The sequence below is a fragment of the Sphingomonas sp. LR59 genome, assembly GCF_036855945.1.
Taxonomy (GTDB): Bacteria; Pseudomonadota; Alphaproteobacteria; order Sphingomonadales; family Sphingomonadaceae; genus Sphingomonas.
Genome location: NZ_JASPFL010000001.1, coordinates 3,510,001 through 3,622,812, shown reverse-complemented (window position 1 = coordinate 3,622,812; position 112,812 = coordinate 3,510,001). Strand labels below are relative to the sequence as shown.

105 protein-coding genes, 3 tRNA genes, 2 rRNA genes and 10 pseudogenes (2 of these 120 cut by a window edge) are annotated in these 112,812 nt (G+C 65.4%); 46 read left to right on the top strand and 74 right to left on the bottom strand.

All coding sequences use genetic code 11. From position 1 onward, the window contains the following. The 3 genes in view from QP164_RS17090 to QP164_RS17080 are tightly spaced (each overlapping or abutting the next) and all read left to right on the top strand, a layout consistent with a single transcriptional unit that may run on beyond the window. Positions 1-442: the final stretch of a sensor histidine kinase gene (locus QP164_RS17090; RefSeq protein ID WP_333923896.1), read on the top strand. 1,067 nt of this gene lie to the left of the window's left edge; the window shows 442 of its 1,509 coding nt (coding positions 1,068-1,509); its start codon lies off the left edge, out of view; the stop codon is at positions 440-442. Beyond that, positions 439-882 carry a response regulator gene (locus QP164_RS17085; RefSeq protein ID WP_132737071.1) on the top strand — a complete coding sequence of 148 codons (444 nt, stop codon included), beginning with the start codon at positions 439-441 and terminating at the stop codon, positions 880-882. The genes QP164_RS17090 and QP164_RS17085 overlap by 4 nt, the downstream gene beginning before the upstream one ends. Next, positions 882-1,928: a sensor histidine kinase gene (locus QP164_RS17080; RefSeq protein WP_333923895.1), complete on the top strand. Its 1,047-nt coding sequence runs from the start codon at positions 882-884 to the stop codon at positions 1,926-1,928. Before QP164_RS17085 ends, QP164_RS17080 begins: the two co-directional genes overlap by 1 nt. A 117-nt stretch (positions 1,929-2,045) precedes the next feature. Here the strand turns inward: QP164_RS17080 and QP164_RS17075 are convergent, their stop codons facing one another. After that, positions 2,046-2,654: an NADPH-dependent FMN reductase gene (locus tag QP164_RS17075; RefSeq protein WP_132737065.1), complete on the bottom strand. Its 609-nt coding sequence runs from the start codon at positions 2,652-2,654 to the stop codon at positions 2,046-2,048. A gap of 198 nt (positions 2,655-2,852) precedes the next feature. Here QP164_RS17075 and QP164_RS17070 point away from each other — a divergent pair, with 198 nt between their 5' ends. From QP164_RS17070 to QP164_RS17060, 3 genes are all read left to right on the top strand, one after another. Beyond that, positions 2,853-5,009, top strand: a complete 2,157-nt coding sequence (locus QP164_RS17070) for a transglycosylase domain-containing protein (RefSeq protein WP_333923894.1) — start codon at positions 2,853-2,855, stop codon at positions 5,007-5,009. 147 nt (positions 5,010-5,156) lie between these two features. Then, positions 5,157-6,158: a threonine aldolase family protein gene (locus QP164_RS17065; RefSeq protein ID WP_333923893.1), complete on the top strand. Its 1,002-nt coding sequence runs from the start codon at positions 5,157-5,159 to the stop codon at positions 6,156-6,158. Next, complete coding sequence (locus QP164_RS17060; protein WP_333923892.1) at positions 6,155-7,078, top strand: DMT family transporter; 924 nt, start codon at positions 6,155-6,157, stop codon at positions 7,076-7,078. The genes QP164_RS17065 and QP164_RS17060 overlap by 4 nt, the downstream gene beginning before the upstream one ends. On the opposite strand, the gene QP164_RS17055 is transcribed toward QP164_RS17060, so the two are convergent. Together QP164_RS17055 and QP164_RS17050 are read right to left on the bottom strand one after the other, a co-directional pair. Next, positions 6,991-7,827 carry an NAD(P)-dependent oxidoreductase gene (locus QP164_RS17055; RefSeq protein WP_333923891.1) on the bottom strand — a complete coding sequence of 279 codons (837 nt, stop codon included), beginning with the start codon at positions 7,825-7,827 and terminating at the stop codon, positions 6,991-6,993. The two genes, QP164_RS17060 and QP164_RS17055, sit on opposite strands and share 88 nt — an antisense overlap. Next, positions 7,824-9,506 carry a M28 family metallopeptidase gene (locus QP164_RS17050; protein WP_333923890.1) on the bottom strand — a complete coding sequence of 561 codons (1,683 nt, stop codon included), beginning with the start codon at positions 9,504-9,506 and terminating at the stop codon, positions 7,824-7,826. The genes QP164_RS17055 and QP164_RS17050 overlap by 4 nt, the downstream gene beginning before the upstream one ends. Positions 9,507-9,612: 106 nt before the next feature. Between QP164_RS17050 and pepN the strand changes: the two genes are divergently transcribed. After that, the gene (gene pepN, locus QP164_RS17045; RefSeq protein WP_333923889.1) at positions 9,613-12,201 is read left to right on the top strand and encodes an aminopeptidase N; all 2,589 of its coding nucleotides are present in this window, start codon (positions 9,613-9,615) and stop codon (positions 12,199-12,201) included. A 138-nt stretch (positions 12,202-12,339) separates the two neighbouring features. Here pepN and QP164_RS17040 read toward each other — a convergent pair whose 3' ends face one another. Next, positions 12,340-12,789 (bottom strand): nucleoside deaminase, encoded by a 450-nt coding sequence (locus QP164_RS17040; protein ID WP_333923888.1) that lies wholly within the window; start codon positions 12,787-12,789, stop codon positions 12,340-12,342. A gap of 39 nt (positions 12,790-12,828) precedes the next feature. After that, a complete protein-coding gene (locus QP164_RS17035) occupies positions 12,829-13,047 on the bottom strand; it encodes a hypothetical protein (RefSeq protein ID WP_132895927.1) in 219 nt (72 codons plus the stop codon). A 159-nt stretch (positions 13,048-13,206) separates the two neighbouring features. On the opposite strand from QP164_RS17035, the gene rpmB reads away from it, so the two are divergent. Next, positions 13,207-13,506, top strand: a complete 300-nt coding sequence (gene rpmB, locus QP164_RS17030; RefSeq protein WP_056053386.1) for a 50S ribosomal protein L28 — start codon at positions 13,207-13,209, stop codon at positions 13,504-13,506. A 251-nt stretch (positions 13,507-13,757) separates the two neighbouring features. Here rpmB and QP164_RS17025 read toward each other — a convergent pair. Beyond that, positions 13,758-14,554: pseudogene (locus QP164_RS17025) on the bottom strand (esterase-like activity of phytase family protein). A 384-nt stretch (positions 14,555-14,938) separates the two neighbouring features. Between QP164_RS17025 and QP164_RS17020 the strand changes: the two are divergent. Beyond that, positions 14,939-15,328 carry a glycine zipper 2TM domain-containing protein gene (locus tag QP164_RS17020; protein ID WP_333923887.1) on the top strand — a complete coding sequence of 130 codons (390 nt, stop codon included), beginning with the start codon at positions 14,939-14,941 and terminating at the stop codon, positions 15,326-15,328. 319 nt (positions 15,329-15,647) lie between these two features. Here the strand turns inward: QP164_RS17020 and QP164_RS17015 are convergent, their stop codons facing one another. From QP164_RS17015 to lgt, 6 genes and pseudogenes are all read right to left on the bottom strand, one after another. Then, the gene (locus tag QP164_RS17015) at positions 15,648-16,166 is read right to left on the bottom strand and encodes a phosphoribosyltransferase (protein ID WP_333923886.1); all 519 of its coding nucleotides are present in this window, start codon (positions 16,164-16,166) and stop codon (positions 15,648-15,650) included. A gap of 198 nt (positions 16,167-16,364) precedes the next feature. After that, complete coding sequence (locus QP164_RS17010) at positions 16,365-17,711, bottom strand: cystathionine gamma-synthase family protein (protein WP_132737047.1); 1,347 nt, start codon at positions 17,709-17,711, stop codon at positions 16,365-16,367. A gap of 90 nt (positions 17,712-17,801) precedes the next feature. Next, positions 17,802-18,560 (bottom strand): peptidoglycan editing factor PgeF, encoded by a 759-nt coding sequence (pgeF, locus tag QP164_RS17005; protein ID WP_333923885.1) that lies wholly within the window; start codon positions 18,558-18,560, stop codon positions 17,802-17,804. A gap of 169 nt (positions 18,561-18,729) precedes the next feature. Next, on the bottom strand, positions 18,730-19,098 hold the full coding sequence (locus QP164_RS17000; RefSeq protein ID WP_333923884.1) for a GNAT family N-acetyltransferase: 369 nt from the start codon (positions 19,096-19,098) through the stop codon (positions 18,730-18,732). A gap of 154 nt (positions 19,099-19,252) precedes the next feature. Then, positions 19,253-20,326 (bottom strand): annotated as a pseudogene (locus QP164_RS16995) (class I SAM-dependent methyltransferase); the annotation flags it as partial. 50 nt (positions 20,327-20,376) lie between these two features. Continuing rightward, positions 20,377-21,309 carry a prolipoprotein diacylglyceryl transferase gene (lgt, locus tag QP164_RS16990; RefSeq protein WP_165911363.1) on the bottom strand — a complete coding sequence of 311 codons (933 nt, stop codon included), beginning with the start codon at positions 21,307-21,309 and terminating at the stop codon, positions 20,377-20,379. A 37-nt stretch (positions 21,310-21,346) separates the two neighbouring features. Between lgt and QP164_RS19925 the strand changes: the two genes are divergently transcribed. The 7 genes and pseudogenes from QP164_RS19925 (at position 21,347) to phbB (ending at position 27,133) form a co-directional block, all read left to right on the top strand. After that, positions 21,347-22,048: an AMP-binding protein gene (locus tag QP164_RS19925; protein ID WP_443027458.1), complete on the top strand. Its 702-nt coding sequence runs from the start codon at positions 21,347-21,349 to the stop codon at positions 22,046-22,048. Further along, a pseudogene (locus QP164_RS19920) lies at positions 22,045-22,547 on the top strand (AMP-binding protein); the annotation flags it as partial. The gene QP164_RS19925 and the pseudogene QP164_RS19920, both read left to right, overlap by 4 nt. A 258-nt stretch (positions 22,548-22,805) precedes the next feature. Next, entirely contained in the window at positions 22,806-23,033 is a 228-nt protein-coding gene (locus tag QP164_RS19915) for an AMP-binding enzyme (RefSeq protein ID WP_443027488.1), read from the top strand. Between the two features lie 159 nt (positions 23,034-23,192). Further along, positions 23,193-23,936: a molybdopterin cofactor-binding domain-containing protein gene (locus QP164_RS16980; protein ID WP_333923883.1), complete on the top strand. Its 744-nt coding sequence runs from the start codon at positions 23,193-23,195 to the stop codon at positions 23,934-23,936. Then, a complete protein-coding gene (locus QP164_RS16975) occupies positions 23,891-25,378 on the top strand; it encodes a molybdopterin cofactor-binding domain-containing protein (protein ID WP_333923882.1) in 1,488 nt (495 codons plus the stop codon). Before QP164_RS16980 ends, QP164_RS16975 begins: the two co-directional genes overlap by 46 nt. Positions 25,379-25,429: 51 nt before the next feature. Next, complete coding sequence (gene hemH / locus QP164_RS16970) at positions 25,430-26,380, top strand: ferrochelatase (protein ID WP_443027457.1); 951 nt, start codon at positions 25,430-25,432, stop codon at positions 26,378-26,380. Between the two features lie 30 nt (positions 26,381-26,410). Continuing rightward, positions 26,411-27,133, top strand: coding sequence for an acetoacetyl-CoA reductase (gene phbB / locus QP164_RS16965; protein WP_333923881.1), 723 nt, complete (start codon positions 26,411-26,413; stop codon positions 27,131-27,133). Between the two features lie 263 nt (positions 27,134-27,396). On the opposite strand, the gene murA is transcribed toward phbB, so the two are convergent. Continuing rightward, the gene (gene murA, locus QP164_RS16960) at positions 27,397-28,680 is read right to left on the bottom strand and encodes a UDP-N-acetylglucosamine 1-carboxyvinyltransferase (protein ID WP_333923880.1); all 1,284 of its coding nucleotides are present in this window, start codon (positions 28,678-28,680) and stop codon (positions 27,397-27,399) included. Positions 28,681-28,932: 252 nt separating this feature from the next. Between murA and QP164_RS16955 the strand changes: the two genes are divergently transcribed. Then, complete coding sequence (locus tag QP164_RS16955; RefSeq protein ID WP_243693230.1) at positions 28,933-29,616, top strand: Crp/Fnr family transcriptional regulator; 684 nt, start codon at positions 28,933-28,935, stop codon at positions 29,614-29,616. A 155-nt stretch (positions 29,617-29,771) separates the two neighbouring features. Here the strand turns inward: QP164_RS16955 and clpS are convergent, their stop codons facing one another. From clpS to QP164_RS16940, 3 genes are all read right to left on the bottom strand, one after another. Further along, positions 29,772-30,110, bottom strand: a complete 339-nt coding sequence (gene clpS / locus QP164_RS16950) for an ATP-dependent Clp protease adapter ClpS (protein ID WP_131587736.1) — start codon at positions 30,108-30,110, stop codon at positions 29,772-29,774. A 189-nt stretch (positions 30,111-30,299) separates the two neighbouring features. Further along, positions 30,300-30,761: a phasin family protein gene (locus QP164_RS16945; RefSeq protein ID WP_333923879.1), complete on the bottom strand. Its 462-nt coding sequence runs from the start codon at positions 30,759-30,761 to the stop codon at positions 30,300-30,302. Positions 30,762-31,113: 352 nt separating this feature from the next. Next, a complete protein-coding gene (locus QP164_RS16940) occupies positions 31,114-32,823 on the bottom strand; it encodes a PHA/PHB synthase family protein (protein WP_333923878.1) in 1,710 nt (569 codons plus the stop codon). A 315-nt stretch (positions 32,824-33,138) separates the two neighbouring features. Between QP164_RS16940 and QP164_RS16935 the strand changes: the two are divergent. From QP164_RS16935 to QP164_RS16925, 3 genes and pseudogenes are all read left to right on the top strand, one after another. Beyond that, positions 33,139-34,345: pseudogene (locus tag QP164_RS16935) on the top strand (LL-diaminopimelate aminotransferase). Positions 34,346-34,356: 11 nt separating this feature from the next. After that, a complete protein-coding gene (locus QP164_RS16930) occupies positions 34,357-35,133 on the top strand; it encodes a sulfite exporter TauE/SafE family protein (protein WP_333923877.1) in 777 nt (258 codons plus the stop codon). 1 nt (position 35,134) lies between these two features. After that, on the top strand, positions 35,135-35,560 hold the full coding sequence (locus tag QP164_RS16925) for an acyl-CoA thioesterase (RefSeq protein WP_333923876.1): 426 nt from the start codon (positions 35,135-35,137) through the stop codon (positions 35,558-35,560). A 112-nt stretch (positions 35,561-35,672) separates the two neighbouring features. On the opposite strand, the gene QP164_RS16920 is transcribed toward QP164_RS16925, so the two are convergent. Then, positions 35,673-36,146: a winged helix-turn-helix transcriptional regulator gene (locus QP164_RS16920; RefSeq protein WP_333923875.1), complete on the bottom strand. Its 474-nt coding sequence runs from the start codon at positions 36,144-36,146 to the stop codon at positions 35,673-35,675. A gap of 166 nt (positions 36,147-36,312) precedes the next feature. Here QP164_RS16920 and QP164_RS16915 point away from each other — a divergent pair, with 166 nt between their 5' ends. Continuing rightward, positions 36,313-38,418 (top strand): RelA/SpoT family protein, encoded by a 2,106-nt coding sequence (locus tag QP164_RS16915; RefSeq protein WP_332796891.1) that lies wholly within the window; start codon positions 36,313-36,315, stop codon positions 38,416-38,418. A gap of 47 nt (positions 38,419-38,465) precedes the next feature. Next, positions 38,466-39,575 carry a glycosyltransferase family 2 protein gene (locus QP164_RS16910; RefSeq protein WP_333923874.1) on the top strand — a complete coding sequence of 370 codons (1,110 nt, stop codon included), beginning with the start codon at positions 38,466-38,468 and terminating at the stop codon, positions 39,573-39,575. Between the two features lie 256 nt (positions 39,576-39,831). Here QP164_RS16910 and QP164_RS16905 read toward each other — a convergent pair. Both QP164_RS16905 and QP164_RS16900 read right to left on the bottom strand, forming a co-directional pair. After that, positions 39,832-40,559: pseudogene (locus QP164_RS16905) on the bottom strand (class I SAM-dependent methyltransferase). A 30-nt stretch (positions 40,560-40,589) separates the two neighbouring features. After that, positions 40,590-41,015 (bottom strand): GtrA family protein, encoded by a 426-nt coding sequence (locus tag QP164_RS16900; RefSeq protein ID WP_175518124.1) that lies wholly within the window; start codon positions 41,013-41,015, stop codon positions 40,590-40,592. A 124-nt stretch (positions 41,016-41,139) separates the two neighbouring features. Here QP164_RS16900 and QP164_RS16895 point away from each other — a divergent pair, with 124 nt between their 5' ends. Then, positions 41,140-42,927: an AcrB/AcrD/AcrF family protein gene (locus QP164_RS16895; protein WP_333923873.1), complete on the top strand. Its 1,788-nt coding sequence runs from the start codon at positions 41,140-41,142 to the stop codon at positions 42,925-42,927. Positions 42,928-43,020: 93 nt separating this feature from the next. Here the strand turns inward: QP164_RS16895 and QP164_RS16890 are convergent, their stop codons facing one another. The 6 genes from QP164_RS16890 to QP164_RS16865 form a co-directional block, all read right to left on the bottom strand. Beyond that, the gene (locus QP164_RS16890; RefSeq protein WP_132737007.1) at positions 43,021-43,641 is read right to left on the bottom strand and encodes a MarC family protein; all 621 of its coding nucleotides are present in this window, start codon (positions 43,639-43,641) and stop codon (positions 43,021-43,023) included. Further along, the gene (gene folD / locus QP164_RS16885; RefSeq protein ID WP_333923872.1) at positions 43,638-44,513 is read right to left on the bottom strand and encodes a bifunctional methylenetetrahydrofolate dehydrogenase/methenyltetrahydrofolate cyclohydrolase FolD; all 876 of its coding nucleotides are present in this window, start codon (positions 44,511-44,513) and stop codon (positions 43,638-43,640) included. Before folD ends, QP164_RS16890 begins: the two co-directional genes overlap by 4 nt. Continuing rightward, positions 44,510-44,782, bottom strand: coding sequence for a DUF167 domain-containing protein (locus tag QP164_RS16880; RefSeq protein WP_333923871.1), 273 nt, complete (start codon positions 44,780-44,782; stop codon positions 44,510-44,512). Before QP164_RS16880 ends, folD begins: the two co-directional genes overlap by 4 nt. A gap of 35 nt (positions 44,783-44,817) precedes the next feature. Beyond that, positions 44,818-45,120: a YggT family protein gene (locus tag QP164_RS16875; protein ID WP_056053469.1), complete on the bottom strand. Its 303-nt coding sequence runs from the start codon at positions 45,118-45,120 to the stop codon at positions 44,818-44,820. 383 nt (positions 45,121-45,503) lie between these two features. Further along, entirely contained in the window at positions 45,504-46,421 is a 918-nt protein-coding gene (gene argB / locus QP164_RS16870; RefSeq protein ID WP_132895904.1) for an acetylglutamate kinase, read from the bottom strand. 292 nt (positions 46,422-46,713) lie between these two features. Further along, positions 46,714-47,361 carry a queuosine precursor transporter gene (locus QP164_RS16865; protein WP_132895903.1) on the bottom strand — a complete coding sequence of 216 codons (648 nt, stop codon included), beginning with the start codon at positions 47,359-47,361 and terminating at the stop codon, positions 46,714-46,716. Between the two features lie 140 nt (positions 47,362-47,501). Between QP164_RS16865 and QP164_RS16860 the strand changes: the two genes are divergently transcribed. Then, positions 47,502-48,767 (top strand): NupC/NupG family nucleoside CNT transporter, encoded by a 1,266-nt coding sequence (locus tag QP164_RS16860; protein WP_333923870.1) that lies wholly within the window; start codon positions 47,502-47,504, stop codon positions 48,765-48,767. A 200-nt stretch (positions 48,768-48,967) separates the two neighbouring features. Here the strand turns inward: QP164_RS16860 and QP164_RS16855 are convergent, their stop codons facing one another. From QP164_RS16855 to QP164_RS16845, 3 genes are all read right to left on the bottom strand, one after another. Next, positions 48,968-49,522, bottom strand: a complete 555-nt coding sequence (locus tag QP164_RS16855; protein WP_132895901.1) for a fasciclin domain-containing protein — start codon at positions 49,520-49,522, stop codon at positions 48,968-48,970. 85 nt (positions 49,523-49,607) lie between these two features. Then, on the bottom strand, positions 49,608-50,546 hold the full coding sequence (gene dapF / locus QP164_RS16850; protein ID WP_333924291.1) for a diaminopimelate epimerase: 939 nt from the start codon (positions 50,544-50,546) through the stop codon (positions 49,608-49,610). 298 nt (positions 50,547-50,844) lie between these two features. Continuing rightward, positions 50,845-51,309, bottom strand: coding sequence for a DUF6456 domain-containing protein (locus tag QP164_RS16845; RefSeq protein ID WP_333923869.1), 465 nt, complete (start codon positions 51,307-51,309; stop codon positions 50,845-50,847). 112 nt (positions 51,310-51,421) lie between these two features. On the opposite strand from QP164_RS16845, the gene QP164_RS16840 reads away from it, so the two are divergent. Further along, positions 51,422-51,982 carry a helix-turn-helix domain-containing protein gene (locus QP164_RS16840; RefSeq protein ID WP_333923868.1) on the top strand — a complete coding sequence of 187 codons (561 nt, stop codon included), beginning with the start codon at positions 51,422-51,424 and terminating at the stop codon, positions 51,980-51,982. A gap of 5 nt (positions 51,983-51,987) precedes the next feature. Here the strand turns inward: QP164_RS16840 and QP164_RS16835 are convergent. The 8 genes and pseudogenes from QP164_RS16835 to QP164_RS16805 form a co-directional block, all read right to left on the bottom strand. Further along, positions 51,988-52,063: transfer RNA gene (locus QP164_RS16835), tRNA-Val, on the bottom strand. Between the two features lie 63 nt (positions 52,064-52,126). Continuing rightward, positions 52,127-52,945, bottom strand: a complete 819-nt coding sequence (locus QP164_RS16830; protein ID WP_333923867.1) for a MarR family winged helix-turn-helix transcriptional regulator — start codon at positions 52,943-52,945, stop codon at positions 52,127-52,129. 223 nt (positions 52,946-53,168) lie between these two features. Continuing rightward, positions 53,169-54,440: an NAD(P)(+) transhydrogenase (Re/Si-specific) subunit beta gene (locus QP164_RS16825; protein WP_443027456.1), complete on the bottom strand. Its 1,272-nt coding sequence runs from the start codon at positions 54,438-54,440 to the stop codon at positions 53,169-53,171. After that, entirely contained in the window at positions 54,440-54,658 is a 219-nt protein-coding gene (locus QP164_RS19910) for an NAD(P)(+) transhydrogenase (Re/Si-specific) subunit beta (RefSeq protein ID WP_443027455.1), read from the bottom strand. The genes QP164_RS16825 and QP164_RS19910 overlap by 1 nt, the downstream gene beginning before the upstream one ends. Positions 54,659-54,756: 98 nt before the next feature. After that, positions 54,757-55,065 carry an NAD(P) transhydrogenase subunit alpha gene (locus QP164_RS16820; protein ID WP_333923866.1) on the bottom strand — a complete coding sequence of 103 codons (309 nt, stop codon included), beginning with the start codon at positions 55,063-55,065 and terminating at the stop codon, positions 54,757-54,759. Next, complete coding sequence (locus tag QP164_RS16815; protein ID WP_333923865.1) at positions 55,065-55,436, bottom strand: endonuclease domain-containing protein; 372 nt, start codon at positions 55,434-55,436, stop codon at positions 55,065-55,067. The genes QP164_RS16820 and QP164_RS16815 overlap by 1 nt, the downstream gene beginning before the upstream one ends. A gap of 76 nt (positions 55,437-55,512) precedes the next feature. Next, positions 55,513-56,634, bottom strand: coding sequence for an NAD(P) transhydrogenase subunit alpha (locus QP164_RS16810; protein WP_333923864.1), 1,122 nt, complete (start codon positions 56,632-56,634; stop codon positions 55,513-55,515). Between the two features lie 4 nt (positions 56,635-56,638). Next, positions 56,639-56,764, bottom strand: a pseudogene (locus QP164_RS16805) (aa3-type cytochrome c oxidase subunit IV); the annotation flags it as partial. Between the two features lie 151 nt (positions 56,765-56,915). Here QP164_RS16805 and QP164_RS16800 point away from each other — a divergent pair. Next, positions 56,916-58,330: pseudogene (locus tag QP164_RS16800) on the top strand (sigma-54-dependent transcriptional regulator). Between the two features lie 39 nt (positions 58,331-58,369). Here QP164_RS16800 and QP164_RS16795 read toward each other — a convergent pair. The 8 genes and pseudogenes from QP164_RS16795 to glmM form a co-directional block, all read right to left on the bottom strand. Continuing rightward, the gene (locus QP164_RS16795) at positions 58,370-58,807 is read right to left on the bottom strand and encodes an META domain-containing protein (RefSeq protein ID WP_333923863.1); all 438 of its coding nucleotides are present in this window, start codon (positions 58,805-58,807) and stop codon (positions 58,370-58,372) included. 462 nt (positions 58,808-59,269) lie between these two features. Further along, complete coding sequence (locus tag QP164_RS16790; protein ID WP_132742392.1) at positions 59,270-60,154, bottom strand: bestrophin family protein; 885 nt, start codon at positions 60,152-60,154, stop codon at positions 59,270-59,272. Between the two features lie 80 nt (positions 60,155-60,234). Further along, complete coding sequence (gene folP / locus QP164_RS16785; protein WP_333923862.1) at positions 60,235-61,293, bottom strand: dihydropteroate synthase; 1,059 nt, start codon at positions 61,291-61,293, stop codon at positions 60,235-60,237. A 167-nt stretch (positions 61,294-61,460) separates the two neighbouring features. Beyond that, complete coding sequence (locus QP164_RS16780; RefSeq protein ID WP_132742394.1) at positions 61,461-62,600, bottom strand: site-specific DNA-methyltransferase; 1,140 nt, start codon at positions 62,598-62,600, stop codon at positions 61,461-61,463. Between the two features lie 176 nt (positions 62,601-62,776). Continuing rightward, positions 62,777-63,415: a ribonuclease HII gene (locus tag QP164_RS16775; RefSeq protein ID WP_132742395.1), complete on the bottom strand. Its 639-nt coding sequence runs from the start codon at positions 63,413-63,415 to the stop codon at positions 62,777-62,779. Further along, positions 63,415-64,261, bottom strand: a pseudogene (gene thiD / locus QP164_RS16770) (bifunctional hydroxymethylpyrimidine kinase/phosphomethylpyrimidine kinase). The gene QP164_RS16775 and the pseudogene thiD overlap by 1 nt, the downstream one beginning before the upstream one ends. 319 nt (positions 64,262-64,580) lie before the next feature. Next, positions 64,581-64,796: a DUF1272 domain-containing protein gene (locus QP164_RS16765; protein WP_120300812.1), complete on the bottom strand. Its 216-nt coding sequence runs from the start codon at positions 64,794-64,796 to the stop codon at positions 64,581-64,583. Continuing rightward, the gene (gene glmM / locus QP164_RS16760) at positions 64,796-66,136 is read right to left on the bottom strand and encodes a phosphoglucosamine mutase (RefSeq protein ID WP_333923861.1); all 1,341 of its coding nucleotides are present in this window, start codon (positions 66,134-66,136) and stop codon (positions 64,796-64,798) included. The genes QP164_RS16765 and glmM overlap by 1 nt, the downstream gene beginning before the upstream one ends. Before the next feature lie 68 nt (positions 66,137-66,204). On the opposite strand from glmM, the gene QP164_RS16755 reads away from it, so the two are divergent. Both QP164_RS16755 and QP164_RS16750 read left to right on the top strand, forming a co-directional pair. Then, positions 66,205-67,476, top strand: coding sequence for a dicarboxylate/amino acid:cation symporter (locus QP164_RS16755; protein WP_333923860.1), 1,272 nt, complete (start codon positions 66,205-66,207; stop codon positions 67,474-67,476). After that, the gene (locus QP164_RS16750) at positions 67,451-68,443 is read left to right on the top strand and encodes an aldo/keto reductase (protein ID WP_333923859.1); all 993 of its coding nucleotides are present in this window, start codon (positions 67,451-67,453) and stop codon (positions 68,441-68,443) included. Before QP164_RS16755 ends, QP164_RS16750 begins: the two co-directional genes overlap by 26 nt. Before the next feature lie 117 nt (positions 68,444-68,560). Here QP164_RS16750 and QP164_RS16745 read toward each other — a convergent pair whose 3' ends face one another. Beyond that, positions 68,561-70,168 (bottom strand): peptide MFS transporter, encoded by a 1,608-nt coding sequence (locus tag QP164_RS16745; RefSeq protein ID WP_333923858.1) that lies wholly within the window; start codon positions 70,166-70,168, stop codon positions 68,561-68,563. A gap of 109 nt (positions 70,169-70,277) precedes the next feature. Between QP164_RS16745 and QP164_RS16740 the strand changes: the two are divergent. Both QP164_RS16740 and QP164_RS16735 read left to right on the top strand, forming a co-directional pair. Further along, positions 70,278-70,852, top strand: a pseudogene (locus QP164_RS16740) (nitroreductase family protein). Between the two features lie 38 nt (positions 70,853-70,890). Next, positions 70,891-71,247, top strand: coding sequence for a GntR family transcriptional regulator (locus QP164_RS16735; protein WP_056053547.1), 357 nt, complete (start codon positions 70,891-70,893; stop codon positions 71,245-71,247). Between the two features lie 190 nt (positions 71,248-71,437). Here the strand turns inward: QP164_RS16735 and QP164_RS16730 are convergent, their stop codons facing one another. Together QP164_RS16730 and QP164_RS16725 are read right to left on the bottom strand one after the other, a co-directional pair. After that, the gene (locus QP164_RS16730) at positions 71,438-72,298 is read right to left on the bottom strand and encodes an arylamine N-acetyltransferase family protein (protein ID WP_333923857.1); all 861 of its coding nucleotides are present in this window, start codon (positions 72,296-72,298) and stop codon (positions 71,438-71,440) included. 220 nt (positions 72,299-72,518) lie between these two features. Then, complete coding sequence (locus tag QP164_RS16725; protein WP_333923856.1) at positions 72,519-74,231, bottom strand: acyl-CoA dehydrogenase; 1,713 nt, start codon at positions 74,229-74,231, stop codon at positions 72,519-72,521. Between the two features lie 33 nt (positions 74,232-74,264). Here QP164_RS16725 and QP164_RS16720 point away from each other — a divergent pair. Further along, positions 74,265-75,282 (top strand): annotated as a pseudogene (locus QP164_RS16720) (L-threonylcarbamoyladenylate synthase). 117 nt (positions 75,283-75,399) lie between these two features. Here QP164_RS16720 and msrA read toward each other — a convergent pair. Further along, positions 75,400-75,942 (bottom strand): peptide-methionine (S)-S-oxide reductase MsrA, encoded by a 543-nt coding sequence (gene msrA / locus QP164_RS16715; RefSeq protein WP_333923855.1) that lies wholly within the window; start codon positions 75,940-75,942, stop codon positions 75,400-75,402. Positions 75,943-76,001: 59 nt separating this feature from the next. Here msrA and galE point away from each other — a divergent pair, with 59 nt between their 5' ends. Then, on the top strand, positions 76,002-77,000 hold the full coding sequence (gene galE / locus QP164_RS16710; RefSeq protein ID WP_333923854.1) for a UDP-glucose 4-epimerase GalE: 999 nt from the start codon (positions 76,002-76,004) through the stop codon (positions 76,998-77,000). On the opposite strand, the gene QP164_RS16705 is transcribed toward galE, so the two are convergent. The 3 genes from QP164_RS16705 to folK all read right to left on the bottom strand — a co-directional run bounded on the left by QP164_RS16705 (position 76,997) and on the right by folK (position 78,316). Further along, on the bottom strand, positions 76,997-77,467 hold the full coding sequence (locus QP164_RS16705) for a phosphatase PAP2 family protein (protein WP_333923853.1): 471 nt from the start codon (positions 77,465-77,467) through the stop codon (positions 76,997-76,999). The genes galE and QP164_RS16705 overlap by 4 nt on opposite strands. Before the next feature lie 242 nt (positions 77,468-77,709). After that, a tRNA-Lys gene (locus QP164_RS16700) sits at positions 77,710-77,785 on the bottom strand. 21 nt (positions 77,786-77,806) lie between these two features. After that, complete coding sequence (gene folK, locus QP164_RS16695) at positions 77,807-78,316, bottom strand: 2-amino-4-hydroxy-6-hydroxymethyldihydropteridine diphosphokinase (RefSeq protein WP_333923852.1); 510 nt, start codon at positions 78,314-78,316, stop codon at positions 77,807-77,809. Between the two features lie 22 nt (positions 78,317-78,338). Here folK and QP164_RS16690 point away from each other — a divergent pair, with 22 nt between their 5' ends. Further along, the gene (locus QP164_RS16690) at positions 78,339-79,076 is read left to right on the top strand and encodes a uracil-DNA glycosylase (protein ID WP_333923851.1); all 738 of its coding nucleotides are present in this window, start codon (positions 78,339-78,341) and stop codon (positions 79,074-79,076) included. 108 nt (positions 79,077-79,184) lie between these two features. Here the strand turns inward: QP164_RS16690 and QP164_RS16685 are convergent, their stop codons facing one another. Both QP164_RS16685 and QP164_RS16680 read right to left on the bottom strand, forming a co-directional pair. Further along, positions 79,185-79,964, bottom strand: coding sequence for an MBL fold metallo-hydrolase (locus QP164_RS16685; protein ID WP_333923850.1), 780 nt, complete (start codon positions 79,962-79,964; stop codon positions 79,185-79,187). Between the two features lie 38 nt (positions 79,965-80,002). Beyond that, the gene (locus tag QP164_RS16680; RefSeq protein WP_333923849.1) at positions 80,003-80,221 is read right to left on the bottom strand and encodes a hypothetical protein; all 219 of its coding nucleotides are present in this window, start codon (positions 80,219-80,221) and stop codon (positions 80,003-80,005) included. Between the two features lie 68 nt (positions 80,222-80,289). Between QP164_RS16680 and QP164_RS16675 the strand changes: the two genes are divergently transcribed. Then, positions 80,290-80,865, top strand: a complete 576-nt coding sequence (locus tag QP164_RS16675) for a DUF4337 domain-containing protein (RefSeq protein WP_333923848.1) — start codon at positions 80,290-80,292, stop codon at positions 80,863-80,865. A gap of 120 nt (positions 80,866-80,985) precedes the next feature. Here the strand turns inward: QP164_RS16675 and aguB are convergent, their stop codons facing one another. Continuing rightward, complete coding sequence (gene aguB / locus QP164_RS16670; RefSeq protein WP_333923847.1) at positions 80,986-81,834, bottom strand: N-carbamoylputrescine amidase; 849 nt, start codon at positions 81,832-81,834, stop codon at positions 80,986-80,988. Positions 81,835-82,029: 195 nt separating this feature from the next. Here aguB and ung point away from each other — a divergent pair, with 195 nt between their 5' ends. After that, a complete protein-coding gene (gene ung, locus QP164_RS16665) occupies positions 82,030-82,728 on the top strand; it encodes a uracil-DNA glycosylase (protein ID WP_435368371.1) in 699 nt (232 codons plus the stop codon). Continuing rightward, a complete protein-coding gene (locus QP164_RS16660; protein ID WP_132742413.1) occupies positions 82,725-83,024 on the top strand; it encodes an alkylphosphonate utilization protein in 300 nt (99 codons plus the stop codon). The genes ung and QP164_RS16660 overlap by 4 nt, the downstream gene beginning before the upstream one ends. 108 nt (positions 83,025-83,132) lie before the next feature. On the opposite strand, the gene QP164_RS16655 is transcribed toward QP164_RS16660, so the two are convergent. The 4 genes from QP164_RS16655 to QP164_RS16640 all read right to left on the bottom strand — a co-directional run bounded on the left by QP164_RS16655 (position 83,133) and on the right by QP164_RS16640 (position 86,721). Further along, positions 83,133-83,879 carry a WecB/TagA/CpsF family glycosyltransferase gene (locus QP164_RS16655; RefSeq protein ID WP_333923846.1) on the bottom strand — a complete coding sequence of 249 codons (747 nt, stop codon included), beginning with the start codon at positions 83,877-83,879 and terminating at the stop codon, positions 83,133-83,135. A gap of 180 nt (positions 83,880-84,059) precedes the next feature. Then, entirely contained in the window at positions 84,060-84,530 is a 471-nt protein-coding gene (locus QP164_RS16650; protein ID WP_333923845.1) for a hypothetical protein, read from the bottom strand. Beyond that, a complete protein-coding gene (locus QP164_RS16645; RefSeq protein ID WP_333923844.1) occupies positions 84,472-85,182 on the bottom strand; it encodes a hypothetical protein in 711 nt (236 codons plus the stop codon). The genes QP164_RS16650 and QP164_RS16645 overlap by 59 nt, the downstream gene beginning before the upstream one ends. Positions 85,183-85,647: 465 nt before the next feature. Beyond that, positions 85,648-86,721 carry a hypothetical protein gene (locus tag QP164_RS16640; RefSeq protein WP_333923843.1) on the bottom strand — a complete coding sequence of 358 codons (1,074 nt, stop codon included), beginning with the start codon at positions 86,719-86,721 and terminating at the stop codon, positions 85,648-85,650. A gap of 129 nt (positions 86,722-86,850) precedes the next feature. On the opposite strand from QP164_RS16640, the gene QP164_RS16635 reads away from it, so the two are divergent. Then, positions 86,851-87,918, top strand: coding sequence for a glycosyltransferase (locus QP164_RS16635; protein WP_333923842.1), 1,068 nt, complete (start codon positions 86,851-86,853; stop codon positions 87,916-87,918). Positions 87,919-87,943: 25 nt separating this feature from the next. Here the strand turns inward: QP164_RS16635 and QP164_RS16630 are convergent, their stop codons facing one another. Continuing rightward, positions 87,944-89,389: a lipopolysaccharide biosynthesis protein gene (locus QP164_RS16630; RefSeq protein WP_333923841.1), complete on the bottom strand. Its 1,446-nt coding sequence runs from the start codon at positions 89,387-89,389 to the stop codon at positions 87,944-87,946. Between the two features lie 296 nt (positions 89,390-89,685). Here QP164_RS16630 and QP164_RS16625 point away from each other — a divergent pair, with 296 nt between their 5' ends. After that, positions 89,686-90,612, top strand: a complete 927-nt coding sequence (locus QP164_RS16625) for a transglutaminase-like cysteine peptidase (protein ID WP_333923840.1) — start codon at positions 89,686-89,688, stop codon at positions 90,610-90,612. A 30-nt stretch (positions 90,613-90,642) separates the two neighbouring features. Here the strand turns inward: QP164_RS16625 and QP164_RS16620 are convergent, their stop codons facing one another. Further along, positions 90,643-92,025, bottom strand: coding sequence for a sugar transferase (locus tag QP164_RS16620; RefSeq protein WP_332755780.1), 1,383 nt, complete (start codon positions 92,023-92,025; stop codon positions 90,643-90,645). 193 nt (positions 92,026-92,218) lie between these two features. On the opposite strand from QP164_RS16620, the gene QP164_RS16615 reads away from it, so the two are divergent. After that, the gene (locus QP164_RS16615; RefSeq protein WP_333923839.1) at positions 92,219-92,719 is read left to right on the top strand and encodes a PilZ domain-containing protein; all 501 of its coding nucleotides are present in this window, start codon (positions 92,219-92,221) and stop codon (positions 92,717-92,719) included. 51 nt (positions 92,720-92,770) lie between these two features. Here QP164_RS16615 and QP164_RS16610 read toward each other — a convergent pair whose 3' ends face one another. Beyond that, positions 92,771-93,046: a hypothetical protein gene (locus QP164_RS16610; RefSeq protein WP_333923838.1), complete on the bottom strand. Its 276-nt coding sequence runs from the start codon at positions 93,044-93,046 to the stop codon at positions 92,771-92,773. Positions 93,047-93,212: 166 nt separating this feature from the next. Here QP164_RS16610 and QP164_RS16605 point away from each other — a divergent pair, with 166 nt between their 5' ends. After that, positions 93,213-94,511, top strand: coding sequence for an O-antigen ligase family protein (locus QP164_RS16605; RefSeq protein ID WP_333923837.1), 1,299 nt, complete (start codon positions 93,213-93,215; stop codon positions 94,509-94,511). A gap of 121 nt (positions 94,512-94,632) precedes the next feature. Here QP164_RS16605 and QP164_RS16600 read toward each other — a convergent pair whose 3' ends face one another. From QP164_RS16600 to QP164_RS16570, 7 genes are all read right to left on the bottom strand, one after another. Beyond that, on the bottom strand, positions 94,633-95,244 hold the full coding sequence (locus QP164_RS16600; protein ID WP_333923836.1) for a hypothetical protein: 612 nt from the start codon (positions 95,242-95,244) through the stop codon (positions 94,633-94,635). Positions 95,245-95,344: 100 nt separating this feature from the next. Next, on the bottom strand, positions 95,345-97,468 hold the full coding sequence (locus QP164_RS16595; RefSeq protein WP_333923835.1) for a GumC family protein: 2,124 nt from the start codon (positions 97,466-97,468) through the stop codon (positions 95,345-95,347). Between the two features lie 39 nt (positions 97,469-97,507). Then, positions 97,508-98,806 carry an outer membrane beta-barrel protein gene (locus QP164_RS16590; RefSeq protein WP_332755786.1) on the bottom strand — a complete coding sequence of 433 codons (1,299 nt, stop codon included), beginning with the start codon at positions 98,804-98,806 and terminating at the stop codon, positions 97,508-97,510. A gap of 77 nt (positions 98,807-98,883) precedes the next feature. Continuing rightward, a complete protein-coding gene (locus tag QP164_RS16585; RefSeq protein ID WP_277983824.1) occupies positions 98,884-99,321 on the bottom strand; it encodes a hypothetical protein in 438 nt (145 codons plus the stop codon). 37 nt (positions 99,322-99,358) lie between these two features. Beyond that, complete coding sequence (locus tag QP164_RS16580) at positions 99,359-100,126, bottom strand: polysaccharide biosynthesis/export family protein (RefSeq protein WP_333923834.1); 768 nt, start codon at positions 100,124-100,126, stop codon at positions 99,359-99,361. Between the two features lie 196 nt (positions 100,127-100,322). After that, positions 100,323-101,537, bottom strand: coding sequence for a glycosyltransferase family 2 protein (locus QP164_RS16575; protein WP_333923833.1), 1,215 nt, complete (start codon positions 101,535-101,537; stop codon positions 100,323-100,325). Next, a complete protein-coding gene (locus QP164_RS16570; protein ID WP_333923832.1) occupies positions 101,534-102,775 on the bottom strand; it encodes a glycosyltransferase family 4 protein in 1,242 nt (413 codons plus the stop codon). The genes QP164_RS16575 and QP164_RS16570 overlap by 4 nt, the downstream gene beginning before the upstream one ends. Positions 102,776-102,895: 120 nt before the next feature. Between QP164_RS16570 and QP164_RS16565 the strand changes: the two genes are divergently transcribed. From QP164_RS16565 to QP164_RS16545, 5 genes are all read left to right on the top strand, one after another. Next, positions 102,896-104,062: an O-antigen ligase family protein gene (locus QP164_RS16565; protein ID WP_333923831.1), complete on the top strand. Its 1,167-nt coding sequence runs from the start codon at positions 102,896-102,898 to the stop codon at positions 104,060-104,062. Continuing rightward, positions 104,020-104,268 (top strand): hypothetical protein, encoded by a 249-nt coding sequence (locus tag QP164_RS16560; RefSeq protein WP_333923830.1) that lies wholly within the window; start codon positions 104,020-104,022, stop codon positions 104,266-104,268. The genes QP164_RS16565 and QP164_RS16560 overlap by 43 nt, the downstream gene beginning before the upstream one ends. A gap of 146 nt (positions 104,269-104,414) precedes the next feature. Then, positions 104,415-105,728, top strand: a complete 1,314-nt coding sequence (locus QP164_RS16555; RefSeq protein ID WP_333923829.1) for an O-antigen ligase family protein — start codon at positions 104,415-104,417, stop codon at positions 105,726-105,728. Positions 105,729-105,736: 8 nt separating this feature from the next. Further along, entirely contained in the window at positions 105,737-106,765 is a 1,029-nt protein-coding gene (locus QP164_RS16550) for an acyltransferase family protein (RefSeq protein ID WP_333923828.1), read from the top strand. Beyond that, the gene (locus tag QP164_RS16545) at positions 106,762-107,295 is read left to right on the top strand and encodes a serine O-acetyltransferase (protein WP_333923827.1); all 534 of its coding nucleotides are present in this window, start codon (positions 106,762-106,764) and stop codon (positions 107,293-107,295) included. Before QP164_RS16550 ends, QP164_RS16545 begins: the two co-directional genes overlap by 4 nt. Before the next feature lie 102 nt (positions 107,296-107,397). Here QP164_RS16545 and QP164_RS16540 read toward each other — a convergent pair whose 3' ends face one another. Genes QP164_RS16540 through QP164_RS19905 form a run of 3 tightly spaced genes read right to left on the bottom strand, consistent with a single transcriptional unit; the run spans position 107,398 to position 109,441 of the window. After that, the gene (locus tag QP164_RS16540) at positions 107,398-108,477 is read right to left on the bottom strand and encodes an acyltransferase family protein (RefSeq protein ID WP_333923826.1); all 1,080 of its coding nucleotides are present in this window, start codon (positions 108,475-108,477) and stop codon (positions 107,398-107,400) included. Then, positions 108,474-109,292, bottom strand: coding sequence for a hypothetical protein (locus QP164_RS16535; RefSeq protein ID WP_333923825.1), 819 nt, complete (start codon positions 109,290-109,292; stop codon positions 108,474-108,476). Before QP164_RS16535 ends, QP164_RS16540 begins: the two co-directional genes overlap by 4 nt. Next, positions 109,223-109,441 carry a hypothetical protein gene (locus QP164_RS19905; protein WP_443027487.1) on the bottom strand — a complete coding sequence of 73 codons (219 nt, stop codon included), beginning with the start codon at positions 109,439-109,441 and terminating at the stop codon, positions 109,223-109,225. The genes QP164_RS16535 and QP164_RS19905 overlap by 70 nt, the downstream gene beginning before the upstream one ends. On the opposite strand from QP164_RS19905, the gene QP164_RS16530 reads away from it, so the two are divergent. After that, entirely contained in the window at positions 109,397-109,528 is a 132-nt protein-coding gene (locus QP164_RS16530) for a hypothetical protein (protein WP_333923824.1), read from the top strand. The genes QP164_RS19905 and QP164_RS16530 overlap by 45 nt on opposite strands. Positions 109,529-109,845: 317 nt before the next feature. Here QP164_RS16530 and QP164_RS16525 read toward each other — a convergent pair. The 3 genes from QP164_RS16525 to QP164_RS16515 form a co-directional block, all read right to left on the bottom strand. Next, positions 109,846-109,922: transfer RNA gene (locus QP164_RS16525), tRNA-Met, on the bottom strand. An 84-nt stretch (positions 109,923-110,006) separates the two neighbouring features. Further along, a 5S ribosomal RNA gene (rrf, locus tag QP164_RS16520) occupies positions 110,007-110,121 on the bottom strand. Between the two features lie 221 nt (positions 110,122-110,342). Continuing rightward, a 23S ribosomal RNA gene (locus QP164_RS16515) occupies positions 110,343-112,812 on the bottom strand (it continues 328 nt past the right edge of the window).

The following is a 112,812-nucleotide window of genomic DNA, read 5'->3' as shown; positions in this document are numbered from 1 at the left end:
CACGATCATCGGATCGATGCAGCACGTCATCGATGATCGCGGCGCGGTCGTCCGCGTCGAGCGGCCGATCCCCGCGGTCGTCACCGATCGCCTCGCGCTCGAACAGATCCTGTCGAACCTGATCGAGAACGCCACCAAGTATCTGAAACCCGGCCGCCCCGGCGAGATCGTCGTGCGCGGTCACAAGGAACGCAACCGCGTCATCCTGTCGGTGGTCGACAACGGCCGCGGCATCGATCCGCGCGATCACCAGCGCGTGTTCGACCTGTTCCGCCGCTCGGGACCGCAGGACCAGCCGGGCGAAGGCATCGGACTCGCGCATGTCCGCGCACTCGCCTATCGTCTCGACGGCACGATCGACGTGCAGTCGACGCTCGGCGACGGCGCGACCTTCCGCCTCAATCTTCCCAGCGCACTGACGATCCAGGATATCACGGCATGAACCAGCACCAGACCGTCGGCATCGTCATGATCGAGGACGACGAGGGCCACGCACGGCTGATCGAGAAGAACATCCGTCGCGCCGGGATCCTGAACGACATCAAGCACTTCACCGACGGCACCAGCGCGCTCGACTTCCTGTTCAACGCCGCCGACGGGCCTGCGAAAAGCGGCCCGGCGATGATCCTGCTCGATCTCAACCTGCCCGACATGAGCGGCACCGACATCCTCACGCGGATCAAGGCGGAGGGCAGCCCGCTGCGCCGTACGCCCGTCGTCGTGCTGACCACCACCGACGACAAGGTCGAGATCGAGCGCTGCTACGATCTGGGCTGCAACGTCTACATCACCAAGCCGGTCAATTATGAGAGTTTCGCGCAGGCGATCCGCCAGCTCGGGCTGTTCCTGTCGGTGATCCAGGTTCCAGACGTCGAGAGCTGATGCCGACGACCGTGCCTTTGTCCCCTGGCGTCCTCTACATCGACGACGACGCCGGTATCCGGCGGCTGGCGGCGCGCGCGCTCGAACGCCGCGGCTACCGCATGACGGTTGCCGAGACCGGCGCGGAGGGCGTCGTCAAGGCGGCGGCCGAGCGTTTCGACCTGATCGCGGTCGATCACTATATGCCTGGCATGGACGGCTTGGAGACGCTCGAAGCGCTCCGCCGCCTGCCCGATCATCCGCCGATCGTGTACGTCACCGGCTCCGAGGAAGGCCGCATCGCGGTCGCCGCGCTGAAGGCCGGTGCGTCGGATTACGTCGTAAAGACCGTCGGGGAGGATTTCTTCGACCTGCTCGCAGCGTCCTTTGCACAGGTCCGCGCGCGCGCCCTGCTCGAACAGGAGAAGGCGTCCGCCGAAGCCGATCTCCGCGCCAGCAACGCCCGGCTCGAGGCGTTGCTCGGCGAGGTGAACCACCGCGTCGCCAACTCGCTGCAACTCGTCTCGGCGATGGTCCGCCTCCAGGCGACCGCGCTCACCGACCCGTCCGCGCGCGAGGCGCTGGAGGATACGCAGCGCCGCATCCAGGCGATCGCGCAGGTCCACCGCCGACTCTACACCAGCAACGATGTCGAGAGTGTCGACATGCAGGAATATCTCGGCGCACTGGTCGACGAACTTGCCGAGACCTGGTCGACTGACGCCCTCCCGCGCGCGCTCAGCCTTGCTGCCGAACCGATCCGCCTGCCGACCGACCGCGCGGTATCGCTCGGCGTGATCGTCACCGAACTCGTCACCAACGCCTGCAAATACGCCTACCCCACCGGCGGCGGCGAAGTTCGCGTCGCGCTGCGCCGGATCGACGACGACATCTTCCTGCTGGCGGTCGAAGACGATGGCTGCGGCATCCCCGAAGACGCCGTCCCACGCGGCACCGGTCTAGGCACGAAACTGATCCGTGCGATGGCGCAAAGCCTGCAGACGATCGTGGAGTACGACCCGACGCACACCGGCGTCAGAGCCACCCTCCGCGCGGCGGTACGGTAAAGGGTACGACACCTCAGAACGCCCCTACCCCGTTCGTGCTGAGCGAAGTCGAAGCACCCTCGCTTGGGGCGTATCCTTCGACTTCGCTCAGGACGAACGGACGATAGCGCCAACCTGTTAGTTCGCAGGCTCCGACAACGGCGCAAACCTCGCCACCTGACGCCCGACCAGCCGCAGCTGCTCGATCACCGCAGGATCGTTCGCGCCGCCCTCGTCGTCGAACTTCGTCACCTGCGTATTGATTGCCGCCGCAAACGGTGTCGGCCACCCCCGCAGCGCATGGACGATCGAGCGCAGCGCCGCGATCGTGCTGCCGGTCGCCTGCCAGCCATAGGCGGTGGCGATCAGTCCGACCGGCATGTCCGCCAGATACGGCCGTTCGTCGCGCGACGTCTCCTCGAGCAGGTCGAGCGCGTTCTTCACCACGCCGGAGATGCTGCCATGATAGCCCGGGCTGGCGATGATTACCGCGGATGCGCCGCGGACAGCCTCGACGAACGCGCGTTCGTCCGCGGTCCGCGTCGTCGCCTTCGGATCGTACAGCGGCAGCCGCGCCATGTCCGCGCCGCCGAACATCTGCGTGCGGAAACCCTGCTTCTCGACCGCATCGAGCGCGATCCGCAGCGCGCGCTCGGTCGACGACACCCCGCCGATCGTGCCGCCAATGCCAACGACCAAGGGAAGAGTATCGGGAGCGGTCACGGTTTCATCCTGTTCGAACGTCATGCACCCGCTCTTCCCCGTTTCGTCGCGCGAAGACAACAGCGCTTGCGTCCGTTCTCGCTCCACGACCACCACGAACGCTGTCGCTAAGCCCCCGTACACGTTAAGCATGTGCATACGCCGGTCACAGGCTTGCCCGAGCTGTCGTATGACGATAATACACCTGATGTCCGCCGCTTGGCCAACCCGCTGGAACGACCGATGCGCCCCGACCCCTTCGACACCAACCGTTCCAGCTCAAGCGGCGACCGCGAGCCCTATGCCTATGAGCGCGAGCGGCTGATCACCGAACGCGAACGCCTGCGCCAGAAATACGAGGCGGAGCGGGACGGCGACGCATTCGAGCCGTATGACGACCGCGACGCGCCGCCGCCCTACGCGACGACCCGCGCGCCGCGCCGCAAGCGCCCGATCGGTCGCTGGATTCTGCGCGGCTTCGGGATCGGCATCGTCCTGCTGGTGATCGCGATCATCTGGCTGGCGATCACTGCACCCTTGTCGAAGTCGCTCCAGCCGCCCACCCCGCCTTCGATCACGCTGACCGCAGACGATGGCACGCCGATCGCCCGGCGCGGTGCGATCATCGGCAAGCCGGTCGATGCGGCCAAGCTCCCGCCGCATGTCACGCAGGCGTTCCTCGCGATCGAGGACCGACGCTTCTACTCGCACTGGGGTATCGACCCCCGTGGCATCGCGCGCGCGGCATGGGCGAACATGGGCTCGGGCGGCGTCCGCCAGGGCGGCTCGACGATCACCCAGCAGCTGGCGAAGAACGCGTTCCTCGATTCGGATCGCACTGCGACGCGAAAGATCCGCGAGGCGATGATCGCGTTCTGGCTCGAGGCCTGGCTGTCGAAGGACGAGATCCTCTCGCGCTATCTCTCGAACGTCTATTTCGGCGACAACACCTACGGGATCAGCGCCGCGGCCAAGCATTATTTCGGCCGTACGCCGGACAAGCTGAACGTGGGACAGGCGGCAATGCTCGCCGGTCTGGTCAAGGCACCGTCGCGCCTCGCCCCCACCTCCAACCTCGAAGGCGCGCGCAAGCGTGAGGCCGTCGTGGTCGGCGCGATGGTCGATGCCGGTTTCTTGACCAAGGCCGAGGGCGACGCGGTCCAGCCGCAGCGCGTGCTCGGCAGCCGCCCGTCGCAGCTCCCCAACGGCACCTATTTCGCGGACTGGATTCTCCCCGAGGCGCGCGATCAGGCCGGCGAGATCAAGACCGAAGCGACCGTCCAGACGACGCTCGATCCGCGCCTCCAGCGCGCCGCCGAACGCACCGTCGCGCGCGCGGGCCTGCGTGAAGCACAGGTAGCGCTGGTCGCGATGCGTCCTGATGGCCGCGTCGTCGCGATGGTCGGTGGCAAGAACTACGCGAAGAGCCCCTTCAACCGCGCGACTCAGGCGCGGCGCCAGCCCGGCTCGACTTTCAAGCTGTTCGTCTACCTCGCCGCGATGCGTCAGGGGATGACGCCCGATTCGACGATCGAGGACCGCCCGGTGACGATCGGCGACTGGACGCCGAAGAACAGCGACGGCCGCTACCAGGGCACGATCACGCTGCGTCAGGCGTTCGCGCGCTCGTCCAACGTCGCCGCCGCACGCCTCACGCAACAGGTCGGCGTGAAGGCGGTGATCAAGGCGGCGCGCGATCTCGGCATCTCGACGCCGATCCCGAGTGAGGCCACGATCGGCCTCGGCACCTCGACCGTGTCGCTGCTCGAACTGACCGCCGCCTATGCCGCGATCGCGCGCGAGCAATATCCGGTCCAGCCGCGCGGGCTCGCCGATGTCCGCGAGAAGGGCTGGTACCAGTCGCTGACCGGTGGCGCGACCGAGATGCCGTCGAAGATCCACGACGAGATGCTCGACCTGCTGGCGGCCTCGATCCGCACCGGCACAGGGCGCGGCGCGAACCTGACGGTCGACGCGTTCGGCAAGACCGGCACGACGTCCGACAACAAGGACGCGCTGTTCGTTGGCTTCGCGCGCGATCTGGTGGTCGGCGTGTGGGTCGGCAACGACGACAATTCGTCGAACCCCGGCCTGTCGGGCGGCGGCATCCCCGCACGGATCTGGCGCGACTTCATGCAGAGCGCGCTGGGGATCGCACCGATCGCCGCGCCGGCTCCGGCGGTGGAAGAGGTGGATCCGGACGCGTTGCCAGCGGATGAGCAGGACAATTCGGTGCTGCCGCTGGGGGGCGAGATCGAAGGCCTCGGCTTCAACCTGAAGATGGGTGAAGACGGCACGATCTCGGTCGGTCCCTCGCGCCGGGACCGCGAGGAGGGCCCGCCACCACGCGACGATCGGAGGCCGCCAGAGGAAGAACAAGGGCCTTACGAGGGGCAATAGCGCCATCCCGTCATCCTGACGAAAGTCAGGATCCAGAGCCGCAAACGATAGCGCTTGCGGCTCTGGATCCTGGGTCAAGCCCAGGATGACGGGGATAGAGCCGCTGCCCCGGTTGACGCCACCACCGCATCGCAGCATGCCTCACCCATGCGCTTCTTCTCCGACAACGCCGCCACGATCCACCCGCACGTCATGGCCGCGATCGCCGCCGCCGACACGCTAGACACCGCCTATGCCGGCGACGCGTGGAGCCAGCAGCTCGACGGCCGCCTGTCCGCGCTCTTCGAAACAGAGGTCGCGGTACTCTGGGTCCCGACCGGCACCGCCGCCAACTGCCTAGCGCTCGCCGCGCTCTGCCCGCCCCACGGCGGCATCGTCTGCCACCGCGACGCACACATCCAGAACGACGAGGGCGGCGCGCCCGAATTCTACACCCACGGCGCCAAGCTGTTCCTGGCCGACGGCGACGGCGCGAAGATGACGCCGGACACCATCCGCACCGTCATCGACGCGATCGCCGACGACGTCCACCGCGTCCAGCCACACGCGATCTCGATCACCAACGCCACCGAATATGGCCGTGTCTACCAGCCGCACGAAGTCTCGGAAATCGGCACGTTGGCGAAGGCGTGCGGACTAGGCTTCCACATGGACGGCGCGCGCTTCGCCAACGCGATGGCACGCGTCGGCTGCTCCCCCGCCGAGATGACGTGGCGCGCGGGCGTCGACGCTCTGAGCTTCGGCTTCGTCAAGAACGGCGCGATGAGCTCGGAGGCGCTGGTCTTCTTCAAGCCCGACCTTGCCGCCGTCACGCAATACCGCCGCAAACGCGCCGGGCTGTTGCTGTCGAAGGGGCGCTATCTCGCCGCGCAGATTCTCGCGATGCTCGACGACAACCTCTGGCTCGCCAACGCCAAGGCCGCCAACGACGCGGCGGCCAAGCTCGCCACCGCGGCCGGCGACCGCCTCGTCCACCCGGTCGAGGCTAACGAGGTGTTCCTCCGCGCCACGCCGGAAGAAGCCGCAGCCCTTCGCGCGAAAGGCTTCGACTTCTACGACTGGGCAGCCGGCGAGATCCGCCTTGTCACCGCATGGGACAGCCCGGCGGACGCAGTCGGCCTGCTCGCCGATGCGATCCGGGAGTTATGACCCCCGGCCCAACCGACCCACCACAGTCGACCCGCGCGGCCGTACTGATCCCGTTCGGCATCGTCACGCTGATCTGGGGCTCGACCTGGCTCGTCATCCGCGACCAGATCGCGGTAGTGCCGCCGAGCTGGTCGATCAGCTACCGCTTCCTCGTCGCCGGCATCGCGATGGCGATCTACGCCACCATCAAGCGCGAGAGCTTCAAGTTCGACGCACGCGGCTACGCGTTCGCGGCCGTGATCGGCATCGCGCTGTTCACGTTCAACTTCAACTTCGTCTACCGCGCCGAGCATTACGTCACCTCAGGGCTCGTCGCGGTGGTGTTCGCCCTCCTGCTCGTCCCCAACGCGATCTTCGGCCGCATCTTCCTCAAGCAGCGCCTCGGACGCCAGTTGATGGTCGGCTGTGCCGTCGCGATGGCGGGGGTCGCGCTGCTATTCGTCAACGAGGCGCGGGTCGATCCGCACGGGCCGCGCTCCGCGACGATCGGCATCGTCCTGACGCTGTGCGGCGTGATGGCCGCCTCGGTCGCCAACGTCATCCAGGGCAGCGCGTTCGCCAAACGCTATCCGATGGCGCCGACGCTCGCGATGGCGATGCTGATCGGCGCGAGCCTCGACGCGGCGTTCGCCTGGATCACCACCGGGCCACCGGTGTTCGAGCCGCGCTTCGGCTATGTCGCGGGCATCCTCTATCTCGGCGTGTTCGCGTCCGCGCTCGCCTTCCCGCTCTATTTCAACGTCATCCGCGCGATCGGCCCGGCCAAGGCGGCCTATTCGGGCGTCATCGTGCCGGTGATCGCGATGCTGCTATCGACGATCTTCGAACGCTATCACTGGTCGACCTTGGCCGTCGCCGGCGCGATATTGTCGGGTATCGGCTTGGTCATCGCACTCAGCGCGCGCAGGCCGGCGCGGTAGTCAGGCCAAGCGGGCGTCCAGCCGAGCACCCGCTTGGCCTTGCCGTTAGCCACCCGCCGGTTCTCGTTATAAAACCCGCGCCCCATCGCCGAGAGCTCCTCGAGCGTCACGAACGGCGGCGCGGGCATCCCGAGCAGCATCGCCGCGAAGGCCACCACGTCGTTCTGCGACGCGGGCACGTCGTCCGCGAGGTTATACGCCCCCGCCGGCGCATCGAACCCGGCGATCACGCCCGAGACGATATCGTCGACATGCGCGCGGCTGAACACCTGGCCGGGTTGCTCGATCCGGTGCGCCTTGCCCTGCCGCACCCGGTCGAGCGGCGAGCGGCCCGGCCCATAGATCCCCGGCAACCGGAACGTCCGCGCGCCAATCACCAGCCAGTCCGCATCCGCCGCCGCCCGCGCGCTCCTGCGACCACCACCGATCGGCGCCGTCTCGTCTACCCACGCGCCCTGCGCATCGCCGTACACGCCCGTCGACGACAGATACCCGATCCAAGCCCGCGTCCGCAGCAACAGCGAACCGTAGCGCCCGAGCACCGGGTCCGCCTCATGCTCGGGCGGCACCGACGACAGGATGTGCGTTGCCGCCGCGATCTCCGCCGTCACCGCGTCCACATCGTCGAACCGGAGCGTATCACCCCGCCCGTCCCGCGTCGTGCCGACGACATGCCAGCCATCCGCCGCGAGCCGCTCGGCAAGCCGCGACGCGGTGTACCCCAGACCGAAGACCAGCAGCCGGCTCATTTGCCCACCGCCGCACCAGCCATCGGCCCCTTGTAGAGCGTTCCGAAATAATCGCCGGCATTCCACACCGGCCGCTGCGCCCCGTCGGCGATCTCGCGCGCGATCCGGTAGTTCGCATCGACGAACCGCACGCCCTGATCCCACAGGATCGGCTGAGTCAGGTCGTCCGACGGCTTGTGATAATTGTTCGCCATGAAATACGCGACCGCCGCCTTGCCCGGCCCCTTCTGACCCGGCCACAGGAACACCGACGGAATCCCCTTCTGGACGAAGCGGAAATGATCCGAGCGGACGAAGATCCCCTCCTCCGGCATCGGATCGGGCGACAGGCCGACGCCGATCGCCGCCACCGCCTTCTGCACGATCGGGCCGATCGTCGAGCGCTCGGCACCGAACACCACCATGTCCTCGAACTTGTAGGTCAGGATCGGCATGTCGAGGTTCACGTCCGCGACGATCGAGGTCAGCGGCACGGTCGGGTGGTTAGTGAAGTAGTCGCTGCCGACCAGCCCCTTCTCCTCGCCGGTGACGGCCAGGAACATGATGGTGCGCTTGGGCGCCTGCCCGCTGGCGGTGAAGCGCTTGGCCTCCTCGATCAGGCTGGCAATGCCGATCGCATTGTCGAGTGCGCCGTTGTTGAGCGAGTCGCCCTTCACTGGCTTGGTGATGCCGATGTGATCGAGATGCGCGGAGAGCACGACGACCTCCTTGCCAACCACCGGATCGCTGCCCGGGATCACGCCGACGACGTTGCTGCTCGTGGCAGGCACGAAGCTCGTCTTTGTCGCGACGGTCAGCGTACCGACCAGCGGCACCGCCTTGAACTTCGCGTTGTCGCGGTCCGCCTGCTTCACGATCCGGCTCCACGGCGTCTTCGCACCCGCGAACAGCTTGGCCGCGCCGGCCATGCTGACCGTCCCGAGCGACGGCGCGCCGGGCGCTTCGACCTTGCCGGTGCCGTCGGGGTTCGCCCACGTCATCCGCGGCGTCGCATAGGAGTCGGCCAGCTTGGCGAAGGTCCGCACCTTGGCCGAGCGCGGGCTCTCCAGCGTGATCACGCCGACCGCGCCCTTGGCCTGCGCGATCGCAGCCTTGGTCCCGCCCGACCCGAAGAACGCGCGCTCCTCGCCGCCGAACCGCGCGGGCGAGCCGCCGAAATAGGCGACGATCTTGCCGCGCACGTCGACGCCCTTGTAATCGTCCTGGCCATATTGCGGCGCGTCGATGCCGTAGCCGACGAATACGACTGGCGCCGAAACGCTGGTCTCCGCCTTCGCGCCGTTCGCGGCCGGCACATAGTCCTCACCGAACACGAGCGGCTGCGCAGGCCCGCGGCCGGTCCAGACGAAATCGCCCTTGCTCGCCGCCCTGTACGACACCAGCGGCACTTTCTGGAGATACCCGCCCTGATCGCCATCGGGACGAAGGCCTGCCGCATAAAACTGCGCGGCGACATATTGCGCAGCGATGTCGAACTCGGGGCTCCCCGCCTCGCGACCCTTCATCGCATCCGACGCGAGAAACAGCACGTGCGCCTTCATCGCCGCCTGATCCGCCGGCAGCGGCGCGGCGAGCTTGGCGTTCAACTCGGCATTGTTCGGAACCGCCACCGGCGCAATCTGTGCAAAGGCAGAGGCAGAAAGCGCGAGCACCGCGAGCGCGCCGATAGGACGATACATCCGGAAATCCTTGCAAAGGGAACGTGTTGCAGCGGCGTAGCATCCACCGTCACCCACGCAAGCTTTGGCTGGCGATAGGCGGCCACGGCCCTATATTCGCAAGCATATGCTCGATATCCAGAACAGTCTCGCCCACCCGCTCGTCATCCGCCGCGAGGATTACACCCCGCCGGAGTGGCTAGTCCCCGAGACGAAGCTGGAGTTCGACCTCGACCCGTCCACCACCCGCGTAACGGCAACGTTGTCGGTCACACGCAACGGCGATCACGGCGCACCGCTGCGGCTCGACGGCGCTGGGCAAAAGCCACTGTCGGTCACGGTCGATGGCGTCGCGATCAAAGACTGGCGGATCGACGGCGAGCAACTTGTTATCCCGCTTACGGGCGCCGCGCATGTCGTCGAGACACAGGTCGAGATCGCCCCCGATCGCAACACGCAGCTGATGGGGCTCTACGCTTCGGGTGGCAATCTCTGCACGCAGTGCGAGGCGGAGGGCTTCCGCCGCATCACCTATTTCCCCGACCGCCCCGACGTACTCAGCGTCTATTCGGTCCGGATGACCGCCGACAGGAAGCACTTCCCCGTGCTGCTCGCGAACGGCGACCCGGTCGAACAGGGCGATCTCGACGATGGCCGCCACTGGGCGACCTGGCACGACCCGTTCCCGAAACCCTCCTACCTGTTCGCACTGGTCGCCGGCGACCTCGCCGTAAACCGCAGCAGCTTCACGACGATGTCGGGGCGCGCGGTATCGCTCGGCATCTGGGTGCGCGAGGCCGACCTCCCCAAGACCGACCACGCTTTGAAGGCGCTCGAGCTCGCGATGGCGTGGGACGAGACGACCTATGGCCGCGAGTACGATCTGGACGTGTTCAACATCGTCGCGGTCGACGATTTCAATTTCGGCGCGATGGAGAACAAGGGCCTCAACATCTTCAATTCGCGCTACATCCTGGCCGACCCGGATACCGCGACCGACTACGACTACGACGCGATCGCCGCAGTCGTCGCGCACGAATATTTCCACAACTGGTCGGGCAACCGGATCACCTGCCGCGACTGGTTCCAGCTGTCGTTGAAGGAAGGCTTCACGGTCTATCGCGACCAGGGCTTCTCCGCCGACCAGGGCTCGCGCGCGGTCAAGCGGATCGAGGACGTCCGCGGCCTGCGTGCGTCGCAATTCCCCGAGGATTCCGGCCCGCTCGCGCACCCCGTGCGCCCGGAATCCTACCAGGAAATCTCCAACTTCTACACCGCGACGATCTACAACAAGGGCGCCGAGCTGATCCGGATGATGGCCGCGATCCTCGGAACCGAGGGCTTCCGCGCCGGCACCGACCTGTATTTCGACCGCTACGACGGCACCGCCGCCACCTGCGAGGATTTCGTCACCTCGATGGAGGAAGGGGGCAAGGTCGACCTCACCCAGTTCCGCCTCTGGTATTCGCAGGCGGGAACGCCGCGCGTCTCGGCGAGCCTGTCGCATGACGGCGACCGCGCGACGCTGCGGCTCGCGCAGCAGGTCCCCGCGACGCCCGGCCAGCCGGTGAAGTCGCCGATGGTGCTACCGTTGCGGGTGAAGCTGTTCGGTGCTGTGTCGGGCGCGGCTCTGACCGACGAGCGGCTCGTCCTGTTCGACGACACGCTCGACACGATCGAATTCGAAGGCCTCGCCGAGCGCCCGGTGTTGTCGATCAACCGCGGCTTCTCCGCGCCGGTGGTGGTCGAGAGCGACCGCACCGCCGCCGATCTCGCCTTCCTCAGCGCGCACGACGACGATCCGTTCGCGCGCTACGAGGCGATGCAGCAGTTGATGCTCGATACGCTGGTCGCGTCGGCGGGCGGGCATGCGGATCACGAGGGCGTGATCGCTGCGGTCGCGAACACGCTCGCCGACACCGATCTTGATCTCGCCTTCGTCGCGGAGGCGGTGTTGCTGCCGTCGGAGAGCTTCATCGGCGACCAGATGGCCGTCGTCGATCCCGACGCGATCTTCCGTGGCCGCGAAGCGCTGCGCCGCGATCTCGGCACGCGACTGGAAGCGCAATGGCGGCAGGCGTACGCGCGTGGTGAGGGCCAGCCCTATGCCTATACGCCGGAAGGCAAGGGCCTGCGTCGCCTCCGGTCGGTCGCGCTTGGCTATATAGCCGCGAGCGGCGCGGATGATGCGGCCGACCTCGCCTTCGCGCAGTTCGATTCGGCGGACAACATGACCGACCGGATGGGTGCGCTGACGACGCTGGTCAGCAGCGAGTCCGAGATCCGCACCACCGCGCTCGACATCTTCTACAGCCAATATTGCGACAATCCGCTGGTGCTCGAAAAGTGGTTCCAGGCTCAAGCGCAGTCGTCGCGCGACGATACCGGCGCGATCGTCGCGGGGCTTGCCGAGCATGCCGACTTCACCCTGACCAACCCCAATCGTGCCCGCTCGCTGATCGGCGCGTTCGGCGCGAACCAGCGTGCGTTCAATAACGCCGATGGGAGTGGCTATAGGTTCCTGGCGGACCAGTTGATCGCGCTCGACCGCCTCAACCCGCAGACCGCGGCGAAACTCCTGCCGCCGCTGGGCCGCTGGCGGCGGTTCGATGCGGAACGCGCCGGGCTGATGCGCGCGGAACTGGAGCGGATCGTGCGGACGCCGGGGCTGTCGAAGGATTTGTTCGAGCAGGCGTCTAAGAGCCTGGAAGGCTGAACTGAACCGATCCTCCCCTGCAAGGGGAGGTGGCGCGAAGCGACGGAGGGGTGTCACCCTGTCGACAGTGGGTCACCCCTCCGTCAGCGCCATGCGCTGCCACCTCCCCTTGCAGGGGAGGAACATCGGCACCGCCCCCTACCGTCGATTCGCAAAGAACTGCCGCAAGATCGTCGCCGCCTCGGTCTCGTCAATCCCCGCATAAATCTCAGGCCGGTGATGACACGTCGGCTGGCTAAAAAACCGCGGTCCATGCTCGACCGCCCCGCCCTTCGCATCGGGCGCCCCATAATAGAGCCGCGCGATCCGGGCATGCGCGATCGCCCCGGCACACATCGCGCAAGGCTCAAGCGTCACCCAAAGATCGCAACCCTCGAGCCGGTCACTCCCCAATGCCAACGCCGCGGCACGAATCGCCTGGATCTCGGCATGCGCAGTCGGATCGCACAGCGCGCGCGGCGCATTGGCCGCGGTCGCTAGTATGATGCCGTCCTTAACGACAACGGCGCCAACCGGGACTTCCCCAGCCAGCGCCGCATCGCGTGCCGCGTCGAGCGCGCGGCGCATGGGTTCGGGAACGGGGAACATGGCCTCAGGCCCTGCCCCGCGCGTGCCCGCCCGTAAAGATCAGTTCGGTGCCTGGCTGTTGGCCGGCTTCTCGACGTTGATCGTCGGTACCGCCACGGTCTTGTTCTCGGTGCCGAGCGTGACCTTGGCGACGTCGGCCTGGAACTTCGGCGCCTGGACGACGCCCTGGCGGGTCTGGTCGATGTTGATGATCCCGAAATACATCAGGCCGACCACGACCAGCACCGCGATCGCGACCAGTGACAAGAGCGTACGCATAGGACATCCCCTTTTCTTGAACAGTTCGATAGCGTAACAACGTCGCCGAGCGCTGCCGGTTGCACAACACGTTTTACGTGAATCGGTTGACGAAAGCCGGCGTGCCAGCTATCCGCGCGCCTTTCCGGGGTTCCTCCCGACACTTGAATAGGTAATCACATGTCGCGCATCTGCGAACTGACCGGCAAGGGCCGGATGGTCGGGAACAACGTCTCCCACGCCAACAACAAGACCAAGCGCACGTTCCTGCCGAACCTGCAGAACGTCACGCTGCTGTCCGATTCGCTCGAGAAGGGCGTCAAGCTGCGCGTCTCGACGCACGGCCTGCGCACCGTCGAGCATAATGGCGGCCTCGACAACTGGCTGGTGAAGGTCTCGGACGACAAGCTGTCGCTCCGCGTTCGTCGCCTGAAGCGCGAAGTCGTCAAGAAGATCGCCGCTTCGGCCGTCGCCGCCTAACAGCGACGATTGAAGCTTGCCGCTTAGCAGCGGCGGGCGATGCGATCACCGCGGCCCGCCCTGCACCTCGCAGGGCGGGCCGTTGGCGTTCGTGGGTGCACGAGGTCTGCATGCGCCCGTACTTCCACAGACGCCTCCCGGGTCCCTCATCCACCTTGCCCGTCATCCCAGCGAAAGCTGGGATGACGGTTGCGGCGTTGGAATGACGGGTAAAGGCACGACGGGCGACTGCTGACAAACCCGCCCCGCCGCTACCGCTCCAGCCGAAACTTCAGCAACAGCGTCCGCTGGAGAACCATCTGGTTGTCGTCGGACACGATCCACACGATCGTCGCGCCGTTCTCGACCGTCGTGTCGATCCCCTCGAAATTATCGTGGATCAGCGGCGCGTCGATCGTCGCGATCAGCCGACCACGCGCGATTCGCCCCGCCGCCACATCGCGCGCCGCCACCCGCGATATTCGCGCCGAGAAGATAAACGGCAGCCGAAAACCGCGATCGAGCACGAGCAGGTCGCCATTCGGCAACGCGGTGACATCCGACGGATCATACCGGCCATACGGTTCGTACGCGAATCGCTCCGGCACCCCCACCCCGGTCGGATCGCCTGTAAAGATCAGCGCCTGCCGCGTATGCAACCGCTCCTCGTCCGAACCGGACCAGTCCGGCCGCCGGACATGCGCCTCTTCGCTGATGACGACGAATCGACCATCGGGCAGCCGCGCCATCGATTCTGGCCCCCGTTCGCTGGCCATCGCCGCATCGCGTCAGGGTTCACCCGCGCATCGTACCGCGCAAAGCCCGGCGCATAGCGCCAGATCGAATTGCTATCCTCGAACCCGACCCAGATCTTTCCCGTGACCGGATCGACCGCCATCGATTCGCTGTCGCGGTCGCGCTTCTCCCAGCCGATGCCGGGCCCGGCGGGCAGGTTCTTGAACGCGACCCGGTGTGGCAGCCAGTCGGCGCCCATGTCGAACTGGACGATGTTGCCGCCGTCGCTGAGCAGCGTGAAGCGATTGCCGCTTGCCGTCGGCGTGACGTCCATCGACGAGAAGCCGCCAAACGCCCGATCGCGGCTGGCAAGCGCCACGCCCCCCAGATACGTCAGCCCCCCGACCCGCACGTGCCGCGGGTTGGTGCGATCGAGCATTACGCGCGTCGCGGTCAGCTGCGCATGCGTGCCGAGCAGGTCGAGCCGCGCTTCGCCCGACCAAGTTGGCTCGATCGCACAGACGCTCACGGCGACGAACAGGACAGTGATCAAGCGCCGCATCGCATCCCTCATAGGGTGTCCGGCGATCCGCGGAAGCATGAACAGCGGATAACGGAGGCATTCAGGCTTAGCTCAATGCGAATCACCCATAAGCGTCTCATCGAGGATGGAAGCACGGCCCCCGCCGCCGCTGAAATCCCCAACGGGAGACGCACGATGTTCAAGACTTTTACACTCGCCGCCAGTGCCCTCGCATTGGGTGCGACCGCCCTCGTTCCCGCCGCCGCCGATGCGCAGCGCTGGGGCTCGCGCTACGAGCGTGGCTACGATGGCTATCAGGGTGGCGGCTACCGCGACAATGGCTACGACCGTGGCTACCGCGAGTATCGCGGCAACGATCGCCGCTACAATTACAACGCGCGCAGCCGTCGCGGTTGCGACAATTCGGGCGGCACGATCGTCGGCGCGCTCGCCGGCGGATTGCTCGGCAACACCGTCGCGGGCCGTGGTAATCGGACGCTCGGCGCAGTCCTCGGCGCAGCCGGTGGCGCGCTCGCCGGTAACGCGATCGATAAGTCGGATAATCCGGGGTACTGCCGCCGATAGGCCCGGCAACGCCCGGGCTGATGCAAGCGAAAGCGAGCAATCGCCGGCACGGACGGCGGGCAGGCCCAGCCTGATCCGACCCCAGGTCGAGTGGGCGACGGCTTTGCCGACGTCCCGCCCGCTTGAGCCCAACCAGTTTCCCAGTTCCCTCGCGTAGCGTATCGAGGGCGAGGGCCGGTTTCCCGTTCGGAAGCCGGCCCTTTGTTCGTCTGCAGTTGCGCATTCCCCGCACCGATAGTGCCGGAGCGCCCTACTCCGTCATCCTGACGAAAGTCAGGATGACGGTAGGTCGTAAAGATGGCGGAGGGTCGTCGGGTGGCTACGCAATCCGCTCGGGCACTTCGGCCGCATCCTCCGCGATCGCCGCCGCCGGTGCCACCGCTTCCCAAGGGAACACGAACCAGTCCTTCGTCACCGCCCTGTCGATCGTCCGCGCACAATACTCGATCCGCTCGGCCGAACTGACGTTATCGATCAGCATCGCGAACCGCACCGATCCCTCGACCGCCCCCGCCGCAGCGAGCGCACCGCGCAGATGCGTGATCGTCCGCCCCGAATCGTTGATGTCATCGAGGAACAGCAGCCGCTCGCCATCCCGCGTCCGCTTGGCCAGCTTGACCAGCGGCTCGTCGGCAAAGTCCTTCACCTGGCTCGAATAATCGACCGACAGGGTCGGCAGCCCGATCGCATGGCTGAGGAACACCGCCGGCACGAGCCCACCGCGGCCGATGCCGATGATGTAGTCGGGTTTCCACGCGATATCCTCGACCAGCTTGGCGGCGAGGATGTGGATCGCGGCGACGAACTCGTGCTGCGGGATAGGGGTAAAGATCGGCATCGATCGGATGCTAGCGGGTCGTGGCGAAGAGTTCACTCAAAACCCGCCCACCTTGCGCCACAGGTGTAACGCCCACTCCTTGTTTCCCCGCGAAGGCGGGGACCCAGACTGGGCTCCCGCCGTCAGGGCCCCTTCAAAGTATTACTTTGAAGGGAGCCCCTTCGCGGGAGAACAAGAAGTGGGAGTTGCCTGAGCCGCTCAGATCGTCTCCAGCGCCTGCTCGAAATCGGCGATGAGATCGTCCGGATCCTCCACCCCGATCGAGATCCGCACGAGGTTATCGGTAATCCCCAGCGCCTGCTTCCGCGCATCGGGCACCGACAGATGCGTCATCCCCGCCGGATGGCTCGCCAGCGTCTCGGTCCCGCCGAGCGACACCGCCAGCTTGGCGATCTTCAACGCATCGAGGAACGCGAAGCTCTCGCGCTCGCCACCCTTCAGGTACAGCGAGAAGGTCGAACCACCCCCGGTGCAGTGGCGGCGATAGATGTCCGCCTGCCGCTCCATGCCCGGCTCGTCCTCGAGGAAACCGAGATACGCGACCCGCTCCACCTTCGGATGATGGCGCAGGAAGCCACACACCTTCGCCGCATTCTCGCCCGCACGGCTCATCCGCAGTTCGAGCGTCTCCAGCGATCGCAACAGCATCCACGCGGTATTCGGATCGGTGATCGTCCCGATCGTGTTCCGCATCGTCCGGATCGTGTTGATGTGCTCCTTCGACCCCAGCACGCCGCCCGCGACCAGATCCGAATGCCCGCCGACATACTTGGTCAGCGAGTACACGACGATATCCGCACCATGCTTGAGCGGCTGGAACCACAGCGGCCCGAGGAAGGTGTTGTCGATCGCAATCGGTGGCTTCTCGCCCTTGAAGATTGCGTCCCGGCTGGCCTGGACCGCCTCGACGTCGACCAGTGCATTGGTCGGGTTCGCCGGGCTTTCCAGATAGATCAACGCGACGTTGCCGGTCGCCGCCTCGGTCATCACCGCATCGATCTCCTCGCGCGTCGCACCCGCCGGGAAGTCGAGCCACTTGACCCCGAACTTGCCGAGCACGCGGCCGATCAGCGTCTCGGTCGCCGCGTACAACGGCCCCGAATGGACGATCGTGTCACCCGGCTTGACCATCGCGAGGAACAGCGTCGCGATCGCCGACATGCCCGACGAGAAGGCGAGCGCGTCCTCCGCCTCTTCCCAGACGCCGAGGCGATCCTCGAGGATCTCCTGGTTCGGGCCGTTGAAGCGCGAATAGACGAGCCCCTCGGCACCGCCCGGACGCTTGCCGGTGACGCCTTCGAAGTGACGCTTGCCCGCCGCCGCGTTGGGAAACACGAAGGTCGAGGTGAGGAAGATCGGCGGCTTCAGCGAGCCTTCCGACAGCGACGGGTCGTAACCATGACCCATCATCAAGGTCGACGGCTTCAGCTTGCGACCGCCGATCTTCTCGACCTCGGGCTTGGGCGCGACGCGTGCCGCGACTCCGGTCAGATCGGCTTCGGTTTCCGCGGGAACTGCACCGGCGTTATTCGGGGTATCGGACATCAATAAACTCCTGCGTGGCCCGTCTGGCGCGGGCCGATGTGCGGAGTCTAAACGAGCCGTGCGGGATTTGGGACCCGTTACGGCCCCCCGTTACAGCCCGATGATGCTGATCTGTCGCCCATAGGAGGGTTCGCCGCGATGGGTCGCACGCCGATAGCTGAAGAAGCGATCCTGATTGGCGTAGGTGTCGAGCCCAAGCGCCTCGATCCGGCCGATCCCGGCGATCGCGAGACGGCTGACGACATAGGCCTCGAGGTCGAACTGGTAATGATCCACGCGGCCATCGGCAAAGAAGCGCTCGTTCTCCGGGTCCGCCTCGCAGAACCGCCGGATGAAGGCGTCATCGACCTCATAGCTGCTGCGCGCGATGCACGGCCCGACCGCGGCGACGATCCGATCGCGGTGCGCACCGATCGCCTCCATCGCGAGGATCGTGGAGTCGGTAACGCCGCCGAGCGCGCCCTTCCAGCCGGCGTGCGCGGCGGCGACGACGCCAGCCTCGCGGTCGGCGAACAGCACGGGTGCACAGTCCGCGGTGAGGATGCCGAGCGCGAGACCGGAACGGTTGGTGACCAGCGCATCGGCATGCGGGCGAATCGCGTCGTCGAACGGCTCGGTCACGGTGACCGCGTCGGCGGAATGGACCTGGTACAAACCGACGAGTTTCGCGCCGGGCAGGACGGCTTCGGTCGCACGACGACGGTTTTCGGCAATGTTGGCGGGGTCGTCGTCGGACCCGATGCCGACATTGAGGCTCGCATACGCACCGGTCGAGACGCCGCCACGCCGTCCGAGAAAACCATGCGGAATGTCGCCAAGCGCCTTCGCGCGGAGGAGGTCGATGGTCATTTTAGGTCACCCAACATCAAGCACATCCGCACCCCGGCGGAGGCCGGGGCCCAGTTGGGTGACGTTCCTAACAGCAGGCATCGCGCCGTTACCAAGACCTTTCCAACTGGGCCCCGGCCTCCGCCGGGGTGGTGGCCTTTCGCTACGATATCTCTGGTAGCGCCGCCGATCACAGCACAAGCAGCATGATCCGGTCATCATCAGGCTGCTCGCCCACCATGAACACATACCGCCCGATCTCGACGAAGCCGTAGCGCTGATAGAACCGGTGAGCCCGGTGGTTATCCACATAGACGCTCAGGATCATCTCCGTCCGCCCCTCGGCGCGCGCGACATCGATCGCCCAGTCCATCAACGCCGGGCCGACACCCGCGCCGTGCTGGTCGCTGCGCACATAAAGCTGATAAAGTTCGATCGCGGACGCAGGCCAGTCGCCGGGAAAGGCAACAGGGCCGATCTTCGCAAACCCGACGATCTTACCCGCCTCGTCCATGGCGACGCGCACGGTGAAGGCAGGGTCGGACAGCTGCGCCGGCAAACCCTTTTCTCCGAACGCTTGCTCGAGAAACGCAGCAAGATCTTCGGGCCGATACAGCGTGCCGAACGTGTCGGTGAACGACCGCTTCGCCATCGCGGCAAGTTCGGCGCCGTCGGCCGGGACGGCATCGCGATAGGCGATCATGCAAAGGCCGCGGGGTTGGCCAATTTGGCGCGGTGATCGCGAGCGCTTTGAAAAGAGTACCCATGTCGTCCATCAACCTCCTCCGATCCGCCGCCAATGCTTCCGCACGCGCAGGCGACGCCTTGGCGAGCGCGGATGTCCGCGAATCGATCCCAAGTCCGCCGAGCAGGTCACGCTGGCTCACCGGCCCCCACGCGACCGCCCCCTCGGTCTGCGCCGCGGCGGCAAGCGTCGTAAAATCGACATGCGCGGTCAGGTCGTGCTCGCCTGGCGCCTCGAACGGGTTGGCGAACGCGTGGCTGCGGACCGCCTGCAAGGTGTCGCCGAGTGCCGGCCCCTCATACCCATAGTCGATCGCGATCAGCGCACCGCCCTGCGCGGCGACCCGCTTGGCGAGGCCGCGGACGATGGTAACGGCAGCGGGTGACGTCTCGAGAATCGAGCCCGCGGGGGCATCGCGGAACGGCTCGGGAATGACTGCGTCGGGCAGCGGCTTGCCGGGGATCGGCAGGAACAGCAGGTCCTGCGCCGCGACCAGGCGTTCGTGCCACTGCGCGCGCTTCACCAATTGCCGGATCGGCAGCGCATCGAAGAACTCGTTGGCGACGACGATCAGCGGGCGATCGGTCGGCAGCGTATCGATCGTATCGTGCCAGGTCGCTGTCGGCACGCGCTCGGCCTGCGCCTTCCGCAGCGCCGGGCTGGTCTCGACGAAATGGATCTCGGGGTTGAAGCCAGCCTTCGCCATCGCTCGCCCGGCGTCGGCGGCGAGCGTACCGCGGCCCGGCCCGAGCTCGACCCACGCCACGTCCGGCCGCCCAGCCCGGTCCCACAGATCGGCGCACCAAAGACCGATCAGCTCGCCGAACATCTGGCTAATCTCAGGCGCAGTAGTGAAGTCCCCCGCAGCCCCCAGCGGATCACGCGTCGCATAATACTGGGCGTTGGCCGCCGCCATATACTGCGCAACGGGAATCGGACCTGCGAGCGCGATCGCCCGGGCGAGCCGCTCCGGAAGAGCTGCTGCGATTCCCCTTCCGCTTGCGGGAGGTGCTAGGGGAGGGGCTGGAGTATCTTTGGCCATGACATTTGCGGCCATGCCCTCCCCGACCCCTCCCGCAAGCGGGAGGGGAGCTAAGCGACGCTCTGCGTCCCCGCGATCGACTCGACCCGCACGCGCCGTTTGGCCGACGTCGCCACCAGATACCCGCCGCCAATGATCATCGGTACGCACAGCCACTGCCCCATGTGCAGCCCGGTATGCTCGGCAAACGCGCGCAGCTGCGAATCCGGCTCGCGGAAGAACTCGACGGTGAACCGCGCAAGGCCGTAGCCGAGCACGAACAACCCGACGAGCTTGCCCGGATCATACCGCGCCTTGGTCTTCCAGAACGCGAACCACAGCAGCGCGAAAAGGAGGATGCCCTCCAGCCCCGCCTCGTACAGCTGGCTCGGATGCCGCGCCGGCTCGACCATCCCGAACGGCACGGTGCGCTCGAAGATGATCCCCCAGGCGACGTTGGTCGGCTTGCCCCAGAGCTCGCCGTTGACGAAGTTCGCCAGCCGCCCGAAGAACAGTCCGAAGGGCACGCAGCACGCGATATAATCGTGCACGCGCAACCAGTTGAGCTGGTGCTTCCGTGCAAACAGGATCAGCCCGATTGACGTGCCGATCACCCCGCCGTGGAACGACATCCCGCCGTCCCACAGCCGGAAGATCCGCAGCGGATGCAGGAACATCTCGGGCGCGTAGAAGATCACATAGCCGAGTCGGCCGCCGAGGATGATGCCGAGCGTCGCGTAGAACACGAGGTCGTCGGCATGCCGCCGCGCCATCGGTGCGCCGGGCTGGGCGAGGAGCTTGAGCAGATACCACCAGCCGAGCAGGATCCCGCCAATATAGGCGAGGCTGTACCAGCGCAGCGTGAAGAAGCCGATCGAGAAGACGTCGGGGTGGAGCCCCAAATCCTCGAAACGGATGTGACTGCCGACGGCAGGCGCTACGCCCGCAGCGGCGGTGATGGTCGACAGGATCAAAGGCTTTTCCCCACGCGTTCGCCCCTGCATAAAGACCGATAACGATAAGACCAAGTAGGAGAGCGATATGCGGACCGAGCTAGACCTAGCTATGGATTCGACGATGGCCGCGCTGACCGCGCCCGACGGCATGCTCGCGCTCGGATCGGCCGAGCGGTTCGGCGTCACGCTGCCGACGATTGCCGCCGCCCCGCCCGCGCTCAGCTATTATTTCGCGCACTACGCCAACGAGCACCGCGACGCCGTTTTCCTCGTCTCCGGCGCCGAACGGCTGACCTTCGGCGAGGTCTACGCCGCCGCAGAACGCACTGCCCGCGCGCTGGTCGGCGGGTACGGGATCGCCAAGGGCGACCGAGTCGGCATCGCGATGCGCAACTCGCCGTCTTGGATCGTCCTCTACATGGGCATCATCATGGCCGGCGGCGTCGCGACCCTGCTCAACGGCTGGTGGCAGTCGGAGGAACTGGAGACCGCGATCGGCGAGGTCAACTGCGCGCTCGTGTTCGCCGATCCGCCGCGCGTGAAGCGCCTCGCGCAGATTGCGGCTCTGCGCGCGCCAGTCGTCGAGATCGACGATTCGCGACCGCTCGACGCTGCGCTCGGCGCCGTGTTGGCAAAGGACGACCGCACCGCCGACCTGCCGCTGCTCGGGCCCGAGGATCATGCGACGATCCTGTTCACGAGCGGATCGACCGGCCAATCGAAGGGGCGCTCTCCGAACATCGCGCGGTCGTGCAGGGGATCTTCAATTATCTCGGCCAAGCGATGATGATGGTCGGGATCGCCACCGCGCAAGGCAATCCGCCGGTCGGCCAGCCGGTCACGCTGCTCACGATCCCGCTGTTCCACATCACTGGCGAAGTCCCCGTGTTTCTCCAGAGCTTTGCGATGGGGCGAAAGCTGGTGCTGATGCCGAAATGGGATGCGGGCGAGGCAATGCGGCTGATAGAGGCGGAAGGCGTCACCTATTTCGTCGGCGTGCCGCTGATGAGCTTCGAGATTCTCAACCATCCGGATCGCGCGAAGTACGACCTGTCGACCGTCACCGATTTCGCCGCGGGGGCGCACCCCGCCCGGTCGATCACGTCCGCCGCATCGACGAGGAGATGGGCGGTAGCGCGCCGCTGATCGGTTACGGTCTCACCGAGACCAACGCGGTCGGCACCGGCAACTGGCGCGGCAATTACCTCGCCAAGCCCAACTCCGCCGGCCGCCCCGGCGCGCCGTTGGTCGATCTCGCCATCCTGGACGATGCCGGCCACCCGGTCGACCAGGGCCAGCGCGGCGAGGTCTGCATCCGTACGATCTGCAACTTCAAGGAATATTGGAACCGCCCGGACGCGACCGCCGCGGCGTTCACGTCGGACGGCTATTTCCGGACCGGCGACATCGGCTACCTCGACGAGGACGGCTATCTGTTCATCGTCGATCGCAAGAAGGACATCATCATCCGCGGCGGGGAGAACATCTCGTGCCAGGAGGTCGAGGCCGCACTGTACGAACACTCAGCGGTCGCGGAAGCCGCGGTGTTCGGGCTGGCAGACGAGCGCTTCGGCGAGGTCCCCGGCGCAGTGGTAGTGCCGCAGGACGGCGAAACGCTGACCCCGGACGACCTGACCGCGTTCCTCCACCAGCACATCGCCGCGTTCAAGATACCGCAGCGAATCTGGATTTCGGAAGAGCCGCTGCCAAGACTGGGGACGGAGAAGATCGACAAGGTCTCGCTAAAAGCCACCTACCGAGCGCTGGCCTAACCTCCCTCGCCCCTCCGGGGAGAGGGAGGGAGGAGCCACTTGGCGACGGAAGGGAGAGGGGCAGTGAGACTCCCGGCACGGCCCCGGAGACCCACTCCCCCTCATCCGCCACTTCGCGCCACCTTCTCCCCGTGGGGGAGAAGGATTAGAGGCCACCTCATGATCAGCAGGCGTGAGATTTTAGTCGGCGGCGGCGCGGGGATCGGCCTCGTCGTCGCCTGGGGTCTGTGGCCACGAACCTACGCCCCCAACCTCGTCGCCAACCCCGGCGAAACCCCGTTCGGCGCGTGGCTCAAGATCGGCACCGACGGCCATGTCACCGTCGCCGTCCCGCAGGTCGAGCACGGCCAGGGCGTCTACACCAGCCTCCCCCAGATCGTCGCGGACGAGCTCGGAGCGGACTGGCGCACCGTCGGTGTCGAGCCCGCCCCGCTCAACCCACTCTATGCCAACGGAATCGCCACGCACGACCTGTTCGAAGGCCTGTTCGACCGCCTCCCGGACGGCACCCCGCAACCACCGATGCTCACCGGCGGATCGAGTTCGATCCGGATGTTCGAGCAAGCCTGTCGCGAAGCCGGCGCCGGCGCCCGCGCGCTGCTCTGCATGGCGGCAGCGAAGCGCTGGGACGCCGACTGGACCCAGGTCAACGTCGACGCCGGCTTCTGCACCTTCGGCGCCAAACGCATCCGCTTCGCCGAACTGGCCGAGGAGGCCGCGAAGTTCACTCTCCCCGCCCCCTCCCGCTCGGCATCCAGAGCGCCGGCAAGCTGGTCGGCAAATCTGTCCCCCGACTCGACACGCCAGCGAAGGTCGACGGTTCGGCGAACTTCGCTGGCGACGTCCGCCTCGCCGACATGGTCCACGCCGCGATCCGCCAAGGACCGGTGGGAGGTCGCCTAACAAAGGTCGACCGCGCCGCCGCCGACCGCATCCGCGGCGTGCTCTCGATCGTCGAGAACCCGCGTTGGGTGGCCGCGGTGGCGACGACGTGGTGGGCGGCGCAGAAGGCGCTCGACGCGCTCGCGCCGCGGTTCGAGAACGACGCCCCCCTGCCCGATACCAAGTCGATCGACGCTGCACTGGATGCGGCGCTTACGCGACCGGGCACGCGAATGGCCGAGACGGGCGACGTCGCCGCAACCTTCCAAGGCGCCAACCTCGTCACGGCGACCTACCGCGCCGGCCTTGGCCTGCACGCGGCGATCGAGACGCGCAGCGCGACTGCGTCCTCCTCTAACGGCCGGCTCGAACTCTGGCTGGCGACGCAAGCACCGGGGCTCGCGCGATCGGCTGCGGCGCGCGCGGCGGGTCTCAGCGAAAACTCTGTCGTCGTTCACCCGATGCTGGTCGGCGGATCGTTCGGCTCCGCGCTGGAGCACGACGTCGCCGAGCAAGCCGCCGTCCTCGCGATCAAGCTTCGCCGGCCAGTCAGCCTCGTCTGGTCGCGCGGCGAGGACTCGCTTCACGATCACTACCGCCCGCCCGCCGTCGCGAAGATGGCCGCACGGCTCGCCCCCAACGGCGCGATCATGGGCTGGTCGGCCAACATCGCCGCCCCCTCCACCGGCGCCGAGATGGCACGCCGGATGATGCCGGGCCTCGCAACCGAAGCCGCGCTGATCGGCGTCAAAGGCGACCGCTATGCCGTCGCAGGCGCCACGCCCGCCTATCGCATCCCCGCCTATGCGATCGAGCACCACCCCGCCGAGATAGGCATACCGACCGGCCACCTCCGCGGCGGCGCGCATGGCTACACCGCGTTCTTCACCGAATGCTTCCTCGACGAACTGGCGCGCACGGCCCAGTCCGAACCGATGTCGTTCCGGATCGGGATGCTCGGTGGCGAACCGCGACTCGCGCGCTGCCTGTCGACCGCGGCAGCCCTCGGCGGCTGGAACGGCGGCGTCGCAGGCAGCGGTCAGGGGATCGCAGCCCACGCGTTCCGAGGCAGCTACATCGCCGTGATGGCCGAGGCGCACATGGGCGCGGACCAGCGCCCGGTGGTCGACCGCCTCGTCGCCGCAGTCGATTGTGGCGCGCAGATCAACCCCGACATCGTCCGCCAGCAGATCGAGGGCGGACTGATCTTCGGCATGGCCGCCGCGCTCGGCGTGTCGACAGGTTTCACCCGCGGCCTCGCCGACGCGCGCGGGTTCGACGCCATCGCCCTGCCCCGCCTCGCCGACACGCCCGACATCACCGTCGAGGTCATCCGCAGCGACGAAGCCCCCGGCGGCGTCGGCGAACTCGGCGTCCCCGCGGTCGCGCCCGCGATCGCCAACGCGCTCTATGCCTCAACGGGCTTCCGCATCCGCAATTTGCCTTTAAGACCAGCGCCATGACCCTGCCCCCGATCACCCCCGATTCCCAAGCCGAAGATCGGCGTCCTACTGATGAACCTCGGCACGCCCGATGGCCCCGACGCGAAATCGGTGAAGCGCTATCTCGGCGAGTTCCTGTCCGATTCGCGCGTCGTCGAGATCCCGCAGATCGCGTGGCAGCCGATCCTGCGCGGCATCATCCTCAACACGCGCCCGAAAAAGTCCGCGCATGCTTATTCGCAGGTCTGGCGCGAGGACGGCTCGCCACTCGCCGCGATCACCCGGTTGCAGGCGGCCGCGCTGAAGGATTCGTTCGGCCCGGAAGTGCTCGTCGACTGGGCGATGCGCTACGGCAATCCGTCGATCTCGGACCGGCTGACCGCGATGAAGGCAGCGGGCTGCGAGCGCATCCTGCTCGCGCCGCTCTACCCGCAATATTGCGCAGCAACGACCGCGACGGCGAACGACAAGGCGTTCAAGCATCTCGCCGGTTTGCGCTGGCAGCCGGCGGTCCGCACGCTGCCACCTTACTATGACGACACGCTCTATATCGACGCGCTGAAGGACTCGCTCGAAGAGGGGCTCTCCGCGCTTGATTTCACGCCCGATGCGATCGTCGCCAGCTTCCACGGGATGCCGAAGCGGACGTTGCAGCAGGGCGATCCGTATCACTGCCACTGCCAGAAGACCGCGCGACTGCTCGGCGAGCGGATAGGGCGCGAGTTGACGATCGCGTTCCAGTCACGGTTCGGGCCGCAGAAGTGGCTGGGTCCGGCGACCGACGAGACGCTCGTCGCGCTCGCCAAGGCAGGCAAGACCAAGGTCGCGATCTTCGCGCCGGGCTTCTCCGCCGATTGCCTGGAGACGCTGGAGGAACTGTCGATCCGCGGGCGCGAGAGCTTCGAAGAGGCTGGCGGCACGCACTTCGCCTACCTTCCCTGCCTCAACGATAGCCCCGTCGGCGTGGAAATGTTGCGCAGCATTTTGGCGCGTGAGCTTGAAGGATGGGTGCGGGCTGGCTAGCCTTCGGCAAAACACTGAGGAGAGAGACTGATGGCACGCGTCGCAATTGTAACCGGTGGTACGCGCGGAATCGGCGAAGCGATCAGTCTCGCATTGCAGGACATGGGCCTGACCGTCGCGGCCACTTATGCCGGCAACGACGACCGCGCCCGCGAGTTCACCGAGCGCACCGGGATCAAGGCGTACAAATGGGACGTCGCCGACTACGACGCGTGCCAGGCCGGCTGCGCGCAGGTCGCCGCCGATCTGGGCGACGTGGACATCGTCGTGAACAACGCCGGCATCACCCGCGACGGCACCATCCTGAAGATGACCTACCAGGATTGGAAAGAGGTGATGGACACCAATCTTGGCGGTTGCTTCAACATGGCTAAGGCCGTCTTCCCCGGCATGCGCACGCGCAAATGGGGGCGGATCGTCAACATCGGCTCGATCAACGGGCAAGCCGGGCAATACGGCCAGGTGAACTATGCTGCGGCGAAGTCCGGCATCCACGGATTCACGAAGGCTTTGGCGCAAGAGGGCGCGCGCGCGGGCGTGACCGTCAACGCGATCGCACCGGGGTATATCGATACGGACATGGTGGCGGCGGTGCCGGCGGACGTACTGGAAAAGATCGTCGCGAAGATCCCGGTCGGGCGACTGGGCCAGGCTCACGAGATCGCGCGGGGGGTAGCGTTTCTTTGCTCCGAGGAGGGCGGGTTCGTTACCGGGTCTACGCTGAGCATCAATGGCGGGCAGCACATGTACTGACGGGCGCAAGCGCGGCAACGTCCGCGCCGTTGGCCGCGAGCAAAGCGAAGCGGGCAGCGCCCGGCACGGCCGGCGGGTCGGTTCACCGAACCCGTCCGACGGCGGCTTTGCCGACGGCGTTGAGTAGATGTCTACCGGATTACGAAGGACGGTCTTGCTCGATCCTGGGCCCCCGCCTTCGCGAGGGAACAGCCGAGTAACGAAACTTAACGCGTATTAGAGCGACCTTTCCAACTGGGCCCCGGCCTTCGCCGGGGTGGTCCTCACCCGTCGCTGGCACGCTCGATATCCGCACCGACCGCGCTCAGCTTCTCCTCCAACCGCTCATACCCGCGGTCGAGATGATACACCCGGCCCACAGACGTCTCGCCATCCGCCGCGAGCCCCGCCAGAATCAAGCTCATCGAAGCCCGAAGATCCGTCGCCATCACCTGTGCGCCGACCAGCTTATCGACGCCGCGCACGACCGCAGTTCGCCCCCGAACCTGGATATCCGCCCCCATCCGCGCCAGTTCCGGCACATGCATGTAGCGGTTCTCAAAGATCGTCTCGGTCAGCACGCTCGCACCGTCCGCTTTGCACAGCATCGCCATGAACTGCGCCTGCATGTCCGTTGCGAAGCCAGGGTACGGCGCGGTCGACAGCGTCAGCGGCTTCAACGAACCGTCGGACGCAACGCGCACGCCGTCCTTGGTCGGCGTCACCGACACGCCCGCCTCGACCAGCGCATCGATCGTCGCACCCATGTCCGGGATCGACACGCCGACCAGCTCCAGGTCGCCGCCGGTGATCGCCGCCGCGCACGCATAGCTGCCCGCCTCGATCCGGTCGGGCATCACCGCATAGGTCGCGCCGTGCAGCCGGTCGCGGCCTTCGATCGTCAGCGTCTCGGTGCCGATCCCGTCGATCGACGCGCCCATCGCGACGAGGCAGTTGCAGAGGTCGACGATCTCGGGCTCGCGTGCCGCGTTCTCGATCACGCTCGTCCCCTTGGCGAGCACCGCCGCCATCACGACGTTCTCGGTCGCGCCGACCGACACGATCGGGAAGCGGAAGCGTCCGCCCGGCAGGCGTCCACCCGGCGCGATCGCCTTCACATAGCCCGCCGCCATCTCGAGCTCGGCACCAATCGCTTCCAAAGCGCGCAGGTGGAGGTCAATCGGCCGATTGCCGATCGCACAGCCGCCCGGCAGCGACACCGTCGCCTCGCCGCCCCGCCCGAGCAGCGGCCCGAGCACCAGGATCGACGCGCGCATCTTCCGGACGATGTCGTACGGCGCCTCGGTCGAGGTCAAATTGCCCGCACGGATCGTCATCACCCGGCCGAAATCCTCGGGCCGCGTCCCCTGGATCGCGGTCGACGCGCCAAGCTGGTTGAGCAGGTGGCCGAAGCCGTCGACATCCGCCAGTCGCGGCAGATTGCGCAACGTCAGCGGCTCTTCGGTCAGCAACGCGCACGGCATCAGCGTGAGCGCGGCGTTCTTCGCGCCGGAGATGGGCAAGCGCCCGGACAGGCGATTGCCGCCGCGAATGAGAATACGGTCCATCCCGGGTGTCTATCGCGGCTGGCGTTCTGCGCAAGGGCCGCGCATCGATCGGGCGACAGGCGGACGCTGCGCGAGGCCAAGTCCCGCGCTGGGACCCGCCTTGCGCCCTCAGTAGCGCTAACGCCCCGCGCTTGATCGACTTTAATGCGCGGAAATCCTAGCTTTGCTCTGTGGTTCTTGAACATTGGGGACCATTACAGAGTGCCGGACAGCTGCTTCGCCGACCGCGTCGGCGATCTCATCGACTTGTCGATGAACGAAAAGGCTGCGCTAGCGCGGTTGGAGGACCGCCCGCGCGACTTGCGTCGCGGTGCCGTCCTCGTGCGCGAAAACGATCCGCAGGCCGAACTCTTCATCCTGCAACGCGGCATGGCGATGAGCTATGTGCTGCTCGACGACGGCAGCCGCCAGATTTTGCGCTTTCTCTATGCCGGCGACATGCTGGCGGTCTCCGCGCTGGTGTATCGCGATTCGCCCGAGACGGTGGTCGCGCTGACCGACTGCACGGTGTGCGCGTTCGATCGCTCGGCGATGACTGCGCTCGTCACCGATCATCCGCGGCTGTCGGCGATCATCATGGTGATGAACCAGATGGAGAAGGTGGCGCTGACCGACCGGCTCGCCGCGCTGGGTCGCACCTCGGCCAAGGCACGGATCGCGGCGTTGCTGCTCGAGATGCGCAACCGGATGCGGATGCGCGACCGGGCGATGGGCAACAGTTTCACGCTCGGGCTGACGCAGGAGGAGATCGGCGATGCCACCGGACTCACCGCGGTGCACGTCAACCGGATGCTGCGCCAGTTGGAAGAGGATGGGCTGATCCGGCGCGAGGCGGGCCGCGTGACGTTGCTCAACGAGGCGATGCTGGCGCAGGCGGCGAACTATATCGACCGGTTCGATCGGCTGGACCTGCGCTGGCTGCCACCCGCGCGGTGACCACTTTCTTAGATCCTCCCCCGCCAGGGAGAGGTGGCTGGCTCTTGCCAGGCGGAGGGGGCGGGCGCGGAACCAAGGTTGGCGCTTACCTCCCCCTCCGTCACCTTCGGTGCCACCTCCCCCTTGCGGGGGAGGATCACCTCAAACGGTGAAGCTCAGGCCTTTTCGAGCGTGCATTGCAGCGGATGCTGGTTCTGCCGGGCGAAATCCATGACCTGGCTTACCTTGGTCTCGGCGACTTCGTAGCTGAACGTCCCGCAGACCCCGACGCCCTTCTGGTGGACGTGCAGCATCACGCGCGTCGCGGCCTCCATGTCCATGCGGAAGAAACGCTGGAGACACAGCACGACGAACTCCATCGGCGTGTAGTCGTCGTTGAGCATCAGCACGCGGTACGGCGTCGGCTGTTTGGTCTTTGCGCGCGTTTTGGTCGCGATGCCGGCACCGGTGCCGTCATTGCCATCCTCGCCACCATCGTCGCGGCGCTCGGCCATCATCACGGCCAGCTTCATTTCGGGGGTCAACACCATGCTGCCAAAATATGGCATGCCGGGGGGCAAGGGCAAGGGGGCGCCCGCACACCCCACGCGAAATCCGCGCGAAATCCGCAAACGAAAAGGGGCGACCGTCGCATGACGGCCGCCCCTTCTCGTCGCACCGCCCGAAGGCGTGGCGCTATCGACTTACGCCGAGATCTTCATCTTGTCGGTCGCGACCGCAACGCGGTTCGAGATCGGCTGGGCGAACTCGCCGAACATCTTGAGCATCCGCTCGGTCGAGCGCGAGCCCTCGGCGATCATCGTGTCGAACGCGGTACGCGCGTAATCACCCTGGAGCTTCATGAACTCGGTCGGCGACTTGGCGGCGGCGAGCGTCTTGGCGGCTTCGGTCGCGCTCTCGAACGAGGTCTTGGCGTATTCGGTGGCTTCGTGGCCGAGCGCTTCGACGTTCTTCGCGGCGATCTTCGACGATTCGACCAGTGCCTCGATGTTGCCCTTGCCGAATGCGGTCATGTCCTCGACCATCTTCGCCGACTTCTCCATCGCGCCCTTGGCCTGCTCGCTGAATTCACTGGTGGTGGTGCCGCTGAACCCATTGGTGAACAGGGCCTTGGTCTTCTCGGTGATGCTCTGGATCGTGTCCATCGTGGCGTCCTTCGTTTCGCTGGCTAGGGTTTCACTAGCTGGGATCCCCGACGGCGCGACGGCCAGAATCGGGGCGGGAGTGTCCGGGTGCGGCGATACAAAAGCGGCCGCGGGAGGTGTGTCGATCGCCGGGTTCTTGGCGACCGGCCTGGGTGCCGGTTGAGCCGGCTTGGCGACGGTCCGAGGAGCCTTCGCGGTGGCGACAGGCTTCGAACCGGCCTTGGCCGTCCGTTTCACGATATCCACCATCCACGCACCTCTCTTCGGAGTTATGTCGTGGTCCTTGATACACGATTCGCGGCGCCGCACAATGAAATTGTGCACTGCACCATGACGTTAACGGAAGGTAGCGCTACCGGGTTTTGACATACTCGCCGGGCGCATCGCCAAGCGCCGCGAGGGACCCCTTGCCGGGATGCCTAACCCCTTTGGCTGCCACGGTTTTCGGATCGATCGCGCGGACCCATTCGACCCAGTCGGGCCACCAGCTTCCCTTGGTCTCGGTCGCCCCTGCGACGAAGTCGTCGAGCGTCGTATGCGCCGAGGGATTGGTCCAAAACTGATATTTGCCCGCAGCCGGCGGGTTCACGACTCCGGCGATGTGCCCCGACCCCGCCAGCACGAACTTCAGCGGCCCCGCGAACAGCTGGGTCAGCTTCCATACGCTTTCGGCCGGCGCGATATGGTCCTCGCGCCCCGCCTGGACGTAAGCGGGTGTCGTCACCTTGGTGAGGTCGATCGGCGTCCCGTCCACCGTCATCGTGCCCGTGACCAGCAGATTGTCGCGGTAGAGATCGGTCAGATAGCTCAGATGCCATTTCGCAGGCAGGTTGGTGGTGTCGCCGTTCCAGTGGAGCAAGTCGAACGGCACGTAATCCTGCCCGAGCAGGTAATTCTGCGTGACGTAGTTCCAGATCAGGTCGCGCCCGCGGAGCAGGTTGAACGTCGTCGCCATGTACCGCCCGTCGAGGAACCCCTCGGGCGACAGCGACGCGACCATCTTCAACTGCTCGTCGTCGATGAAATGCTGCAACTCGCCCGCCTGCGCGAAATCGACCTGCGCGGTGAAGAACGTCGCGCTAGCCACCTTGGCCGCCTCGCCGCGCGCCGCCAGCAGCGCGAGCGTCGCCGCCAGTGTCGTGCCCGCCACGCAATAGCCGATCGTATGCACCGCCGGCACCTTCAGCGCAGTGCGCACCGTGTCGATCGCGTCGACCTGCGCGGCGATGTAATCGTCCCAGACGACGTCCTTCATGCTCGCGTCCGCGGATTTCCACGAGACCATGAACACGGTGATGCCCTGCTCCACCGCCCAACGGATGAAGCTTTTCTCGGGCGTCAGATCGAGAATGTAGAACCGGTTGATCCATGGCGGGAAGATCACGAGCGGCGTCGCCAGCACCTTGTCGGTGGTCGGTGTGTACTGGATCAGCTCGTAGAGCGGCGTGCGTTTCACCACCTTGCCCGGCGTCATCGCCAGGTTGCGCCCGAGTTCGAACGCGCCGTCCGGCGTATGCGTCACCTGCCCGCGGGCCAGGTCCGCCATCATGTTCTGCAGACCTTTGAGCAGATTCTCGCCGCGCGTCTCGATCGTCTTCTCGATCACCTGCGGGTTGGTCAGCGCGAAATTGGTCGGGCTCATCGCATCGACGAACCCCTTGGTCGCGAACCGCAACTGCTCCTTCTGCTTCGGGTCGAGCCCGTCGACCGCCTCGACCCCGCGGAGCATGTGGTCGCCGATCAGCTCGTAACTTTGCCGGATGAGGTCGAACACGGGTTCGCGCCACTGCGGCGCCTTGAAGCGCTTGTCGGTGACGGGAGCAGGTTCGGGCGCCTTGGCGGGATCGAGAAACCGCTGCCACAGCGTCAGGCTCTCGGTCCAGAAATCTCGCGCGCACTCCAGCGTGGCGGGGTCGGTGAAGCCGGGGATCGCCGGGATCGCCTCGGGCTTGGCCTGCATCGCCGCGAGCCCCTGCTCCAACATCATCTGCTGCGCGCGGCCCATCACCCACGTCCAATGCTGGAGATCGGGCAGGCTCGGGGTAGGAGGAGTTTCGGCCATGACGTCCTCTGCTTTTTCCGGAGCTTAACGCAGGTGTGGGTCGAGCGGAAGCGTGGCCGCATCGCCAGAGCCCGACGATCCTCCCCCGCCAGGGGGAGGTGGCTGGCCCTTGCCAGACGGAGGGGGAGGACACGGAGCAGAGGTGGCGCCTGCCTCCCCTCCGTCACCTTCGGTGCCACCTCCCCCTGGCGGGGGAGGATTGACTGAAGCGAACCGGGAGACCCTAGCTTTCGCTGGGGTGACGGCAATTGGGATTGGGGTGACGCCTCCCCTCACCTGCGGTACAGCACCCGCTCCTCCAGCTAGAGGCTGATTATGTCCGAAGACTTCTACCGCATCAAACGCTTACCCCCTATGTCATCGCCGAAGTGAACGCGATGCGGGCGGCGGCGCGCGCGGGCGGGGAGGACATCATCGATCTCGGCATGGGCAATCCCGACCTGCCGCCGCCCGAGCACGTCATCGAGAAGCTCGTCGAAGTCGCGCGCAAACCCAGCGCGCACGGCTATTCGCAGTCGAAGGGCATCCCCGGCCTGCGAAAAGCCCAGGCGAACTATTACGGCCGCCGCTTCGGCGTCGATGTCGATCCCGAGACCGAGGTCGTCGTGACGATGGGCTCGAAGGAAGGCCTCGCCAGCCTCGCAACCGCGATCACCGCGCCCGGCGACGTCGTGCTCGCGCCCAACCCGTCCTATCCGATCCACACCTTCGGCTTCATCATCGCCGGCGCGACGATCCGCGCGGTGCCAACCACGCCCGACGAGGCGTATTTCGAGAGCCTTGAGCGTGCGATGGCGTTCACCGTCCCCGCGCCGTCGGTGCTGGTGATGGGCTATCCGTCGAACCCGACCGCCGAAGTCGTCGACCTGGCCTTCTACGAGCGCGTCGTCGAATTCGCGAAGAAGCACAAGCTGTGGGTGATCTCCGACCTCGCTTATTCGGAACTGTATTTCGACGGCAAGCCGACGCCCTCGATCCTCCAGGTCCCCGGCGCAAAGGACGTCGCGATCGAGTTCACCTCGCTCAGCAAGACCTATTCGATGGCCGGCTGGCGGATGGGCTTCGGGGTCGGCAACAAGACGCTGATCGCGGCGATGACCCGCGTAAAGTCGTACCTCGATTACGGCGCGTTCACGCCGATCCAGGCCGCCGCCTGCGCCGCGCTCAACGGCCCGCAGGACATCGTCGAGCGCAACCGCCAGCTTTATCACAAGCGCCGCGACGTGCTGGTCGAGAGCTTTGGCCGCGCTGGCTGGGATATCCCGAGCCCCCGCGCGTCGATGTTCGCGTGGGCCCCCTGCCGCCCGCACTCGCGCACTTAGGTAGCCTTGAGTTCACCAAACAATTGCTGACTCACGCGCATGTCGCCGTTGCTCCAGGCGTGGGCTACGGCGAAAACGGCGAGGGCTATGTGAGGATCGCGATGGTCGAGAATGAACAGCGGCTCCGCCAGGCGGCGCGCAACGTGAAGAAATATCTTCAGTCGATGGGCGTCAACACGCCCGCGCGTGGCGCTGGCTGACCTTCGCCAGCGTGGATATCAACCTGTTGTATTCGGTGGCCGGCGTGCTCGTGGGCCTCATCGTCGGGCTGACGGGCGTCGGTGGCGGGTCGCTGATGACGCCGCTTCTGGTGCTCGTCTTCGGCTTCCACCCCGCCACCGCGGTCGGCACCGACCTGCTCTACGCGTCGGCGACCAAGACGGTCGGCACGACGGTGCATGGCTGGCGCGGTACGGTCGACTGGCAAGTCGTCCGCCGGCTCGCCACCGGCAGCGTCCCCGCAGCGATCGCGACGTTGCTCGTGCTCAACCATCTCGGCGAGAAATCGTCCGACACTGGCCACGCGATCACCGTCGTGCTCGGCGTGACGCTGATCCTGTCGGCGGTCGCGACGTTCTTCCGCGGCAAGATCGTCGCGTGGCTGACGCCTCGCGTGGGCACCGTCGGCGGTGAGCGTCAGGCGATGCTGACGATCCTGCTCGGCGCGATCCTCGGCGTGCTCGTCTCGCTGACCTCGGTGGGCGCCGGTGCGCTCGGCATGACCGCATTGTTGATTCTCTACCCGACGCTGCCGATCAACCGGCTGGTCGGCTCGGACATCGCGCACGCCGTGCCGCTGACGTTGCTCGGCGGGATCGGCCACTGGATTCTCGGCTCGGTCGACGTCGACCTGCTCGTGTCGCTGCTGATCGGCTCGATCCCGGGCATCATTGTCGGCAGCCTGATCGCGACGCGCGTTTCCGACCGCGTGCTGGTGCCGGTCCTCGCGACCGTGCTGGCGCTGGTCGGCGTGAAGCTGATCTTCTGACATGCGGCCGGGGTTCGCCTTCTCGACGCAGTTCCGCGTGCGCTATGCCGAGATCGACGGTCAGAAGATCGTCTTCAACTCGCGCTATCTCGAATATGCGGACGTCGCGGTCACCGAATTCTGGGAATGGACCGGGATCGCGGAGGCCCTGCCGGATGTCTGGCCGACCACCGAGTTCAACGTCCGCCGGACGGAGATCGATTACCTGAAGCCGTTCCGCTTGGGGGATTCGGTCGAGGCGTTCGTGCGGATCGAGAAGCTCGGGACGACGAGCCTGACGAAACGCTTCGAGCTGGCGCATGCGGAGACTGGTGAACTGCATACCGTGATCACGATGGTCAGCGTGCACGTTGATCTGGAGACGGGGCGGCCGGTGCCCCTGCCCGACGCGATCCGCACGGTGCTGGAAGCGCTACCGACCCAATAACCCGAAGAGAGCATGTTTCCCCGCGAAGGCGGGGGTCCAGACTGGGCTCCCGCCTTCGCGGGAGAACAAGGAAGTATGGGCTGACGTCCGATCCCATTCGCAACGGGGCGCCTTACTCTGCCGCCTCAGCCTCGACGCCCGCGACCTCCCCAGGCAGCGCCCAGATCAGATCGCCCTTCCCCAGTACCCGCCCGTCATGCGCCCGCACCGCGACCGGCTGCAACGGCCGCCGATCGCGTTCGTCGACCAGGATCGGAAACGCCGGCACGCACGTCTCCCATCGCTCGCCCCATTGCCGCAGCGCAATCATCGTCGGCAGCAGCGCGAATCCCTTGTCGGTCAGACCGTAGGCGATCTTGCGCCGATCCTCCGGGATCGGCTGCCGCTCCAGGATGCCGTGCTCGACCAGCCGCGCCAGCCGGTTCGCGAGGATATTCCGCGCGATGCCCAGTTCCGACTGGAATTCCTCGAAGTGATGAAGGCCATTGAACGCCGCGCGCAGGATCAGGAACGACCAGCGCTCGCCCATCGCTTCCAGCGCGGCGGGCAGGCTGCATTCCAGCAATGGTTCGCGCAATTTGCCCATCACGTCATCCTCATCCGCCGCGAACGTACCGCATAAGCCACAGAAGCGAAACGCCCCGCTTATCCTACGTTATGCGCCGCCCACGAATGGCTGACGCAACCACTAGATCACAGTGATGCGACGCTTTTTGTTGCCAAAAGTCCCTGCCCGGCCCCATCTATGGCGGGTGCTGCGCCAATATGAACTGGTCGATCGCGTCCTCGACTACGATCCCGATGCCGACGAGGCGCTGCTGAACCGCGCCTATGTCTTCTCGATGCAGGCGCACGGGAGCCAGAAACGCGCGAGCGGCGATCCGTATTTCAGCCATCCGATCGAGGTGGCGGGCATCCTCACCGACCTCCACCTCGATGCCGAGACGATCGCCACCGCGATCCTCCACGACACGATCGAGGATACGGTCGCGACCCCCGAGGAGATCGAGCGGTTGTTCGGGGCCTCGGTTGCGCGCCTCGTCGACGGCGTGACGAAGCTGTCGAAGATCGAGGCGCAGACCGAGAACGAACGCGCCGCGGAGAATCTGCGCAAATTCCTCCTCGCAATGTCCGACGACATCCGCGTACTTCTCGTTAAACTTGCCGACCGCCTCCACAACATGCGGACGCTGCATCACATCTCGAAGCCCGAGAAGCGCCGTCGCATCGCCAAGGAGACGATGGACATCTACGCGCCGCTCGCCGAGCGGATCGGCATGTACGAGTTCATGCGCGAGATGCAGTCGCTCGCGTTCGAACAGCTCGAGCCCGAAGCCTCCGAATCGATCAACCGCCGCCTCGAACAGCTGAAAAAGGGCGACGGCGACCGGATCGCCAAGATCGCGTCCGGCCTAAAGCTGGTGCTGTCGCGCGCCGGGGTCGAGGCGGAAATCTCGGGGCGTGAAAAACACCCCTATTCGATCTTCCGAAAGATGTCCGAACGCCACATCAGCTTCGAACAACTTTCCGATGTAATGGCCTTCCGCGCGATCGTGCCGACCGAGGAGGATTGCTACCGGGTGCTCGGGATCATCCATCAGCGCTGGCCGATGGTGCCGGGCCGGTTCAAGGATTACATCTCGACGCCCAAGCGCAACGGCTATCGCTCGCTGCACACGTCGGTGATCCACGCCGACAGCGCGCGGATCGAGATCCAGATCCGCACGGCTGATATGCATGCGCAGGCCGAGTTCGGGCTGGCGGCGCACTGGGCGTACAAACAGCAGATCAACGGCAGCGATCGCCAGGTCAGCTGGATCCGCGACCTCGTCGAAATCCTCGACACCGCCGAGAGCCCGGAAGAGCTGCTCGAACACACGCGGATGGCGATGTACACCGATCGCATCTTCGCGTTCACGCCCAAGGGCGAGCTGATCCAGCTGCCCAAGGGCGCGACCTCGATCGACTTCGCCTATGCGGTGCACACAGATCTCGGCGACCAGGCGGTCGGCGCCAAGGTCAACGGCCGCGTCGTGCCGCTGTCGACGGTGATCGAGAATGGTGACCAGGTGCAGATCCTGCGCTCGAAGGGCCAGTCGCCGCAACCGCAATGGCTGAACGTCGCGACCACCGGCAAGGCGCTCGCCGCGATCCGTCGGCATCTACGTCAGAAGGAACGCGTCGAGCAGACCGCGCTCGGCCAGACCTTGTACGAGGACATCGTCACCCGCCTGCCCGCGCAGATTGGCACCGATGCGCTGAGCCACGCGCTGAAGCGGCTGAAGCTGCCCGACGAATCGTCGCTGATGGTCGCGATCGCGCGGCGCACCTTGTCCGATGCGGCGGTGATGGAGGCGCTCATGCCGGGCTCGGCAGGCGCCGACGTTACGCACGCGCTGGCACCGCAGTCGAGCGCGATCTCGATCAAGGGGCTCACGCCCGGTGTCGCCTACGATCTCGCGACGTGCTGCCACCCGGTGCCGGGCGACCGGATCGTTGGATTACGTCGGCCGGATGCGGGGATCGAGGTGCATGCGATCGACTGCCGCGTACTCGCCGAGCTTGCCGAACGCTCGGAGAACGAGACCGACTGGGTGGATGTCGCGTGGGGCGACGAGACCGAGGGTGCGGTCGCGCGGATATCGGTGATGGTGAAGAACGAGCCGGGCTCGCTCGGCATCGTCTCGACGATCATCGGCGGGCACAAGGCCAACATCATCAACCTGCGGCTCGATACGCGCGACAAGAGCTTCCACACCAACGAGATCGACGTCGAGGTGCACGACGTGCAGCAGTTGATGCGGCTGATGGCGGGCCTCCGCGCGGCGGATGCGGTGCACACCGTGGAGCGCGTGTAGAAACATCCAACGATGACGCGGGGCGCGGTGGGCGCTAGACGGGGGCGATGAACCGTCCGTCCCTTTCGATTGTCGTCCCCTGCTATAACGAGGCGGCGTGCCTCGACATCCTGCACGCGCGCATTTCCGGCGCGGCAAAGGTCGCGGTTGGCGACGATTACGAGATCGTCCTGATCAATGACGGCTCGCGCGACGACAGCTGGGGCGTGATGCAACGCCTCGCCGCCGCCGACCCGCGGCTGGTCGCGATCAACCTGTCGCGCAACCACGGCCACCAGCTGGCGCTGACCGCCGGCCTGGACCTGTGCGCAGGCGAGCAGATCCTGATCATCGATGCCGATCTGCAGGACCCGCCCGAACTCCTGTCCGACATGCGCGCGGCGATGGCGGCGAGCCAGGCCGACGTCGTCTACGCAGTGCGCCGCCAGCGCGCGGGCGAGACGGTGTTCAAGAAAGCCACCGCCGCCGCCTTCTATCGCCTGCTGACGCGGATGACCGAAACCCCGATCCCGCTCGACACCGGCGACTTCCGCCTGATGAGCCGGCGGGCGCTCGACGCATTCCTGTCGCTCCCCGAACAAGCCCGCTTCATCCGCGGCATGGTCGCCTGGATCGGCTTCAAGCAGGTTCCCTTCCCCTACGACCGCGCCGAGCGGCTCGCGGGCGAGACGAACTACCCGCTGGCGAAGATGATCCGCCTCGCGTTCGACGCCGTCACCGGCTTCTCCACCGCCCCGCTGCGCTTCGCCAGCCACGCCGGGCTCGCGCTCACTGGCGTGTCGCTGTTGCTGTTCGTCTACATCGCGATCGGCTGGCTCTCGGGCAGCGCGGTGCAGGGCTGGACCTCGACCATGCTCGTCACGGTGTTTCTCGGCGCGGTGCAGATGTTCGTGCTGGGGATGATCGGCGAATATCTCGGGCGGCTGTATGTCGAGTCCAAGCGTCGGCCGCTGTATATCGTCGCGGATGTCGCGGGGCCGATCCAGGGGAAGGCGACGCTCGGGTTTCGGGCGGAACCGGTGGAAGTGGTGCGGTTGCCTGACAGCCCCTTCCCTTCCACCCCGAATAACGAACGCGCCTGCCAATCACGACACCACCCCGGCGAAGGCCGGGGCCCAGTTGGAAAGGTCGCAGTACCGAAGCGCACTCGAAGTTAGCGACGTTGCCCAACTGGGCCCCGGCCTCCGCCGGGGTGGAGGTTGCTTACGAGTTCAGGACGTGCCCCGCGCCCCTACCCCGTTCGTGCCGAGTAGAAACCGAGTAGCTCCGCAAGGAGCGTATCGAGGGCTCGTATCGAGGTACGGGTACCGCGCGCCAACCCATCCTTCGATACGCCGTCTCGATACGCGGCTTCGCCACTACTCGACGGCTACTCCGGACGAACGGAAGTAGGACGCGCAGGTCCCTCGATCGTTACCGCGGCACCGCCAACGTCACGATCGAAACCCCCGGCGTCATCGGCACGCGCCCGACCAGATGGCGCTCCAGCCGAAAGATCTTCTCGAACAGCGCATTCACCAGCTTCGGCGGTGGCGAATCGTCGCTGTCGTCACGCCCGGTCATCCGCCCGGCAATCCGCGCCGCCGCCGCCAGCGGGAACAGCAGCGAGTTGAAATACCCCAGCTTCTCCGACTTCAACCCGGCCGTCTCGATCGCCGCCTGCAACGTAGCCTTAGAATACCGCCGATGGTGATGGTTCACCACGTCATGTGCGCTCCACAGCCACGCATGCGCCGGCACCGCGATCAAAATCTTGCCCCCGGAGCAAGGCAATCGGCCATCGCCTTCAACGCCGCGACATCGTCCTCGATATGCTCGACCACGTCGAGCACCGCGATCAGGTCGTAATGCGCACGAGGAACGCCTGGCAGCTCGGGCAACGGCGCCGCGCCAACCGGCTTCCCCAGCCGCTCGCTCGCGATCTCGCGCGCCGCCGGATCGATCTCGATCGCGTCGATCTCGCCGAACTCAGCCAGCATCGGCAAATTGTGCCCGGTGCCACAGCCGATCTCGAGGATCTTCGCATCCTTCGGCAAAGCGCCATACCGCGTCAGGTAATCCGCCAGGATGTCGCGGCGGGCGCGATACCACCAGTGCGTGGAATCATGCGCGGCCATCCGGTCGTAGACGATGCGGTCCATTAAGTGTCGGCCCTGCGGTTGAAATTCATGTCAGTTGAAAACCCAGAAACGGTTGAGCACGAACGTCACGATCGCGGCAAGAAAGACGGCAGGGATCAACGGGATCCACGGATGCAGGTGCAGCAACGCCGTACCGATCCAGGTGATGACCGCATTCAGCGCGAGCCCCGAACCCTGGACGATCACGAACTTCACATGCCGCCCCGCGCCCGGCTCCTTCGCATGCCCCTTGAAGCTCCAGCGACTGTGCAGGAAGAACCCGACCACCACTGCGACCGCAAACGCGAACGGCACTGCGGCAACCGCCTGCCGGGGCGGAAAGACATACGCGGTCAGCGGCAGGTAGACGAGCGAATACACCACGCTGGAAATCCCGCCGGCGATTCCGAAGCGCACGAGCTGGCCGAGCACGCCGCTCGCCCGCATCTGCTCCATCTGTCGCCAAATCGCCTGCATGCCCGCCTTGTTCTTTACCCTCCGGCGATCGCGCCGGTGCCTTGTTCTTTACGGACACCGCGATAGAGCGACGCTTGAGATACGCCCGCGCATCTAGAGTGCGTGCGGGCTGGAGGAAAGCGTTTTGGATCAGGCACCACTTCAGCGGCGGACGTTGCTGGACGAACTCGATCGGCATTGGATCGCGTTGACGCTGCTCGCCTGGGTGGCGGTGGCGGCGTGGTCGATGTTCGATCGCTGGGGCCAGATCCGCTGGCTGTCGCTCGGCGATACCGACGACAACATGCGGCTGATGCAGGTCCGTGCGCTGCTGGACGGCCAGGGCTGGTACGATCTGCGCAACTACCGGATGAACCCACCGGTCGGGTTCGACATCCACTGGAGCCGCATCGTCGACCTGCCGATCGCCGGGCTGATCCTGTTCTTCCGCCTGTTCACCAGCAACAGCTGGGCGGAGCGGCTCGCCTGCGGGATCGCGCCGTTGCTGCCGCTGTCGATCGCGATGCTCGGCATCGGCGCGACCGTGCGGCGGCTGATCAGTCCTTACGCGTGGCCCCTCGCGGTCGTGATCATGGTCGGCGCGACCGGCACCATGCTGATGTTCATGCCCGAGCGGATCGATCATCACGGCTGGCAACTCGCCATGCTGAGCCTGACGGTGGCGGGGCTGTGCGATACCAACGGGCGTCGCGGTGGCGCGATGGTCGGGCTCGCCAGCGCGGTGTCGCTGTCGATCGGGCTCGAGCTGCTGCCGTATGCGGCGATGGCGGGGGCGATCATCGCGCTGCGCTGGGTGTGGGATCGGTCGGAGGCCGAGCGGCTGTCGATCTATGCGCTGACGCTCGGCGGCGGCAGCACGCTGGGGTTCGCGCTGTTCGCGTCGAACGCCAACCAGGCGATGCGCTGCGACGCGCTGACGCCGGTGTGGTTGAGCGTGATGATCGCGGCGGGGATGCTGCTGTTCCTGCTTGCGCGGTTTGGGCCGGCTTCGCGGGCGGCTCGGCTGGCTCTGGCGGTTGTCGCGGGTGCGGCGATCGTTGCCGGCTTTGCGTTGGTGTTTCCGCAGTGCCTGGGGCGGCCCGAGGGGATCTCGCCCGAGCTGCAGCGCAACTGGCTGGACAATGTCCGCGAGGCCAAGCCGATCTACAAGCACAGCTTCCGCGTCGGGTTCGCGCTGGCGACGCTGCCGATCATCGGGCTGATCGGGGCTATCCTTGCAGCCTGGCGCGCGCGTCGCGACGACCGTGCCGTCGGCTGGGCGGCGGTGGCGCTGTTCACTGCGTTCGCGTGTGCGATGCTGTTGTGGCAGGTTCGTGCCGGGCCGGCAGCGCAGTTGCTGGCGATTCCGGGGGCAACGGCGCTCGGGTGGCTGATCCTGCCGCGGCTGCTCGGCAACCGATCGGTGGCGGTGCGCGTGCTGGGGACGGTCGGTGCGTTCCTGATCGTGTCGGGGCTGTTCGCCGGGATGCTGATCCAGTATTTCCCGATCGATCGGCCGAAGCCGTATGAGAAGCGCGTCAACATGGCGACCGGCAACTGCCTGCGGACGACCGTGCTGCTCGCGCTGGACAAATATCCCGCGCAGACTGTGTTCACCTTCGTCGACATGGGACCGCGGCTGATCACGATCACGCATCACGATGCGATCGCGGGGCCGTACCACCGCAACGGCGATGCGATCCTCGATGTGCAGCATGCGTTCGGGGGGACGCCGGACCAGGCGCGTGCGATCATCAAGCGGCACGGCGCGACGATGCTGCTGCTGTGCCCGAACGCGGCGGAGTCGACCAACTACAAGGCGCGTAGTCCGAAGGGGTTCTATGCGCAGATGGCGAATAACGAGGTGCCGGCGTGGCTCACGCCGCTACCGCTGCCGGCGAAGTCGCCGTTGCGGTTGTTCAAGGTGGACTGACCTTAGCCCGTCATCCTGAAGAAAGTCAGGATCCAGAGCCATCGGCGATACCGCTCTTGGCTCTGGATCCTGGGTCGAGCCCAGGATGACGAATCAGCGCAGCACCACCGACAAACCATCAAGCACGAACTGCACTGCCAGCGCCGCCAGCAGCACGCCGAGCAAGCGGGTAATCACTGCCTCGATCTTTGCGCCGAGGATCCGCATGATCGGTCCTGCCGCGAGCAGTGCGACCAAAGTCAGCAGCAGGATCGTCACCATCGCGCCGAGCACGACCAGCGAGCGCTCGATGCCGCTGTTGCGGCTCATCAACAGCATCACCGACGCGATCGAGCCCGGCCCGGCGATCATCGGCATCGCCATCGGGAAGATCGAGACGTCTTCGACCTCGGGATCGCTCGCGACCTTGGCGGCGCGGTCCTCACGGCGTTCGGTGCGCTTTTCAAACACCATTTCGAGCGCGATCAGGAACAGCATGATGCCGCCGGCGATGCGGAAGCTGGCGAGACTGATGCCGAGGCCCTTGAGCAACGCCTCGCCGAACAGTGCGAACACGAACAGGATCAGCGCGGACACGCCGACCGCACGAATCGCCATCGCCCGCTTCTGGAGGGCCGACGCGCTCGCCGACAGCCCGGCATAGATCGGCGCGCAGCCGGGCGGATCGATGACCACGAAGAACGTGATCAGCGACGAGATGTAGAGTTCGATCACAGGCTCGACTCCTCGATCGCGACGCCTTCGCGGCGGCCTGCGGAGACCAAAGTATTGCGCAACAAGCAGGCGATCGTCATCGGCCCGACGCCGCCCGGCACCGGCGTGATCGCGCCCGCGACCTCGACCGCGCTGGCGAAGTCGACGTCGCCGACGAGGCCGGCGTCGGCGCGGTTGATGCCGACGTCGATGACGGTCGCGCCGGGTTTCAGCCAATCGCCCTTGATCATCTGCGGGATACCGACCGCCGCGACGACGATGTCTGCGCGGCGGATATGTGCGGGCACGTCCTGCGTGCGGCTATGCACGACGGTAACGGTGCAGCTCTCGCGGAGGAGCAGTTGCGCCATCGGCTTGCCGACGATGTTGGAGCGGCCGACGACGACCGCCTCGAGCCCGCTGAGGGTCGGCAGCACGCTTTTCAGCAGCATCACACAGCCAAATGGCGTGCAGGGCACGAACCCGGGCAGGCCGGTTGCGAGACGCCCGGCGTTGATCGGGTGGAAGCCGTCGACGTCCTTGTCGGGGTCGATCGCCGAAATGACCGCCTGCTCGTCGATATGCTTCGGCAGGGGCAACTGGACGAGGATACCGTCGATCGTCGGGTCGGCATTGAGCGTCTCGACCAGCGCGAGCAGGTCTTCGGCGGGGACATCGGCGGGGAGCCGGTGCTCGATGCTCTCCATGCCGGCCTCGCGCGTCGCCCTGCCCTTCGATCGGACATAGACGTTGGAGGCGGGATCCTCGCCGACCAGCACGACGGCGAGGCCGGGCGCGCGGCCTGCCTGCGCCCTGAAGGCGGTGACGCCGTCTGCGATACGGGCCCGGAGGCCGGCGGCGAAGGCCTTGCCGTCGATAATGGTCGCGCTCATGCCCGCGGCCCATAGAGCGCGGAGGCGATTTCCGCCAGTACGGTGGAGTCGCCGCCGATGTGCAGGCGCTTGAGCCGCGCGGTTTCGCCGGAGATGATCGTTACGGCACGCTTGGGTACGCCGAAGGTCTTGGCGACGAGAGCGACCAGCCCGGCGTTCGCGGCGCCATCGACGGGGGCGGCTGCCAGTCGCGCGGCGAAATGCTCGGGCGTTCCGGCGGCGAGTGCGTCGCGACCGCCGCGCGGGGTTACGCGGACGGCGATCGCCAAGCCGTCATCGACCGCTCGCCAGGCCGCCGGCTCGATCAATAGGCTGCGACGAGGTAGTTCTGCGCGATGTTCGGGATGACGATGTTGGTCAGAATGTAGAGGATCAGCAGCACGACCAGCGGCGACAGGTCGAGCGCGCCGAAATCGGGGAGGATGCGGCGGATCGGGCGATAGAGCGGCTCGGTGATCTTCTGCAGCGCGTTCCAGACCGTGCGAACGAAATCGCTGTGCGTGTTGATGACGTTGAACGCGATCAGCCACGACAGCACCGCCTGGATGACGATGACCCACCAGACGAGGTTGAGCAGCAACTGGACGATCTGAAGAAGGGCGATCAAGGCAAGGGTCTCCGCTGGTGTGTTGCTGATATAAGGTGGCGGGGGAGAACGAGAAGCCCTGCTTAGGCGATAGTCCCACCAGCCCCAGCCTGTCACCCCAGCGAAAACTGGGGTATCCCGGTTGGCGGGTGCGCGGCTCGAGCCAGGAGATCCCAGCTTTCGCTGGGATGACGGATGTGGGGGCGTGAAGAACGAGAAGTCCTGTGGTGTCGGTCGTTTTCGCCGCCGCTCGCGCGCGCCGACCGACTATCGTCACCCCAGCTATCGTCACCCCGGCGGAAGCTGGGGTATCCCCGCTGGCGGGCGGGCGGCTCGAACCGGGAGATCCCAGCTTTCGCTGGGATGACGGATGTGGGGGTAGTGAGGGTGACACCCGTCGCGCGTTACCGGGTGCGCCCGTTGGCGCTGACCAAGGTCCCCGCGCCCTGCTTGGTGAAGATCTCTAGCAGCATCGCGTGGGGAACGCGGCCGTCGATGATAACCGCGGCATCGACGCCTGATTCGACCGCAGCGACGCAAGTGTCGAGCTTCGGGATCATGCCACCGGTCACCGTGCCGTCGGCGCGCAGTTCGGCGATCCGCGCGGGGTCGAGATCGGTGAGCAGTTCACCCTGCTTGTCGAGCACGCCGACGATATCGGTCAGCAGGAAGAACCGCGCCGCCCCCATCGCCGCGGCGATCGCGCCAGCCATCGTGTCGGCGTTGATGTTGTAGGTGTGGCCGTCGGCACCGATGCCGATCGGGGCGATCACCGGGATGATGTCGGCGGCGATCAGCGTGTCGAGGATCGTCCGGTCGACCGCGATCGGTTCGCCGACGAAGCCCAAATCGACGTGACGCTCGATCCCCTGGAGCTTGTCCGGCTCGCGGCCGTGGCCGACTTTCTGCGCGAGGACGAGGCCGGCGTCCTTGCCCGAGATACCGACTGCGCGACCGCCGGCCTGGCCGATCCAGCCGACGATTTCCTTGTTGATCGAGCCTGCGAGGACCATTTCGGCGATCTGCGCGGTCTCCGCATCCGTCACGCGGAGGCCATCGACGAAGCGCGATTCGACGCCGAGGCGCTTCAGCATCGCGCCGATCTGCGGGCCGCCGCCGTGAACGACCACCGGGTTGATGCCGACCGCCTTCAGCAGCACCATGTCCTCGGCGAAATCGCGCTGGAGCTCGGGGTCGCCCATTGCGTGGCCGCCGTATTTCACGACGAACGTCTTGCCGGCGTAGCGCTGCAGATACGGCAGCGCCTCGGTGAGCGTTTCCGCCTTGGCGAGCAGGGCGGGATCGGGCGTGTGATCGGTCATGCCCGCGCTTTAGCCAGTCGCAGGCGGTTCGTCATCCGAGGAACGTGCGTGGCGTGGCGTGGCGTAGCGTGACACATCCCACGTCGGCCCCATCCGTCATCCCAGCGAAAGCTGGGATCTCCCGGTTCGAGCCGCTGCATCCGCCCAGGGGAGACCCCAGCTTTCGCTGGGGTGACGGGCGTGGGGGGTGACGGGCTTGGGGAGTGACGGGCTTGGGGGATGGGCTTTGGGGGGCGATGGGCTTTGGGGGGACGAGCGTAAAGGATGACGGGCCTAGGATGCGGCCTTCAAATCAGACCCGGTCTAGCCGCCGGCCCAGCCGCACGAAAAATGTGATCATGAACGGCACCAGCACGATCGACAGCACGACCTTGGTCAGCATCTGCCCTTCCATCAGCCCGAGGATCGGCCGTTCGCCGAGGAACGAGATGGTGATGAACAGGATCGTGTCGATGATCTGCGAGATGATGCTCGCGATCATCCCGCGCAGCCACACCAGCTTGCCGTCACCGCTGCCGACCTGTCCCGACAGCTTCGAGAAGATCAGCACGTTGAGCGTCTGCGAGATACCGTAGGAGATCAGCCCGGCGATCATCATTCGCGAGCTCTGGCCGACGACGATCGGGAACGCGTCGACTGCGGGCGGGTACATCCCCGGATCGTGCGGCAGTGCCAGCACCAGGTGGATCAGCGCCGCCGACACCAGCAGCGGGATGAACCCGAGGCGCACTAGGAACGTCGCGGTCTTCTGGCCGTGCAGCTCGGAAATCGCGCTGCTCAGCACCACTAGCAGGAGGAAGCCGAAGATCCCCGCCTCGACCGCGAGCGGGCCGAGCGCGACCTGCTTCACCCCCAGCACGCCGGCGATGCACACCATGCCGCCATACAGGACCGAGAAAACGAAGAGCGAACGCGGGAACGCGGGAACAGGCTTATCCATCGCCGGCGACGCTAGCGGAATCGCGCGCGCCGTCAAATGACCTCCCCATCATAAAGACTGGCGAGCACGCCGCTCGCGTGTCATGTCGGTCGCTTGCGCAGCCGGGGGCGGCGCGTGTCAGTCAAAAATGCAGGGCGTCCATGGAAAGACTAGTCATCGGCCTTGCAGGCATCGCCGTCATCCTCGGCATCGCCGTGCTGCTGTCGAGCGACCGCCGCGCGATCCGCCTGCGCATCGTCGGCGCGGCGTTCGCACTGCAGGCCGGGATCGCCGTGCTCGTGCTGTATTCGAGCATCGGCAAGGTCGTGCTGGGCAGCATGTCCGGCGGGGTCGCGAACCTGCTCGGCTATTCGCAGAAGGGCACCGAATTCCTGTTCGGCAAGATGGCGACGCCCGAGATCGGCGGGCAAAGTTTTGCGATCGCCGCGCTGCCGGTGATCATCTTCTTCGCGAGCCTCGTCTCGATCCTCTATTATCTCGGCATCATGCAGCTGGTGGTGCGCTGGGTCGGCGGCGGGATCGAGAAGGTCATCGGCGTGTCGAAGGTCGAATCGCTGTGCGCGGCGGCGAACATCTTCGTCGGCCAGAGCGAATCGCCGCTCGTCATCCGGCCGTATCTGGCGGGTCTCACCCCGGCGCAATTGTTTACCGTGATGACCAGCGGCATGGCCGGCGTCGCGGGGACGATCCTCGCCGCGTATGCGTCGATGGGGATCCGGATCGATTACCTGCTGGCCGCGAGCTTCATGGCGGCGCCGGGCGGCATCCTGATGGCGAAGATCATCATGCCCGACCGCGTGATGCCACCCGAGGGCGAACTGGCACTCGGCGACCAGCCAGGTGAATCGGGCGCGGGCGAGCCCATGCCGCAGGCGACGCACGACGAGGAAAAGCCCGCCAACCTGATCATGGCCGCAGCCCAGGGCGCGCAGACCGGCGTGCGCCTCGCCGTCGCAGTCGGTGCGATGGTGCTGGCATTCGTGGCGCTGGTGGCGCTCGCGAACGGGTTGCTCGGCGGGCTCGGCAACATGATCGGGCTGCCGGGACTGAGCTTCCAGGGGCTGCTCGGCTATGTCTTCGCGCCGATCATGTTCCTCTTGAACGTGCCTTGGAGCGAGGCGGGGATCGCCGGCGGGCTGTTCGGGCAGAAGATCGTGCTGAACGAGTTCGTCGCGTATATCTCGCTCGGGACGCAGACCGGGCTCAGCCCGCGGACGATCGCGGTGATCACCTTCTCGCTCTGCGGGTTTGCGAACTTCTCGTCGATCGCGATCCAGATGGCGGTGACCGGGAGCTTGGCGCCGAACCAGCGCCCGATGATTGCCAAGCTCGGCCTGCGCGCTCTGGCGGCAGGGAGTTTGGCAAACCTGATGTCAGCCGCGCTCGCGGGATTGCTCATCGGCTAAGCCGTCCGTCATCCTGACGAAAGTCAGGATCCAGGGTAACAAGCGCCACCTTTCGTGGCTCTGGATCCTGACTTTCGTCAGGATGACGGGGCTAGGGCGACGGCGCGCAAACGCAATCGGGCCCGCCACCTTTCGGCAACGGGCCCGACGCAAACTACCTCGCGGGGGAAAGCGAGGCAGCTATCTCGCAAAATCGCCGATTACGGCAGCATCACTGTGTCGATGACGTGGATCACGCCGTTCGACTGCATGACGTTGGCGATCGTGACGCGGCCCTTGTGGCCCTTGCCGTCCATGATGCCCCAGCCTGCGCCGGACTTCATGAACATCAGCGGCTCGCCCTGCACCGTGGTGTAGGTCGCGGTGCCGCCGTTCGCCTTCGCCTTGGCGGCGATGTCGGCGGCGGTGATCGTGCCGGGGACGACGTGATAGGTCAGCACGGCGGACAGCTGCGCCTTGTTCTCGGGCTTGAGCAGCGTGTCGACGGTGCCGGCGGGCAGCTTCTTGAACGCGGCGTTGGTCGGCGCGAACACCGTGAACGGACCTGGGCCCGACAGCGTCTCGACCAGGCCGGCAGCCTTCACTGCGGCGACTAGCGTCGTGTGATCCTTCGAATTGACCGCGTTCTCGACGATCGTCTTGGTCGGATACATCGCGGCGCCGCCGACCTTCGGGTTGGTCGGGGCGGCGACGATCGCGCTACCGCTGACGGCGATGGCGGCGGCGACGATCGCGGTACGAAACACGTGATTCATGGCGTTCTCTCTCCTGCACGGCGCCGGTCGTCCGACGCTTTCGTGGAAAGATACGGCCGGATCGGAAGAATGATGCAGCCGCGTTTCAGATCGTTGCGATCAGCCTCTTCCACGCCGCGATCTCGTCATCATGGTGCTGCGCGATCGTCAGGTCGCTTGCCGTCGCCGTCGCGAAATCGACGTCGATCGACCCGCGCCATTCGAACGTCGCATTGCCCGACAGCGTGACCATCGCCGCCTCGCTCGCCTCAGCGCGGACGAGCCCGCCCTTGTTAAAGACGGTGGTCGGCGTGTCGTAGGCGATCCGCCCGGTCAGGCACGCGGCATAGGTCGACGCCGCCATCGCGCTGCCGCAACTGTCGGTGAGTCCAACCCCGCGTTCGAAGGTGCGGACGAACAGGTCTGCACCTCGAACCTCGACAAAGCTGACGTTCGCGCGGTTGGGAAGCCAGTCGGGGGCCGCCTCGCACGCTTCGCCAACGCGGACGAGTTCGGTCTCGTCGATCGCATCAACGAACGTCACGAGATGGGGGTTCGGCATGGCGACGGCGGTGAAGGCGCGGGCGGTGGGCAAGCCCGCGATCGGCGTGTCGATGACGCGATCCGCGCCGACATCCATCGGCCACGCGGTGACGTCGAGCGACGCGGGCCCCGCAATCTCGCGCACGGTGAACACGCCCGGCGCGATGTCGGCATCGTGCACGACGACCGCATCGCTGGTCTTGAGCAACGCCGTCGCGGTCCCCGACCCTGTCACGGCGAACCCGGCGCGCGCTACACATCGCAGGCCGTTTAGGCAGGTTTCGGACTCGCTGCCGTCGGAGTTGAACATCCGCATGCCGAATGCGCGTGTCTCGTCCCCGCCGGTGAGCAGAAGTAGCCCGTCGCCACCGACCGGCCCGTCGCGATCCGCGAGCGCGCGCGCGACGGCCGCCCAGGCTGCATCGTCCAACGTCGACGCCCGCGCGTCGATCAGGGGGAAGTCGTTGCCGGAGCCGTGGCATTTGATGAGGTCGAAGCGCATATCCGCCATTTAGTGCTGCGTGGCCGGCAAAGCGAGTGGGCGGATCGGCGCGCGAGTGTAGTCCTGTTCGTGACGAGACTGAGCGGACAGCTTGGCCCTGAGCCAGTAATCCGACCGCATGATGCTTGCTGGCCGAACGTCGCCCTCTCGATCCTCCCCCGCCAGGGGGAGGTGGCGCCGAAGGCGACGGAGGGGAGGATACACAACAGGGGTGATCGCTCACCTCCCCCTCCGTCTGGCAAGGGCCAGACACCCCCTTGCGGGGGAGGATCGTGAGGTGACCGGTCGCAGTCCCGCGCTAACCAATCCCATAGTGTGCGGCCAACCGGTCGAGCGCGAGCGTCAATACCAGTCGCCCTGCGCGAGCTGGCCAGTGCAGCGCCTTCTCCGCCGCGGGCAGCCCCTCCCCCGCGCAGACCACGCGCCACAGGATATCCGCGAGCCCCGGCCCCGCCGCCGCGATCGCGGTGTCGAACCGGCGTTTCGCCGCGATCTGCGCGGACGTTGGATCTAGCCCATCATGCCCGCCTCCATCGACTCGCTCCACCCAGCGCATAGTCACGCTCGGCGCGATCGAGGCGCGTTCGTAATCCACGCGCAATTGTCCTCCCGCTGCGAACTGCCGCGCGTCGACCAGTCCGCGCGACCGCAGCCATCCGAGCGGCGATTCGGCCAGATTGACAGTGACCATCCGCCCACGCCGCGCGCCCGATGGCTGCGGAACGCCCTCCGAATCGATCGATCGTTCCACCAATTCGCGCATCCGCCGTCTCCCGTTGTCGCTCCACGTCACTTGCGCCGGTTGCCATATCGACATGGTTGTAGGACAGAGGAATAACCCATCTGGTTTGGAGCCTTCCGATGATCACCGTGCAATGATCACTGCCATTCGCGAAGTCCGCCGCGCCAAGGGCCTGACATTGGAAGATGTCGCACGGCGCTGTGTTCCGCCGACGACCGCGCAGACGATCGGCCGGCTGGAAACGGGCACGCGTACCGTATCGGTCGGCTGGCTCAACCGGATCGCCGCGGCGCTGGGCGTCGAGGCGGGCGATCTCGTGACGTTGCCCGACCGCGCCGACCTGCCCGTCACCGCGATCCTCGACGGCCGCGGCGTCCACGCGCCGCGCCGGACCACGACCGTGCCCCCGCCCCAGGTCGCACCCGGACAAATCGCCGTGACGGCGGCGGGCGGGATCGGCGACTACCGCGCGGGTGACGTGATCTGGTGCGCGATGCTGGCGCCGGAAAACTTCGCGACTGCGCTCAACCGCGACGTGCTCGTCCCGCAACCGGCCGGGCGATTCGCGTTCGGACGCCTCACAGGATGCGAAGGCAGCGTGACGGTATTGCCGCCGGGCACCGGCACACAGCCGCTGGCCATCGCGGACCCGGGCTGGATCGCGGTCGCTATGCGGCTGGTCCGCGAGCTGTAGGAAGGTGGTGGGCGATGACGGGCTCGAACCGCCGACATTCTCGGTGTAAACGAGACGCTCTACCAACTGAGCTAATCGCCCCTCTCGGGTTGGGGTGCGATGCCAAAGCCGGGCGGCCGGGGCAAGCTAAAAGGGCGCGGATCGTCACGGAATCCGCAGGTCGGCGCCCCTGGTGGCTACGATATAGCCGCGCATCGCCTCGCTCGCGCGGTCGGAGAGCACCATGAACGCGCGCCGCCGGTCGTGCATATCGGGGCGGCGTTCGAACAGCCCCGTGTCGGTCATCCGCGCGATCCAGCGCAGCGCGGTGGTCGGCGCGACCGCGGCGGCGATGCACAGGCTCGACACCGACACGCGGCCACGCTCGAGTTCGGCGGCGTAGAGATCTAGCAGCATGTCCCAGCCGGGATCCTCGAACAATGCGGTGCCGAAGAACTGATCGCGCAACCGTCGCGCACGGATGGCACGCCGGACGTCGGCGGCGCTCGGCTCGGCCAGCGATGGCGGCGCGCCGTAGCGGTTCGTCCGATCGCCAACGATCGGCGCGGCGGGGGCATCGCCGTCGATCTCCGCACGGGTCAGCCAGGCAAGCGCTTCGGCGATCCGCGCGACCTCGGTGTTCAATCGCTCAAGCCGCGTACCGTCGGTCTCGCGCGTGACATCGAACACCCCTGCCGGGCTGCGGACGCGCTCGGCGGCGACGACGATCGCCGCGATGCAGTCCGCGACGCTCGGATCGACCAGCAGGATCGTCCCGCCGCCAAGCGTTGCCGCCGCGACCGCGTCGATCTGGTCGCTCCCCATCGCGACCACCAGCCCCGCCTCCAGCACGGCCGCGCGCTCGACGATCCGCGGCAGATGTTCGGCAAGGATTGCAACGTCCACCCCCGCGGTCTCGACCACGATAACCTGCGGCGTGGCATGCAGGCCGAACGGCGCCTGCCAGTCGATCGTGGCGACCACCCGCCCCCCATCGCGGCAAGCGCGGCGGAGAACCGGTCGGGCGCGTCGGTCGCTGCAACAAGGACCGCGGCGATACCCGTATCGTAGCGCGTGTCGTCGGCCTCGCCGTCCGGTAGGATCATGATCATCTCCGCTGTGTCGCGAAGACTAACCTCGATCATCTCCGGATTTACACTCGAACTGGATCGACTTCGGTTGGATTGAGTGCCCGCCTATACGAGACCTAGTCGAGCGCCTTGACGATATCCTCAACCATCTTCTTCGCGTCCGCGAGTAGCATCATCGTATTGTCGCGGTAGAACAGATCGTTATCGACACCGGCATAGCCGACGCCGCCCATCGATCGCTTGATGAACAGCACCGTCTTGGCCTTTTCGACGTCAAGCACGGGCATGCCGTAGATCGGCGACGACTTGTCGGTCTTGGCGGCCGGGTTGGTCACGTCGTTCGCGCCGATCACGAACGCGACGTCGGTCTGCGCGAACTCGCTGTTGATGTCCTCGAGCTCGAACACATCGTCATACGGCACGTTCGCTTCGGCCAGCAGGACGTTCATGTGGCCCGGCATGCGCCCCGCGACCGGGTGGATTGCGTACTTCACGCGGACGCCCTCGGCCTTCAGCTTGTCGCCCATTTCGCGGAGCACGTGCTGCGCCTGTGCGACCGCCATGCCGTAGCCGGGGACGATGATGACTTGCTCCGCCTGGCTCATGAGGAACGCGGCGTCCTCGGCAGAACCGCGCTTCCACGGGCGATCGCTGGCTGCGGCGGGGCCACCGGCGTCCGAGGACTGGCCGAAGCCGCCCGCGATCACGCTGATGAAGCTGCGGTTCATTGCGCGGCACATGATGTAGCTGAGGATCGCGCCCGAGCTGCCGACCAGCGCGCCGGTGATGATCATCGCGCTGTTGTGCAGCGTGAAGCCCATCGCCGCGGCGGCCCAGCCCGAATAGGAGTTGAGCATGCTGACCACCACGGGCATGTCCGCGCCGCCGATCGGGACGATCAGGAGGAAGCCGATGACGAAGCTCAAGACCGTGATCGTCCAGAAGATCCATGCCGACTGATCGGTGACGAAATACGCGATCAGGCCGAGGATGGCGGCGAGCAGCGCGATGTTGATGACGTGACGAGCGGGCAGCATGATCGGCTTGCCGCCCATGTTGCCGTTGAGCTTCAGGAACGCGATGACCGAGCCCGAGAAGGTGATCGCACCGATCGCCACGCCGAGCCCGAGTTCGATCCGGCTGACCGGGTGGATGACCGCGAAGGGCTGGCCGATCAGCGGGATGACGAGGTCGGAGATCCCGAACGCCTGCGGGTTGAGGTACGCGGCGACGCCGACCAGCACCGCGGCGAGGCCGACGAGGCTGTGGAAGGCGGCGACGAGCTGCGGCATCGCGGTCATGGCGATCCGGCGTGCGGTGACGAGGCCGATTGCCGCGCCTACGCCGATCGCTGCGAGGATTTCAACAACGGTCGTCCAGTCGATCATCAGATCATGCGGATTGCCGGGGGCCATGCTTCCGAACGCAGCGGCACATGCGTCACCAGGGTCGTGACCACCGCAATCGTCATGCCGATGATGCCGAAGCGGTTGCCGCGCTGGCTCGACGCCGGGCTCGACAGCCCGCGTAGCGCGAGGATGAAGCACACCCCCGCGACCAGATAGGCGAGCGATGCCCAGGGGCTGACCGTCAGTGCGTGTTCCATTCCATCCCCTTGCCGTCATGCCAGCGAACGCTGGTATCTCCCGGTAGTCGCACGCGTCCCTGCGGCACGAGACCCCAGCGTTCGCTGGGGTGACGGCCTTAAGGCTTCGCGACCGGCCGTTCCTTCTTCTTGTACATCGCCAGCATCCGCGCGGTGACCGCAAAGCCGCCGAAGATGTTGATGCTCGCCAGCACGACGGCGATCAGGCCTAGCGCCTTCGCCACGCCCGATCCGGCCCCGATTCCCGCAGCAGCGGCGGCGATCAATGCGCCGACGATGATCACCGACGAGATCGCGTTGGTCACCGCCATCAGCGGCGTGTGCAGCGCCGGCGTGACCGCCCACACCACGAAATACCCGACGAAACACGCCAGCACGAAAATCGACAGGATCGCGATAAAGTCCATTATTCCTCCCCGCCACGGGGAGGGGGACCAGCCGCAGGCTGGTGGAAGGGGCTGGCCGCGGACGATACGATCATCGTCACCACAGCCTCGATATCCCTCAGCACGTCGCCTGCCGCCACTCGCAGCACCCGGTAGCCATTCTGCTCAAAAAACTTGTCGCGCTCGGCGTCGCGCAGGGGTCGGTCGCCGCGGCCGTGGAATTCGCCATCGACCTCGACCGCCAGATGCACGGCAGCGCAGTAGAAGTCGCAGACGTACGGCCCGATGGGATGCTGGTGGCGGAACTTGAAGCCGGTCTTCTGTCCTCGGAGATGCTCCCATAGGAGCACTTCCGGGAGGCTCATCTCTCGGCGCAGACGGCGCGCGAGCAATACTTCGGGGCGTAGGATGTGCGGAACGCCCCTCCACCGGCTGCGCCGGTCCCCCTCCCCGTGCCGGGGAAGATTATCACAACAGCAACCGCGGGTTCACGATCTTGCCGCCCTGCGTCAGCCGCACCGCGTCGCCGATCTCCGCGTCGAGCACGGGTTTGCCCGCCTCCTTGTCCCAGAAGGCGTTGAGGAAGTTGAACAGGTTGCGCGAGAACAGCGCGCTGGCGTCTGCCGCCAACCGCGACGGCACGTTGCGGTGGCCAACGATCTTGACGCCGTTCACCACGACCACTTCGCCCGCGACCGAGCCCTCGACATTGCCCCCCTGCTCGACCGCAAGATCGACGATCACCGAGCCCGGCTTCATGCTGGCCACCTGCGCCGCCGAAATCAGCCTCGGCGCCGGACGGCCGGGGATCAGCGCGGTGGTGATGACAATGTCCTGCTTGGCGATATGGCCCGACACCAATTCGGCTTGCGCCGCCTGGTATTCGGGGCTCATCTCGCCGGCGTATCCGCCCGTCCCTTCGCCCTCGATCCCAGCGACCGATTCGACGAAGATCGGTTTCGCCCCAAGCGACTGGATCTGCTCGCGGGTCGCGGCGCGGACATCGGTCGCCGACACCTGAGCGCCCAGCCGTCGTGCCGTCGCAATCGCCTGGAGACCGGCGACACCGACGCCCATCACGAATGCCTTCGCCGCGGAAATCGTCCCCGCCGCGGTCATCATCATCGGAAACGCGCGACCATATTCGGCCGCTGCGTCGAGCACCGCCTTGTAGCCCGACAGGTTCGACTGCGACGACAGGATATCCATCGACTGCGCGCGCGTGATGCGCGGCATGAACTCCATCGCCAGCGCTTCGTACCCGGCCGCGGCATAAGCCTCGACCCGGTCTCGCTGGCCGAACGGATTGAAACTGGCGACCACCCACGCCCCCGACGATACGCCGACGAGCGTCGCGGGATCCGCCGCTTGCACGCCGAGCACGATGTCCGCCCCCGCCAGCGTCGCCGCACGGTCGCCGACCGACGCACCCGCATCGGCATAGCCAGCATCCGCGATCGACGCGGTCTCGCCCGCCCCGGCCTCCACCGCCAGCACCGCCCCCAGCGCGATGAACTTCTTCACGGTTTCCGGCGTCGCGGCGACCCGCCGCTCGCCGTCCGCTTGCTCTTTCAGGACGGCGATCTTCATGATGTTACGAAATCAACCAGATGACGAGCGCGACGACCAGCGCGCACCCTACCGAGCCCCATTTCATCATCCCCGTCACGCTCGAATAGGTCGCGACGTGCGCCTTCATGTCTCCGTTGCCGGCCATGGTTCGTGCCCCTGTCTTTTGGCCCCAATCTGCGGAGCGCCATCCTCTATGGCACCGACCTTAACCCGCACATCCGGGATCGCCAAGCACGACATTTAAGGCGCTCTTTACTAGCCTGCGCTATTGCACGTGCCGGAACGGGACAGGATTCGCCATGACGCGCAACGGCCAGCGCCTAGTATTATTGATCGACGACGAGCCTGCACAGCGCCGGCTGGTGGCGACGCTTGCCGCCCGTGGCGGCTGGCGCGCGGTGTTCGCGACCGATGGCGAGATGGCGATCGCCACGCTCGGCACGCAGGACGGGATGCAGCTCGATGCGATCCTGCTCGATCACTCCGCCCCCGATGGCGACGCGACCGCGCTGATCGCCGAACTCCGCGAACGTCGCCCCGCGCTGCCGATCCTGATGCTCACCGCCAATGGCTCGGTCGCGCACGCGGTCTCGGCGATGCGCGCGGGCGCCACCGATTTCCTGGTCAAGCCGCTCGCCCCCGACCGCGTGCTCGCCGCGCTGGAGGCGGCCGTCGCCGGCACCGCGGCGGGCGAACTGCGCCCGCTCACCGAAAAGATCCCCGCGCTGCTCGCGTTCGACGAGATCGTCGGCTCCTCCCCGATTTCCGCGCCGCGCTGGCGATCGCGGCCAAGGCGGCGCGCGCGCGCGTCGCGGTGCTGGTCGAGGGCGAGAGCGGGGTCGGCAAGGCGGTCGTCGCCGAGGCGATCCACGCCGCCTCGCCGCGCGCCAAGAAACCGATGATCACCGTCAATTGCGCGGCGATGCCCGCCAATCTGATCGAATCGGAGCTGTTCGGCCATGAGGAAGGCGCGTTCACCGGCGCGTTCGAGCGCAGGATCGGCCGCTTCCACGATGCCGATGGCGGCACCTTGTTCCTCGACGAGATCGGCGAGATGCCGCTCGAGGCGCAGGCCAAGCTGCTCCATCTGCTCCACACCGGCGAGGTCCAGCCGATCGGCGCACGGCATGCGCGCGATGTCGACGTGCGGGTGATCGCCGCGACCAACCAGCGGCTGCTCGACGAGGTCGAGGCGGGGCGGTTTCGCGAAGACCTCTATTATCGGCTGAACGCGGTACAGGTGACGATCCCGCCGCTTCGCGAACGCACCGGCGACATTCCCGCGCTCGCTCGCCACCTGCTCGCGCGGATCGCCGAGCAACCGGGGCTAAGGCCGCTCGGGATCACCGACGCCGCGCTGAAGCTCCTGGTCCAGTACGACTGGCCCGGCAACGTCCGCCAGTTGCAGAACGCACTCTTCCGCGCCGCCGTGCTGTGCGAAGGCGCCGCGCTAACCGAAGAGGATTTCCCGCAGATCGCCGCGCTAGGCAACCGCCAACGCGGCCCTGCCGCAGTCGCGGCGGGCGGCGGCGGCGTCACGCTGTTTCGCCCCGACGGCAATTTACGCGCCCTGGAAGAGATCGAGGCCGACGTCATCCGCCTGGCGATCGGCCATTACCGCGGCCGCATGACCGAAGTCGCCCGCCGCCTCGGCATCGGCCGCTCGACTTTGTACCGCAAGCTAAGCGACCTAGGGATCGACAACGCCGCATGAGGCAAAACGGCATGGCGACGGTCCTGCTGTCGAAATAGCCTATCCCAGGCTTGGACAATCGAGATTGCTCGAATCGCCGTTTGTGCAGCCGATTTTACGTTTCGAGTCAGATTTTCCGGCTGGCACCAGTTCCGCAACGCTCCCGTCCGAAAACTTGATGTGCAACGTCCTCCCTTGCAGCGACCATGCATTCGCCATGCGCATTTCTCGCCAGAACCGATCGGCGACCTCGGTTGCGCGCCCGTCTAGGCATCCGACCACCGTAGTAATCGTCGCTTCGGTCCGATCGCGTTTGAACGCGCCGTTCCTGTCGGAGGGGCCCGAAAACCACTTGAGCTCGTTGCCGCCGACATCGTTACAGACGGATGTTCCCACGACGCCGTGATCGGCCAGGAACTGAATGGTTACCGTTTCGGGGCGGGCGCGGTGCACAGATTTGCCGTCGAGCCGGCGAAGCGCCCATACTTCGTTGGTCACCTCGGTTCGTGAGGTTGGCTGCTCGACGGCGGCTGATCCGCCACATCCTGAAACGGCCATGAGGACGAAAGCTGGCCACCGGAAGGCCCGAAGAACGCCAGCGTGCGGCATCACCCAAACGGCGCCGAGGAGGATAAGGCTTTGGCTAGCATTACCCGCGTCAGGTCCGTTTTCGCCGGTTCTGACCCGCTGCCAAGACAACGACTGCGGTCGACAGAAGAATACCGGAAACGAGCACACCGACCGAAAGCAGTCCGACACTTGTCATGCGGGCGTCGAATGTCACGCGGGTTCCGATGTGGACCGACACTTCGGCAGCGGGATAACTCCCGCCGCCGCTTCGTTCGATATGCTGCGATTTCGCCATGCGTAAAACTGGGCTGTAGTTCGCCGTTGGACAAGTCACTTTACGTGCCGTCGACCTGACGGTCTTGCCGCGACAGCCGTCTGCCGCGGTTCAAATTACCAGAGCACACCCTTGTCGGGCGTCAACGGCTCGGGTGCGGGATCGCCGATCGCCTGGAGCAAGTCGATCTCGATGGTCCGGCACATCGCGTTGAGCGGCACGTCGTGGATCGTGTCCGCGAACGGATCGACCAGATCGTCGCCGATCTGCAGCACGGCGAGGAACATCAGCCCGGCGATCGTCGAACCGACCGGGGTCGCATAACCGAGCGTCTCGACCAGGCCGATCGGGAGAAGCACGCAGAACAGTCGCGTGAACAGGCTTGGGAAGAAGCGGTACTGGTTGGGGAGTGGCGTGTTCTTGATCCGCTCCATGCCGCCCTGTGCGTTGGCGATGTCGACCAGAATCGCCTCGAACTGCGTCTGCTGGATGGTGTCGATCCAGCCGTTGCGCCGCGCGATGTCGATCCGGCGGCCGGTGCCGTCGAGCAGGCCGTTGGCGATGTTCGTACGCTCAAGCGCAAACGACGCCTCCTCCTTCGACAGGAATCGCAACACCTCGGGCGGTGCGGGCTGCTTGCGCAACTGACAGCGCAACGCATTCACATATGCGATCTGGCGGAGCACAATGGTCCGCTTCATGTCGTGGCCCTCGGGCTCGGGCAGCATGTTGCGCGCCATCCGCGCCAGGTTGCGCGAGGCGTTGATCATCAGGCCCCACAGCCCGCGGCTTTCCCACCAGCGCTGATACGCCGAGTTATCGCGGAAGCCGAGGAACAGCGCGAGCGCGGTGCCGAAGAGGGTCAGCGGCAAGGCCGGCGCGTGGAACGGCAGGACGTAATAGGTGATCGTGACGATCACGTCCCAGACGAAGAGGCCGAGCAGCGGGCGCCAAACCTCGCTCAGGATCTGACTGAGGCGCGGTGTTGCAGTGACGATCAAACGAAAGCTCCCTTGTTTAATGCGCTTTTAATGCGCGAAGAGGCGTTTCGCTGCAATGCAGCGCCAGTTACCGTCGACGATCAGCCCCCGACGAGCGACTGATCGCGCAGGCCGCGCCAGATCTTCACCGCCTGGACTGTCTCGGCGACGTCGTGGACGCGCAGGATCTGGACGCCGGCCTCCGCGCCCTTCAGCGCCAGCGCGAGCGAACCGGCGAGGCGCTGGTCGACCGGCGCTTCGTTCGAGAGCGCGCCGATCAGCCGCTTACGGCTCGCGCCGAGCATGATCGGGCAGCCGAGACCGTGGAAGATCGCCAGGCCGTTGAGCAGCGCGAGGTTCTCGGCGAGCGTCTTGCCGAAGCCGATGCCGGGATCGACGATGATCCGCGACCGGTCGACACCCCCCGCGACGACCGCGGCGATACGGGCTTCGAGCCAGCCGAATACGTCGGTCAGGACGTTGCCGTAGCCGCCATCGCCGTGACCGCCTTTCTTTGGGTCGGGCGAGTGCATCAGCACGACCGGGCAGCCGCTTTTTGCGACGACCTCCAGCGCGCGGTCGTCCCATAGAAGTGCCGCCACGTCGTTGACGATGTGCGCGCCGGCGGCGAGCGTTGCTTCCATGACCGCGGCCTTGCGCGTGTCGACCGACACGATCGCACCGGCGCGCGCGAGGCGTTCGACGACGGGGACCAGACGCGCGATCTCGTCGCCTTCCCAGACCGCGGCGGCGCCGGGGCGGGTGGATTCACCGCCGACGTCGATCAGCGTCGCGCCGGCGGCGGCCATGTCGATCCCGGCTGCGGCGGCGGCGGCGGGATCGTCGACGTGCTTGCCGCCGTCGGAGAAGCTGTCGGGGGTGACGTTGAGGATGCCGGCGACGATCGGCTGGTCGAAACGGAGCGTGCGTTCGCCGAGCTGGAGTGCGCTGCGGGGTGCGGTGATGGCGGCGTGGAGGTGGGCGGCGCGTTCGCCTAGCGTGGCGATATCGGCGACGGGGATCGTGCGGCGGGCGCGGCCTTCGATCACTTCGTACGCGGCGAACCATTGCATCCCGCCCGCCAGGCGCGCGACGCTGCCGTCTTCGTGGCCGACGGGGGTGTCGACGAACTGGACGGGGCGGAGGTGGAGGCTGGTCATGATCCCCTGTTCCTCAAAACCGCTGGCCGTTCAAACTCCCAATCCCGTTCGTCCCGAGTAGACATCGAGCGTGTCGAGATGGCGTATCGAGGGAGATGTACCTCGATACGAGCCCTCGACTACGCTCGGTCTCTACTCGGCACGAACGGCAATTTCTAAACCCACCCTTAAACCGTGGTCGCCAGCAGGTACGTCTGGCGGAGGTCGTCGATCGGTTTCAGGCCCTTGTCACTTTCGTAATGCCAGAAGCTCCAGCCGTTGCAGGCGGGGGCGTTCTGGAGCGTCGAGCCGAGCTTGTGGATCGAGCCGATCGTGCCGCAGTCGCTGAGCAGCGAGCCGTCCGCGCGGATCGTCGCGCGCCAGCGACGCTTCGAGTCCGTCAGTACCGCACCGGGGGCGAGGTACGCGTTCTCGATGAGCACACCGAACGCGACCTTGGGCTGCGTGCGCGGGCTCATCATCGTGCGGATCGCCGATTCGTCGAGCGGCAGCGCGGCCTCGATCCGCTCCTGCGCCGCCTCGATATAATCGCCCTCGCGATCGATGCCGATCCAGCTGCGGCCGAGGCGCTTGGCGACCGCGCCGGTCGTGCCGGTGCCGAAGAACGGATCGAGCACGACGTCGCCGGGCTCGGTGCAGGCGAGCAGGATGCGGTAGAGCAGCGCCTCGGGCTTCTGCGTCGGATGGACCTTGGTGCCGTTCTTCTTCAGCCGCTCGGCGCCGCCGCAGGTCGGAAATTCCCAGTCGCTGCGCATCTGGAGCTCGTCGTTGAGCGTCTTCATCGCGCGGTAGTTGAAGTGGTATTTCGCCTTCTCGCCCTTTGACGCCCAGATCAGAGTCTCGTGCGCGTTGGTAAAGCGGGTGCCCCGAAAATTCGGCATCGGGTTGGTCTTGCGCCAGACGATGTCGTTGAGGATCCAGTAGCCGAGATCCTGCACCGCCGCACCGACGCGGAAGATATTGTGATAGCTGCCGATGACCCAGAGCGAGCCGTCGTCCTTGAGGATGCGGCGGGCTTCCTTCAGCCAGGCGCGGGTGAAGCGATCGTAGGCGGCGAAGGTGTCGAACTTGTCCCAGTCGTCGGTGACCGCGTCGACGTGACTGCCGTCGGGGCGATAGAGTTCGCCGCCGAGCTGGAGGTTGTACGGCGGGTCGGCGAAGATCATGTCGATCGAGTTCGACGGAAGCGCCTTCATGTGCTCGATGCAGTCGCCGCGTAAAATCTGGTCGAGCGGGAGGACCGGCTGAACTGCCGGCTCCGCTGCCTTCTTCGCACGCGGCCGCGCGATCGTGTCGATCAAACCCATGATTTCCGCCCCTTATCGACGCCCATAGCGGCGGAATTGTCCGACTCCGTCAAGCAAACATTCGTTAACGGCGTTTCGGTGCGATTCCGCCGTTGAGACCAATCGAGTCGGCTTCGTCCAGATGTTGAGTCGTGGGAGACTCGCGGCTCAAGCCCTTGGGGTGTGGCGCGAAAGACTCAGCTCGTCGTTTCCTTCGCGAAAAGTCCCTCGCGCGCCAGATAGGCGGCGGCGACCGGCGCGAAACTGCGGCGGTGAATCGGCGTGGGGCCGTGTTCGCGGAGCGCCTTCATATGGTGCGCGCAGCCGTAACCCTTGTTCGAATGCCAGTTATATTCGGGATGCACGTCCGCCGCGGCGATCATGATGAGGTCCCGCGTGTGCTTGGCGACGATCGAGGCGGCGGCGATCGACAGCGATTTCGCGTCGCCGCCGACCAGCGGCGTGGCGGGGTAAGTCCAGCGGGGCAAGCGGTTGCCGTCGACGAGGACGTGGCCGGGGGCTTGGCCGAGTTCGACCGCCAGCGCGTCAACCGCGAGCGTCATCGCCTTCATCGTCGCCCAGTAGATGTTGAGCGTGTCGATCTCTTCCGGCTGGACGATACCGATGCCAACGATCGCACAGCCTTTGAGGCGCGCGCAGAGCCGTTCGCGCTCGGAGGCGGAGAGTTTCTTCGAATCGTCGATGCCGCGAGGGACACCTTTTGATGGGAGGATCACCGCGGCGGCCACTACGGGCCCAGCAAGAGGCCCCCGCCCTGCCTCATCGACACCGGCGACAGGGCCGATGCAGAGTTTTTCGTGTTTCATGCCGGGCATTAGGTGTCTTTCAACTGGTCAAAAGGGCTGGTGCCGAGTGCGTGCCCCATCGGGCCGTGCCCTGCGCCGAGCCCCGGTGCGCTGGCAAGCGCGGCACGGACGAACGCGATGGCGCGCGCGATTGCGGCGTCGAGCGACAGGCCCTGGGCGAGCCCGGTGGCGATGCCGCTGGCAAGCGTGCAGCCTGTGCCATGCGCGTGGCGGGTTTCGATGCGGGGGTTGGTCCAGCGGGTTTCGCCGGCGTCGGTGACGAGACGGTCGACGATGTGAAGACCTTCGGCGTGGCCGCCCTTGATGAGAACTGCGGGGCCGAGCGCGCGGATCGCGGCCTCGCCGCCAAGGGCTGCGAGTTCGGGGAGGTTGGGGGTTACGAGCGTGGCGATCCGCATGAGGCGCGCGAAGGCGGCGATCGTGTCGCTGTCCGCGAGGACGGAGCCGCTGGTGGCGATCATCACGGGATCGAAGACGATGGGAACGCACGCAGGGTGATGGTGCCCTGCCCCCCTTGTTCTCCCGCGAAGGCGGGAGTCCAGTCTGGGCCCCGCCTTCGCGGGGGAACAAGGAGGGCAGAAGGTCGGCTACGGCGTTTGCCGTGGCTGCCGAGCCGATCATGCCGATCTTCACCGCATCGACGCCGATATCCGACACGATCGATTCGATCTGCGCAAGGACGATGTCGGTCGGAATCTGGTGGACCGCCTGAACGCCGAGCGTGTTCTGTGCGGTGATCGCGGTGACGGCGGTCATCGCATGGCCGCCGAGCATGGTGACGGTCTTGATATCCGCCTGGATGCCGGCGCCGCCGCCGGAATCCGAGCCGGCTATTATGAGGATTCTGGCGGTCATTGGAGGTCGGCGGAAAAAGTGAAGTATAGGAAGTGTAGACGCTCGCACGGTTTCGTTTGGGCGCCGTTTGGGGTCGCTGATCGGGGTTTGGCGGGGTTGGCGGTCATATGCTGGGCTATGTCATACCTGGTGAGATGTAGGACAGGGGTATGCCCCTTTACCACCCCGGCGGAGGCCGAGGCCCAATTGGGAAGGGCAAAGTAACGAAGCGATGCCCTTGGTTAGCACCGTCCCCCCATTTGGGCCCCGGCCTTCGCCGGGGTGGTAGACGGGGTTAAAGTGGCCGAAAGGAGCCAGGTGGCGCCTAATCGAACGGCGCCTAGTGCCGCCTGCCCGCTGCTGGCTTTTGCGGCGGTGCCTCGCCCAGCCTTGTCGGGCGGTCGAGCAGTTCGCCACCGCAGTTCGGACAACGCTCGTCGAGCGCGTCCGCACACTCCGCGCAGAAGGTGCATTCGAACGAGCAGATGAATGCGCCGGGTGCATCGGCGGGCAAGTCGGTCGTGCAGCGTTCGCAGGTGGGGCGCATCTCCAGCATCAGGCGGCGGCCTTCCGGACGGCGTCGCAGATCCGGTCGACGACGCGTTCGACCTGGGCGAGATCGTCGCCCTCCGCCATCACGCGGATCACCGGTTCGGTGCCCGACGGGCGGATGACGAGCCGGCCCTTGCCGGTGAGTTCGGCCTCGGCTTCGGCGATCACCGCCTTGACCGCGTCGTGATCGAGCGGCTTGCCGCCGGCGAAGCGGACGTTCTTGAGCAATTGCGGCAGCGGTTCGAAGCGGTGGAGGACTTCGCTAGCCGGTGCGCCCGAGCGCTTCACTTCAGCAAGAATCTGCAACGCCGCGACGAGGCCGTCGCCGGTCGTCGCATAATCGGACAAGATGATGTGGCCCGACTGCTCGCCGCCGACATTATAGCCGCTGGTGCGCATCTTCTCGAGCACGTGGCGATCGCCGACCTTGGTGCGGACGAGGCCCAGGCCCTGCGCGGCGAGGTGACGCTCCAACCCGAGGTTGGACATTACCGTCGCAACCAGCCCGCCACCCGCGAGCCGGCCCTGCCGTGCCCAGCTTGCCGCGATCGTCGCCATAAGCTGGTCGCCGTCGACGATCGTGCCGGTCTCGTCGACGACGATCAGCCGGTCGGCGTCGCCATCGAGCGCGATGCCTATGTCCGCGCCGCTGGCGACCACCGTCTCGGCAAGCGCCTGTGGGGCGGTCGAGCCGACGCCGTCGTTGATGTTGGTGCCGTTGGGCGAGACGCCGATCGCGACGACGTCCGCGCCGAGTTCCCACAGCGCCGACGGTGCGACCTTGTAGGCGGCGCCGTTCGCGCAATCGAGCACCACGCGCATGCCGTCGAGGCGGAGATTCTCAGGGAAGGTCGACTTGGCGAAATGGATGTACCGCCCCTGCGCATCGTCGATCCGACGCGCACGGCCGATCTGGCTGGAGGGCACGAGCGGGATATCGCCGTCGATCAACGCCTCGATCGCCGCCTCGGCTTCGTCGGACAGCTTGTAGCCATCGGGGCCGAACAGCTTGATGCCGTTGTCCGCGTACGGGTTATGGCTCGCGGAGATCATCACGCCGATATCCGCGCGCATCGACTGGGTGAGCATCGCCACCGCGGGGGTCGGCATCGGTCCGACCATCACCACGTCCATGCCGACGCTGGTGAAACCCGCGACCAGCGCGGATTCGAGCATGTAACCCGACAACCGCGTGTCCTTGCCGATCACGACGCGGTGACGGTGATCGCCGCGCTGGAAATAGGCGCCCGCCGCCATGCCGACCTTCATCGCCATCGCCGCGGTCATCGGCGCGGTGTTGGTGGCCCCACGAATGCCATCGGTGCCGAAGTATTTTCTTGCCATCGCGTCCGCTTTCCGTCCCGTATCGGTGTCCGATCCGTTGATAGCGCGGTACATCACGAAGGGCGAGCATGTCGCAGACTACACGGATTCTCGCCGCCCTGATCGGCGGCATCGCGATCGGCATCGCCGCCGCCGCCCTATCGCCCGCCAACGCGATCGCGGCGACGGCGGTGACGCAGCCGATCGGCTCGGCGTGGCTGCACGGGTTGCAGATGGTGATCGTACCGCTCGTCGTCGGGCTGCTCGTAACCGGGATCGGCGCGACCACCGAGGCGGCGCGCGCCGGGCGGATCACGGTGCGGGCGATGGTGATGATCGTCGTCATCCTGTGGAGCACGACGATCATGTCCGCGCTGGTCATGCCGTTGATCCTGGATGCCTTCCCGCTGCCCCGCGCGTTAGGCTCCGCACTGCGCGCCGCGCTGACGGGTGCCGCGCCGGTCGGGCCGGTGCCGGGGATCGGCGCGTTCTTCGATACGATCGTGCCGACCAACATCGTCGCGGCCGCGTCCAGCGACTCGTTCCTGCCGCTCACCGTCTTCGCGCTGACCTTCGCGTTCGCCGTGACGAAGCTGCCCGACGATCGCCGCCGCATCCTGACCGGCTTCTTCCAGGCGGTCGTCGACGCGCTGCTGATCATCATCCAATGGGTGCTGAAGCTCGCGCCGATCGGCATCTTCGCGCTCGCCTACGGGGTCGGCGCGCGCACCGGTACGGCGGCGTTCGGCGCGCTCCTGCACTACATCATCTGCGTCTCGGCGATCGGGTTCATCGTCCTGCTGTCCGCCTATCCGATCGGGATGATCGGCGGCCGGGTCGGCTTCGGCCGGTTCGCGCGCGCGGTCGCGCCGGCACAGGCGGTAGCGATCAGCACGCAGTCGTCGCTCGCCTCGCTGCCGGCGATGCTGAAGGCGTCGACCGATCTCGGCGCGTCGCCCGCCACCGCAGGGATCGTCCTGCCGCTGTCGGTCGCGGTGTTCCGCGCGACCAGCCCTGCGATGAACCTCGCGGTCGCGCTGTACGTCGCGCACTGGCTGGGGCTGCCGATCGGGCCGGGGCAGATGGCGGCGGGCGTGGCGACCGCGGCGATCACGACGATGGGATCGATCTCGCTACCCGGCACGATCAGCTTCGTCGCCTCGGTCGCGCCGGTGGCCTTGGCGATGGGCATCCCGCTCGAGGTGCTGGGTCTGCTCATCGCAGTCGAGACCATACCCGACCTGTTTCGGACCGTCGGGAACGTGACGATGGACACCGCCGTTACCATCTCCGTCGCAGCGCGGTCCGATCGCGTCGGCGCTCAGGAGAACACTCATGAAGTATCGCACGCTCGGCCCTGATTTCGAGGTTTCCGCGCTGGGTCTCGGTTGCATGCCGATGGCCGGCATCGGCAAGGGCATGTACGGCGAGGCGAACGCCGACGAGAGCATCGCCACGATCCACCGCGCGATCGAGCTTGGCGTGACGCTGTTCGACACCGCCGAGATCTATGGCCCGCTGGTCAACGAGGAGCTGCTCGGCAAGGCGATCCGGGGCAAGCGCGACGGCGTCGTGATCGCGACCAAGTTCGGCTTCCGCTATGACGAGAACGGGATGACGGGGGTCGATTCCACGCCGGCCAATGTGCGGCGGGCTTGCGAGGGATCGCTGAAGCGGCTGGGGGTCGAGACGATCGATTTGCTGTACCAGCACCGCGTCGATCCGGGGGTGCCGATCGAGGATACGGTCGGCGCGATGGCGGACCTCGTTCGCGAGGGCAAGGTGCGGCATCTCGGGCTGTCGGAGGCTGGGCTCGACACGATCCGGCGGGCGGCGGCGACGCATCCGATTACGGCGTTGCAGAGCGAATATTCGCTGTGGGAGCGCGATGTCGAGGACGAGATCCTGCCGCTGTGTCGCGAGCTCGGGATCGGGTTCGTGCCGTACTCACCTTTGGGTCGTGGCTTCCTGACTGGGCAGATTACCGCGCGGTCGGATCTTCCCGAGGGCGATTACCGGCGCAACGATCCACGCTATTCGGAAGAGAACTTCGCCAAGAACATGGAGATGGTCGCGGTGGTGAAGTCGATCGCCGACACGCATGGAGCTTCGCCGGCGCAGGTGGCGCTCGCGTGGTTGCTGGCGCAGGGCGACGACATCGTGCCGATCCCGGGGTCGAAGCGTCGGGTCACGCTAGAGGACAGCATGAAGGCGGCGGACATTACGCTGTCGGCTGACGATCTGGCGAAGCTGGATGCGGCGGCGCCGCGGGGCGGGACGGCCGGGCCGCGGTACGGCGAGAAGGCGCTGTCGATGACGCGGATCTGACGGCCTCCCCTCCCGCTTGCGGGAGGGGTCGGGGAGGGGCGTGCCTCATGCACCGGACGCCAGTACGTACGTCGCGCCCTCCCTAACCCCTCCCGCGAGCGGGAGGGGAATTTTGCTTCACCCGCGCGGCACCTGCTCGCCGCGCGTATCGAGCCCGGCCGCGCTAGGCTCGCCAAGTTCGTTTTGGCCGGCCATCGCGTGATCCACCGCACCCAGCTGGTCGAGATGCATCAGCTTGGTGACGAACGGCGCGAGCACCAGCACGACGACGCCGACGCCGATCGCGAACCAGCCGATCCGACCGTAGACTTCGAGCACCAGCCCGACGCCCGCGCCCTCGCCGCCGGTCGCCTGCGCGATCAGGCCGGCGAGGAAATTGCCGCCCGCGGTGGCGAGGAACCACGTGCCCATCATCAGCCCGGTCATGCTCGGCACCGACAGCCGCGTCATCGACGACAGCCCGATCGGCGAGAAGCAGAGCTCGGCCATCGAGTGCAGCATGTAGAGCAGCACGACGAAGATCGCCGGGGTGAGGCCCTGTGCCGGCGCACCGAGCGTCAGCACGAAGAAGCCTGCACCGACCAGGATCAGGCCGATGCCGAACTTGAACGGTGCGCTCGGCTCGCGCCCGGCCTTGCCAAGTTTGGTCCAGATCGCCGCAAACACCGGGGCCAGCGTGATGATGAAGAACGGATTGACCGACTGGAACACCGACGCCGGGATAGTCCAGCCGAACACGACGCGATCGACCGCCTGGTCGGTGTAGACGTTGAGCGACGACCCGGTCTGCTCGAACAGCGCCCAGAACAAGGGTGCGAGCGCGATCAGGAACAGCGCGGCGAAGATCCGGTCGCGGTCGACGCGCGGCAGTTTCGCGACGGCGGTCCACAGGATATAGCCGACAGTGAACAGCGACGCGATAATCAGCGCGGTGCCGACGACGCCCTGGCTGCGGACCAACCACCACGAGACGGCGACGCCGACGATCCCGCCAAGATAGATCAGCCATTCGATCGACAGCCCGGCGACGGGCTTCGAGGCGAGCTTGGCAGGCGCGGGCGATTCACCGACGCCGTGCAGCTCCCGGCGGAACAGCACGAACACGATCAGTCCGAGCGCCATGCCGATCCCGGCTGCGCCGAAGCCGTACGACCAGCCGACCGTCTCGCCGAGGATACCGACTGCGATCGGGCCGACGAACGCACCGGTGTTGATCCCCATGTAGAAGATCGAGAACGCGCCATCGCGGCGCATGTCGTCGCGCGCGTAGAGCTGGCCGACGAGCACCGAGATGTTCGCCTTCAGGAAGCCGGTGCCGACGATGATGAAGGCGAGACCGAGATAGAAGCCGTTGAGCGCGGTGCCTTGTACGCCCTGCGGCGCCTCGACGATCGCGAGCAGCAAATGGCCGAGCGTGATGAACACGCCGCCCGCGAGCACCGCTTTCCGGGGCCCCAGGAACCGGTCGGACAGATAGCCGCCGATGATCGGCGTGATGTAGACCAGCGAGGTATACGCGCCGTAGATCGCGTAGGCGGGCTGCTCGGCGAACAGGAAATGCTTGGTGAGGTACAGCACCAGGATCGCGCGCATGCCGTAGAACGAAAAACGCTCCCACAGCTCGGCGAAGAACAGCATGAACAGCCCGCGCGGGTGCCCGAAAAACGTCTTCGCATCGGCGGGAACGCCGCTGCTTGTACTCGCTTTGGCGATAGCGCTGGCCATGGGGTGGTGATGCTCCGTGTGTGCGCCGCTGACGGACGCTCGATCGCGCGCAACTTAACGACAAAGCCCGGACTGTAAATATCACACATCAGGGCCTATCTGCCGGGACATGCTCAACGATCGCTCCACGCCGCTCTCGCTGCTCGCCACCCGAAGGTCGGGCAAGCCGCGCGATTTGATTTCCCCGGCCCCGATTCCTACCAGCTGGCGACGATCCTCGAGATCGCGGCGCGGACGCCCGATCATGGCAAGCTCGCGCCGTGGCGGTTCGTGGTAGTCGGCGACGAGCACCGCAAGGCGCTGTCGGCGCTGATCACCGACGCGTATCTCGCCGAGCGTCCCGACGCGTCGCGGCTCGAGCTGGAGTCGCTCGACCAGTTCGCGCATCAGGCGCCGACCTTGGTCGTCGTCCTGTCGTCGCCGAAAGAGAGCAAGATTCCGCTGTGGGAGCAGGAGCTGTCGGCGGGCGCGGCGTGCATGAACCTGCTTCATGCGGTCCATGCCGAGGGGTTCGCGGGCGGCTGGCTGACCGGCTGGGCGGCATTCTCGGACACGGTGCGTGATGCGTTCGGGTCGGCGTCGGAGCGGATCGCGGGCTTCATGTTCATCGGCACGCCGTCGCGCGCGCTCGACGAACGGCCCCGCCCGGATATGGCACGGCTGGTAAGCCATTGGGGTTCCTGAGGACTCGACTTCCTACGCAATTACTGTATTAAGCCACTATGACAGCGCTCAGCAGCGACGACAGCCCCGTATACATCCGCCTCCGCAGCACGATCGCCGCGGGGATCCTGCGTGGCGACTATCGTGCGGGGGATCAGTTGCCATCGGTCCGCGCATTCGCCGCGGAGCAGGGTGCGAACCCGCTGACGGTCGCCAAGGCATATCAGAGCTTCCAGGACGACGGCTATGTCGAGGTGCGGCGCGGCGTCGGGATGTTCGTGATGCCGGGCGCGGCGGAAGCGCTGCGCGTGGCCGAGCGCGAGAATTTCGTGACGACGCAGTGGCCTAGGATTTTGGGGCATATCGATTTGCTGGGGCTGGATGCGCATGACCTGCTGGAGCGTGAGCGGGCCTGAAACCCCTCCCGTCATTCTGCATTCCCTCGTTCCGTCCTACGTCCTGCCCCTTCCGTTCGTCCTGAGTAGTCATCGAGTAAGCGCGAAGCGCCGTATCGAGAGGACGTATCGAAGGACAGGTTGGCGCGCGGCGCGGAACCCATGCTTCGATACACGCCCTCGATACGCTCCTGACGGAGCTACTCAGTCGCTACTCAGCACGAACGGCAATGGGATAGAAGCCCAACCAGGCCTCAAAAATCCCCAGCGCGGCGACGTCCTCGACGCTCAGGTCGATCCCGAACAACAGGCTCATGCGGATCCGGTACACGCGCGGGTCGGTGACCTCGCCGACGCTGGTGTCGGTCCCCGAGCGCCGCCGGTAATTGCGCCCGATCAGCGAGGCGAAGCCGTTGGGCAGGACGATGCTGGCGATCGGCGTGTGCGTGAAACGGCTGGACGGCGCGGTCGAGGTCCAGTGGTTCGACAGCGCGAGATCCGCGTCGAACACTTGCGCGAGCGTGAAGCTATATTGCGGCTGGAACCCCTCGCCTGCCCCACGGCCGTCGGTGGTCATCGGATCACCGTCGCGGAGCAGCATCCAGCCGTTTTCGGTCGCCTCGAGGCGAAAGCGTGCACCGTCGGGCGCGGTCGCCTCGGCGCCGTCGGCGAGCGGGAGGACGGGCGTGTAGCTGCCGCCGAAGCCGGTGTCGGCGATCCAGTCCTGCCCGTCGATCGTCACGAGCGCGAAGGTGTGGGTGAGCGGCGGCGGCACGTCGGTCGCGGCATACCACACGCGCGCGAGCAACGGGCGGGCAGTGAAGCCGAGCTCGGCCAGCGCGTCGAGGAACAGGCGGTTATGCTCGAAACAATAGCCGCCGCGGCGTGCGGTCACGAGCTTGGCGAACACCGACGCGCTGTCGATCGCGAGGCCGCGGCCGAGGACAACGTCGAGATCCTCGAACGGGATGGTTTGCCGATGCGCGAGTTGGAGCCGGCCGAGACCGATCGAGTCAAGCGTCGGCCGCGCGGGCATGGCAATGCGGTGGAGATAGGCGTCGAGGTCGAACATCTGACAGGGTTTCCCATGATTCCCTCACCCCATACCGTTCGTCCCGAGCAGCCGTCGAGTAGCCCTGCAAATGGCGTACAAGGAACGGGCGGGATGCTGGCCTCACCTCATCCCGTCATCCTGGGCTCGACCCAGGATCCAGAGCCGTGGACGCAGCCGCTTTTGGCTCTGGATCCTGACTTTCGTCAGGATGACGTGGGGTGGGGTGCGGGCCGCTAGATCAAGCCGCGAACAATTCCGGCTCGATCGAGTAGAGCACCGCCGCGCTGGCGTTCGCCGCAGCGTTGAGCCCCATCGCCTCGGGGACGATCTGGTCGAGGTAGAAGCGCACCGCCGCGGTCTTCATCCGGCCGAAATCGTCGCTGCCGGCGACCTCGCCCTGCCGCTCCATCAGCCAGCCGCAGGTCGCGACCGACAGCATGGTGAGGAAGGGGTAGCTCGCGGCGAGCTTGTCGTCGGCATCCGCGGTGGCGAGTTTGCGCCCGATCGCTTCGCACGCGTCGACCAGCGCCAACAGCCGCTCGTCCTTCGCTTCCGCACGAATGTCGGCGATCAGCGCGGCGAACGCGCCGCCATTGTCGAGGCCGAGTTTCCGACCGACGAGATCTGCCGCCTGGATGCCGTTGGTGCCCTCGTAGATCGGCGTGATGCGGGCATCGCGGAAATACTGCGCGGCGCCGGTTTCCTCGACATAGCCCATGCCGCCGTAAACCTGGATGCCGAGCGACGCGACTTCGTTGCCGAGATCGGTGCCGTGCGCCTTGGCGAGCGGCGTGACGAGTTCGAGGCGGTTGCGCGCGGCGTGGTCGCCGAGATTGGCGCGGTCGACCTGCCCTGCGGCGTAGTAGACGAGCGCGCGCGCCGCCTGGGTCTGCGCCTTCATCCGCATCAGCATGCGACGGACGTCGGGATGCTCGACGATCTTGACCGACTCCTTGTTCGGCGAACCGGCGCGCGCCGACTGCACGCGGTCGAGCGCATAGGCGACCGCGCCTTGGGTGGCGCCTTCGGCGACCTGGACGCCCTGGAGGCCGACGTTCAACCGCGCGTTGTTCATCATCGTGAACATCGCGCGGATGCCGCCGAGCTCCGCGCCGATCAGTTCGCCGATGCAGTCGTCGTTGTCGCCGAAGCTCAGCACGCAGGTCGGCGACGCGTGGAGGCCCATCTTGTGCTCGATCGAGACGACGCGGACGTCGTTGAAGTCGCCCGGCGTGCCGTCTTCCTGGAGGCGGTACTTGGGGACGAGGAAGAGCGAGATGCCCTTCGTGCCTGCCGGTGCGCCGGGGGTCCGCGCGAGGACAAGGTGGACGATGTTCGGCGCCATATCGTGATCGCCGAACGAGATGTAGATCTTGGTGCCCTTGATCGACCATTTGCCGTCACCGAGCGGGGTGGCGGTCGCACGGAGCGCGCCAACGTCGGAGCCCGCCTGCGGCTCGGTGAGGTTCATCGTGCCGGTCCATTCGCCGGTCGCGAGATGCGGCAGGTACAGCGCCTGTTGCTCGGGCGAGCCGTGATGCTGGAGCGCCTCGATCGCACCAACGGTCAGCGTCGGACACAGCGCGAAGCCCATGTTGGCCGAGCCGAGCGTGTCGAGCACCGCGGTCTGGATCGCGAACGGCAGGCCCTGCCCGCCCCACTCTTCGTCGACGCCGATCGTGCCCCAGCCGCCTTCGACATAATCCTTGTACGCCTGCGCGAAGCCGTCGGGCATGACGACGCCGTCCGGGGTCCACTTTGCGCCGACGGTGTCGCCAGCGCGGTTGAGTGGCGCCCATTCGCCGGCCGCGAGTTGGCCGACGCCTTCGAGGACCGCGTCGACGACGTCGTCGCTTGCGGCGGCATAGCGTTCGGTCGCGGCGATCTCGCCGATCCGCACGACATGGTCGAGCACGAAACGCTGTTCGGTGGTTGCTGGAGTGAAGGCCATCGCATCCTCTTATCGCTACGGTTTGGACCCGCTATAGGCCCTCAGGATGACCCGTCCACACCCCGGATTTTACCGTACGGCACGGCCGCGATCACCGAGGCCGCCGCGCTGATTCGCGACGGGGGAATCGTCGCGGTGCCCACGGAGACGGTGTACGGGCTCGCGGCGGACGCGACCAATGCGGAGGCGGTGGCGCGGATTTATGCCGCGAAGGGCCGCCCGAGTTTCAATCCGCTGATCGTGCATGTAGCCGATCTGGCAGCGGCGGAGCGGATCGCGGTGTTCGATGCGGATGCGTTGGCGCTGGCAAAAGCGTTCTGGCCGGGACCGTTGACGCTGGTGTTGCCGGTGCGGGGGATTCGGGGATCGCTTCGCTGGTAACCGCGGGGCTCGACACGATCGCGATCCGGGTGCCTCGGCATCGGGCCATGCAGGCGTTGATTGCGGAATCGGGGCGGCCGTTGGCGGCGCCGTCGGCCAACGCGAGCGGGGGATTAGCCCGACGCGCGCCGCTCATGTGGCGGGGAGTCTCGGGGAGAACGTGTCGTTGATCCTTGACGACGGAGCTACCGAGGCTGGATTAGAGTCGACGATCGTAGCGGGGCGGATGGTGCTGCGACCGGGGCCGGTGACGGCGGCGCTCATTGCAAAACACCTCCCCGGCGGAGGCCGGGGCCCAGTTGGAACGTCGGATGTAACCGTGCGCAGCGCCGATCATAGCCGTTCCCCAACTGGGCCCCGGCCTTCGCCGGGGAGTGAGAGTGTGGTGACGGCGCCGGGGCAGCTTGAGAGCCATTATGCGCCGAGCAAGGCCCTTCGGTTGAATGCTACGGAGGCAGATTCGGACGAGTGGCTGATTGGGTTTGGCGATGTGGCGGGCGACGTTTCCCTGTCGGCTTCGGGAAACCTCGTCGAAGCCGCCGCAAAGCTGTTCGATCTGCTCCACGCTGCCGATGCGAACGACTGCGCCCGCCTCGCTATCGCACCGATCCCGCTCGAGGGTATCGGCGAAGCGATCAATGACCGCCTTCGCCGTGCCGCACACCGTTAAAATAAAAGTGATTCACGCGAAGGCGCAAAGGCGCGAAGAGGTTTAAGTCTCTCGATATGCCGGAACGGACATACCTAAATCCAACACCTTTGCGCCTTCGCGTGAACCCATTCTGTCTTACGCGTTAACCGCCGCCTTAGAACGTGCCGCAAAGCTCTTGCGCAGCTTCTGCAGCTTGGGCGGGATCACCGCCATGCAATACGGGTTCGAACGGCCCGAGGTTTCCCAGTAATCCTGGTGATAGCCTTCAGCCTCGTACCACGTGTCCATCGGCTCGATGGTGGTAACGATCGGCTTGGGCGAGTCGGCCTGCGCGCGCGCCAAAGCCGCTTCCATCTCAGCCTTCTGCGCGTCGTCCGCCGGGAACATCGCCGAGCGGTACTGCGTGCCGACGTCGTTGCCCTGCCGGTTCAGCGTCGTCGCGTCGTGCGTCGCGAAGAAGATGTCGAGCAGATCGCCAAGCTTCAGTTGCTCCGGGTCGAAACCGATCCGGATCGCCTCGGCATGGCCGGTGTCGCCGCCGCAGACCTGCTTGTAGGTCGGGTTGGGCACATGCCCGCCGATATACCCGCTCTCGGCGCTCTCCACACCGATCACATCTTTGAACACGGCCTCGGTGCACCAGAAGCAGCCGCCGGCGAGCGTTACATAATCCGTCATCACGATCTCCTTTCCGCCAATGTAGGAAGCCGCTACCGCGCAACAAAGAGGAGACGCGTATGATCGACGGTAAGGTTATGGTCACCGGCGGCGCCGGTTACATCGGCAGCCATGCGGTATTGGCATTGCTCGACGCGGGATACGACGTCGTGGTGCTCGACAACCTCGTCACGGGATTCGACTGGGCGGTCGATCCCCGCGCGGCGCTGGTCGAGGCGAACGTCGCCGACGATGCGAAGGTCCGCGCGGCGATCCGCGAGCACAATGTGAAGGCGATCATGCATTTCGCCGGCTCGGTCGTGGTCCCCGAATCGGTCAGCGATCCGCTCAAATATTACCGCAACAACACCGCCGCGAGCCGTGCGCTGATCGAGAGCGCGGTCGTCGAGGGCGTGCCGCACTTCATCTTCTCGTCGACCGCCGCGACCTATGGCACGCCCGAAAAGGTGCCCGTCGCGGAGGGCGATCCGACCGTGCCGATCAACCCGTACGGCATGTCGAAGCTGATGACCGAGGCGATGCTGCGCGACGTCGCCGCGGCGCACCCGATGAATTACGCCGCGCTGCGCTACTTCAACGTCGCGGGCGCCGATCCGCAGGGACGCAGCGGCCAATCGACGGTCGGCGCGACGCATCTGATCAAGATTGCGGTCGAGGCCGCCACCGGCAAACGCGGCCATGTCGGCGTCTACGGCACCGATTTCGACACCCCCGACGGCACGGGCGTGCGCGATTACATCCACGTCACCGACCTCGCCGCCGCGCATGTCGCCGCGCTCGAGGTGCTGATCGCCGAACCGACCAAGAGCCACACGCTCAACGCCGGCTATGGCAAGGGCTTCTCGGTGCTCGACGTGCTCGATGCGGTCGACAAGATCACCAACCGCACGATCGAGCGGCGCCTCGAAGGGCGTCGTGCGGGCGACCCGGCGATGCTGATCTCGGACAATCGCGCGATCCTGAAGGCGCTCGACTGGACGCCGCGCCACGCCGATCTCGATGGGATCGTCCGCGATGCGCTGGCGTGGGAGCGCGCTCTGGCGGAGAAGGGTCGCTAGGACGCGGCCGGATCGGTGGGCGGCGTGCCGAAAGCATGCCGCTCGCCGCCGATCGCCCGCCGCGCGCGCGCAGTCGCCAGCCACCAGGCGAGCGCCCACAGCGTGCCGAAGCTCCATCCGGCCAGCACGTCGCTCGGCCAGTGGACGCCGAGATACACGCGGCTGCAGCCGATCGCGCCGACCAGCAGGATCGCGACGACGAGCATGTACGCCCGCGTCGCGCGATCCTGAGTCACCTGCGAGGCGAGACCGGCGAGCGTCAGGTAGACGATCGCGCTGTTCGCCGAATGCCCGCTGGGGAAGCTCATATGCGTGACGGTGACGAGGTGCGTGACGATGTCGGGGCGCGGACGCGCGACGTGCAGCTTGACCAGTTCGACGACGATATTGCCGCTGACGCTCGACGCGACGATCGCAAGTGCGGTCAGCCAGAGCCGCTGGACGATCAGCAGGCCGGCGACGATCACCACGACGATCGTCAGGACGATCCCGCCGCCCAGCGCAGTGACGTCGGCGGCAACCTTCGGCAGCCAGGACGGGCCACCCCAGGCGCGCAGCCCGAGGATGATCGAGCGGTCGAACGCGAACGGCCAATGGTCGACCGCAAGACCGACGAGCAGGATGAGGACGATGCCGACCGCGGCGACCGATGCGCCGGCGAGAACCGCGGGCAGGCGTCGTCGCGCACCCTCAGGCGGCGTGCCGTCGATGGTGGGTCCGCCGGGGCTCGAACCCGGGACCTCTCGATTAAAAGTCGCTTGCTCTACCAACTGAGCTACGGACCCCCGCCATCGTGGACCGCGCACCTAGTCGCGCGGGTGCCGTCGGTCAACCATCTGTGCCAATTGGCGGATCGTCCGATGGGTCAGCGGATCGCGCCATTTCGGAACCAGCGCGGAAAGGGGACCGAGCACGAAGCCGCGGGTGCGGAACGCGGCATGCGGCACGGTGAGTCCGGGCGACGACCATACGCCGCCCGACCAGAGGATTATGTCGAGGTCGAGCACGCGGCTGCCCCAGCGGCGGCCGGGGCGGCGGCCGAATGCGCGTTCGATCCGTTTGAGGCGGACGAGCAGTGCTGCGGGATCTTCTTGCGTCTCGATCAGCGCGACGGCGTTGGCATAACGCCGGTTCGAGGGGCCGAGCGGTGCGCTCGCAACGGTCGGTGATCGAGCCACGACATCGCCGAGCGCCTCCAGCGCGGCGGCGATCTCGCGCTCGGGGGCGCCGTGTAGGCCGCGTCGGTTCGAGCCGAGCGCGATCGCGTAGGTGGTTGCGGTGCGCGCGATCATCGGGTGCGGGGTTGCAGGCGACATTTGGTCCGCCTAGCGCACTCCGATGGATTCCACACCTTACACCACCGAGCTTCCCGACGCCGCGATCGACTTGGCCGACGCGGTCGACGTCACGACCGTCTTCGCGCCCGTCTCCGCGCTGCCCGAGACCGAGCCGCCGCATGACTGCCCGCTCTGCCCGCGCCTCGTCGCGGTGCGCGAGCAGCTGCGGACCGAGTTCCCGACCTGGTGGAACGCGCCCGTCCCCGCGTTCGGCGATCCGGCGGCATGGCTCAGCATCATCGGCCTGGCGCCCGGCAAGCATGGCGCGAACCGGACCGGACGCGCGTTCACCGGCGATTATGCGGGGCAGTTCCTGTACGAGACGCTCGGGCGGTTCGGGCTGGCCACCGGTACGTATGGCGCGAAGGCCGAGGACGGTCTGGCGCTCGACGGCGCGATCATCCTCAACGCGGTGAAGTGCCTGCCGCCCGAGAACAAGCCGACGCCGGAAGAGATCCGCACCTGCCGACCGTTCCTCGAGACACAGGCGGACGCCGTGCCGACCGCGCGCGTGTTCGTGGCGCTGGGGCATATCGCGCATCAGTCGGCGGTGAAGATGCTCGGCGGGCGGTTGCCGAAAGCGCGGTTCGCGCATGGCGCGGAGCACGTGATGCCCGATGGTCGCATCCTGATCGATAGCTTCCACTGCTCGCGGTACAACGTGAATACGGGTGTACTGACCGCGGAGATGTTCGACGCGGTGTTCAAGCGGGCGCTCGAGTTGCGCGGGACGGTTTGAAACGCTTCTCGTCATCCTGACGAAAGTCAGGATCCAGAGCCATCAGCGGTACCGTCCGTTACCCTGGGTCCTGACTTTCGTCAGGATGACGGGTGGGGGGACGGACGATTACTCGATCACCCAAGCCTCGCCGGCCTCTGGCGTACGAAAGCGATCCGCGGCGATGTGTTCTCGCGCCAACGCTGCGCGGAGGTGGTCGGGCGGTTCGTTGATGCCCTCAGAGGTCAGCTCGAACGTGCCCCAGTGGACGCCGAGCGCATACGCCGCGCCGAGCTGTTCGAACGCCGTCACCGCCTGATCCGGGCCGATATGGTTGTCGGTCTCGTGTCCCGCAAAATGATAAGCGCCGATCGGCAGGATCGCGAGCCGGACCGGTCCCGCGGCTCGCGCCTCGGTGGCCCAGCGCATGTCGCCGGGGCCGGTGTCGCCCGCGAAATACAGGTTCCCACCGGGGAGCGTCACGGTGAAGCCCGCCCATAAGGTCTTGTCGCGGTCGCCGGGGTCGTATTCGCTCCAGTGATGCGCGCGCTCGACGATCACGTCGATGCCGGGGCGTAGTGACACGCGCCCGCCCCAGTCTCGCACTTCTGCATGAACACCGTTGCGCTTGAGGATCTGGTCGTTGCCGAGACCGGTGACGATCAGCGGTTTGTCTCGGTGCCAGAGTTTTCGCATCGCACGCATGTCGAGATGGTCGCGGTGGTCGTGGCTTAAGAGGATCAGGTCGATCTTCGGCAGGTCCACAAGCCGCACGCCGGGTTGGCGGACGCGCTTCACCCCGAGGAACTGGACCGGCGACGACCGCTCGAGCCACATCGGATCGGTCAGGATGTTGAGCCCCTGGGTCTGCACCAGCACGGTCGAATGGCCGATCCAGGTGACGCGCATCGTCTGGCCCTCGACCCGGGCCGGGGGCCGCGTCGGGGTTACGGGAACTTCGGGCCAGCTCCGATAGGGGGCTTTACGAGATTGCGGAGCAGCGCGACCGGGCCCTGCTTCTGCTCGCCGATACTCCCCTGCACGCCGTCGGGGTTGAAGAAGCGCGTGCCGTCGAAGTGATCGCTCGGCGGGATGCTCTTCACCGACGGCGTCGCGCAGCCGGCGAGGAGCGCGAAAACGGGCAGTATCGAGCGGGGGCGGATCATGGCGCGCTGACGAATATGTCACCCGATCATCAGGGTCCAGTCACGCGCGGAGGGCCAGAGCGACCAGCATGGACGATGATTTCGAAGTGCGCGGGTTGCATGAGCAGCTGTCGGAGGAGCGCGCTGCCGGCGGGGAGGCGTTCGACCAGCGGATCGCGTTGTTCACTGCGATCCTGGCGACGCTGGCGGCGGTGACCAGTTTTCTCGGCGGGCATACGCAGAACGAGGCGCTGCTCCACAAGAACGAGGCGGTGCTGATCAAGGCGCAGGCGTCGGATGCGTGGGGCTATTACCAGGCGGAGGATCTGAAGCGGCATATCGCGCAGATGGAGGTCGATCTCGCACCGCCCGGGTTGGGTGCAACGCAGATGGCAAAGCATCGGGCGGATATCGCGCGGTACAAGGCGCGTGGGGCTGGGCTGAAGCGGCAGGCGGAGGCGCTGGACCGGCAATCGGCGGCGTCGAACGCGGAGTCGGACGAGGCGTTGCGGCCGCATACGAAGCTGGCGCTGGCGGTGACCGCGATCCAGGTGGCGATCGCGTTGGCGTCGATTACGGCGCTGACTGGGCGGCGGTGGTTGCTGTGGGTCGCGGGGGCGGCCGCGCTGGTGGGCGCGGCGTTGGCGGGGCTGGCGTGGTTCTGATCCTCCCCTGCAAGGGGAGGTGGCGCGAAGCGGCGGAGGGGTGATGCCCTATCGAGAGCGCGTCACCCCTCCGTCATCACTACGCGCTGCCACCTCCCCTTGCAGGGGAGGATGGGGGCGTCAGATATCCTGGACCAGCCGGCCGTACAGATCCGGGCGGCGGTCGCGGAAGAAGCCGAACGCGGCGCGGTGGCGCTTGACGATGTCGAGGTCGATCGTCGCGGTGATGACGCCTTCGTCGTCGCGGCCTAACTCCGCCAGGATATCGCCGCGCTCGTCGGCGATGAAGCTGGTGCCGTAGAAGGTCTGGCCGTGCTCGACGCCGACGCGGTTGGCGGCGACGATGGGCACGACGTTGCTGACCGCGTGGCCGACCATCGCGCGACGCCACAGGCGGGCGGTGTCGAGCGACGTATCGTGCGGCTCGCTGCCGATCGCAGTCGGATAGAACAGCACTTCCGCGCCCATCAGCATCATCGCGCGTGCGGTCTCCGGGTACCATTGGTCCCAGCAGACGCCGACGCCGAGCTTGCCTGCCGGGTGCGGCCAGACCTTGAAGCCGGTGTTGCCGGGGCGGAAGTAAAACTTCTCCTCATAGCCGGGGCCGTCGGGGATGTGGCTCTTGCGGTAGACGCCCTGGATGTTGCCGTCGGGGCCGATCATGGCCAGGCTGTTGTAATGATGCGGGCCGTCCGCCTCGAAGAAGCTGGTCGGGATGGTCACTTTGAGCGCCTCGGCTAGCGCCTGCATCGCGAGGACCGCCTTGTGCTCGCCGACGGGGGCGGCGTTGGCGAAGAGGCTCTCGTCCTCGACGCGGCAGAAATACTCGCCTTCGAACAGCTCGGGCGGCAGGATCACCTGCGCGCCCTTTGCGGCGGCCTCGTGGACGAGGCGCGACACGTTGGCGATGTTGCGGTCGATGTTGGGCGTGAAGCCCAGCTGCAGCGCGGCGACGGTGATCTCGGTCATGGCGGCGCATATAAGGTGACGCGCCGTGGAGTGCGAGCCTTTCGCTTCGCATCGAGACCCGCACCGTCGCCGTTCCCCCGCGGAAGCGGGGTCCAGGGTTACGGGCGTTGCCCTGTGAGACCCTGGACCCCCGCCTTCGCGGGGGAACGAGTGGGACGATTGACACTCCCCTGCCCTGTCCGACATGCGCCGGGGATGATGACACCCACCCTCCCCGCAAGCTGGCAGTCGCTCCAAGCCGAGCTTGAGGCGCCGTATATGCAGGCGCTCGATGCGTTTCTGGAGGGCGAGCGGGCGGCTGGGGCTCGGGTGTTTCCGGAGGATGCGGATCGGTTTCGGGCGCTGGAGCTTACCCCGCTCGATCAGGTGCGGGTCGTGATCCTGGGGCAGGATCCGTATCACGGCGAGGGGCAGGCGCATGGCCTCAGCTTCTCGGTGCGGAAGGGCGTGCGGACACCGCCGAGCCTGGTGAATATCTACAAGGAGCTGGAGGCGGATCTCGGGATCCCGCGAGCGCGCCATGGCATGCTCGATCACTGGGCCGCGCAGGGCGTGCTGTTGCTCAACGCAGTGCTGAGCGTGCGGATGGGCGAGGCGGCGTCGCACCAGAAGCGCGGCTGGGAGCAATTTACCGACGCCGTCATCGCGGCGGTGAACGCGCAGGACAAACCGGTCGTGTTCCTGCTGTGGGGGGCGTATGCGCAGAAGAAGGCGGCGTTCGTCGACGATATCGAAAAGGGCGGGCGACACCTGGTGATCCAGTCCGCGCACCCGTCGCCGCTGGCCGCGCGAACCGGGTTCTTCGGATCGCGGCCGTTCAGCCGGGCCAACGCCTTTCTCGAAACCCATGGGCGCACCCCGATCGATTGGGCGCTGCCGGAGACCGACCGATGAGTGACGAATACACCTATGACGAAGCAACCGGCGAATGGGTCGCCGGCGGTGCTACGACCGCGGTGGCGGTGGATGACGGCGCGGTCGTGGTGCGGGATTCGGTCGGCAACGTGCTGGCGGATGGCGATCAGGTGACGCTGATCAAGGACCTGACCGTGAAGGGCGCTGGCCAGACGCTCAAGCGCGGGACGCTGATCAAGTCGATCCGGCTAACCGGCGACGCGCAGGAGATCGACTGTCGGTACGAGGGCATCAAGGGGCTGGTGCTGCGCGCGGAATTCGTTCGGAAACGGTAAGACTGCAACCACGGCGCCGTCGATGTGCGATGAGATGGTGGACATCCGATCGCGTCGCCAAAGTCGGGGTAGTGCCCGATCCATCGCATCACAGGGACATCACAATGGTCAGATGCCGGATGCCCGCCGACCGGCCTTTTCGCGGAGGACAAGGCGGAAAATCCGGGGGCAATCGATCAGATAGCGCCGCCACAACCGCGCAGGATTCGACATCAGGCGATGCAACCATTCCACGCCGGATTTTTGCATCCAGACCGGCGCCCTGCGCTGGCGGTCAGTCAGGAAATCGATCGACGCACCAACGCACAACGCCACGCCGGGCCGCTGCCGAAACGCGGTCAGCGCGTCGGCGAATCGTTCCTGCTTGGGCGAGCCGAAACACACGAGCAGGATGTCCCAATCGGCATCCGCAGCGTCGTGCAGACAGGCAGACCAGGCCTCGCTCCCCACCGCCATGCTGCCCGGTGATGCGATGAAGGTGGTTCGTGCCTTGGGAAAACGCGCCACCAACGTTCGCCAGTCATCGTGGCTGGGTCCGATGATACCGATATTATGCATCATGTTATTTGCCAGCAGATCGGCGACGAGATCCGAACCGGGATAGACGTCGAGCGCTACGCCGGTCATCCCGGCCAGCTTTGCCAGGACCCGGCTGTCGCAGATCTGCAGGGCGGCATGGTCGTACACCGCTTTGATCGCGGGATCCTGATCGGCCCGGGTCACGAAATCGACGTTCGGCGTGATGACGAAGCCGTAGGACTGTCGGGACAGCGTTTCGATACGACGGGTCAATGCCTCGTGGCTCCCCTGCGCGAAGCGGAACCCCAGGAATGCCTTGTCGTCGTGCACCGGCATCGTTGTACTTCGCACTATATCGTCATCCTCGCACCACGGTAGACGACCGGGCAGACCACCCTGCCCCGTCATCCCGTACCGTCTCAATTATTCCTATGGTCGGCGTCCCTATCAGCGGATCGCCATAGTGCAAGCCACGACCTTCGTTCGATCTTTCCCGAACATGGCATGCCGGGATCACTATTGCGCGGCGTGCGGGACCGGCTTGATCATGGCCAATACTGCGCTCTTTTCCATGGAGACGAGGGCGCTCGCCTTGTCGCCGAGACCATAGGACATGACGACCCTGCCATCGTGCTCCGCCAACCCCGCGCAGAACTCGATACCGCGCTTTTCGAAGAAAAACGGCTCGGACATACCGACGACATTCCAGTCGGGATCCAGGACGACGAACCGATGAGGATAGAGCGGCTCCATCTTCGGCAAGCTTGCCGTCAATTTGCGCGCCGCCAGATGCGCCACGCACAGCCAATTTCCACCCCACGCAATGATCTGAGACGACCCGGACCAGTTGGCCAGCGCGGGAATACGGGTCGAACGCCGATATCGCTTCGCCAGACGCTCGCCATCGAACGCATAGACCTGCATGTCTTCAAGACGGTACAGGAACGTCGGCTGCTCCGCGTCCAGCACGGGCATCCAGTTTTTCACGCAGAGCGCCGTGCGGCGAGGGCAACAGCTGGAGCGGGCCGACATCCGTGTCGCGGATCTCGGCGATGCACATCGTGTTGCGGGTTCCCGTCCAGTCCGGCATCACTGCGCCTTCCTGATCGGGGACGGCAGCCTGCGGGGCGAGTTGCAGCGCGCTCCATAGTCCGAAGAGCCGCCCCTGATCGATGAAGAGGCGTGGATCTTCCAAACCGTTCCGCGCCTCGGGCACTGTCGACCGCGCGACATGGTCGTCGAGAAGAACGGCCGCGACGGGATTGAGGGAGTCATCGCACTCGACCAGCCAGGTTTCCGACGCGAGATTGTCGATCCCGCCGGGCACGACATAGGCCCCCTGCGCCGTCATGCGATAATTCGGCCGCCGCGCCGCGACGAGCCATTTTTCCTGCCACCGCAGAATGCTCGGATTGCAGAGCCCCTCGACACCCGCCATGCGCAAGGGCGTGTGCCGAACGCCCGGGCGCCTCGCCAGCAGCGGCGCGCGAACCGCAAGCAAGGCTTCGCGGATCTGACCAATTCTGAAGTCCAGATATGAGGCAGCCTTTGCGGACCAACGTGCCATGCTCATCCTCGTAAAAAAATTCAGGTTTTCACCGCGCGAGCGGCGGTACTGCGGTTCGGTCGAGTCGTCCACGAAGCAGACGCTGTGCAAACCGGTCGCTGCGAGCGGAACGACACCAGATCGGCGTGCCTGATACTCGCATGTCCGGCGGGGTGAAGCACCGTGCTCGCGAACGTTGACGGGGGTGCACGCAACGCCTTGCAAGGCCTCGCTGCGAGACATCGGAAACCCGACCGCTCGGCGTGGAATCGAAGTTTTCTACATCGGCTTTTAACCTGCTGTAAAAAAATTGTAAAAAAGTCTTGTCAACGCCAGCAAGATGGTGAACCTTGCTCATGTGTCCGCGTTTGGGACACATATGGAAACGAGACCGGGATACCGGCTTACCAATGGAGTGGGTATGAATAATCACCAGACCGTCATCCGAGAGGCTCCGTCCGCTCAAGGTGCCATGTCCCTGTTGGGCGCTGTGCTCGTCGGTATAACAGTCTGGGCTGGAGCGATTACATACCTGCTGTGACCGACGCAAAACCGCCGCTAGCGGGATGTGTCTAGCGGCGGCGGAGCAGACGCGACGCGCTTCCCCGAGCCCCCCACGGTCGTTGGGCTGTTGTTAAGAACGCGAACAAGCTTGTCCCTGACCTTGCGGACGTCCTTGAACAGATTGCTGGTTGCCGCCTTGTCGCAGCCGGTCTCGGTCACAGCCAAAGTTTCCGATCCCACCGACGCGTCGACGACATACCCGCCGAACCGCTGGTAGGCACGAGCCAGCGCAGCACCTTCGCGGGTCAATCCCAGCGATGCGATATCGACATCGGGTCGGATCCCGATCAGCGCGCCCATCGGCACAAGTCCCGCGTAGTTGTTCTTGCCGCCGCCATCGCTCATGCTCGCCGGCCAGACCTTCTGGCCCGCCATGGTCGGTGATTTGCGCAACATCGTCGTGCTGAAGACCATCGCGACGGCATGCGGGATCTCACCGCGCCGCAATTCCTCGCACCGCACCAGTCCGCCGAGCAGCGATCCGCCGAAGCCGCGAATCCCTTCCGATCGCCCCTCGCCGCTGGCGATGCCCGATCCCTTCAGATCGACGCGTACCAGATAGTTTGCGTGGATCGTCCGATGCGCCGAATCCCATTTGCCGATCCAGGCCTCATACGCCACCTGCCCGGTCGGATCGATCAAGACGGCATGTCCGTCGCTGCCACCGAGAAACTGTACCGAGGACGGCGTTCGCAGGTCGATCGAGCCATTGGTCATCGCTCCACCCGCCGGCCAGGCCGCGGTCGCCGAGCGTCGTTCGAACGTCCACCGCACGAGCGGGTCGCTCTCCTTGGCGCGGTACACGCCAAAGGCTCCGACCGCGATCCAGGCGTAAGACCCGCTATGGTAACCCACGTCATCGCTGTGGATCATCGCCGTTTCGGCCGCGGTATCGGACTGGAATACCGCACCACGCCCCAGCGGCGTGTTCCATATGCTCGTATCGGCAAACGGCTGGTCGGCGGCTTGCCGCGTGGTCGTCTGGGCCGGGCTCGATGTCGTCAGCACCAGGCTTGCGCCTGCCAGAGCAAGCGCCGGGCCGAACCGCGAATTCACTCTTTTCGTCACGACTGTTCCCTTCGATGCGTCTCCGTTATAGTGAGCGCAATCAGACGCGTATGTAGCGGACGCGTCCGATCCCCTTCCATTCGCCGATGCAAATGCATCGTTCGATCGATTTCGAGGGCCCTCCCCAAAATGACGACGACGCCGCGCGAATTGCGCATCATTGCCCAAGCGGCATCTGCAACATCGGGTGAGAATCCCTATACGAAGCTGCTCTACGACGGGATGTCGGGGCTTCCCGTCCGCATCATCCCGTATACGCGCCATGCCATCGCGACGCAGGCGCCCGATGTCATCCACATCCACTGGCCGGAGTTTCTCGTCAGGTGGGATGCCGGACGGGTGGCCATGATCGCCGATGTCCTCAAGGAGTTTTCGCTGCTCAGGCTGGCGAAGGCGCGTGGCGCGCGGATCGTATGGACCGCGCATGATCTCGGTGCGCATGATCGTCCGGAGGCGGGCCGGCTCTACCGCTGGTTCCTGGCGCGCTTCAACCGAATGATCGATCTGGTGATCAGCCTCAGCCCTTCGGCGCTCGAATCGGTTCAGGCGCGGTTTCCCGAACTTGCCAAAACGCCCGCGCGGGTGATCCTGCATTCGCATTACATCGGCTATTATCCCGCAGCTGCGCCCGTAGCGCCCGCTGCCCCGCTCGCTACTGGCCGCGCGCTCACATTCATGACGTTCGGCCAGTTGCGGCGCTACAAGAACGTCGACGGCCTGATGCGGGCGTTCGGCGAGCGTGCAGCGGGCGAACGACTCATCATCGCTGGAGAAATCCGTGGAACGCAGGCGTTCCGCGAGGAGATTCACGCGCTGGCGGAGACGCCGGGCGTCGAGCTGATCGAACGACGCATCGAGGACGATGCGGTCGCCGGGCTCCATGCACTCGCCGATGTGGTCGTGCTGCCCTACGATCTCGGCACCGCGCTCCATTCGGGCGCGGCCATCCTCGCCTTGTCGTTGAACACGCCGGTCGTGGTGCGCGACACCCCCACCATGCGCGACCTTCAGGCGGTGGTCGGATCGGAATGGCTGGGGGTGTTCGAGGGCGAGCCCGCTGCCGCGCTGGCAGTAGCGGTCGAGTTGGCGGCAAAGCCACGCGCCGCCACGCCCGACCTCAGCCGGATGGACCCGACCCTGCTCGCGCACCAGACGCTCGACGCATACGCCGCCGCGACGAACCGCGCCGCCGTTTGAGGCCAGCAGCGATTGCGCCGTGCCGCTAGCGCGGCCGGCGCAACGTCACGAACAGCGACCGACCGCTTTGCCCCACCCAGCGCATCCCGATCGACATCAGCTCGCGCCCGAACGGGGACAGGAACTGGGCCGCGATCGACGCTGTGTAACTGACGATGAGGAGCACGCCGGGACGGACGACCGCCGGCAGCGTCGTCGGTAGCACCGCCATGACCGCAAGATCCGCCACCAGCGCGAACACCGTGACCACGTGTAGACCGAACAGATGGCGGACTCGCACCGACGTACCGCGCGTTGCGGCGACGAACAGCGCCGGCGCGCGGATCGCCTCACCCACGAAATAGGCGATCGCCATGCCGAGCGGTCCCCAGGGCAGTCCGGCCACGAACCCGATGATGACGGTCACCGCCGAGAACAGGCTCCACCGGACCAGCGCCCTGGTACGCGTCGTCGCGATGAACAGCGACAGCACGGCATCGTTGACGATCAGCAGCGCGCCGGCCGCGGCGAGCCAGCGAAAGATCGGCGCGGCGCTGCTCCAGCGCGGGCCCATCAGCACCTGAACCACATCCTCCGCTGCCACCGCGGCGACCAGGATACCCGGCACGGCGACGGCGGTGAGCGCCTGGAGGAACAGCATGAAGGCGCGTCGAAACCGCTCGCCATCGTCACGGGTTCGCGCCAGCACGGGCAGGACGTTGCGCGACATCGGCCCGGTGAAATTCTGCAGCGGGAACAGCATCAGCTTGTAGGCGCGGTCATAGAGACCAAGCGGCGCTGCACCCCAGAATCGCGCGAGCAGCACGTTGTCGAGGTTGCGGGTGACGAAAACCGAGATGTTCGCCGCCGATACGCCGCCACCGAAGCCGACCATCGTTCGGATCGCGCTCCAGCGAAACACGAATTTCGGCCGCCATCGTTCGAGGATCATGAACATGGCGGTATTGGCGATGGTCGACAGCAGCGAGCCGATCCACAGGGCCCAATAGGAGCGCAGGACGATCGCGGCGATGACGGTTGCGGCAAAGCCTGCGACGCTGCTGACGATCTCGACCAGGCTCTGGGCGTGAAACCGCATCGATCGGTTCAGCATCGCGTTGTACAGCGGGTTCGGCGCGGTCGAGAGCAGCAACAGCGCCGACGCCGCAACGAGGACGCCGCTGGCCGAATTGTGATAGAAGACGGAGACGAGCGGCGAGATGGCGACCAGAATGATCGACGTCACCGCGCACAACCCGACGTTCAACCACAAAAGCGACGACAGCTGAACGTCGTCCACCTCGTCCGCCTGCACGATCGCATGATCGAAACCGATATTCTGAAACAGCATTGCAAAGCCGATGACCGGCGCCGCCATCGCATAGGTTCCGTAGTCGCTCGGCGACAACAGCCGCGCGACGATGATCGTGCTGGCAAAGGTGAGGACGATGCGGATGACCTGCGCGGCGCCGGTGCTCAAAGCGCCCGACATGACGCGTGCTTTGTATCCGTTGTCCGCCATCATCTATTCTCCCGCGCGTCCCCCTAGCGTCTCAGCCGACGATGTCACGATAATACACGGCCGACCGTGCGGCTGAGACGACCTCTCGGCCGGGTCGCGGCCGACATAGGCTGACCGATGGCCCCGTGCCGAGAGGGCGACGAAATACCCGTGCCGCGGCCATACCCGCGTTACCGGACACTTTGATCGAGATTAACCACGTGCCGGAACACTATATTGATAGACGACCGCTAGCACTCGGCCCTTAAGTTGGTCGGAGAACGTGCGTGGCACGACTGAAGCGGCATTTGCTCTACGGCCTGACGGCGCAGTGCATCGTGATGCAGCCTGCGCTTGCGTCGCCGAAACCGTCTCCCTTCCTGATACTGGGCGGCAGTGCCGAGGCACCGAGAGGCTATCTCGCGATGTGCGCGCAGACGCCGGTCGAGTGTGACGGGGACCCCGCGGCATCATCGCTCGCCGCATCCGCAGACTCGGTCGACGTTCATACGCCGGTCGGTGCCTCGATCGGCGCGACGGGCGCTATCGTCGCCGCCCGCCACGTCCTGCCTGTGCTCGCCCCGGCTGTCGCTTTTCGTCAGTCCCTGTTTTCGGTCGCAGTTCATGGGCCGATGCTCAACGATCGCGTCGGGGGATTCACGCTCACGATCGGATCGTACACCCCGCCGCCGGCGCTCGCCTTCGTCTACAGGGTCGATTCGACACCGATACTCGCGCCGATGCCGCATCCGGCGCCGACACCGATGTCGCCAGATATCGACGAGCAACAACTGCTTCGACAGATCAACGTGCGCGTCAACCGGATCGTCCGCCAGGCTACCGATCTGGCGATCTACGGGCGCGAGGAGGTGTGGCACGCGAGCGGCGCGTATGACGGCGCCGCCGGCGATTGCGAGGACATGGCCCTCGAGAAACAGGCGGAGCTGATCAGCGCCGGCTTTCCCAAAAGCCGGTTGTCGCTGGCCGTGGTTTATGCGCCGGCGGTCGGCCTTCACACGGTCCTGGTAGCGCGGACTCGCGACGGGGATCAGGTTCTTGACAGCCGCACGCCCTATCTGCGGCCCTGGTACAAGAGCGGCTATACGTGGCTTTCCGTACAGGCGTTCGCAGGATCGAAAGCCTGGCGCCAGCCGCTGTCGGAACGGCAGATCGCGCTGGCGACGAGTGATACGGCCGATACCGACCGATCCTGACGGCCACCGCCCACGCTCAACCGCCTATCTTCAATAGGTGTTTTTGTGAACGAGCACCTTGAACGTCGCGAATATGATGATCAGGTCGCGCTTCAGTCGCCAGCCATCGGCATATTCAAGATCGGCCTGAAGACGCAGGACGAGATCGTCGCGGGTGTGCGTCGCACCCCGGAATCCACGGACCTGCGCCAGACCGGTAATGCCGGGCTTCAGCGCATGGCGATGCCAATATCGCTCGTCGACCTCCCAGAACAGATCCTCTCCAGCCAGCGACCCCAGCGCATGCGGTCGCGGTCCGACGATGCTCATATGGCCCAGCAGGACGTTCATCAGCTGCGGCAACTCATCGACGCTGGTGCTTCGGATCAGCCGCCCGACGCGAGTGATGCGATTGTCGTCGCGCTGGGTCGAGCGAGCACCGTCGGCATCGCTGCTCTCGACGCGCATGCTGCGGAACTTCAGGATATCGAAAAAGGCGTTGCCACGCCCCACGCGCCGCTGCCGGAACAATATCGGGCCGGGGCTGTCGACCTTGATGGCGATCGCGATCAGCAACAGGACCGGGAACATCGCGATCAGCGCAGCCGCCGAAACCGCCACGTCGAAGGCGCGCTTCATCGCCCGGTTACGCAACGTGAGCGGCCCTGCGGATACCCCGAGCGTGAAACGGCCATCGAGGGCCCCGACGCCGATCGGGCGCAGTTCGTCGACATCCTCGACGATGATCTCGCCCCGGACGCCGGCCCCCTTCAGCATCATCGCCCAAGCCCGACGCGCGTCCGGCGGACACAGGATGACGGCACGGTCGAGCCCGCGAATGACCTGGCTGAACCGATTGAGCATCGTCGGATCCTGCAGATCCGGACGAAGCCCCAACGCCTCCGCATCGACAGTCGTGATACTGGCCCTGTCGCCGAGCGAAACTCGGTCGACGATAAGGATCTCGGCCGTGACGGCCGTGCCCAGATACGGGATCAGCCACTGGCCGACGACCTCACGGAAACCATACATCAGGATCGCCGCCGCAACCGCGGAACAGATCATGATGAGCCGCGACGCCAAAGGGTCGACCTTGAACAGGTAATAAGTGAGAAATAACAGCGTGTAGGAAAGAAACAACGACTGCAGGCTCGCCCAAATACCGGTCTCGGTCGAATGGAGTGCATCGACCGAATAGGCCTTCGAATTGAACGAGATCGTCACGAACAGCGGCAGGAGGAGTATCAGCACGCCAAACCAATTTGCATGCGTCACACGCAACGGTATCGCCATCACCACGCCGAGGATAATCGCGGTCACGTCCAGCGCGAGCAGCAATGCATAAATGCGGATACGCACCATGTGTGCCGAGGCCCGCACCATCCCGGTTTTCGCGTGTACGCCAATAGCGGAATCGTCGGCCGTACGATTCATGAATTACCCTCCAACCACCACGCGAGACCGGGAAACTACCCAATCCGGGTGCGTTGATAGGTGCCTTGGCGGCGTAGTCAACGGAGTTGTTTGCCAACCCATTCCAACACATACGGTGAAATCGGGACAGTTTTGGGTGTCGCTGAACACTTTATTAACCGCGCGCAATTAGGTCGGGAGACCGGAGGACTTTATGCGTGCCATGCGTTCCCAGGCCAAAGTAAACACGACCGACTTGCGAAGCGAACCGCGCGTGCCGCTAGGCCGTTCGGGCACGTTGCGTGGCGAGAATCGCGCCCAGCTGGTCATTCGGATTGCCGATCTCACGCGCGACGGATGTCGTATCGAGACCGACGAGACGTTGCTGCCCGACGAGCAGATCACGATCGGCATCGCCGGCGTCGGCAGTGTCGAGGCGCGCGTCGTCCGGCGCAGCGCAACCGGCTATGGCTGCGTGTTCATGACGTCGTTGCCGCGTGGCCGGGTCAGCGCGGCGTTCGAGGAAAACGTCGTTACGCTCCCGGTCGGTGCAAATCCGATTGCTCCCGATTCGGTCGCGACCGGCACGACCGATGCCGACCGCGCTTCCGATGTCCGCCGTGTGGGGCCTTCGCCGCGGTCCACCATGACTATCATAGCCGCCGTCTCGATCGCCGGCTGGGCATTGCTGATCTGGGGATTCACCGCCTTTTGATCCCGACGCCGGTGGTGTGCCGGCGTCCGCATCGCGCCGGCCGCAGCTGATTTAGTTGATGTGATAGCCACCGAATGTATCGCGCGATGGTCGCAGCCGGTGCAGCGGCGACGCGCGCCGGCGGGCCTTTCGCAATGCCTCATACGGTGACACCGCGTGCCGTCCGCGTTCGGCCCAGACGATGCGGTAGTGGCTGGACAGCTTCCACCAGCGCCCGCCGGCCGTGCTGATGACGGTGGCTGCGCAATGATCGCAAACACCGACGCAAAGCCCGGCATTGCGCTGGCTCGCACGGGCTTGATGACCAAATACACAGCGGATCGACATGGCCTCACACTGGCGCGATCGTTTCGCATTGCAAGATCGGAATCGGTCCTGGAATGGCACATCGCCGGTGCGCTGGTGGCCCGCCAAAAGCGCTGGAGTATTCCAGGCTCGGCTCTATGACCGCGAACAATTCGCCGACCTTAGCGCGATAAAGCAAGAGGATAGCATGATGACGCGCTCCGGGTCGGATCGTCGGACCCGCATTGCCGCAGTGATCGTCCCCGTCGTCCTGTTCGGCCAGATGATGGCTCTGGCCGCCGACGGCCCCTTGCTGGCCGCCGCCGCCGCGGCTGTGGAAATCCTGGCGACGATCCTGGTCTTGCTCCTGGTAGCGCCGCCGTCGACGTTCTGGCGGCGTCTGGCACCGCCGCTGGCGGTGCTCGGTCTTGCCGCCGTGTGGCTCGCCTCCGGCACGATGCCTGGCGTCGATCTGCTCCATCGTGGCTGGATCGCCCCGGATCTCAATCGTGGCGGCGTCGTCCGCTATATCGGCGGCGTTGCGGTCCTTGTCGCCGCGTCGGCGGTGGCGTGGCGACCGGGCGGCGCGCGCGTCTCGCTCGATACCTGGATCATGCTCTCGCTGATCCTGCTGGCGGCCGGGTTTGCGATGAACGAAGCCGATCCGAGCCGGGTCTGGGGCTATGACAAGGGCTTCCTCGCGGGTCGCTTCACTGGGACGATCTTGAACGCGAACGCCGCCGGATGTCTGTTCGGCATCCTTGCGGTGCTTGGTCTCGGACGATTTCTCACCTTGCTGCCCCGAAGGCTCGATCCTGCCCCGCTGCCGATCATGATCGCCGCCCCTGTCGCACTGCTGGCGGGGATCGGCGCGTGTGCGATCACCGCGTCGCGGACCGCGTTGGCGGCAACCCTGGTGGCCCTTCTGCTCGCGACGATATTCGACCAGGAGTTGCGGGAACAGGCCCGACAGCGGACCCGCTACATCGTCTTGCTGCTGGCGGCGCTCGCGACCGGCGTCGCAGTCATGCTGTTCCTGGTCGGCGATGTCGTCAGCGACAGGTTTCAGACGGTGTCGACCGACGGTATCGAACGGACCAGGATCTGGGCGTTCTACGGCAGGATCGTGCTCGCGCATCCCTGGGGCGTCGGACCCGGCGGACTCGACGACATCACGCTCCACGCGCTCTCGTCGACGACGGACGCGGCGCGGATATGGTTCGTCCACTCGCCGCATAACCTATTCCTTTCGCTGCTGCTGGTCGGCGGATGGCCCTATCTGGTATTGATCCTGACCGCGGCGGGATCGCTCGCCTGGCCCGCGATCCGGTCATCGGCAATCCGGCGGCAACCGATGATCCGAGCCTCGATATCGGCGATCGGCGTCATCCTCGCTTGTGCCAGCGTCGATATCACGCTCGATATACCGGCCTTCGCATCGCTCGCGGCGTTCCTGATCGGAACCGTCTGGGGTGGCTCGGTGAGACAGCCCGTGACGATGGCATAATCGACGGTGCCGCCGCCGGGATCGATTGCGGCGCAGCTTCGGCGATCATCATAGGACGCCGGCACCGGGAACCGAACGATCTTCGTTCCCGCCCCGCACCACCATCATGCTTGCTATCGGTCTAGCGCGTCGTCTCGGCGAGTCTCGCTGCCACCGGCGCTTCGGCCGGGGTCCCGGCCACCAGTCCGGTTGCGTAGCCATAGGTTCGCCCCGACGCACCCGCGAGCCAGACCGTCTCGTCCACGATCCGGGCATGATCGGCCGCTGAAAGCTTTGCCCACAAGGCCGCGCCATAGCGTATCCGCCACGGTGCCCCACCGCGCAGGAACGGCGCCGATTCGTAGCTCCGCACCAGCCCCGCCAGCGCGGCAGGCGAGTCCGGTCCGTCCGCCAGCAACGCCCGATACGACTGCGCCACATCCGCTTCGGCCCACCAGGTCCGAACGGCCCGCGTCCGCGCCAGATCTACCGCCGCGTCCGCCAGCATCACAGCGCGACGCGGCGCAGGTTCGTCCAACGCATCATAGGTCCGCAGCATCCCCCGCAGCAGCGCAGTGCGGGGCGCGAGCATCGCGGCGGGTCGATCGTCGATCAGCCAAGGCCATGCGACCTCCGCCTCGGATTGCTGCGCATCGAGTGCGGTTCGCATTGCCGCGACACGGAGTTCGGTGACAAGATTGACCAGCGCCAGACACAGCGCCGCTACCAGAACCGCGATAGCGGCGCGCTGCATCCAGTGGCTCGCATACGGCGCATCATAGTCGCCGGGCCGGAGGGGGACCGCCCCTCCGCCCCGCCGCGTAGCGATCGCCGAAGACTGTGCCCCGAAAGGGTCAGTCCGCATTGTAATAGTTGGCGTATTTCTTGGAGTAGTACATCCCGCCATACGCCTCGGACGAAATCTCGACCATCGAGAAGACCGCACCGGCGACATCGACGCCGTCATGACTCAGCCACGCCAGCGCGCTGCGAACCGCATTCTCCGGCGTCGCACCCCACTTCACCACGATCACGGTTCGCTCGGCCACATTGGCCGCCGACCGCGCGTCGGCGACACCCAGCAGCGGCGGCGTATCGATCACGATCCGATCGTAGCGATCCATCTGCGACGCGATCAGATTGGACAGCGCGTTGCCCGCAAACAGATCCTCGGCGATGAACGAGCTGTTCGCGACCGGAATGAGATCCAGCCCAGGGACGGCATCGGGGATGATCACGTCGCTAAGCGAAGCCTCGCCGCGCAGCAACTCGACCAAGCCACGCTCGGGCTTGATGCCGGCTGCTTCGATCAAGCCCGCCCGACGCAGATCGGCATCGATCAGCAGCACGCGCTCCTTCGACATCGCGCAGATCCGGGCCAGCGCCAGCGCGCTGCTCGTCTTACCTTCGTTGGGAAGCGTGGACACGATCGCCACGCTCTTGGCGGGGCCGATCGAACGCCGGAGCGTGCGAAACGCTTCGGCATAGGCACTCATCGGACGGTCGATCAGATACGTTGCCGGCGAATGCTTTGCCGAGCCGCGCCCGGGCCGCAACTTGGGGATCGTCGCGAGCACCGGGAGGCCAAGCTGTTCCAGATCGTCGATCGAGTACAGACCCTTGGCCAGCACTTCCTGTGCGCCGATCACGACGATGCCCGCACCGATCGCGGCGATGATCGTGAGGATCACCAGCATCGGCCGGTTCGGCGACGTGGGCGCAGACGGCGGCACCGCCGACTCGATGATCTGCGCCTGCGTCAGCGAGCTGCGCGCGACCTGGTTCATCGTCTGCGCCTGCTCAGCCAGACGATTATACGCCGCATGCGCCGCGTCGGCTTGACGCTGGTAGGTTTCCGCGAGCGCGGAGGCGCGCGTATCGCTGGACTGCTGGCCGCGAAGCTTGCCCATTTCGCTGCGCAGGCTGCCGGCCCGCGCCGCGGCGGCACTGGCTTCGCTGCGAAGCCCGCCGATGTTGCGATTGGCCTCGTCTTGGATCTGCTTGTCGATCGCGGAAAGCTGCTCCTTGATCTTCACGCTCTCGGGATGCCGCGCTCCGTACCGCGACAGCACCTCGCCCTGACGCTGGACGATCTGCGCCCGCTGCGAACGGAGATCGGCGATGACCTTCGAATCGAGCACGGCCGAAACCGCATCGATGCCGCCGGACGCGATCTGGCTGCCGGCGACTGCCAGGCGAGCCTGCGCCGCAGCGGCTTCGGACTCGGCGGTCGCAAGCTGACCCGCAAGCGGGCTGATCTGCTGATCCGTCACGGTCGACGATCCGCCGCCGACGATACCGGCCTGGGCGCGATATTGCGCGAGCCGTGCATCCGCCAACGCAGCCTGCTGATTCAGCGCGGCCAGACGTTGATCGAGATAGCTGGTTTCCCGCGACGCCGCGCCGGTTCGCTGGCCGCGGCTGTACGCGATATATTCGCTGGCAAAGCCGTTGGCGACCTCGGCCGCGAGCAAACGATCTGCCGCGGTGTAGCCGATGTTGACGACGTACGTCATCTTGTCACGGTCGGCGGAGATCTTCGACAGCAACCGCGAGGCGATCATGTCGACCCGCTTCTGCTCTTGTTCCGGGGTCGGATTGCGCGGCAATTCCGGCAGGCCCTTGGTCAGGTCGGCCCGATTGGCGAGCCCGAGCTTGCGAACGACGCCGATCGCGACGTCGCGCGACTTGACGACGTTCACTTCGGTATCGAAGATATTCTGGTCGGGGCGCTCACCGTCCATCCGACCCAGCGCGGCGTTTGCCGACGGGTCGATCTTGACGCGCGCAACCGCTTCGTACCGCCAGGGCATCATCATGACGAGCGCGATGCCGACGACCAGCACGGTCGCCGCCACCGCGACAAAGGTCCGCCACCGGCGCTGGAACATCGCCTTTACGGCGCCAGACAGCGACCGAATCACGCCGACACCGCTCGGCGGCATCGCAGGACCATTCAGGTCCCCCGGACGTTCCATTACCATGAGTTTACGTCTCCGTACGTGATTAGCGGTGATTTAGCGGTGGATCGCGACGCCGACGAGCGCCCGGAATTCGGACAATCGCGGACCGTTCACGCCGACAAAATCGCTCTTGCGGTTTGCATAGGTCAGATCAAGGTTGCCCGTCAGCAGTCGGTTCATGAGATAGCGTGCACCGCCGCTCACCTGCCCGATCTTGGCCTTGCCCGGTATGCCGATATACGTATCGACTTCGTACGACACGGCGTAATTCAGCAACAGCGTGCGCAACAGCTCGTGGTCGAGACGAAACGCCGTGGTGGTGTTGAAGAAGCCGCCGCTAGCCAGCGTCGCATCCTGAACCGTGCGGTTGACGGCCAGCGTCGCCGTCGTCAGCGGCGTTGGGAAATATTCCAGCCGGGCATCGATCGTCAGACCCTTGGCGGTCTTGTACGCCGCGCTGTCGAAATTGCGCGTGATATACCCTGCACCGAACGAACCGCGCATCAACGCGGTCAGATCGAAGGTCACGCCGGCCAGTGCACGCACTTCGTGCGAGCTGCGGCTCGGCTGGTCGAACGTCAGCGGCAGGCGATAGCTCGTGTCGGTATAACCAAGCTGGACGAAAACGCCGGCGTCCGGGCTCAAGCCATATTCGAACTGGCCCGCGCCGCGCGCAACCTTGCGGTCACGCCCGTCCTGCGACACTTCGACATTGTCGAGCGTGCGAACCGACTTGAAGTTATAGTCGGTATAGTCGCCGGACAGCACGGCACGAATCCGGCCGAACCGTGCGTCGCCCAGCAGCTTGGCCTGCGAGCGCTGATACGGCGTGATCGTCAGGACGTTGACCAGCGAGGCGCCGGAGAACTGCGTTTCGTACCGGCGCGCGGTATCGAGCTGCCCGCTGATCGCGATGTCACCGTTCACATCGTAGCGACCACGACTGCTGACGCTCCAGCCGTTTTCGTTGCGGGCGGTCTGGTCGGCGTAGCGGACGAAATCGCCCGCGCCCTCGAGCTGCAGACTGTGCAACGACCAGTTCGACTTCGCCAGCAGGCGCGGCTGAAACCGCACGAACGCGTCGGACTTTTGATTGTCCGCGGTCTGCAGAACGTTGCTGGTATACCCCAGCTGACTGGTAAATTGGGGCAAGACCGTAAAGCTGCCGAGCGGTACGCCGACTGCGTTCACTTCGGGCCTGGGTCGATCGAGAACGCTCTCGTTGCGACCGCGGTTGTAGATCAAGGGGACGACAGCATCGATCGGATCGTTGCTGATGTAGATCTGGGCCTCGGCGACCCCCGTCCAGAGCGAAGAAAGGCCGACACAAGCGGCCGCGTAACGTTTAATCATGATACGCTCCCGCGCTATTCAAAGGCGGGATCCATTTGCTCCCGCGATGGTCAAAAGCGGGCCGGGCCCGTCTGGCTTTAGTTCGGTGCCGAATACGTCGCGCCGGCGTTCCCGCCGGTCACGATCGGCCCCGCAATCAACGTCGGGTCGCCACCGTCGGCGATCGACGCCGTACCGCGCTGTCCACGTCGCACCGAAAGGCGCACGTTCACCAACGCCGCCCGAACCTTGTGGGCATAGTCGGGGTTACCCAGCAGATAGTTCAGCGCGGTGAGAGACACCGGAGCCGGTTGCTGTTGCTGGTCGAGCGCGAAGACGAGCGCAGCCTCGATGTCCTGAGACGTGGCGCTGGCCGCCTGTGCACGCATCACGCCGCGCAACGCCGCGATGACCGACTGGACCGCCAATGCGTCCGGCTCGGCTGCACGCACGACCGGACGCACGGCGTTCGCTGCCGTCGGCAGTGCGACCGCACTCAATGCGACAACGACCATCGCCCTAGAAAACTGCTTCATCGTATCCCTCTCTTTACCCGCCCCTAAGCCCGCTCGTTTAGAAAAAGCGTTCGCCAATTCGTACCGTGTCCCCGGGGTAAACGCGCAAATCAGCCTGCAGCGGATAGCGACGTTCTTCGGTCTCTCCCGCGCGCTTGATAAACACTTTTCCCTTATTTGCCCGGTAGGTGAAACCCTCTGCGCGCGCGACCGAATTCATTACGGTCAGGCCGTTTGTGTAAGGATATTCGCCAGGCTTGGTCACTTCGCCCATGATGTAGAACGGGCGATAGGTCAGCACATCGAGGCTGACGCGAGGCTCGCGGAGATACCCGTCGGCCAGCTTGGCGGTGATGTCCTTGACGACTTCGCGCGGCGAACGGCCGCGTGCCTGGACGTCACCGATCAGCGGCAGCGACAACGTTCCCGAATCGCTTACCGAAAACTCACCGGACAGCGTTTCCTCATTGAAAACGATGATGCGGATCTTGTCCGCCACGCCGAGTCGATAATCGTCCTGCGTGCTATCCGACACCGTCGTCGAACCCGGCGATGCCCCTGCCGAGGCCGTTGCCGATGCCGTGACAGGCGGGGCGGCAGAGGTCGCCGTCGCCGTCGCCGTAGCAGGCGTCGACGACTGAACCTTACCCGCCGGTGCCACCGGATCGGCCGGCCGCTGCGCCACGGCGAGCGATCCCGACGCGAACAATACCGCAAATAACATTGAGCGAATTAAATGCATTAGCCACCATTCCTTCGGCTCGTCATATTCCAGGCGCGACAAATCGGCAACTTGCCTGCTGCGATTCACCGCTCGATGCAGCATTATGGGACACTTCGTGACAATCGTCTGAATGCACGTAAAAAAGATTGGCGCGATGCGGCCATCGAACAGGTCAGAAAACTGGCCGTCCAGACAGTCGCGGGGGGCCTGTTAAGGCAATTTTCCCGGAACGCCATGGCCCCATTCTTACTATTCGATCGCCTGTGACGAAGATGCGCCAGAGCCCACCGCATTTTGCCTAGGGTTCGCGATCCTCGCTATCGCGCGCGGTCCGTACCCAACCCTGCTGCGGGCGCCGTGCGAGCCGGACATAAAAAGGAATCTTGGCGAAAATTTTCAGCGGCAAGGCGATGAAGTCGCCGAAGTTGAGCAGGTCTCGACCATATACCAGCCAGCCGGTTGTCACGGTGATGAGAAACACGGCGAGCTGGATCGCTGCAATGATGAAGCCCGCGGGCGACGCACCGAACAGCATGCCGGCGAGCGTGACCACGACCAAACCCATCAATGCGACCGCGAACAGGCTGAGCGGCGGAATTGCGATGTCGATACCCATGCCGATCAGCCGGGGCGAACGACGCCGCACCCCCGCAGCGACGAGGCGCCAGGCGAAGCGGCGCGCGACCGATAGATACCCGCGCTCCCACCGGGCACGCTGACCATCCGCTGCGGCGCGATCGAGCGGCAACGGACTGGTGATCCGCGCATCGGGGCAGAACCGTGCCGGTGCGCCGGCGAGCGCCAGGTCGACCGACATCAACAGATCCTCGACGATTTCGCCCGATCCCAGGTGGATGTCGTCGAGTACCGCGCGCGGAAACGCCATGCCGCTGCCGGTGAGAACGCACGGAATGCCGAGTCGCTGCGAACCCAGCAGCCGCGCCCGGTTCTTGATCCGAATCGCAAAGGCGCTGAAGCGTGTGCCCGGCCCTGCGCCAGCCGGCGCCTCGAGCAGGTAATCACCCTGCACCGGCCGGCCGCTCACCGCCGCCTCGCGTGCCAGTGCCTCCAGCCCACCCGGACTGACCAGGCAATCCGCATCGACGACGATCGTGACCGCGGTCGCCCGCGCCAGATCGTGGCGGACGCCCCATTCCAACGCATAGCCCTTGCCACGACGGTCGGCGTCGAACCGCTCGGTCACCATGGCCCCTTCGGACCGCGCGATCGCGGCGGTATCGTCGGTGCAATTGTCGGCGACCACCAGCAGTCGGTCGTCGGGGCGCAACTGCGCACGCAGCGAGCGTATCGTCGCGGCGATGACCGTAGCTTCGTCATGCGCCGGCACCACGACCGTGAAGGCGGGACAGGCCGCCCCTGTTTCCGTTCCCGTCCGCGACTGGAGGCGGTCCGGTCGACGCTTCAGCGAGGCCAACATCTGTGCCGCCAGCAGCATGCTCGCCGGAAGCGGCACCAGCGCGATCACGACCAGCACCGCACTCAAGAGCGTCATGCGCGGCGTTCCATCTTATGGGCCGTCTCATGGGCTGTCTTATAGGTGGTCATCAGATCGTAAATCTTGCGCGCCTCGCGTGACGCGTCGTGACGGTCGCGAATCAAGGCCCGGCCGCGCTCGCCCATCGCGGTGCACGTCTCGACCGGCGTTGCGATGCAATCGGCCATCGCCCGCGTTACCGCATCCACCGACCCTGGCGAAAAGAGCCAGCCGGTTTCACCGTTGACGACGAGATCCGCCATCGCCGCGACGTTCGAGGCCAGGACCGGGCGGCCAAGCGCGAGCGCTTCCATGACCACGATCGGCAACCCTTCGGCGAAGCTCGGCATCACCATCGCGCGCGCGGCAACGATATGCGCGCGCACCTCCGCCTCGTCGGCCCAGCCGGTGATCGTGACATCCTGCGCGATCCCGAGACGCGCGATCGCCGCTTCGAGCTGCCCGCGGGCATCGCCGTCGCCGACCAGCGTCACGTGGACGGGCGTCCCGGCAGCCCGCAGCCGTGCCACCGCCTCGACCAGGATCAAATGTCCCTTTTGCTGATCCAGCCGCCCGACGTTCACGAAATGCGGAACCGCCGGTACGGGGGTCGGCACCTGTTCCAGAAACGCCTGCGACAGACCGCAGTGCACGACATGGATCTTGTCCCAATCGGCGACCTCGGCCCACCGATAGAGCTGGCTCGCGCAATAATTGGTGATTGCCACGACGAACGCGGACCGCGCGACCTTGAGGTTCAACTTGAGCGCGACGGGGGCATCGAACTCGCCCTGCCCGTGCACCGTCATGCTGTACGGCACGCCGCTCAAGCACGACGCGATCATCGCGATCTCCGCGGCATTGGTCCCGAAATGCGTGTGAAGATGATCGAGCTTGGCCGCCTGCATGCCCCGCGACAGCATCGCCCCCTCGAGAAAGGTGATGAGATGGAGCAGCGGCCCACGATCGGACCGCTTCATCATCCGGAACGACAGGCGCAACGCCGCGAACCACGCCTTTGGCGTCCGCAGCAGCTCTAGGAACGCCGCGGTCAGGAGCGGGATCGCCCCGCCCCGCAACAGATACCGCGTACGCTGCTGCTCTGCCGCGTCGAGCGGGTCCGCGATCTCGGCATCCCAGCCCCTGATCGCCCAACGCTCGACGGTTGTCCCAAGATTCTCCACTGCGGCGATCTCACGCCGAATGAAGGTATGACTAATCTTAGGATATTGATTAGTAAAATAGCCAACGTTCATGCGCCGCACCTCCAGTTCAGGCCCGCGGCCGCCGCACGCGCTATCAATACCTCAGGTCGCTCGCAAGTGGTGTTGTACAAGCGTGAACATCTCAATGTGCCATCGTGGCAAAGGATGAATATGGTCCAGTCCGGTTCCGATAGTATCGCCAAAACGCCGCTCGGCATCGCGACTGGATTGCCGCCTTTTGCGTGGGGGATACTCGCGCTGATCGCGTTGCGCCCCTCGCTCGACGTGATCTTTGCCAGCGTCACGATGCAGGTCGGCGCCCTGAATTTGTCGGCGGGCTTCCTGTTCAACCTGCTGCTCGTCGGCCTCGCCGCAGCGATCGCCGTCAATGCCGCTTTGGTCCACCGCACGCCCGATCGCGCGGTCGTGACGACGCTGATCATATGGGCACCGATGCTGGTGGCGGCGGGAATCGCGGCAGCGCGATCGCCGGTCCCGGCGCAGGCGCTGCAGGTTCTCTTCAACTATTTGTCCTATGCGGCAGTGTCGTTGCTGGCGCTGACATGGGCACCGCATATCGGCCGTGAGCGACTGACGATGCTGATCGCGGCGTCGGGCGTCATCCCGATCCTGACCGCCTTGTTCCAGGCCGCCACCGGCGGCGCCGGCACGCGGGTCATGGGCACCTTCCCGCATCCCAACATCCTCGCCTTCTTCCTGCTGATCTACGTCGCCTTCCTGTTTCATGCGCAGGTCAGCGCCTACCTACAGAGTGCCGGGGCGCGTCTGGTCCTGTGGCTGTCGATCGCGCTCGGCCTGCTGGCGCTGCTGCTGACCGGCACGCGCGCGGGCTATGCCGGGATGTTCGTCTTCCTGTTTCTCTATGCCGCCCTGCGCCGGCCGATCTACCTGATACCGCTCATCATCCTGCCACCGCTCGCGCTGCTGGTGCCGGGCGTACTCGACCGGATCAGCGACGCGACCAGCGGCCCACCGGTCTTCACCTATGACTATCTCGTCAGCGTCGCGCGCGGCGATATCGCCGATTCGGGGTATGTCGCGGTCGATTCGGGGACATGGCGTCGCTACCTCTGGGAATCGGCATGGCCGTGGGTCACGAGCCATCCCTGCTCGGCAGCGGGCTCGCGTCGTTCCCGCATTATTCGAGCCAGTTCTTCGCGCTGCTGCCGAACGGCGAGAGCGAGGTCTTCGCGCACAACACCTATCTGCAGCTCGTGTTCGAGGGCGGCGGCGTCCTGCTGCTCGGCTTCCTGTGGACGTATATCGCGTCTGCCTTGCAGAACGCGGCCAATCTCCCGTTCGGACGCGGCGAGCTGATCTTCGCGCTTCTCCTGGTGCTCGCCTATGCGATCGTTCTCGCGAGCGACAACATCCTCTATTACCTGTCCGCCAACCTCTCGCTGTTCTTCGTCCTGTTCGCGATCCGCGGCGTCGGGGCGGATGATTCACGGCGATGGCACTCGCAGGCACGTTTAGCTACGAAGCGAAGGCGACTGGCGGCGAACGGATCGCAGAGCGCTTGAAACCCCGCAGCGATAATGCAAAACGCGGCGCCAATGGAGAGGTATCTCGCCGTCGCCGCAACGCGATGGCCTGTACTGGAAGAGCCAGGGCTTACTAGAGTCGGACCGAGGTGAGAGCCGGTCCGCAACCGGGGGAACATCGCTCCATGATCGCCGTGCCCCAAAGACGAACGCTGCCGTTCGTATCAATCGTACTGCCTATGCTGGTGGCGCGTCCTTCGCTGGATCCTTTATTCGGTCTTGGTCGGATGAATCTTGGTGCTTTCAGCATCACACCAGGATTCCTGTTCAATTTCCTGTTCGTGGCCCTGGCCAGCTTGGTGATGCTCCATGCGCTACTCGTGGATCGACGGGCACAAACCGTCATCCGCACAGCAGCGATTATCTGGGCACCATTCTTGCTGGCAGCGTTGATCGCAGCGGTGCACTCTCCAGTGTTCGCGGAAGCCATTCAAGTTCTCTTCAATTACCTGACCTTCGCAGCAGTATCCATGCTCGCGCTGTACTATGCGCCGTATATCGGGCGACGTGTATTGACGCTGGCGGTTGCACTGTCAGGCGTGGTGCCATTGGCAACCGGCCTAATACAAATCGCGTTAGGCGATATGGGAGAACGGCTGGAGGCTAGTTTCACGCATCCGAATATTCTCGCCTTCTTCATGATGATCTACATATCGTTCCTGTATCATGCGCAGCTCAGCAACTACCTACGCGGCGGATGGCAACGCAATGCTGTCTGGATACTGCTCGTTGTTGCAGCACTGGAGCTTCTACTCACCGGCACGCGCTCTGCCTATGTGGCGACGGCGTTGTTCTTGATCGTCTACACGGCGTTTCAGCGTCCTCTGTATCTGATACCGATATTATTGGCGGGACCGCTCGCCATGTTGGTTCCGGGCGTAATGGACCGCATTACCAATGCGGCGGAGGGCGCACCGGAAATGAGCTATGCATATCTGGTCAGCATATCGCACGGTGACGTTGACGCATCGCAGTTCGTCGAAGTCGATTCTGGAACATGGCGTCGCTACCTGTGGCAGGCGGCATGGCCTTGGATCGAACGCAAAATGACGTTCGGATATGGCCTGTCGTCTTTTGCGCCGCTGTCGCGGGACTTCTTCGCCCTCACCAGCACCAACGGAAGCGGTGCGCACAATGTGTATGTCCAAACGATCTTCGAAGGCGGCCTCGTGCTCATGCTTTCGTTCGTCTATCTCCTGGTCAGCATCGTTGCCGTGAGCCTGTTCCGGGCTACAACGTCGTCGGAAAAACTGTATATTTTCCTAGCGATAGTCGGTTATGCGGTCGTGTCCGTCAGCGACAATATGCTGTATTATCTGTCCGTAAACGTAGAGTTTGTCTTCATACTTGGGTGTATAATAGGGCAGGCTCCAAGCCTTCCTAGCTGGCTGACTGCAAGTCGGCGTCAACCGCAGCTTATGATTGGTGGCCTGCGGTAAAAGGTACGATGACCGAAAAATTTGCTTACGACCCCCGCGCCAAAGCACACCTCGCGGTGCTTGACGGATGGAGGGGGCTTTCCATCTTAATGGTTCTCGCGGGTCATATGCTCCCGATCGGGCCAAAAGCGTATTTTCTAAACGAAGCCGTCGCCGCTGCGGGAATGGCGATATTCTTTGTGCTGTCCGGATTCCTGATAACGACCACGTTGCTGAGAGATCAGACGGTCGTGACGTTCCTAATCAAACGCCTGTTTCGCATCGTGCCACTCGCCTGGACGTTCATCGCCTTCGTTTTGATTGCCCCGGGACGTCCTATGGACATCGTCGTAGCCAACCTGTTTTTCTATGCGAATCTTTCGCAATATTATTTGCGATACGCACCGCATTTCTGGAGTCTCTCCATCGAAATGCAGTTCTATATGTTCATTGCACTGATCGTTTCGGTTTTTCGTCGCAAGGGACTCTATCTGCTGCCGTTGTGTGGGATTGCGATCACCGTGGCACGTGTGTGGCGCGGGACCACAGTCGGCGTAACCACGTTCGACCGTGTCGACGAGATCCTGGCTGGCGCAATGCTCGCGCTATTGCTGTCCGGACGCAAACCCGTCGCGCTAGGGAAGGCCTCAGGCGCCGCATCGGCGTTGCTGATTGTGCTGCTCCTGGCGGGGACCCAGCAATATGTGCGCCATACCGTGCCCCTACTCGCTTATTTGAGGCCCTATTTCGCAGCCGGCTTGGTCGGCCTGTCTTTCGGCTATCCTCATTCCGGCTATCGACGCGTTCTAGAAAGCAAAATCTTGCGGTACTTCGCCACGATTTCCTACGCATTATATGTGGTTCATCCCATCACATATGCGGGATGGTTGGGTTCGGGCGACCGGACAGAGCGGTACCTCAAGAGACCACTCAGTTTCCTGATTACCTTTGTAATCGCGCATCTGAGCACACGCTACTTGGAGCGACCGTCGACCGATTTCGGGCATCGTCTGGCAGCACGCTATAAAGCGTCGCATATAAGCAACGCATCCGCATGACTGAGCCGAATCCTGGGCCGTTCGCGTTGCTCCGCGAAGATCGACGCAATCACCGCGAGGGCTGGCTGTCCCAGGGCTTCTGGGCGCTGGCGGTCTATCGGCTGTCGGCGCCCCGTCTGGCGCGCCGGCGCGGGATCGTTCGCACGATATGGGGCATATGGACCAAGCTTGCGGGCAAGTGGGTCGAGGTGCGGTGCGGTATCTCGCTGCCGGAAACCGCGCGGATCGGGCGGCGGTTGCGGATCGAGCATTTCGGCGGGATCGTCGTGCATGGCTCCAGCGTGATCGGCGACGACTGCCTACTGCGTCAGAACGTCACGCTCGGCAACCGTAGCGAACGGCGCCCGCTCGATGCGCCGACGCTGGGAAACCGCGTGCAGGTCGGCGCCGGTGCCGTCATCCTCGGCGCCGTCACGATCGGCGACGATGCCGTGATCGGTGCCAATGCCGTGGTGCTCGGCGATGTCCCGCCCGGTGCACGCGCGGTCGGCAACCCGGCAACCATCCGCATGCCCACGCCCCGCCCCTAGCCTAAGCTGCTACGGCTGCGACTGCGGATGCGCACGCAGCAACGCTGACCACACAGTCCATGCTCACCTCGCAGCCGTCGCGCAGTACCGCTACGCGGCCGATCAGCGCGGCGTCGCCATCTCCAGGCCCGGTTTGCCGGCGGCGCGCGACCGGATGCCCAGGAACAGCAGTGCGGTGATGCGGTTTCGGATCAGCACCTCGCCCATGATGATCGGTCCGATCAGCCCGGCACCAAGACCGCCGGCAAAATAGAACAATACCGGCATGCCGGGCGCAATCTTTTGCAGCGCGATCCGCGTCCCCGCCGCGAACAGGACGTGGAACAGGAATATCGGATAGGATTTGCCGCCAATCCACGCCAGCCACGACACCCGCGCCCGGATCGACACCGCCAACAGGCAGATCGCCAGCCCGGCGGTATAGCCGAGCATCGACCCCACGAGGCTGTGGCCGGCGGCATCGGCGTTGATGCCAACCAGCATCAAGCCCAACACGCCGATCGCCAGCAATACCCGGCCCGGCAGCGTATCCAGCCCCCGCATCCCCTGCAGCAGGTCATGCCGACGCATGAAGAGTCCCAGCAGGAAATAGGGCGCGAGGTACACGGCTTTCCCGGCCGAAAAGACGTCGGGCTGCCACGCGGATACCAGCGGATAGAAATATCCGATCGGTACCAGCGCCAGCGCATAGGGGGCAAGATCGCGGCCTGGCAGGAGCAGACTGACGGTCAGGATCGCGACCATCAGGACGAACGTCGCCTGCAGATACCAGAACTGATCGTACGAGAAGAAGAAGATCTGCCACAATGGCGGCGTCGCATTGTGGAGCACGAGCGACTGGATGCACCAGGACAGCGCGCTTACCGATGCCATCGGTACCAACAATCGTCTGGCCTTCGCCAGGACCTTGCCCCGCCAGGCACCGGCATTCGGCACGAACGATGCGAAGACCGTCCCCGAGATAAAGGCGAACAGCGGCATCCGTACGACGTGGAGCGCATGATTGGCGATCGACAGCCAATGGTCCGCGGGCAGCCGTAGCCCCCGGATCGGGCTGTCGCCGACAACGTGAAACGCCACCAGCAAAAGGCAGGCAAACCCCCGCAGCGTCTCGAGATATTCGATCCGCGACGTACCGCGCCTTTCCGCACCCACGGTCTTCGACCCTGTCATACCGCTCATCGACGACGGACCGTCTTGGCGGCGTATGCGCGAATGGTTGCGAGCTCATCGCTGTCGGGTCGGTGGGACAGGCTGAACCGGGCGAATCTGGCGAGCATCGCGGGCAGGCTGCGGGTCCCCAAAACGCTACGGAAGGCCAATTCTCGACGGACGCCGGGCGTGTCGCCGAACGCCGCCAGAATTGCCTGACGCAAGGGGTGCCATTGCTCGGCCAGGTCCGTACCGGACGCAGGCTCTAGTCGCGCGCCATGGTTGCAGAACGGGGTCGGATCGCAATACGCCACGCCCCGCGTTGCCGCGACCAGCGCCATCAGGTGACGCGAGATGTCCAGCGACAGCTCCATCTGGCGTTGAAAGCCGACCGAACTCGTATTGCCGCCATGCCAGCGGTACAGCACGAGCTGCTCGGCCACGGTGGCGCACAGCCCCTCGATCGCGAGTTGGCCGAACATCAGATAATCCTCGACCAGCGTCGCCACCGTCATTGGCGCGGGCCCTCTGGATGGCGTGAGGAAGGTCTTGCCGTAGCGCGCACCGGCCTTGTCGAGCGCGAGACGTCGCAGCATTACGGTAGGCTGCGCGATCGGGTTGCTGAAGAGGGCAGCCACCGCAAGCCGATCCGGATCGCTTGGCAGCTTGCGCGTGCCTAGTGGTTTTAGCTGGGTATCGACGGTGACGTAATTGCTGCCGACGAGAACGAGATGGGGCAGGCGCTCCATCTCGGCCAGCAGCACCGCGATCTCGCTCAGGGACCGACAAATCGTCGGCATCGTGGAGCAGGACGAACGGTGCGTCGCTCCGATCGAACCCTGCATTGCGGACATCCGACAGCGTCATGGCAGGACCACAATCTTGACGCTGTACGCGACGATCCTCCCCCCAGCCGATCAATAATCTCCCCGGTCGCGTCGGTCGACGCATGATTCAGGACGATCAACCGCCAGTCGCGCTCGGTCTGCACCATCACCGATCGGATGGCGTCCTCGACAAATGCTTCCCCGTTTCGCACGGGCATAACGACATCAACGCGCGCCATGTGTTGCTCCAGTAGGTTCGGGACGGCGCCCGTTGGTCGGGCACTTATTGGTGTAAAGAGCCGTTGTAAATGCGGGTGTTATGCGACGGTTATGCAAAGCGGCGTCGGATGATTAGCTAGGATCTCGAAAGAGAATATGGCGCGGGACCTGAAACACCCGCAGGATTTATTGAATTTGATCTCGCTCGGATTCGCGGACGGACGAGGTGGGGCAATCGTGGGTGGCTCGGTTTGCCGTGACCTGCGATGTTCGAAGACTGCCTGCATATATAGATACAGAAACGCCAACGGCCCCGGAGCTTGCGCTACAGGGTTGGGAGTGTCGTAGAAGATGGTTGCGGGGACAGGATTTGAACCTGTGACCTTCAGGTTATGAGCCTGACGAGCTACCGGGCTGCTCCACCCCGCGACATTCGCTTTCGCGAAGGGGGTATGAGACATGGTGAATGGGTTTCAAGCGTTCTGTGTTACGTATTGCCGCACGGGCTTCAATGCCTGGCGACGACCTACTCTTCCATCGCTTGAGCGATAGTACCATTGGCGCAGTCGGGTTTCACGGCCGAGTTCGGAATGGGATCGGGTGGGACACCGACGCTATAGCCACCAGGCAATGGAGCCGGTGCGACGATACGTTGGGGAATGCTATGGGTACCCTGGCCCCGGCTTTCGCCGGGACAGGGTTTTAAAATCGATACCGTGCAAGGTTTGTAGTGGTATTTGACCAATCCCTCGACGGCGAGGGGATTGGCAATCTGGCGTCGTCTTAATCATCCGCACGCATCGTTTGTCGCTACTGGTGACCCAGTGTTGTCATTGATGGTGTGAGACTCTCAAGCGCGAATAGAGCAATTAGTATCGGTTAGCTCCATGCGTTACCGCACTTCTACATCCGATCTATCAACGTCGTGGTCTCCGACGGCTCTATGAAATCTTATCTCGAGGGAGGCTTCCCGCTTAGATGCTTTCAGCGGTTATCCCGTCCATACATAGCTACCCAGCTGCGCTCCTGGCGGAACGACTGGTACACCAGAGGTATGTTCAACCCGGTCCTCTCGTACTAGGGTCAACTCCTCTCAAATTTCGACGCCCACGGCAGATAGGGACCAAACTGTCTCGCGACGTTCTGAACCCAGCTCACGTACCACTTTAATTGGCGAACAGCCAAACCCTTGGGACCTGCTCCAGCCCCAGGATGTGATGAGCCGACATCGAGGTGCCAAACAACCCCGTCGATATGAGCTCTTGGGGGTTATCAGCCTGTTATCCCCGGCGTACCTTTTATCCGTTGAGCGATGGCCCTTCCACGAGGGACCACCGGATCACTATGACCGACTTTCGTCTCTGCTCGACTTGTCAGTCTCGCAGTCAGGCGGGCTTATGCCATTGCACTCTAACAGACGGTTTCCGACCGTCCTGAGCCCACCATTGCGCGCCTCCGTTACTCTTTAGGAGGCGACCGCCCCAGTCAAACTACCCGCCACAGAGGGTCCCTGTTCCGGCTTACGGAACGAGGTTAGACATCAGAAACAAACAGGGTGGTATTTCACCTATGGCTCCACATCAGCTGGCGCCGATGCTTCAAAGCCTCCCACCTATGCTACACAGTTTCTTCCTAATGCCACTCTGAAGCTGCAGTAAAGGTGCACGGGGTCTTTCCGTCTAACCGCGGGTACTCCGCATCTTCACGGAGAATTCAATTTCGCTGAGCATGTCCTGGAGACAGTGGGGAAGTCGTTACGCCATTCGTGCAGGTCGGAACTTACCCGACAAGGAATTTCGCTACCTTAGGACCGTTATAGTTACGGCCGCCGTTTACCTGGGCTTCATTTCAGAGCTTGCACCCCTCCACTTAACCTTCAGGCACCGGGCAGGCGTCAGGCCCTATACGTCGTCTTGAAGCCGACTTAGCAGAGCCCTGTGTTTTTGCTAAACAGTCGCTACCCCCTGGCCTGTGCCCCCTCAAAGTGCTTGCGCATAGTGAGGGCCTCCTTCTTCCGAAGGTACGGAGGCAATTTGCCGAGTTCCTTCAGGACACTTCTCTCAAGCGCCTTGGTATACTCTACCTGACCACCTGTGTCGGTTTCGGGTACGGTCTATACGGTGGGGCTATTTCCTGGAACCATTTCGAAGCCATCCCAATCCGATAAGGGATGACAACACACATGATCCGTCACACACCACCAGGCCCACGAATATTAACGTGGTTCCCATCGACTACCCCCTTCGGGCTCGTCTTAGGGGCCGGCTCACCCTGCGCGGATTAGCCTTGCGCAGGAACCCTTGGTCTTTCGGCGAGAGGGCATCTCACCCTCTTTATCGCTACTCATGTCTGCATTCGCACTTCCGATACCTCCACGACCCATTACCAGATCGCTTCACAGGCTTACGGAACGCTCCGCTACCGCGTACCACATCAGTGGTACACCCTAAGCTTCGGCACGTATCTTGAGCCCCGTTACATCTTCGCCGCAGGACCTCTTGTTTAGACCAGTGAGCTGTTACGCTTTCTTTAAAGGATGGCTGCTTCTAAGCCAACCTCCTGGTTGTTTTGGAAGTCCCACATGCTTTCCCACTTAGATACGATTTGGGGGCCTTAGCTGTAGGTCAGGGCTGTTTCCCTTTTGACGACGGACCTTAGCACCCGCCGTCTGTCTCCCGCATATCACTCTTAGGTATTCGGAGTTTGGTTAGGTTTGGTAGATCTCGCGACCCCCTAGCCCATCCAGTGCTCTACCCCCTAAGGTGTTCGTGCGAGGCACTACCTCAATAGTTTTCGCGGAGAACCAGCTATTTCCCGGCTTGATTGGCCTTTCACCCCTAAACACAACTCATCCGGTAACTTTTCAACGTTAATCGGTTCGGACCTCCAGTGCATGTTACTGCACCTTCATCCTGGTCATGCCTAGATCGCCGGGTTTCGGGTCTAATACATCAAACTCTGGCGCCCTATTCAGACTCGCTTTCGCTGCGCCTACACCTATCGGCTTAAGCTTGCTTGATACATTAAGTCACAGACCCATTATGCAAGAGGTACGCTGTCAGGCCATAAAAGCCCTCCAACTGCTTGTAGGCAATCCGTTTCAGGTACTGTTTCACTCCCCTCATCGGGGTGCTTTTCACCTTTCCCTCACGGTACTAGTTCGCTATCGGTCACATACGAGTATTTAGGCTTGGAGGGTGGTCCCCCCATGTTCAGACAGAATTTCACGTGTTCCGCCCTACTCGAGTCCTGAATTCTCACTTTCGTATACGGGGCTGTCACCCGCTATGGCGTCTCTTTCCAGAAGACTTCTACTAGT

What these genes read in the sequence shown, in the direction of transcription:
- QP164_RS17085 (WP_132737071.1), top strand. Translation starts at nt 439, where the DNA reads ATGAACCAGCACCAGACCGTCGGCATCGTCATGATCGAGGACGACGAG.
- QP164_RS17080 (WP_333923895.1), top strand. Translation starts at nt 882, where the DNA reads ATGCCGACGACCGTGCCTTTGTCCCCTGGCGTCCTCTACATCGACGAC.
- QP164_RS17075 (WP_132737065.1), bottom strand. Translation starts at nt 2,654, where the DNA reads ATGACGTTCGAACAGGATGAAACCGTGACCGCTCCCGATACTCTTCCC.
- QP164_RS17070 (WP_333923894.1), top strand. Translation starts at nt 2,853, where the DNA reads ATGCGCCCCGACCCCTTCGACACCAACCGTTCCAGCTCAAGCGGCGAC.
- QP164_RS17065 (WP_333923893.1), top strand. Translation starts at nt 5,157, where the DNA reads ATGCGCTTCTTCTCCGACAACGCCGCCACGATCCACCCGCACGTCATG.
- QP164_RS17060 (WP_333923892.1), top strand. Translation starts at nt 6,155, where the DNA reads ATGACCCCCGGCCCAACCGACCCACCACAGTCGACCCGCGCGGCCGTA.
- QP164_RS17055 (WP_333923891.1), bottom strand. Translation starts at nt 7,827, where the DNA reads ATGAGCCGGCTGCTGGTCTTCGGTCTGGGGTACACCGCGTCGCGGCTT.
- QP164_RS17050 (WP_333923890.1), bottom strand. Translation starts at nt 9,506, where the DNA reads ATGTATCGTCCTATCGGCGCGCTCGCGGTGCTCGCGCTTTCTGCCTCT.
- pepN (WP_333923889.1), top strand. Translation starts at nt 9,613, where the DNA reads ATGCTCGATATCCAGAACAGTCTCGCCCACCCGCTCGTCATCCGCCGC.
- QP164_RS17040 (WP_333923888.1), bottom strand. Translation starts at nt 12,789, where the DNA reads ATGTTCCCCGTTCCCGAACCCATGCGCCGCGCGCTCGACGCGGCACGC.
- QP164_RS17035 (WP_132895927.1), bottom strand. Translation starts at nt 13,047, where the DNA reads ATGCGTACGCTCTTGTCACTGGTCGCGATCGCGGTGCTGGTCGTGGTC.
- rpmB (WP_056053386.1), top strand. Translation starts at nt 13,207, where the DNA reads ATGTCGCGCATCTGCGAACTGACCGGCAAGGGCCGGATGGTCGGGAAC.
- QP164_RS17020 (WP_333923887.1), top strand. Translation starts at nt 14,939, where the DNA reads ATGTTCAAGACTTTTACACTCGCCGCCAGTGCCCTCGCATTGGGTGCG.
- QP164_RS17015 (WP_333923886.1), bottom strand. Translation starts at nt 16,166, where the DNA reads ATGCCGATCTTTACCCCTATCCCGCAGCACGAGTTCGTCGCCGCGATC.
- QP164_RS17010 (WP_132737047.1), bottom strand. Translation starts at nt 17,711, where the DNA reads ATGTCCGATACCCCGAATAACGCCGGTGCAGTTCCCGCGGAAACCGAA.
- pgeF (WP_333923885.1), bottom strand. Translation starts at nt 18,560, where the DNA reads ATGACCATCGACCTCCTCCGCGCGAAGGCGCTTGGCGACATTCCGCAT.
- lgt (WP_165911363.1), bottom strand. Translation starts at nt 21,309, where the DNA reads ATGCAGGGGCGAACGCGTGGGGAAAAGCCTTTGATCCTGTCGACCATC.
- QP164_RS19925 (WP_443027458.1), top strand. Translation starts at nt 21,347, where the DNA reads ATGCGGACCGAGCTAGACCTAGCTATGGATTCGACGATGGCCGCGCTG.
- QP164_RS16980 (WP_333923883.1), top strand. Translation starts at nt 23,193, where the DNA reads ATGATCAGCAGGCGTGAGATTTTAGTCGGCGGCGGCGCGGGGATCGGC.
- QP164_RS16975 (WP_333923882.1), top strand. Translation starts at nt 23,891, where the DNA reads ATGGTCCACGCCGCGATCCGCCAAGGACCGGTGGGAGGTCGCCTAACA.
- hemH (WP_443027457.1), top strand. Translation starts at nt 25,430, where the DNA reads ATGAACCTCGGCACGCCCGATGGCCCCGACGCGAAATCGGTGAAGCGC.
- phbB (WP_333923881.1), top strand. Translation starts at nt 26,411, where the DNA reads ATGGCACGCGTCGCAATTGTAACCGGTGGTACGCGCGGAATCGGCGAA.
- murA (WP_333923880.1), bottom strand. Translation starts at nt 28,680, where the DNA reads ATGGACCGTATTCTCATTCGCGGCGGCAATCGCCTGTCCGGGCGCTTG.
- QP164_RS16955 (WP_243693230.1), top strand. Translation starts at nt 28,933, where the DNA reads ATGAACGAAAAGGCTGCGCTAGCGCGGTTGGAGGACCGCCCGCGCGAC.
- clpS (WP_131587736.1), bottom strand. Translation starts at nt 30,110, where the DNA reads ATGGCCGAGCGCCGCGACGATGGTGGCGAGGATGGCAATGACGGCACC.
- QP164_RS16945 (WP_333923879.1), bottom strand. Translation starts at nt 30,761, where the DNA reads ATGGACACGATCCAGAGCATCACCGAGAAGACCAAGGCCCTGTTCACC.
- QP164_RS16940 (WP_333923878.1), bottom strand. Translation starts at nt 32,823, where the DNA reads ATGGCCGAAACTCCTCCTACCCCGAGCCTGCCCGATCTCCAGCATTGG.
- QP164_RS16925 (WP_333923876.1), top strand. Translation starts at nt 35,135, where the DNA reads ATGCGGCCGGGGTTCGCCTTCTCGACGCAGTTCCGCGTGCGCTATGCC.
- QP164_RS16920 (WP_333923875.1), bottom strand. Translation starts at nt 36,146, where the DNA reads ATGGGCAAATTGCGCGAACCATTGCTGGAATGCAGCCTGCCCGCCGCG.
- QP164_RS16910 (WP_333923874.1), top strand. Translation starts at nt 38,466, where the DNA reads ATGAACCGTCCGTCCCTTTCGATTGTCGTCCCCTGCTATAACGAGGCG.
- QP164_RS16900 (WP_175518124.1), bottom strand. Translation starts at nt 41,015, where the DNA reads ATGCAGGCGATTTGGCGACAGATGGAGCAGATGCGGGCGAGCGGCGTG.
- folD (WP_333923872.1), bottom strand. Translation starts at nt 44,513, where the DNA reads ATGAGCGCGACCATTATCGACGGCAAGGCCTTCGCCGCCGGCCTCCGG.
- argB (WP_132895904.1), bottom strand. Translation starts at nt 46,421, where the DNA reads ATGACCGATCACACGCCCGATCCCGCCCTGCTCGCCAAGGCGGAAACG.
- QP164_RS16865 (WP_132895903.1), bottom strand. Translation starts at nt 47,361, where the DNA reads ATGGATAAGCCTGTTCCCGCGTTCCCGCGTTCGCTCTTCGTTTTCTCG.
- QP164_RS16860 (WP_333923870.1), top strand. Translation starts at nt 47,502, where the DNA reads ATGGAAAGACTAGTCATCGGCCTTGCAGGCATCGCCGTCATCCTCGGC.
- QP164_RS16855 (WP_132895901.1), bottom strand. Translation starts at nt 49,522, where the DNA reads ATGAATCACGTGTTTCGTACCGCGATCGTCGCCGCCGCCATCGCCGTC.
- dapF (WP_333924291.1), bottom strand. Translation starts at nt 50,546, where the DNA reads ATGCGCTTCGACCTCATCAAATGCCACGGCTCCGGCAACGACTTCCCC.
- QP164_RS16845 (WP_333923869.1), bottom strand. Translation starts at nt 51,309, where the DNA reads ATGCGCGAATTGGTGGAACGATCGATCGATTCGGAGGGCGTTCCGCAG.
- QP164_RS16840 (WP_333923868.1), top strand. Translation starts at nt 51,422, where the DNA reads ATGATCACTGCCATTCGCGAAGTCCGCCGCGCCAAGGGCCTGACATTG.
- QP164_RS16825 (WP_443027456.1), bottom strand. Translation starts at nt 54,440, where the DNA reads ATGATCGACTGGACGACCGTTGTTGAAATCCTCGCAGCGATCGGCGTA.
- QP164_RS19910 (WP_443027455.1), bottom strand. Translation starts at nt 54,658, where the DNA reads ATGGAACACGCACTGACGGTCAGCCCCTGGGCATCGCTCGCCTATCTG.
- QP164_RS16820 (WP_333923866.1), bottom strand. Translation starts at nt 55,065, where the DNA reads ATGGACTTTATCGCGATCCTGTCGATTTTCGTGCTGGCGTGTTTCGTC.
- QP164_RS16810 (WP_333923864.1), bottom strand. Translation starts at nt 56,634, where the DNA reads ATGAAGATCGCCGTCCTGAAAGAGCAAGCGGACGGCGAGCGGCGGGTC.
- folP (WP_333923862.1), bottom strand. Translation starts at nt 61,293, where the DNA reads ATGACCAGCCTCCACCTCCGCCCCGTCCAGTTCGTCGACACCCCCGTC.
- QP164_RS16780 (WP_132742394.1), bottom strand. Translation starts at nt 62,600, where the DNA reads ATGGGTTTGATCGACACGATCGCGCGGCCGCGTGCGAAGAAGGCAGCG.
- QP164_RS16775 (WP_132742395.1), bottom strand. Translation starts at nt 63,415, where the DNA reads ATGCCCGGCATGAAACACGAAAAACTCTGCATCGGCCCTGTCGCCGGT.
- QP164_RS16765 (WP_120300812.1), bottom strand. Translation starts at nt 64,796, where the DNA reads ATGCTGGAGATGCGCCCCACCTGCGAACGCTGCACGACCGACTTGCCC.
- glmM (WP_333923861.1), bottom strand. Translation starts at nt 66,136, where the DNA reads ATGGCAAGAAAATACTTCGGCACCGATGGCATTCGTGGGGCCACCAAC.
- QP164_RS16755 (WP_333923860.1), top strand. Translation starts at nt 66,205, where the DNA reads ATGTCGCAGACTACACGGATTCTCGCCGCCCTGATCGGCGGCATCGCG.
- QP164_RS16750 (WP_333923859.1), top strand. Translation starts at nt 67,451, where the DNA reads ATGAAGTATCGCACGCTCGGCCCTGATTTCGAGGTTTCCGCGCTGGGT.
- QP164_RS16745 (WP_333923858.1), bottom strand. Translation starts at nt 70,168, where the DNA reads ATGGCCAGCGCTATCGCCAAAGCGAGTACAAGCAGCGGCGTTCCCGCC.
- QP164_RS16735 (WP_056053547.1), top strand. Translation starts at nt 70,891, where the DNA reads ATGACAGCGCTCAGCAGCGACGACAGCCCCGTATACATCCGCCTCCGC.
- QP164_RS16730 (WP_333923857.1), bottom strand. Translation starts at nt 72,298, where the DNA reads ATGTTCGACCTCGACGCCTATCTCCACCGCATTGCCATGCCCGCGCGG.
- QP164_RS16725 (WP_333923856.1), bottom strand. Translation starts at nt 74,231, where the DNA reads ATGGCCTTCACTCCAGCAACCACCGAACAGCGTTTCGTGCTCGACCAT.
- msrA (WP_333923855.1), bottom strand. Translation starts at nt 75,942, where the DNA reads ATGACGGATTATGTAACGCTCGCCGGCGGCTGCTTCTGGTGCACCGAG.
- galE (WP_333923854.1), top strand. Translation starts at nt 76,002, where the DNA reads ATGATCGACGGTAAGGTTATGGTCACCGGCGGCGCCGGTTACATCGGC.
- folK (WP_333923852.1), bottom strand. Translation starts at nt 78,316, where the DNA reads ATGTCGCCTGCAACCCCGCACCCGATGATCGCGCGCACCGCAACCACC.
- QP164_RS16690 (WP_333923851.1), top strand. Translation starts at nt 78,339, where the DNA reads ATGGATTCCACACCTTACACCACCGAGCTTCCCGACGCCGCGATCGAC.
- QP164_RS16685 (WP_333923850.1), bottom strand. Translation starts at nt 79,964, where the DNA reads ATGCGCGTCACCTGGATCGGCCATTCGACCGTGCTGGTGCAGACCCAG.
- QP164_RS16680 (WP_333923849.1), bottom strand. Translation starts at nt 80,221, where the DNA reads ATGATCCGCCCCCGCTCGATACTGCCCGTTTTCGCGCTCCTCGCCGGC.
- QP164_RS16675 (WP_333923848.1), top strand. Translation starts at nt 80,290, where the DNA reads ATGGACGATGATTTCGAAGTGCGCGGGTTGCATGAGCAGCTGTCGGAG.
- aguB (WP_333923847.1), bottom strand. Translation starts at nt 81,834, where the DNA reads ATGACCGAGATCACCGTCGCCGCGCTGCAGCTGGGCTTCACGCCCAAC.
- ung (WP_435368371.1), top strand. Translation starts at nt 82,030, where the DNA reads ATGATGACACCCACCCTCCCCGCAAGCTGGCAGTCGCTCCAAGCCGAG.
- QP164_RS16660 (WP_132742413.1), top strand. Translation starts at nt 82,725, where the DNA reads ATGAGTGACGAATACACCTATGACGAAGCAACCGGCGAATGGGTCGCC.
- QP164_RS16655 (WP_333923846.1), bottom strand. Translation starts at nt 83,879, where the DNA reads ATGCCGGTGCACGACGACAAGGCATTCCTGGGGTTCCGCTTCGCGCAG.
- QP164_RS16635 (WP_333923842.1), top strand. Translation starts at nt 86,851, where the DNA reads ATGACGACGACGCCGCGCGAATTGCGCATCATTGCCCAAGCGGCATCT.
- QP164_RS16630 (WP_333923841.1), bottom strand. Translation starts at nt 89,389, where the DNA reads ATGTCGGGCGCTTTGAGCACCGGCGCCGCGCAGGTCATCCGCATCGTC.
- QP164_RS16620 (WP_332755780.1), bottom strand. Translation starts at nt 92,025, where the DNA reads ATGAATCGTACGGCCGACGATTCCGCTATTGGCGTACACGCGAAAACC.
- QP164_RS16615 (WP_333923839.1), top strand. Translation starts at nt 92,219, where the DNA reads ATGCGTGCCATGCGTTCCCAGGCCAAAGTAAACACGACCGACTTGCGA.
- QP164_RS16610 (WP_333923838.1), bottom strand. Translation starts at nt 93,046, where the DNA reads ATGTCGATCCGCTGTGTATTTGGTCATCAAGCCCGTGCGAGCCAGCGC.
- QP164_RS16605 (WP_333923837.1), top strand. Translation starts at nt 93,213, where the DNA reads ATGATGACGCGCTCCGGGTCGGATCGTCGGACCCGCATTGCCGCAGTG.
- QP164_RS16600 (WP_333923836.1), bottom strand. Translation starts at nt 95,244, where the DNA reads ATGCAGCGCGCCGCTATCGCGGTTCTGGTAGCGGCGCTGTGTCTGGCG.
- QP164_RS16595 (WP_333923835.1), bottom strand. Translation starts at nt 97,468, where the DNA reads ATGGAACGTCCGGGGGACCTGAATGGTCCTGCGATGCCGCCGAGCGGT.
- QP164_RS16590 (WP_332755786.1), bottom strand. Translation starts at nt 98,806, where the DNA reads ATGATTAAACGTTACGCGGCCGCTTGTGTCGGCCTTTCTTCGCTCTGG.
- QP164_RS16585 (WP_277983824.1), bottom strand. Translation starts at nt 99,321, where the DNA reads ATGAAGCAGTTTTCTAGGGCGATGGTCGTTGTCGCATTGAGTGCGGTC.
- QP164_RS16580 (WP_333923834.1), bottom strand. Translation starts at nt 100,126, where the DNA reads ATGCTGCATCGAGCGGTGAATCGCAGCAGGCAAGTTGCCGATTTGTCG.
- QP164_RS16575 (WP_333923833.1), bottom strand. Translation starts at nt 101,537, where the DNA reads ATGACGCTCTTGAGTGCGGTGCTGGTCGTGATCGCGCTGGTGCCGCTT.
- QP164_RS16570 (WP_333923832.1), bottom strand. Translation starts at nt 102,775, where the DNA reads ATGAACGTTGGCTATTTTACTAATCAATATCCTAAGATTAGTCATACC.
- QP164_RS16565 (WP_333923831.1), top strand. Translation starts at nt 102,896, where the DNA reads ATGGTCCAGTCCGGTTCCGATAGTATCGCCAAAACGCCGCTCGGCATC.
- QP164_RS16555 (WP_333923829.1), top strand. Translation starts at nt 104,415, where the DNA reads ATGATCGCCGTGCCCCAAAGACGAACGCTGCCGTTCGTATCAATCGTA.
- QP164_RS16550 (WP_333923828.1), top strand. Translation starts at nt 105,737, where the DNA reads ATGACCGAAAAATTTGCTTACGACCCCCGCGCCAAAGCACACCTCGCG.
- QP164_RS16545 (WP_333923827.1), top strand. Translation starts at nt 106,762, where the DNA reads ATGACTGAGCCGAATCCTGGGCCGTTCGCGTTGCTCCGCGAAGATCGA.
- QP164_RS16540 (WP_333923826.1), bottom strand. Translation starts at nt 108,477, where the DNA reads ATGAGCGGTATGACAGGGTCGAAGACCGTGGGTGCGGAAAGGCGCGGT.
- QP164_RS16535 (WP_333923825.1), bottom strand. Translation starts at nt 109,292, where the DNA reads ATGCAGGGTTCGATCGGAGCGACGCACCGTTCGTCCTGCTCCACGATG.
- QP164_RS16530 (WP_333923824.1), top strand. Translation starts at nt 109,397, where the DNA reads ATGATTCAGGACGATCAACCGCCAGTCGCGCTCGGTCTGCACCATCAC.
- QP164_RS19905 (WP_443027487.1), bottom strand. Translation starts at nt 109,441, where the DNA reads ATGGTGCAGACCGAGCGCGACTGGCGGTTGATCGTCCTGAATCATGCG.